Source organism: Micromonospora sp. NPDC047793 (assembly GCF_040642635.1).
In the GTDB taxonomy this organism is placed as follows: domain Bacteria; phylum Actinomycetota; class Actinomycetes; order Mycobacteriales; family Micromonosporaceae; genus Micromonospora.
In genome coordinates this window covers 57,672-170,806 of record NZ_JBEYSG010000008.1, presented here as the reverse complement: position 1 = coordinate 170,806, position 113,135 = coordinate 57,672, and the positions used below count along the sequence as shown (strand labels likewise).

At 71.6% G+C, this 113,135-nt stretch carries 102 protein-coding genes, 2 tRNA genes, 1 pseudogene and 1 riboswitch (1 of these 106 only partly in view); of the genes and pseudogenes, 48 read left to right on the top strand and 57 right to left on the bottom strand.

Annotation, left to right across the window (positions count from 1 at the left end; translation table 11 throughout):
• Positions 1-14: 14 nt before the first annotated feature.
• Positions 15-1,916 (bottom strand): molecular chaperone DnaK, encoded by a 1,902-nt coding sequence (gene dnaK / locus ABZ738_RS18170; protein WP_357214524.1) that lies wholly within the window; start codon positions 1,914-1,916, stop codon positions 15-17.
• A 219-nt stretch (positions 1,917-2,135) separates the two neighbouring features.
• Between dnaK and ABZ738_RS18165 the strand changes: the two genes are divergently transcribed.
• The 3 genes from ABZ738_RS18165 to ABZ738_RS18155 all read left to right on the top strand — a co-directional run bounded on the left by ABZ738_RS18165 (position 2,136) and on the right by ABZ738_RS18155 (position 6,935).
• Entirely contained in the window at positions 2,136-3,956 is a 1,821-nt protein-coding gene (locus ABZ738_RS18165; protein ID WP_176092237.1) for a GTPase domain-containing protein, read from the top strand.
• A gap of 5 nt (positions 3,957-3,961) precedes the next feature.
• Positions 3,962-5,641, top strand: a complete 1,680-nt coding sequence (locus tag ABZ738_RS18160) for a GTPase (RefSeq protein WP_176092236.1) — start codon at positions 3,962-3,964, stop codon at positions 5,639-5,641.
• Between the two features lie 73 nt (positions 5,642-5,714).
• Positions 5,715-6,935 carry a hypothetical protein gene (locus ABZ738_RS18155; protein WP_131057778.1) on the top strand — a complete coding sequence of 407 codons (1,221 nt, stop codon included), beginning with the start codon at positions 5,715-5,717 and terminating at the stop codon, positions 6,933-6,935.
• 5 nt (positions 6,936-6,940) lie between these two features.
• Here ABZ738_RS18155 and ABZ738_RS18150 read toward each other — a convergent pair whose 3' ends face one another.
• Both ABZ738_RS18150 and ABZ738_RS18145 read right to left on the bottom strand, forming a co-directional pair.
• Positions 6,941-7,882 carry a hypothetical protein gene (locus tag ABZ738_RS18150; RefSeq protein ID WP_176092235.1) on the bottom strand — a complete coding sequence of 314 codons (942 nt, stop codon included), beginning with the start codon at positions 7,880-7,882 and terminating at the stop codon, positions 6,941-6,943.
• Positions 7,879-8,940 (bottom strand): SPFH domain-containing protein, encoded by a 1,062-nt coding sequence (locus tag ABZ738_RS18145; RefSeq protein ID WP_176092234.1) that lies wholly within the window; start codon positions 8,938-8,940, stop codon positions 7,879-7,881. The genes ABZ738_RS18150 and ABZ738_RS18145 overlap by 4 nt, the downstream gene beginning before the upstream one ends.
• Positions 8,941-9,014: 74 nt before the next feature.
• On the opposite strand from ABZ738_RS18145, the gene ABZ738_RS18140 reads away from it, so the two are divergent.
• The 8 genes from ABZ738_RS18140 (at position 9,015) to ABZ738_RS18105 (ending at position 20,098) form a co-directional block, all read left to right on the top strand.
• The gene (locus ABZ738_RS18140) at positions 9,015-9,719 is read left to right on the top strand and encodes an NUDIX domain-containing protein (protein ID WP_131051343.1); all 705 of its coding nucleotides are present in this window, start codon (positions 9,015-9,017) and stop codon (positions 9,717-9,719) included.
• Between the two features lie 67 nt (positions 9,720-9,786).
• Complete coding sequence (locus tag ABZ738_RS18135; protein WP_357214516.1) at positions 9,787-10,578, top strand: hypothetical protein; 792 nt, start codon at positions 9,787-9,789, stop codon at positions 10,576-10,578.
• Positions 10,579-11,217: 639 nt separating this feature from the next.
• On the top strand, positions 11,218-12,393 hold the full coding sequence (pdhA, locus tag ABZ738_RS18130; protein WP_131054131.1) for a pyruvate dehydrogenase (acetyl-transferring) E1 component subunit alpha: 1,176 nt from the start codon (positions 11,218-11,220) through the stop codon (positions 12,391-12,393).
• Positions 12,393-13,382, top strand: a complete 990-nt coding sequence (locus ABZ738_RS18125) for an alpha-ketoacid dehydrogenase subunit beta (RefSeq protein ID WP_131054130.1) — start codon at positions 12,393-12,395, stop codon at positions 13,380-13,382. The genes pdhA and ABZ738_RS18125 overlap by 1 nt, the downstream gene beginning before the upstream one ends.
• 5 nt (positions 13,383-13,387) lie before the next feature.
• Positions 13,388-14,842, top strand: a complete 1,455-nt coding sequence (locus ABZ738_RS18120; RefSeq protein WP_131054134.1) for a dihydrolipoamide acetyltransferase family protein — start codon at positions 13,388-13,390, stop codon at positions 14,840-14,842.
• Between the two features lie 212 nt (positions 14,843-15,054).
• The gene (locus tag ABZ738_RS18115) at positions 15,055-15,192 is read left to right on the top strand and encodes a hypothetical protein (protein WP_162854370.1); all 138 of its coding nucleotides are present in this window, start codon (positions 15,055-15,057) and stop codon (positions 15,190-15,192) included.
• Positions 15,193-15,533: 341 nt separating this feature from the next.
• The gene (locus ABZ738_RS18110) at positions 15,534-18,161 is read left to right on the top strand and encodes a hypothetical protein (RefSeq protein ID WP_176092231.1); all 2,628 of its coding nucleotides are present in this window, start codon (positions 15,534-15,536) and stop codon (positions 18,159-18,161) included.
• A 101-nt stretch (positions 18,162-18,262) separates the two neighbouring features.
• Positions 18,263-20,098: an NHL domain-containing thioredoxin family protein gene (locus ABZ738_RS18105; RefSeq protein WP_357214511.1), complete on the top strand. Its 1,836-nt coding sequence runs from the start codon at positions 18,263-18,265 to the stop codon at positions 20,096-20,098.
• A 68-nt stretch (positions 20,099-20,166) separates the two neighbouring features.
• On the opposite strand, the gene ABZ738_RS18100 is transcribed toward ABZ738_RS18105, so the two are convergent.
• Genes ABZ738_RS18100 through ABZ738_RS18090 form a run of 3 tightly spaced genes read right to left on the bottom strand, consistent with a single transcriptional unit; the run spans position 20,167 to position 22,569 of the window.
• A complete protein-coding gene (locus ABZ738_RS18100; protein ID WP_357214509.1) occupies positions 20,167-20,916 on the bottom strand; it encodes a 5-oxoprolinase subunit PxpA in 750 nt (249 codons plus the stop codon).
• The gene (locus tag ABZ738_RS18095) at positions 20,900-21,790 is read right to left on the bottom strand and encodes a biotin-dependent carboxyltransferase family protein (RefSeq protein WP_131051724.1); all 891 of its coding nucleotides are present in this window, start codon (positions 21,788-21,790) and stop codon (positions 20,900-20,902) included. Before ABZ738_RS18095 ends, ABZ738_RS18100 begins: the two co-directional genes overlap by 17 nt.
• 38 nt (positions 21,791-21,828) lie before the next feature.
• Complete coding sequence (locus ABZ738_RS18090; protein WP_176095604.1) at positions 21,829-22,569, bottom strand: carboxyltransferase domain-containing protein; 741 nt, start codon at positions 22,567-22,569, stop codon at positions 21,829-21,831.
• A 334-nt stretch (positions 22,570-22,903) separates the two neighbouring features.
• Here ABZ738_RS18090 and ABZ738_RS18085 point away from each other — a divergent pair, with 334 nt between their 5' ends.
• Complete coding sequence (locus ABZ738_RS18085) at positions 22,904-23,581, top strand: hemolysin III family protein (protein ID WP_131051720.1); 678 nt, start codon at positions 22,904-22,906, stop codon at positions 23,579-23,581.
• Between the two features lie 67 nt (positions 23,582-23,648).
• Here the strand turns inward: ABZ738_RS18085 and ABZ738_RS18080 are convergent, their stop codons facing one another.
• Positions 23,649-23,933, bottom strand: a complete 285-nt coding sequence (locus ABZ738_RS18080; protein ID WP_131051719.1) for a DUF6458 family protein — start codon at positions 23,931-23,933, stop codon at positions 23,649-23,651.
• 114 nt (positions 23,934-24,047) lie between these two features.
• Between ABZ738_RS18080 and ABZ738_RS18075 the strand changes: the two genes are divergently transcribed.
• The gene (locus ABZ738_RS18075; RefSeq protein ID WP_131051718.1) at positions 24,048-24,587 is read left to right on the top strand and encodes a histidine phosphatase family protein; all 540 of its coding nucleotides are present in this window, start codon (positions 24,048-24,050) and stop codon (positions 24,585-24,587) included.
• Positions 24,588-24,622: 35 nt separating this feature from the next.
• Here ABZ738_RS18075 and ABZ738_RS18070 read toward each other — a convergent pair whose 3' ends face one another.
• Entirely contained in the window at positions 24,623-24,757 is a 135-nt protein-coding gene (locus ABZ738_RS18070; protein WP_357214504.1) for a hypothetical protein, read from the bottom strand.
• On the opposite strand from ABZ738_RS18070, the gene ABZ738_RS18065 reads away from it, so the two are divergent.
• Positions 24,756-25,025 (top strand): DUF6458 family protein, encoded by a 270-nt coding sequence (locus tag ABZ738_RS18065; protein WP_131051717.1) that lies wholly within the window; start codon positions 24,756-24,758, stop codon positions 25,023-25,025. The genes ABZ738_RS18070 and ABZ738_RS18065 overlap by 2 nt on opposite strands.
• A 214-nt stretch (positions 25,026-25,239) precedes the next feature.
• Here ABZ738_RS18065 and ABZ738_RS18060 read toward each other — a convergent pair whose 3' ends face one another.
• The 3 genes from ABZ738_RS18060 to ABZ738_RS18050 form a co-directional block, all read right to left on the bottom strand.
• Positions 25,240-27,096: an acyl-CoA dehydrogenase gene (locus tag ABZ738_RS18060; RefSeq protein WP_131051716.1), complete on the bottom strand. Its 1,857-nt coding sequence runs from the start codon at positions 27,094-27,096 to the stop codon at positions 25,240-25,242.
• Between the two features lie 194 nt (positions 27,097-27,290).
• Positions 27,291-28,418, bottom strand: coding sequence for a PP2C family protein-serine/threonine phosphatase (locus ABZ738_RS18055; protein WP_131051715.1), 1,128 nt, complete (start codon positions 28,416-28,418; stop codon positions 27,291-27,293).
• Positions 28,419-28,516: 98 nt separating this feature from the next.
• Positions 28,517-29,176, bottom strand: a complete 660-nt coding sequence (locus tag ABZ738_RS18050) for a septal ring lytic transglycosylase RlpA family protein (RefSeq protein WP_357214499.1) — start codon at positions 29,174-29,176, stop codon at positions 28,517-28,519.
• Between the two features lie 272 nt (positions 29,177-29,448).
• On the opposite strand from ABZ738_RS18050, the gene ABZ738_RS18045 reads away from it, so the two are divergent.
• Complete coding sequence (locus ABZ738_RS18045; RefSeq protein ID WP_357214496.1) at positions 29,449-29,994, top strand: phosphoribosyltransferase; 546 nt, start codon at positions 29,449-29,451, stop codon at positions 29,992-29,994.
• A gap of 157 nt (positions 29,995-30,151) precedes the next feature.
• Here the strand turns inward: ABZ738_RS18045 and ABZ738_RS18040 are convergent, their stop codons facing one another.
• Positions 30,152-30,667 carry an alpha/beta hydrolase gene (locus tag ABZ738_RS18040; RefSeq protein WP_117228054.1) on the bottom strand — a complete coding sequence of 172 codons (516 nt, stop codon included), beginning with the start codon at positions 30,665-30,667 and terminating at the stop codon, positions 30,152-30,154.
• A 105-nt stretch (positions 30,668-30,772) separates the two neighbouring features.
• Between ABZ738_RS18040 and ABZ738_RS18035 the strand changes: the two genes are divergently transcribed.
• Entirely contained in the window at positions 30,773-31,192 is a 420-nt protein-coding gene (locus tag ABZ738_RS18035; protein ID WP_176092227.1) for an ASCH domain-containing protein, read from the top strand.
• Positions 31,193-31,198: 6 nt separating this feature from the next.
• Here ABZ738_RS18035 and ABZ738_RS18030 read toward each other — a convergent pair whose 3' ends face one another.
• The 4 genes from ABZ738_RS18030 to ABZ738_RS18015 are packed head-to-tail and all read right to left on the bottom strand — an operon-like array spanning position 31,199 to position 33,338.
• On the bottom strand, positions 31,199-32,077 hold the full coding sequence (locus tag ABZ738_RS18030; RefSeq protein WP_357214492.1) for an LLM class flavin-dependent oxidoreductase: 879 nt from the start codon (positions 32,075-32,077) through the stop codon (positions 31,199-31,201).
• A 59-nt stretch (positions 32,078-32,136) separates the two neighbouring features.
• The gene (locus tag ABZ738_RS18025; RefSeq protein ID WP_357214489.1) at positions 32,137-32,703 is read right to left on the bottom strand and encodes a dienelactone hydrolase family protein; all 567 of its coding nucleotides are present in this window, start codon (positions 32,701-32,703) and stop codon (positions 32,137-32,139) included.
• A gap of 45 nt (positions 32,704-32,748) precedes the next feature.
• Positions 32,749-32,979: a hypothetical protein gene (locus ABZ738_RS18020; protein ID WP_357214486.1), complete on the bottom strand. Its 231-nt coding sequence runs from the start codon at positions 32,977-32,979 to the stop codon at positions 32,749-32,751.
• 41 nt (positions 32,980-33,020) lie between these two features.
• Positions 33,021-33,338: an antibiotic biosynthesis monooxygenase gene (locus ABZ738_RS18015; protein ID WP_350697655.1), complete on the bottom strand. Its 318-nt coding sequence runs from the start codon at positions 33,336-33,338 to the stop codon at positions 33,021-33,023.
• 267 nt (positions 33,339-33,605) lie between these two features.
• On the opposite strand from ABZ738_RS18015, the gene ABZ738_RS18010 reads away from it, so the two are divergent.
• The 4 genes from ABZ738_RS18010 to ABZ738_RS17995 all read left to right on the top strand — a co-directional run bounded on the left by ABZ738_RS18010 (position 33,606) and on the right by ABZ738_RS17995 (position 35,867).
• Positions 33,606-33,803, top strand: a complete 198-nt coding sequence (locus ABZ738_RS18010; RefSeq protein ID WP_117227978.1) for a hypothetical protein — start codon at positions 33,606-33,608, stop codon at positions 33,801-33,803.
• On the top strand, positions 33,800-34,204 hold the full coding sequence (locus ABZ738_RS18005) for a type II toxin-antitoxin system VapC family toxin (RefSeq protein WP_357214483.1): 405 nt from the start codon (positions 33,800-33,802) through the stop codon (positions 34,202-34,204). Before ABZ738_RS18010 ends, ABZ738_RS18005 begins: the two co-directional genes overlap by 4 nt.
• 214 nt (positions 34,205-34,418) lie before the next feature.
• A complete protein-coding gene (locus ABZ738_RS18000) occupies positions 34,419-34,613 on the top strand; it encodes a hypothetical protein (RefSeq protein WP_357214480.1) in 195 nt (64 codons plus the stop codon).
• Between the two features lie 348 nt (positions 34,614-34,961).
• Positions 34,962-35,867 carry an IS5 family transposase gene (locus tag ABZ738_RS17995; RefSeq protein ID WP_176094349.1) on the top strand — a complete coding sequence of 302 codons (906 nt, stop codon included), beginning with the start codon at positions 34,962-34,964 and terminating at the stop codon, positions 35,865-35,867.
• Positions 35,868-35,971: 104 nt separating this feature from the next.
• Here ABZ738_RS17995 and ABZ738_RS17990 read toward each other — a convergent pair.
• Positions 35,972-36,045 (bottom strand) — tRNA-Gly (locus ABZ738_RS17990).
• Between the two features lie 213 nt (positions 36,046-36,258).
• On the opposite strand from ABZ738_RS17990, the gene ABZ738_RS17985 reads away from it, so the two are divergent.
• Positions 36,259-37,260, top strand: coding sequence for a zinc metalloprotease (locus ABZ738_RS17985; RefSeq protein WP_357214476.1), 1,002 nt, complete (start codon positions 36,259-36,261; stop codon positions 37,258-37,260).
• Positions 37,261-37,327: 67 nt separating this feature from the next.
• Here ABZ738_RS17985 and ABZ738_RS17980 read toward each other — a convergent pair whose 3' ends face one another.
• The gene (locus tag ABZ738_RS17980) at positions 37,328-37,861 is read right to left on the bottom strand and encodes a pyridoxamine 5'-phosphate oxidase family protein (RefSeq protein WP_131051699.1); all 534 of its coding nucleotides are present in this window, start codon (positions 37,859-37,861) and stop codon (positions 37,328-37,330) included.
• A gap of 79 nt (positions 37,862-37,940) precedes the next feature.
• Between ABZ738_RS17980 and dcd the strand changes: the two genes are divergently transcribed.
• Positions 37,941-38,519, top strand: a complete 579-nt coding sequence (gene dcd / locus ABZ738_RS17975) for a dCTP deaminase (protein ID WP_131051698.1) — start codon at positions 37,941-37,943, stop codon at positions 38,517-38,519.
• Positions 38,520-38,574: 55 nt separating this feature from the next.
• Here dcd and ABZ738_RS17970 read toward each other — a convergent pair whose 3' ends face one another.
• From ABZ738_RS17970 to ABZ738_RS17955, 4 genes are all read right to left on the bottom strand, one after another.
• Positions 38,575-39,615, bottom strand: coding sequence for an NlpC/P60 family protein (locus tag ABZ738_RS17970; protein WP_131051697.1), 1,041 nt, complete (start codon positions 39,613-39,615; stop codon positions 38,575-38,577).
• A gap of 12 nt (positions 39,616-39,627) precedes the next feature.
• Positions 39,628-39,762: riboswitch (cyclic di-AMP (ydaO/yuaA leader) on the bottom strand.
• Between the two features lie 179 nt (positions 39,763-39,941).
• A complete protein-coding gene (locus ABZ738_RS17965) occupies positions 39,942-40,955 on the bottom strand; it encodes an NlpC/P60 family protein (RefSeq protein WP_236145589.1) in 1,014 nt (337 codons plus the stop codon).
• Between the two features lie 252 nt (positions 40,956-41,207).
• Positions 41,208-43,409, bottom strand: a complete 2,202-nt coding sequence (locus ABZ738_RS17960) for a (Fe-S)-binding protein (protein WP_131051695.1) — start codon at positions 43,407-43,409, stop codon at positions 41,208-41,210.
• A 265-nt stretch (positions 43,410-43,674) separates the two neighbouring features.
• Complete coding sequence (locus ABZ738_RS17955) at positions 43,675-43,938, bottom strand: cell division protein CrgA (protein WP_131051694.1); 264 nt, start codon at positions 43,936-43,938, stop codon at positions 43,675-43,677.
• 221 nt (positions 43,939-44,159) lie between these two features.
• Between ABZ738_RS17955 and ABZ738_RS17950 the strand changes: the two genes are divergently transcribed.
• Positions 44,160-44,960, top strand: coding sequence for a DUF881 domain-containing protein (locus ABZ738_RS17950; protein WP_131051693.1), 801 nt, complete (start codon positions 44,160-44,162; stop codon positions 44,958-44,960).
• A 972-nt stretch (positions 44,961-45,932) separates the two neighbouring features.
• Here the strand turns inward: ABZ738_RS17950 and ABZ738_RS17945 are convergent.
• Positions 45,933-46,346, bottom strand: a complete 414-nt coding sequence (locus ABZ738_RS17945) for a hypothetical protein (RefSeq protein WP_176092224.1) — start codon at positions 46,344-46,346, stop codon at positions 45,933-45,935.
• On the opposite strand from ABZ738_RS17945, the gene ABZ738_RS17940 reads away from it, so the two are divergent.
• The 3 genes from ABZ738_RS17940 to ABZ738_RS17930 are packed head-to-tail and all read left to right on the top strand — an operon-like array spanning position 46,336 to position 48,160.
• Positions 46,336-47,202: a class E sortase gene (locus ABZ738_RS17940; protein WP_131051409.1), complete on the top strand. Its 867-nt coding sequence runs from the start codon at positions 46,336-46,338 to the stop codon at positions 47,200-47,202. The genes ABZ738_RS17945 and ABZ738_RS17940 overlap by 11 nt on opposite strands.
• Positions 47,203-47,204: 2 nt before the next feature.
• The gene (locus tag ABZ738_RS17935) at positions 47,205-47,504 is read left to right on the top strand and encodes a hypothetical protein (protein WP_357214467.1); all 300 of its coding nucleotides are present in this window, start codon (positions 47,205-47,207) and stop codon (positions 47,502-47,504) included.
• 5 nt (positions 47,505-47,509) lie between these two features.
• Positions 47,510-48,160 carry an aminodeoxychorismate/anthranilate synthase component II gene (locus ABZ738_RS17930; protein ID WP_357214464.1) on the top strand — a complete coding sequence of 217 codons (651 nt, stop codon included), beginning with the start codon at positions 47,510-47,512 and terminating at the stop codon, positions 48,158-48,160.
• A 117-nt stretch (positions 48,161-48,277) separates the two neighbouring features.
• Here the strand turns inward: ABZ738_RS17930 and ABZ738_RS17925 are convergent, their stop codons facing one another.
• From ABZ738_RS17925 to ABZ738_RS17890, 8 genes are all read right to left on the bottom strand, one after another.
• Entirely contained in the window at positions 48,278-48,970 is a 693-nt protein-coding gene (locus ABZ738_RS17925) for a YdcF family protein (RefSeq protein WP_176092223.1), read from the bottom strand.
• Positions 48,967-50,826: a Stk1 family PASTA domain-containing Ser/Thr kinase gene (gene pknB / locus ABZ738_RS17920; RefSeq protein WP_357214461.1), complete on the bottom strand. Its 1,860-nt coding sequence runs from the start codon at positions 50,824-50,826 to the stop codon at positions 48,967-48,969. Before pknB ends, ABZ738_RS17925 begins: the two co-directional genes overlap by 4 nt.
• Positions 50,823-52,238, bottom strand: a complete 1,416-nt coding sequence (locus ABZ738_RS17915) for a protein kinase (protein WP_357214458.1) — start codon at positions 52,236-52,238, stop codon at positions 50,823-50,825. Before ABZ738_RS17915 ends, pknB begins: the two co-directional genes overlap by 4 nt.
• Position 52,239: 1 nt before the next feature.
• A complete protein-coding gene (locus ABZ738_RS17910) occupies positions 52,240-53,745 on the bottom strand; it encodes a penicillin-binding transpeptidase domain-containing protein (protein ID WP_131051378.1) in 1,506 nt (501 codons plus the stop codon).
• The gene (locus tag ABZ738_RS17905) at positions 53,742-55,121 is read right to left on the bottom strand and encodes an FtsW/RodA/SpoVE family cell cycle protein (RefSeq protein ID WP_236145568.1); all 1,380 of its coding nucleotides are present in this window, start codon (positions 55,119-55,121) and stop codon (positions 53,742-53,744) included. Before ABZ738_RS17905 ends, ABZ738_RS17910 begins: the two co-directional genes overlap by 4 nt.
• Positions 55,122-55,259: 138 nt before the next feature.
• Entirely contained in the window at positions 55,260-56,726 is a 1,467-nt protein-coding gene (locus ABZ738_RS17900; RefSeq protein ID WP_176092220.1) for a PP2C family serine/threonine-protein phosphatase, read from the bottom strand.
• Entirely contained in the window at positions 56,723-57,211 is a 489-nt protein-coding gene (locus ABZ738_RS17895) for an FHA domain-containing protein (RefSeq protein ID WP_111242783.1), read from the bottom strand. The genes ABZ738_RS17900 and ABZ738_RS17895 overlap by 4 nt, the downstream gene beginning before the upstream one ends.
• Positions 57,212-57,217: 6 nt before the next feature.
• On the bottom strand, positions 57,218-58,012 hold the full coding sequence (locus ABZ738_RS17890; RefSeq protein ID WP_131051381.1) for a DUF3662 and FHA domain-containing protein: 795 nt from the start codon (positions 58,010-58,012) through the stop codon (positions 57,218-57,220).
• Between the two features lie 227 nt (positions 58,013-58,239).
• On the opposite strand from ABZ738_RS17890, the gene ABZ738_RS17885 reads away from it, so the two are divergent.
• From ABZ738_RS17885 to ABZ738_RS17875, 3 genes are all read left to right on the top strand, one after another.
• Positions 58,240-58,325: transfer RNA gene (locus tag ABZ738_RS17885), tRNA-Leu, on the top strand.
• A 65-nt stretch (positions 58,326-58,390) separates the two neighbouring features.
• A complete protein-coding gene (locus ABZ738_RS17880) occupies positions 58,391-59,506 on the top strand; it encodes an NAD-dependent epimerase/dehydratase family protein (protein WP_176092219.1) in 1,116 nt (371 codons plus the stop codon).
• Positions 59,503-60,300 carry a WecB/TagA/CpsF family glycosyltransferase gene (locus tag ABZ738_RS17875; RefSeq protein ID WP_357214451.1) on the top strand — a complete coding sequence of 266 codons (798 nt, stop codon included), beginning with the start codon at positions 59,503-59,505 and terminating at the stop codon, positions 60,298-60,300. Before ABZ738_RS17880 ends, ABZ738_RS17875 begins: the two co-directional genes overlap by 4 nt.
• 64 nt (positions 60,301-60,364) lie before the next feature.
• Here the strand turns inward: ABZ738_RS17875 and ABZ738_RS17870 are convergent, their stop codons facing one another.
• Positions 60,365-62,239, bottom strand: a complete 1,875-nt coding sequence (locus tag ABZ738_RS17870) for a S8 family serine peptidase (RefSeq protein WP_357214448.1) — start codon at positions 62,237-62,239, stop codon at positions 60,365-60,367.
• A gap of 220 nt (positions 62,240-62,459) precedes the next feature.
• Here ABZ738_RS17870 and ABZ738_RS17865 point away from each other — a divergent pair, with 220 nt between their 5' ends.
• Entirely contained in the window at positions 62,460-63,062 is a 603-nt protein-coding gene (locus tag ABZ738_RS17865) for a hypothetical protein (protein ID WP_131051385.1), read from the top strand.
• Here ABZ738_RS17865 and ABZ738_RS17860 read toward each other — a convergent pair.
• The 3 genes from ABZ738_RS17860 to ABZ738_RS17850 all read right to left on the bottom strand — a co-directional run bounded on the left by ABZ738_RS17860 (position 63,030) and on the right by ABZ738_RS17850 (position 64,692).
• Positions 63,030-63,428, bottom strand: a complete 399-nt coding sequence (locus ABZ738_RS17860) for a hypothetical protein (RefSeq protein WP_131051386.1) — start codon at positions 63,426-63,428, stop codon at positions 63,030-63,032. The two genes, ABZ738_RS17865 and ABZ738_RS17860, sit on opposite strands and share 33 nt — an antisense overlap.
• A 191-nt stretch (positions 63,429-63,619) precedes the next feature.
• A complete protein-coding gene (locus tag ABZ738_RS17855; protein ID WP_131051387.1) occupies positions 63,620-63,841 on the bottom strand; it encodes a DUF397 domain-containing protein in 222 nt (73 codons plus the stop codon).
• On the bottom strand, positions 63,811-64,692 hold the full coding sequence (locus ABZ738_RS17850; protein WP_131051388.1) for a helix-turn-helix transcriptional regulator: 882 nt from the start codon (positions 64,690-64,692) through the stop codon (positions 63,811-63,813). Before ABZ738_RS17850 ends, ABZ738_RS17855 begins: the two co-directional genes overlap by 31 nt.
• Before the next feature lie 567 nt (positions 64,693-65,259).
• Here ABZ738_RS17850 and ABZ738_RS17845 point away from each other — a divergent pair.
• On the top strand, positions 65,260-65,550 hold the full coding sequence (locus ABZ738_RS17845; RefSeq protein ID WP_131051389.1) for a hypothetical protein: 291 nt from the start codon (positions 65,260-65,262) through the stop codon (positions 65,548-65,550).
• Between the two features lie 101 nt (positions 65,551-65,651).
• Positions 65,652-66,092 carry a hypothetical protein gene (locus ABZ738_RS17840; RefSeq protein ID WP_131051390.1) on the top strand — a complete coding sequence of 147 codons (441 nt, stop codon included), beginning with the start codon at positions 65,652-65,654 and terminating at the stop codon, positions 66,090-66,092.
• A gap of 7 nt (positions 66,093-66,099) precedes the next feature.
• Here ABZ738_RS17840 and ABZ738_RS17835 read toward each other — a convergent pair whose 3' ends face one another.
• Both ABZ738_RS17835 and ABZ738_RS17830 read right to left on the bottom strand, forming a co-directional pair.
• On the bottom strand, positions 66,100-66,891 hold the full coding sequence (locus ABZ738_RS17835) for a PASTA domain-containing protein (RefSeq protein WP_357214442.1): 792 nt from the start codon (positions 66,889-66,891) through the stop codon (positions 66,100-66,102).
• 105 nt (positions 66,892-66,996) lie between these two features.
• Positions 66,997-67,671: a PASTA domain-containing protein gene (locus tag ABZ738_RS17830; RefSeq protein WP_131051392.1), complete on the bottom strand. Its 675-nt coding sequence runs from the start codon at positions 67,669-67,671 to the stop codon at positions 66,997-66,999.
• 121 nt (positions 67,672-67,792) lie between these two features.
• Here ABZ738_RS17830 and ABZ738_RS17825 point away from each other — a divergent pair, with 121 nt between their 5' ends.
• Positions 67,793-69,253 carry a hypothetical protein gene (locus tag ABZ738_RS17825; RefSeq protein ID WP_357214439.1) on the top strand — a complete coding sequence of 487 codons (1,461 nt, stop codon included), beginning with the start codon at positions 67,793-67,795 and terminating at the stop codon, positions 69,251-69,253.
• A gap of 42 nt (positions 69,254-69,295) precedes the next feature.
• On the opposite strand, the gene ABZ738_RS17820 is transcribed toward ABZ738_RS17825, so the two are convergent.
• The gene (locus ABZ738_RS17820; RefSeq protein WP_131051394.1) at positions 69,296-70,774 is read right to left on the bottom strand and encodes a glutamate--cysteine ligase; all 1,479 of its coding nucleotides are present in this window, start codon (positions 70,772-70,774) and stop codon (positions 69,296-69,298) included.
• A 306-nt stretch (positions 70,775-71,080) separates the two neighbouring features.
• On the bottom strand, positions 71,081-71,662 hold the full coding sequence (locus ABZ738_RS17815; RefSeq protein WP_131051395.1) for a YceI family protein: 582 nt from the start codon (positions 71,660-71,662) through the stop codon (positions 71,081-71,083).
• A gap of 103 nt (positions 71,663-71,765) precedes the next feature.
• Between ABZ738_RS17815 and ABZ738_RS17810 the strand changes: the two genes are divergently transcribed.
• Entirely contained in the window at positions 71,766-72,290 is a 525-nt protein-coding gene (locus ABZ738_RS17810) for a MarR family transcriptional regulator (protein ID WP_176092214.1), read from the top strand.
• Positions 72,291-72,695: 405 nt separating this feature from the next.
• Here ABZ738_RS17810 and ABZ738_RS17805 read toward each other — a convergent pair.
• Positions 72,696-75,086, bottom strand: a pseudogene (locus ABZ738_RS17805) (helix-turn-helix domain-containing protein); the annotation flags it as partial.
• A 153-nt stretch (positions 75,087-75,239) separates the two neighbouring features.
• On the opposite strand from ABZ738_RS17805, the gene ABZ738_RS17800 reads away from it, so the two are divergent.
• Complete coding sequence (locus ABZ738_RS17800; protein WP_131051398.1) at positions 75,240-76,526, top strand: hypothetical protein; 1,287 nt, start codon at positions 75,240-75,242, stop codon at positions 76,524-76,526.
• A gap of 8 nt (positions 76,527-76,534) precedes the next feature.
• On the opposite strand, the gene ABZ738_RS17795 is transcribed toward ABZ738_RS17800, so the two are convergent.
• The 5 genes from ABZ738_RS17795 to ABZ738_RS17775 form a co-directional block, all read right to left on the bottom strand.
• Positions 76,535-77,689 carry an acyl-CoA dehydrogenase family protein gene (locus ABZ738_RS17795; protein WP_131051399.1) on the bottom strand — a complete coding sequence of 385 codons (1,155 nt, stop codon included), beginning with the start codon at positions 77,687-77,689 and terminating at the stop codon, positions 76,535-76,537.
• Positions 77,690-77,772: 83 nt separating this feature from the next.
• On the bottom strand, positions 77,773-79,305 hold the full coding sequence (locus tag ABZ738_RS17790; RefSeq protein ID WP_357214432.1) for an acyl-CoA carboxylase subunit beta: 1,533 nt from the start codon (positions 79,303-79,305) through the stop codon (positions 77,773-77,775).
• Positions 79,306-79,430: 125 nt separating this feature from the next.
• Positions 79,431-80,252 carry an amino acid ABC transporter ATP-binding protein gene (locus ABZ738_RS17785; RefSeq protein WP_131051401.1) on the bottom strand — a complete coding sequence of 274 codons (822 nt, stop codon included), beginning with the start codon at positions 80,250-80,252 and terminating at the stop codon, positions 79,431-79,433.
• A gap of 5 nt (positions 80,253-80,257) precedes the next feature.
• Positions 80,258-81,052 carry an amino acid ABC transporter permease gene (locus ABZ738_RS17780; protein ID WP_131051402.1) on the bottom strand — a complete coding sequence of 265 codons (795 nt, stop codon included), beginning with the start codon at positions 81,050-81,052 and terminating at the stop codon, positions 80,258-80,260.
• Positions 81,049-81,861 carry a basic amino acid ABC transporter substrate-binding protein gene (locus ABZ738_RS17775; RefSeq protein ID WP_176092209.1) on the bottom strand — a complete coding sequence of 271 codons (813 nt, stop codon included), beginning with the start codon at positions 81,859-81,861 and terminating at the stop codon, positions 81,049-81,051. The genes ABZ738_RS17780 and ABZ738_RS17775 overlap by 4 nt, the downstream gene beginning before the upstream one ends.
• A gap of 370 nt (positions 81,862-82,231) precedes the next feature.
• Here ABZ738_RS17775 and ABZ738_RS17770 point away from each other — a divergent pair, with 370 nt between their 5' ends.
• The 8 genes from ABZ738_RS17770 (at position 82,232) to ABZ738_RS17735 (ending at position 95,554) form a co-directional block, all read left to right on the top strand.
• Complete coding sequence (locus tag ABZ738_RS17770; RefSeq protein WP_357214428.1) at positions 82,232-85,273, top strand: amino acid adenylation domain-containing protein; 3,042 nt, start codon at positions 82,232-82,234, stop codon at positions 85,271-85,273.
• 28 nt (positions 85,274-85,301) lie between these two features.
• A complete protein-coding gene (locus ABZ738_RS17765) occupies positions 85,302-86,855 on the top strand; it encodes a cobalamin-dependent protein (protein ID WP_131051405.1) in 1,554 nt (517 codons plus the stop codon).
• A gap of 14 nt (positions 86,856-86,869) precedes the next feature.
• Positions 86,870-88,468, top strand: coding sequence for a cobalamin-dependent protein (locus ABZ738_RS17760; protein WP_131051406.1), 1,599 nt, complete (start codon positions 86,870-86,872; stop codon positions 88,466-88,468).
• Complete coding sequence (locus ABZ738_RS17755; RefSeq protein ID WP_131051407.1) at positions 88,455-89,708, top strand: MFS transporter; 1,254 nt, start codon at positions 88,455-88,457, stop codon at positions 89,706-89,708. The genes ABZ738_RS17760 and ABZ738_RS17755 overlap by 14 nt, the downstream gene beginning before the upstream one ends.
• A gap of 66 nt (positions 89,709-89,774) precedes the next feature.
• Positions 89,775-92,003: a GNAT family N-acetyltransferase gene (locus ABZ738_RS17750; protein ID WP_357214423.1), complete on the top strand. Its 2,229-nt coding sequence runs from the start codon at positions 89,775-89,777 to the stop codon at positions 92,001-92,003.
• 60 nt (positions 92,004-92,063) lie between these two features.
• Entirely contained in the window at positions 92,064-93,380 is a 1,317-nt protein-coding gene (gene lysA / locus ABZ738_RS17745; protein ID WP_131053731.1) for a diaminopimelate decarboxylase, read from the top strand.
• Positions 93,380-94,567 (top strand): GNAT family N-acetyltransferase, encoded by a 1,188-nt coding sequence (locus ABZ738_RS17740; protein WP_357214420.1) that lies wholly within the window; start codon positions 93,380-93,382, stop codon positions 94,565-94,567. Before lysA ends, ABZ738_RS17740 begins: the two co-directional genes overlap by 1 nt.
• Before the next feature lie 3 nt (positions 94,568-94,570).
• On the top strand, positions 94,571-95,554 hold the full coding sequence (locus ABZ738_RS17735; protein ID WP_131053729.1) for an aldo/keto reductase: 984 nt from the start codon (positions 94,571-94,573) through the stop codon (positions 95,552-95,554).
• Between the two features lie 85 nt (positions 95,555-95,639).
• On the opposite strand, the gene ABZ738_RS17730 is transcribed toward ABZ738_RS17735, so the two are convergent.
• From ABZ738_RS17730 to ABZ738_RS17705, 6 genes are all read right to left on the bottom strand, one after another.
• Positions 95,640-96,560, bottom strand: coding sequence for a hydroxymethylglutaryl-CoA lyase (locus ABZ738_RS17730; protein WP_357214753.1), 921 nt, complete (start codon positions 96,558-96,560; stop codon positions 95,640-95,642).
• Positions 96,561-96,687: 127 nt separating this feature from the next.
• On the bottom strand, positions 96,688-98,055 hold the full coding sequence (locus ABZ738_RS17725; protein WP_357214417.1) for a biotin carboxylase N-terminal domain-containing protein: 1,368 nt from the start codon (positions 98,053-98,055) through the stop codon (positions 96,688-96,690).
• Positions 98,056-98,209: 154 nt separating this feature from the next.
• The gene (locus tag ABZ738_RS17720; RefSeq protein ID WP_131053726.1) at positions 98,210-98,836 is read right to left on the bottom strand and encodes a TetR/AcrR family transcriptional regulator; all 627 of its coding nucleotides are present in this window, start codon (positions 98,834-98,836) and stop codon (positions 98,210-98,212) included.
• Between the two features lie 91 nt (positions 98,837-98,927).
• Positions 98,928-101,816: a hypothetical protein gene (locus ABZ738_RS17715; protein WP_357214414.1), complete on the bottom strand. Its 2,889-nt coding sequence runs from the start codon at positions 101,814-101,816 to the stop codon at positions 98,928-98,930.
• 6 nt (positions 101,817-101,822) lie between these two features.
• Entirely contained in the window at positions 101,823-103,610 is a 1,788-nt protein-coding gene (locus ABZ738_RS17710) for an HSP90 family protein (protein ID WP_131053724.1), read from the bottom strand.
• Positions 103,611-103,685: 75 nt separating this feature from the next.
• Complete coding sequence (locus tag ABZ738_RS17705; protein WP_357214411.1) at positions 103,686-104,867, bottom strand: FAD-dependent oxidoreductase; 1,182 nt, start codon at positions 104,865-104,867, stop codon at positions 103,686-103,688.
• A 108-nt stretch (positions 104,868-104,975) separates the two neighbouring features.
• Here ABZ738_RS17705 and ABZ738_RS17700 point away from each other — a divergent pair, with 108 nt between their 5' ends.
• Complete coding sequence (locus tag ABZ738_RS17700) at positions 104,976-105,584, top strand: TetR family transcriptional regulator (protein WP_131052548.1); 609 nt, start codon at positions 104,976-104,978, stop codon at positions 105,582-105,584.
• 128 nt (positions 105,585-105,712) lie between these two features.
• Here the strand turns inward: ABZ738_RS17700 and ABZ738_RS17695 are convergent, their stop codons facing one another.
• From ABZ738_RS17695 to ABZ738_RS17685, 3 genes are all read right to left on the bottom strand, one after another.
• Entirely contained in the window at positions 105,713-106,603 is an 891-nt protein-coding gene (locus tag ABZ738_RS17695; protein ID WP_357214408.1) for a sulfurtransferase, read from the bottom strand.
• Positions 106,604-106,813: 210 nt separating this feature from the next.
• Positions 106,814-107,581: an SGNH/GDSL hydrolase family protein gene (locus ABZ738_RS17690; RefSeq protein WP_357214405.1), complete on the bottom strand. Its 768-nt coding sequence runs from the start codon at positions 107,579-107,581 to the stop codon at positions 106,814-106,816.
• A gap of 195 nt (positions 107,582-107,776) precedes the next feature.
• The gene (locus tag ABZ738_RS17685) at positions 107,777-108,163 is read right to left on the bottom strand and encodes a hypothetical protein (RefSeq protein WP_357214402.1); all 387 of its coding nucleotides are present in this window, start codon (positions 108,161-108,163) and stop codon (positions 107,777-107,779) included.
• Between the two features lie 217 nt (positions 108,164-108,380).
• On the opposite strand from ABZ738_RS17685, the gene ABZ738_RS17680 reads away from it, so the two are divergent.
• The gene (locus ABZ738_RS17680; protein WP_131052544.1) at positions 108,381-109,190 is read left to right on the top strand and encodes a helix-turn-helix transcriptional regulator; all 810 of its coding nucleotides are present in this window, start codon (positions 108,381-108,383) and stop codon (positions 109,188-109,190) included.
• On the top strand, positions 109,175-109,363 hold the full coding sequence (locus ABZ738_RS17675; RefSeq protein WP_357214399.1) for a DUF397 domain-containing protein: 189 nt from the start codon (positions 109,175-109,177) through the stop codon (positions 109,361-109,363). Before ABZ738_RS17680 ends, ABZ738_RS17675 begins: the two co-directional genes overlap by 16 nt.
• 18 nt (positions 109,364-109,381) lie before the next feature.
• Here ABZ738_RS17675 and ABZ738_RS17670 read toward each other — a convergent pair whose 3' ends face one another.
• The 3 genes from ABZ738_RS17670 to ABZ738_RS17660 all read right to left on the bottom strand — a co-directional run bounded on the left by ABZ738_RS17670 (position 109,382) and on the right by ABZ738_RS17660 (position 111,663).
• On the bottom strand, positions 109,382-110,281 hold the full coding sequence (locus ABZ738_RS17670) for an alpha/beta hydrolase (protein WP_357214397.1): 900 nt from the start codon (positions 110,279-110,281) through the stop codon (positions 109,382-109,384).
• A gap of 109 nt (positions 110,282-110,390) precedes the next feature.
• Positions 110,391-111,152, bottom strand: a complete 762-nt coding sequence (locus ABZ738_RS17665) for an HAD family hydrolase (RefSeq protein ID WP_357214394.1) — start codon at positions 111,150-111,152, stop codon at positions 110,391-110,393.
• A 67-nt stretch (positions 111,153-111,219) separates the two neighbouring features.
• Positions 111,220-111,663 carry a hypothetical protein gene (locus tag ABZ738_RS17660; protein ID WP_357214391.1) on the bottom strand — a complete coding sequence of 148 codons (444 nt, stop codon included), beginning with the start codon at positions 111,661-111,663 and terminating at the stop codon, positions 111,220-111,222.
• Between the two features lie 132 nt (positions 111,664-111,795).
• On the opposite strand from ABZ738_RS17660, the gene ABZ738_RS17655 reads away from it, so the two are divergent.
• Both ABZ738_RS17655 and ABZ738_RS17650 read left to right on the top strand, forming a co-directional pair.
• Positions 111,796-112,965 (top strand): histidine kinase, encoded by a 1,170-nt coding sequence (locus ABZ738_RS17655; protein ID WP_131052539.1) that lies wholly within the window; start codon positions 111,796-111,798, stop codon positions 112,963-112,965.
• Positions 112,962-113,135, top strand: the beginning of a protein-coding gene (locus tag ABZ738_RS17650) for a response regulator transcription factor (RefSeq protein WP_131052538.1). 489 nt of this gene lie beyond the right edge of the window; only the first 174 of its 663 coding nucleotides appear in the window; it begins with the start codon at positions 112,962-112,964; its stop codon lies beyond the right edge, outside the window. The genes ABZ738_RS17655 and ABZ738_RS17650 overlap by 4 nt, the downstream gene beginning before the upstream one ends.

Below are 113,135 nucleotides of genomic sequence, written 5' to 3'. Positions count from 1 at the left end.
CTCGGCCAGGACCGTCACTTCTTGTCCTCGTCCACGATCTCCGCGTCGACCACGTCGTCCGCGCCGGGCCGCGCGCCGCCGGCCGGACCGCCGGTGGCGCCGGCACCAGCCGCGCCGGCACCGGCCGCACCCGCGCCCGCACCGGCCGCGCCGCCCGCCTCGCCGCCCTGGGGCTGCTCGGCCTGCTGCGCGTAGAGCAGCGAGCCCGCCTCCTGCGAGACCTGCGCCAGCCGCTCGTGTGCCGACTTGATCTTATCGATGTCGCTGCCACCGAGCGCGCCGCGCAGCTCACCGAGCGCCTCGTTCAGCTTGTCGCGGTTCTCGGCGGGCAGCTTGTCGCCGTTCTCGGCGAGGAACTTCTCGGTCTGCCACTGGAGGGCCTCGGCGACGTTGCGGCTCTCGGCCTCGTCGCGACGGCGCTTGTCCTCCTCGGCGTGCTCCTCGGCGTCCCGGCGCATCCGCTCGATGTCATCCTTCGGCAGCGAGGAGCCGCCGGTGATGGTCATCTTCTGCTCCTTGCCGGTGCCCAGGTCCTTCGCGTGCACGTTGACGATGCCGTTGGCGTCGATGTCGAACGTGACCTCGATCTGCGGCACGCCACGCGGGGCCGGCGGGAGACCGGTCAGCTCGAAGGTGCCGAGCTTCTTGTTGTACGCGGCGATCTCGCGCTCACCCTGGAAGACCTGGATCAGCACCGACGGCTGGTTGTCGTCGGCGGTGGTGAACACCTCGGACCGCTTGGTCGGGATGGTGGTGTTGCGCTCGATCAGCTTGGTGAAGATGCCGCCCTTGGTCTCGATGCCCAGGCTCAGCGGGGTCACGTCGAGCAGCAGGACGTCCTTGACCTCGCCCTTGAGCACACCGGCCTGGAGGGCGGCGCCGACGGCGACGACCTCGTCCGGGTTGACGCCCTTGTTGGGCTCGCGGCCGGTGAGCTGCTTGACCAGGTCGGTCACGGCCGGCATCCGGGTCGAGCCGCCGACCAGGATCACGTGCTCGACGTCCGAGACCTTGATCCCGGCGTCCTTGACGGCCTGCTCGAACGGGCCCTTGCAGCGGTCCAGCAGGTCCTGCGTCATGCGCTGGAACTCGGCCCGGCTGAGCGTGACGTCCAGGTGCAGCGGGCCGGCGGAACCGGCGGTGATGTACGGCAGGTTGATGTTGCTGGTGGTGGCGGCGGACAGCTCGATCTTGGCCTTCTCGGCGGCCTCCTTGAGTCGCTGCAACGCCATCTTGTCCTGCGACAGGTCGATGCCGTGCTCGCCCCGGAAGGTCTTCACCAGGTGGTCGATGATCCGCTGGTCCCAGTCGTCGCCGCCGAGCAGGTTGTCACCGCTGGTCGACTTGACCTCGATGACGCCCTCGGCCAACTCCAGCAGCGACACGTCGAAGGTGCCGCCACCGAGGTCGAAGACCAGGACGGTCTGCTCCTTGGAACCCTTGTCCAGGCCGTACGCCAGGGCGGCCGCGGTCGGCTCGTTCACGATCCGCAGCACGTTGAAGCCGGCGATCTCGCCGGCCTCCTTGGTGGCCTGACGCTGGCCGTCGTTGAAGTACGCCGGGACGGTGATCACCGCGTCGGTGATCTGCTCGCCCAGGTACGCCTCGGCGTCCCGCTTGAGCTTCATCAGCGTCCGGGCCGAGATCTCCTGCGGGGTGTACTTCTTGCCGTCGATGTCGACGGACCAGTTGGTGCCGATCTCCCGCTTGACCGAGCGGATCGTCCGGTCCGGGTTCGTCACCGCCTGGCGCTTGGCCACCTCGCCGACGAGCACCTCGCCGTTGCGGGCGAACGCGACGATCGACGGGGTCGTCCGCGAGCCCTCGGCATTGGCGATGACGGTGGGCTCACCGCCCTCCAGGACGCTGACGCAGGAGTTCGTCGTGCCGAGGTCGATACCGACCGCACGTGCCATCTTCGCTTCCTCGCTTCGTAACGTTGTGCAGGTGACGGGCCCCCCGTCGCCCTGACCGGCGGTGTCGCCCACAGCGACCCCACCTCAAGTTGAGTGAACGTGACTCAATAGTGCCACGCCCCCCGGAATCGTCAAGTCGAGGTTGAGTCGGGTTGGCGCAAGTCACCGTTCGATACCGACTGGTTGTCTTACCTTGTGTCGGTCGGGCACGCTTTAGCGGTGACGACGAACGGCGATTCCGCCTCACCTTTCGGCACGCCCGCCGTCGCAGCCCGCACCGGCTCCACCGGCGGGGAGGACCGGCCCGCGGCAATCGGGGACGACGCCCTGCCCGCCGTGCTGGCCAGCCTGCGGGCCGCGATCGGAACGGCGCGATTCCCGCTGGTCCTGCCCTCGGCGGAGCCCGCCGGACGGACGGCCGCCGCTCTCGCCGACCAGCTCGACGACTACCTGCTGCCGCGGCTCTCCCGCCTCGACGCGCCGCTGCTCGTGGTGGTCGGCGGTTCCACCGGCGCCGGCAAGTCGACCCTGGTCAACAGCCTGGTCCAGGCGCGGGTCAGTGCCGCCGGGGTGCTGCGCCCGACCACCCGCTCGCCGGTCCTGGTCTGCAATCCGGCCGACTCGCCCTGGTTCCGTCGCGGCGAACTGCTGCCCGGGCTGACCCGCACCAACCAGCCCAGCGACGACCCGCGTTCGCTGCACCTGGTCACCGCCCCGGCCCTGGCCCCCGGGCTGGCGTTCCTGGACGCTCCCGACATCGACTCGGTGGTCGACGCCAACCGCGCGCTGGCCAACCAACTGCTCGCCGCCGCCGACCTCTGGCTCTTCGTCACCACCGCCGCCCGGTACGCCGACGCCGTGCCCTGGGAACTGCTGCACGGTGCGCGGGCCCGGGGCGCGGTCATCGCGCTGGTCCTCGACCGGGTGCCCGCCGAGGCCACCGACGAGGTCGCCGCCCACCTCGCCGAGATGCTGGCCGAGCAGGATCTCGGCGCGGCGCCGCTGTTCGTCCTGCCGGAGACCTGGGTCGACGGCCAGGGGCTGCTGCCGGACCGGGTCACCGCGCCGTTGGCGGACTGGTTCGCCCGGCTGGCCGCCGACGCGGACGCCCGCGCGGCGGTGGTCCGGCAGACCCTCGGCGGCGCGCTGGCCGCGCTGGCGCCGTCGGTCGAGAGTCTGGCCGTCGCCGCCGACGAGCAGGTCACCGCCGCCGACGCTCTGGACGAACGGGTGCTGGCCGCCTACCGGGCGGCGAACCGGATGGTCGAGCAGGGTCTGCGCGACGGACGGCTGCTCCGGGGCGAGGTGTTGGCCCGGTGGCAGGAGTTCATCGGCACCAGTGACCTCTTCCGCAGCCTGGAGGCGCGGATCGGACGGCTGCGTGACCGCCTCACGGCGGCGTTCAGCCGACGCCCGGCCCCGGCCGTGGAGTTGCGCGACGCCATCGAGTCCCAGTTGACGACGTTGCTGCGGGGCGTGGCCGCCGAGGCGGCCGAGCACGCGTACACCGGGTGGAAGGCGCATCCGGCGGGTGCCGCACTACTCACACCGGATCTGGCACACCACGCGGCCGACCTGCCCGAACGGGCCGAGCGGCTGGTCCGGGACTGGCAACGCGGGGTGCTGGAACTGGTCCGGGCCGAGGGCGGTGACCGGCGTTTCGTGGCCCGTACGGCGGCGTACGCGGTCAACGCCACCGGGTTGGCCGTCATGATCGCGGTGTTCGCCTCGACGGCGTTCATCCCGACCGGCCTGGAGGTCGCCACCGGGGCCGGGACCACCGTCGCCGGGCAGGCCGTACTCCAGGCGATCTTCGGCGACCAGGCGGTGCGGACGCTGGCCGCGAAGGCTCGGGAGGACCTGCTGGACCGGGTACACGCGCTGCTCGACGAGGAGGCCGCCCGATACCTGGACCGGACCGACCAGGCCCGGCCGGCGGCCCGGCACGCGACGGCGCTGCGCGAGGCGGCCGCTCAGGTGGAGGCGGCCCGGACGCGCAGCGGCTTCGCCACGGACGATCGCAGTGGGGCGGCGGCGTGATGGGCATGGGGGGACGCCTCCGCGAGGCGTTGCGGATCAGCGACGGACGGGTGGACGCGGACCAGTTGGTCGCCCGCCTGGAGGCGGTGCACCGCTTCCTCGGCCTGGTCGACGGATACCTGCCGGACACCCCGTTGAGCCCGGCACGCACCCTGGTGGAGCGGGCCGGCACCCGGTTGTCGCTCTCCCGCGACCACACCGTCGTCGCGCTGGCCGGGGCGACCGGCAGCGGCAAGTCGAGCCTGTTCAACGCGATGGCCCGGATGGACCTGTCGCCGGTCGGGGTACGCCGTCCCACCACCGGCGTGACCCACGCCTGCGTGTGGGGTCCGCTCGACGGCGGCACCCGGCTGCTCGACTGGCTCGGTGTGCTGCCCAAGCACCGCTTCGTGCGGGAGAGCCTGCTCGACGGCGACGACGAGTCCACCCTGCACGGGCTGATCCTGCTCGACCTGCCGGACTTCGACTCGGTGCAGCACTCGCACCGCCTGGAGGTGGACCGGCTGCTCGGCCTGGTCGACCTGGTGGTCTGGGTGGTCGACCCGGAGAAGTACGCCGACCGGGTGGTGCACGCCGCCTACCTGCGCGAGTTCCAGCGGCACCGGGACGTCACGCTGGTCGTGCTCAACCAGGCCGACCGGCTGCCCCCGGCCGAGGTCCCCCGGGTGCTGGCCGACCTGCGCCGGCTGCTCGACGCGGACGGGCTGGACGGGGTGCCGTTGCTGGCCACCACGATCGTCGACCCGAGCGGCCCCGAGGTGCTGCGGGCGGAACTGGAACGCACGGTCGTCGAGCGGCAGGCGGCACTGCGTCGACTCACCGGCGACCTGGACGCGGTCGTCGACGCGTTGGACGGGATGGTCGGGGCACCCCGGTCGGCCCTCCCGGCCGACGATCCGGCGGTGGCCAAGCTGGACCGGGCGTTGAGCGCGGTGGCCGGGGTGCCGACCGTGCTCAGTGCGGTCGAGCAGGCATACCGGCACCGGGCCGCGTCGCGCACCGGCTGGCCGCTGGTGCGGTTCTGGCGGCGGCTGCGACCCGATCCGCTGCGTCGGCTGCACCTGCCCGGTCCGCAGCCCGTCGCGGACGATCCCGAGCGGGCTCTGGCCGCCGCGACGTCCGTGCCCGAGCCCGGTGCGGCCGACAAGTCGGCGCTGGCCCTGGCACTGCGTACGGTGGCCGAGCGGGCCGGGGAGGGGTTGCCGAGCGCCTGGCCGGCGGCGGTGAGCGCGGCGGCCCGCTCGCGCCTCGCCGACCTGCCGGACGCGCTGGACCACGCGCTGGCCGGCACCGACCTGGGGGTGAGCCGTCCCCGCACGTGGTGGCGTCTGGTCGGCGGGTTGCAGTGGGTGGTGACCGTCGCGGCCGTGGCCGGGTTGGGCTGGCTGCTCCTCGGCTACGCGCTGCGGATCCTGGGGCTGCCCGAGCTGGAGCATCCGATGGTCGGCGAGGTGCCGGTGCCGACGCTGCTGCTGCTCGGCGGGTTGCTGGCCGGGCTGTTGCTGGCCGCCCTGACCCGACCGATCAGCCGGTGGGCCGCCGGCCGGGCGCGCCGCCGGGCCGAGGCCCGGCTGACCAGGGCGATGAGCCAGGTCGGCGAGGAGTACGTGCTGTCGCCGGTGCGTGCCGTCATCGCCGCGCACGCCGACGCCCGCACCGTGCTGGAGGTCGCCCGGCACCGCTGAGCGCCGGCGCCCCGGCCACGCCGGTCGGTTGGCTCGGCACCTGCCCGCGCGAGCGGCGGCGTAGTGTCGGGTCATGGCCACGCCACAGACCCCCTACGACGCGGTGCTGCACGCCGCTCGCGACGTGACCAAGCTCGATACGGCGCTGGACGCGGAGATGCTCGGCGCGGCGCTGCTGGGCAGCGTCTACGAGGTGGCCGAGACCGACCGAGAGACGGCGATACGCGAGTTCGTGGGCGGGTTCCTCGCCGCCACCTCGCGACGACGGACCGCCGCGGCGACCACCGTCCGCGCGGTCTTCGCCGCCCTGGTCCCGGACGCCACCGGCGCCGACCGGGTACGCCCGGGCGCCACCGCACCGGCCTGGTCCGGCCAGCTCGGCAAGGTGCACCTCACCGGCACCTGGGCGTACGGCGACGTGTACGGCGACCAGACCTCCTACCTGGCCACCTTCGCCTACGACGACGCCACCGGCGGCCCGGAGCACGCGCTGGTGGCCCTGGTCGACCACAACATCGGCATCACCAAGGACGTCTTCGTCGGCGGGCCGGCCGCGCGGATCCTCGACCAGGTCCGGCAGCTCTGCGCCGACGACGAGCTGACCTGGTTCCGGGAGGAGGACCCGACCCGGATGCGTGCCGAGGTGGGCCGGCACCTGGCGGTGACCGACGGTCTGGGGCAGTTGCCCGGCGCGGGCTCGCTGGCCACCGACCGTGCCCTGGTCGGTGCCCGACTGGCGGTGCTACCGGCCACCCCGTCGGCACCGGATCGGGGCGACGGCGAGCCGCTGTCGGAGGCCGAGCGGTCCGACCTGATCCGGCGTTTCCTGGCCTCGCCGGAGGCGGCGCAGGCCGGGTTGGACACCATCGACGGCGGGGATCTCGCCTCCCTGCACTTCTGCCTGGGCCTGCTGCTCGACCACGCGGCCACCTTCCCGGACGCCGACCCGCTGCGGTGGAGCCCCACCGTGGCCGGGCTGTTCCTGCTCGACTGGGTGCACCGGCGGGCCGTGTTGGACATGGACGACGCGGCGATGCTGCCCCGGGTGTTGCGCGCCTTCACCGCGTACGCGGCCCGCAAGCGGGGACTGCCGCAGTCGGGGGCGAGCGCGACGGACACCGCGATCGAGGAGATGGTGCCGGAGTTCGTCCGGCTCTATGCCACCGGTGAGCGGCGCAGCCCGGCGACCGCCGCCGTCGCCCAGTTGATGGCCGACGGCGTCGACCCGGACGACCCGGCCGCCCTGGACGCCTGGATCGAGGCGAACCGGCACCGTCTCGCCGACGACGGCTGACCGCCTCACGGCTCGACCAGGGTGAGTCGGCGGGGTGCGACGTCGACGGTGAGGCGCTGCCCCCAGTCGAGCGTGAGCCGGTCGGCCTCCAGCCCGTCGGCGAAGACCACCAGACCGTCGGACTCGGCGGTCAACTCCAGCCGGTCGCCGTCGTCGAGGCGGCCGGCGGTGAGACTCACCCCGGTCACCGGGGACGGCCACGCCTCCCGGACGAACCAGCACAGGGCCGCCTCCTCCGGCGCGGGTGGGCGCGGCGCCCCCGGACGGTCCCGCGCGATGGACGCGCACCAGCCGGTCGCGCCCGTACCGCTGCCCACCACCACGCCGGAGGAGGAGTGCCGTTCCCGGCGCTCCCGCCCCTCCACGGGCACCGAGAGCAGGTAGCGGGCGGACTGGTGGGAGGCGTGGCCGACGTACACCTCGTTGAGGCCGAGAAGCTCCTGGCCGTCGTCGAGCGCGGCGCGGACCATCGCCCGGGAACGGGTCGCCGCGCGCTGCGCCGCCACCGCCGGCAGCAGCGCGGCCAGCCCGTCCGCCCGGTGCCGGACCAGCACCCCGGCGTTGCGGCCCGGCTCCGGGTCGACGCCGATGACCGGCTGCCCGGTCAGGTACTTCGCCACGTTCGCGACCAGGCCGTCCGGCCCGACGGCGACGACGACGTCCTCCGGCGCGAAGAGGAAGCGCGGCAGGTCGTCGCGGTCCACCGCGCCGCGTCGCCAGTCGGCCGGCACGGCGGCACCGACCGTGGTCAGCGCCGCCGCCAGTGCCTCGTGCCGGTCGATCACCTCGGTGAGCGACCGTCCCCGGGCGGCCAGGTACCACTCGGCGGCGGCCCGGGTGCCGTGCCGGGCCAGCAACTCGTCCAGCTCACTGCGCCGGCTGACCACCACCACCCGGGGGGCCAGCCCCGGCCCGGCCCACCCGTCGGGCCCCCGACCCGCGCTCATCGGCCCGGTGCCAGCCGGCCGAGCAGGTCGGTCAGCATGTCCGGAGTGACGGTGAGCTGACCGATCTGCGGCAACTGACCAGCGAGTTCCCGGACGGTCAGGGCCCGCAGCACGTCCGGCGGCAGCTCCGCGTACGCGGCCAGCCGGGCCGCCTCCGCCTCGGCCTCGGCGTGCCCGACGACGCGTACGCCCTCGGCCTTGGCGGCGGCCAGCAGCCGGTCCTTCTCGGCCTCGGCGGCGGCGAGCACCCGGGCCCGGTCGGCGGCAGCGGCGTCGGCCACCTTGTCCCGGTCGGCCCGGCCCTGGGCGGCGGCCAGCTCGGCGGCGGCCTCCAGCTCGGCCCGGCGGTGGGTGTTCGCGCCGTGCTGCTCGACGAGCTGCTGCTCGCGCCGGGCCAGCTCGATCTTGTTCTGGAGTTCGTTCTCGGCGATCGCGCGTTCCTGCTCGACGGCCTGTGCCCGGCGGGCGTACGTGGCCCGGTCGGCCTGGACCTGCACCGCCTCCCGGGTGGGGGTCTGTAGGGCGCGTTCCAGCTCCGGCTCGGGCCGGATCGCCACCACCCGGGCACTGACCACGGCCACCCCGATGTCGGCCAGCCGTGCCTCGGTGGCCAGCGCGTCGGAGACCGCCTCGCGGACCGGTGCGACGGTGGTCAGCGCCTCGGCCAGCGGCACCCGGGCGAGCAGGTCGAGGGCGGGTTGCTGGGCCAGCTCGGCGAGCAGGGTGGCCACCTGGTCCAGCGGGCGGGCCCGCGCCCTGCCGGTGCGCGGGTCGACCGAGAAGTCGAGCCGACCGGCGGCCAGCGCCGGGTCGGCGACCCGGTAGGTGACGGTGGCCTGCACGGTGATGTCGGCGAAGTCGCCGGTGCGGGCGTGGAAGAGCAGCGGCAGCTCGCGGTCGTCCACCGGCACCTCGCTGAGCACGGCGCGCAGCGGGCGGTACCAGAAGGACTGGCCCACTCCCTCCCGGCGGACCCGACCGCCCACGTGCAGACGCACCCAGCTGGTCGGGGTGCCGCGCAGGTGGCGCAGGAACAGTCGCCTCGTCACGTCGGCCATGACTCTCGCCTCCCTTTGTCGTCTACACGACGATAAAGGGTCTGCTACTTTGTCGTCAAGGTGGTGATAAAGAGATGGCCGAGTACCCGCCCTTCGCGGTGACCGCAGACCTGGTCGTGCTGACCGTGCGCGCGGAGCAGCTCTGCGTCCTGCTGGTCCGACGCGGCATCGAGCCGTACCTGCACAGGTGGGCGCTGCCCGGCGGGTTCGTCGGGATCGACGAGGACCTGGCCGCCGCCGCCACCCGGGAACTGGCCGAGGAGACCGGCCTGGCCGAGCCGGCCGGACACCTGGAGCAGCTCGGCACGTACGGCCGTCCCGGCCGGGACCCGCGCGGCCGGGTCGTCACCGTGGCCTGGCTGGCGCTCCTGCCCGACCAGGCCACCCCGGTGGCCGGCACGGACGCCGCCTCGGCCGACTGGTTGCCGCTGGCGCGCCTCTCCCCCGGTCAGCTCGCCTTCGACCACGAGCGGATCCTGGCCGACGGGCTGGAACGGGCTCGGGCCAAGCTGGAGTACACCCCGCTGGCCGCCGCGTTCTGCCCACCCGAGTTCACGGTGGCGCAGCTCCGGGCGGTCTACGAGACGGTCTGGGGGACATCCCTCGACCCGCGCAACTTCCACCGCAAGGTGACCAGCACACCGGGCTTCCTGGTCCCGGTCGGCCGCTCCACCGAGGGCGAACGCGGCCGACCGGCCCAACTGTTCCGGCGCGGCCCGGCCGCGATGCTGTACCCGCCGATGCTGCGACCCGACCCACCCCGCACCAGCAGGGGCTGACGCCTCCGGTCCTCAGCGCCCGGACCCGGGCCCGGCGGTCTCCGGCGTACACCCGTGCGCCTCAGACGTGCGACGCCCCCGCAGCCGGATCCGGGCACGCGACCGGGCACTGTCGTTGCCGCCGGAGGGCGGCAGCACCGGTCCGGGCAGCAGGCGGGACGGCGGGGCCGTCGGATCGGCCGGGTCCTCCGAGGTGGGACCGGCCGACGGCGGGTCACCCGAGGTGGTCGGGCCGCCCGAGGGCGGGTCACCCGACTCCGTCGGGCCGCCCGAGGCGGTCGGATCGGTCGAGGCGGTCGGGTCGGTGGACTCCGACGGGTCCGGCGTGGTGCCCGGGTCGGTGGAGATGCTCGGATCGGCCGAGGTCGTCGGGGAGGACGGCGCGTCGGTCGGCGACGGCGAGGGCGACGGCGAGGGCGAGGGCGAGGGCGAGGCGGTCGGCGGCGACGGGCTCGGCGAGGGGGTGGGCCTCGGCGTACGGCTCGGTGCCGGGATGGGTGCGGGCACCGGGGCCGGCGTGGTGGCGGGCGGTCGGGGCGCCGGGATCGGAGCCGGCGGCGCGGGACGGTGGCCCGGTGGTGGCGCGAACGGCAGGGCGGCCGGCATCGGGAGCCGATCCGGCCCGGGGTCGCCCGGCGGGGTGGTCGGGCCGACCGACGGCAGCGCGGGTACCCCGGTCGTCGGGGTGCCGGCGGGCGGCGGCGGGATCACCACCGGGCCGACCGAGGGCGTCGGGATGAACGGCGGCGTGCTGCTGCCCGGCAGTGCGGTGCTGCCGACCGTCGCCGAGCCGGTGCTGATCGCGGCCAGCACCGGCATCGAGGCCGTCCCGGCGAGCAGCGCCACGGTCAGTAGGTAACCCCGCGTCGGCGTTGCGGCTCGCGCGGCACGGTGGGCGCCCACCACCCGGCGGTAGCCGCCGGGTGCCCGGTGCCGGCCGAGGATCGGCCCCCCGGGCCCCTCACCTGGTTCGGACACCACGCACTCCTCGTCGTCGACCCCTGGCCGGGGCCGTCGACGCGGCCCCGGCGGACCGCCTGAGCTGCTTCGGAGGCCCGCGCGACCAGCGTGGTTCAGTGACTCTGCGTCAGCCAACCCCACACCGCGTGTCGACACGCTTATCTGCCCGAATGGTGGCAAACCATCACCGGATCGGTCGCGCGTCGTTCGACCCGGCACTCCGGTATTTCAGGTAACGAAGCGGACCCGTCCTGAGACGCGGGGCAGGTGGAGTGTGGGACGACTCACCTCTGATGCGAATATGGAGCCACGACGGCAGCGCAGCCGGGACCTCCGCGCACCCACGCGGTAGGCGCGACTGGGCGTCGGCGCTCCCGAACCGGGTTCGGTCAAGAATCCGGCTCACGCCGCGCGGCAACCCCCACCGGGGCTGAGCGTGGCCGCCAGGAACCGATCCCGGCACCAGCCGGGGCCGGCGCACGAGTCGCGCGGCCGGGTGACCCCCCGGTGCCGACGCAGACACGACAGGGAGAGACGGATGGCAAAGGGCGACCCCGGGGCCGGCCCCCGCGGCCGGCGAGCCGCACCCCGATCCAGGAAAGCCGCGACCGGCGACCCGGAACTCGTACAACTGCTCACCCCCGAGGGTGCGCGCGTCGACAGTGTGACCGGCCCGGACGGCGTCGAGTACCGCGTCGACTTCACCGACGAGGAGTACCGCGGCCTCTATCGCGACCTCGTGCTGGTGCGGAAGCTGGACGCCGAGGCGACGGCCCTGCAACGTCAGGGCGAGTTGGGCATCTGGGCGAGCCTGCTCGGCCAGGAGGCGGCCCAGGTCGGCTCCGGTCGGGCGCTGCGCACCCAGGACATGGCGTTCCCGACCTACCGCGAGCACGGCGTGCTCTATTGCCGGGGCATCGACCCGATCATGCCGCTGAGCCTGTTCCGGGGAGTCGACCAGGGCGGCTGGGACCCGAACGAGTTCAAGTTCAACATGTACACGATCGTCATCGGGGCGCAGACCCTGCACGCGACCGGGTACGCCATGGGCGTCGCGATGGACGGCAAGACCGGCACCGACGACGGCGAGGCGGTCATCGCGTACTTCGGTGACGGCGCCACCAGCCAGGGCGACGTCAACGAGTCGTTCGTCTGGGCCGGCGTGTTCAACGCCCCGCTGGTGTTCTTCTGCCAGAACAACCAGTACGCCATCTCCGAGCCGCTGGAACGGCAGACCCGCATCCCCCTGTACCGGCGCGCCGCCGGCTTCGGCTTCCCCGGCATCCGGGTGGACGGCAACGACGTGCTGGCCACGTACGCGGTGACCCGGCACGCGCTGGACAACGCCCGGCACGGGCAGGGCCCGAGCCTGATCGAGGCGTACACCTACCGGATGGGGGCGCACACCACCTCCGACGACCCGACCCGCTACCGGATCGCCAGCGAGGTCGAGGCCTGGCAGGCCAAGGACCCGATCGCCCGGGTGAAGGCGTTCCTGGAGCGCGAGCAGATCGCCGACGCCGGCTTCTTCACCGAGGTCGACGAGCAGGCCCGTCGCGAGGCCGTGGATCTGCGGGAGCGAGTGCTGGCCATGCCGGACCCGGAGCCCACCACGCTCTTCGAGCACGTCTACCCCAACGGTTCGCCGCTGCTGGACGAGCAGCGTGCGGAGTTCAGCCGGTACCTGGAGTCGTTCGAGGGGAGCGCGCACTGATGGCCACGGAGACGCTCACCCTCGGCAAGGCCCTCAACACCGGTCTGCGCCGCGCCCTGGAGAACGACCCGAAGGTCGTCATCATGGGCGAGGACGTCGGCAAGCTCGGCGGCGTCTTCCGGATCACCGACGGATTGCAGAAGGACTTCGGCGACCAGCGGGTCATCGACACCCCGCTGGCCGAGTCGGGCATCATCGGCACCGCGGTCGGTCTGGCCATCCGCGGCTACCGCCCGGTCTGCGAGATCCAGTTCGACGGCTTCGTCTACCCGGCGTACGACCAGATCGTGTCGCAGGTGGCGAAGATGCACTACCGCTCGCGCGGCAAGCTGAACATCCCGATGGTGATCCGGATCCCGTTCGGCGGCGGCATCGGCGCGGTGGAGCACCACTCGGAGTCGCCCGAGGCGTACTTCGCGCACACCGCCGGGCTGAAGGTCGTCTCCTGCGCCAACCCGCAGGACGCGTACGTGATGATCCAGCAGGCCGTCGCCTCGGACGACCCGATCGTGTTCCTGGAGCCGAAGCGGCGCTACTGGGAGAAGGGGCAGGTCGACCTGGACGCCCCGCTGTCCGAGGCGTACCCGCTGCACTCGGCGCGGGTGGTCCGGTCCGGCAGCCACGTCACCCTGCTCGCGTACGGCCCGATGGTGCGGACCTGCCTGGACGCGGCGACCGCCGCCGCCGAGGACGGCCGCGAGCTGGAGGTCATCGACCTGCGCACGCTCTCCCCGCTGGACCTCGGCGTGGTGTACGAGTCGGTGCGGCGCACCGGCCGCGCGGTGGTGGTGCACGAGGCACCGTCCAACGTGGGCCTCGGCGCGGAGATCGCGGCTCGGATCACGGAGGAGTGCTTCTACTCACTGGAGTCCCCGGTGCTGCGGGTTGCCGGCTTCGACACCCCCTACCCGGCGGCCCGGGTGGAGGAGGACTACCTTCCCGACCTCGACCGGGTGCTCGACGCCGTCGACCGCTCCTTCGGCTGGTGAGCGACATGTCCCGGATCAAGGAGTTCAACCTGCCCGACCTGGGCGAGGGCCTGACCGAGGGCGAGATCCTCGGCTGGCTGGTCAAGGTGGGCGACACCATCGAGCTGAACCAGCCGATCGTCGAGGTGGAGACCGCCAAGGCGGCGGTGGAGATCCCGGCGAAGTGGGCCGGTCAGGTGCACGCGATCTTCCACCCGGAGGGCACCACGGTCGAGGTCGGTGCGCCGATCATCGCGATCGACACCGACCCGGGCGCCGGGCCGATCGCGTCCTCGACGACCGGCGCGCCCGCCGACGACCTGCCCACCCCCTCGGCGGCCTCGCTGGCCGCCGTCGAGGTGGCACCCGCCGAGGGCGCGGTGGAACCGGGCCTGATCGGCGGCCCGGCACCGGGCGGCCGGACCGCCGTCCTGGTCGGATACGGCCCACGGACCACCACGGCCAAACGCCGTCCCCGCAAGGGCGTCGTCCCGGCGCAGGCCACCGCCGCCCCGGTCGCACCGGCACCGGTCACGCCCGTGGCGGCTCCGGTGGCGCCGGCCCCGACGGTGAACGGCAACGGTCGGCTCGCGGGTGCGGTGCTGGCCAAGCCGCCGGTGCGCAAACTCGCCAAGGACCTCGGCGTGGACCTCGCCACCCTGACCGGGTCCGGGCCGTCGGGTTCGATCACCCGCGAGGACGTGCAGCGGGCGGCGGCACCGGCCGCGGCGGAGCCGCTCACGGTCAGCGCCCCGGGCACGGCGGCGGCGAGCTTCGGCGCCGACCGCGAGCAGCGCATCCCGGTCAAGGGGGTACGCAAGCTCACCGCCGAGAACATGTCCCGGTCCGCGTTCACCGCACCGCACGTCACGGAGTTCCTGACCGTGGACGTGACCCGGGCGATGAAGGCGCTGGACCGGCTGCGCGGGCGGCGGGAGTGGCGGGACGTACGCGTCTCGCCGTTGCTGCTGGTCGCCAAGGCGGTGCTGCTGGCGGTCAAGCGGCACCCGATGGTCAACTCGACGTGGGCCGGTGACGAGATCGTCGTCAAGGAGTACGTCAACCTCGGTATCGCGGCGGCCACCGAGCGGGGCCTGATCGTCCCGAACGTCAAGGACGCCGGTCGACTCACGCTGCGCGAGCTGGCCGACGCGTTGACCGGCCTGGTGCAGACCGCCAAGGCCGGGAAGACCTCGCCGGCCGACATGTCCGGCGGCACCCTGACCATCACCAACGTCGGCGTGTTCGGGGTGGACACCGGTACGCCGATCCTGCCGCCGGGTGAGTCGGCGATCCTGGCCTTCGGTGCGGTCCGGGAGATGCCCTGGGTGCACAAGGGCAAGGTCAAGCCGCGTCTGGTCACCACGCTCGGCCTCTCCTTCGACCACCGCATCATCGACGGTGAGCTGGGTTCGAAGTTCCTGCGCGACATCGGCGACTTCCTCGCCGACCCGGAGGCGGCGCTGCTCGCCTGGACCTGATCGGCGCCACGACGGCCGGTGTGCCACGGGTGAACGCCCGGCACACCGGCCGTTGCCGTTGGTTGACGAAACCCTCTTCACAGAAGGCAGTCGACCTATGATTCGTAGGCTGGTGGCTCAGCTCACCTTCTAATCGCTGGAATTTGCGCCCTGCGTGCGGTTGAATAGAGGCATCGAGGGGCCGACAACCGAATAGCAGGAGGAGAACCCCCATGAGCATGATCGAGCGAATCCGTAGCCGCCGCGACGCCAGCCGCCGCGCCCGTGCCATCGAGCGGGCCCTGCGTTCGGCCAACTCGCCCGCGGTCCGTGACGAGATCCTCGTCATCGCCCAGCGTCACATGCACTGACGCCACACGACGTTAACCACCTCCTCCAGATCGACGACCCGCCCGGGTGACCCGGGCGGGTCGTCGGCGTTCGACCGGCCATTGACACCGGGATACCGCCCCGCCGCAGCGCCCGGTACGGTGGGGCACGGTCGTCGTCCACGGCCGAGAGAGGTCGAGGCGATAGAAGCACCTCGACACCGATCGACAACGGACGGTGACGACGAACGCTCCCCGGGAGCCCATCGGCGGCCACCGGGATACGGTGCGGGGAGCCGGCACGGCCGGCACGCCGGCACCGCCGGCTGCCCTGCCGAGACCATCGGCGACGGCGGCCGACATGTGATGGAGGAGGGGCACACATGACGTCCGAGGGCCCGCACCGCCCCGGCCAGGAGCCGGACGAGGCGCCGCCGGGCGGCGGACCGGCGCCATACGGCGACCGATCGGCTCAGCCGGACGGCGGGTACGGCGCAACCGCCCCCGACCTCGGCTGGGCACCCCCACCGCCCGCGCGACCCGACGCACCCGCGCCTTCCTGGGCGAACCAGCAGGGCACCCAGTGGGGCAGCGCGCAGGCGACCCGACAGGCGGACTCCCCGCCCCCCGGCAACTGGGACCAGGCTCAGCAGCAGTGGCCGGGCCAGGCCGAGCAGGCCCCACCGGCCTGGGCGACGCCCGCCGCGCAGTCCACTCCGGACCAGCCCGCCTGGGCCACCGGCGGACAGCCGAACCCGGCCTGGGGCGCCCCCGCCACATCGGACGCCCCCCAACAGCCGGAGTGGACGCCCCAGCAGCCCGCGCCCCACCAGCCCACGTCCGGGCAGCCCGACTGGGCCACCGCCCAACCGACCTCCGGCCAGCCGACCTCCGGCCCGGCCAACGGCTGGGGTGCCGGTCAGCAGCCGGAGTGGGCCACCACGCCACGAGGCGACGACCACACTCCGGGCTGGGCCGCCACGGCGACCCCGCCCGAGCCGGCCCAGCCCGACTGGGCGCCGGCCGACCCGCCGGCACCGGTCCGCGCCGAGCCGCCGGCCCGGGCCACCGCGCAGGTGCCGACGCCCAACCTGGCACCGCACCAGCCCGGCGTCGACGAGCCGGGCCGACCCGGCGCGTGGCAGCCCGAGCAGCAGGAGCAACCCGCCTGGGCCACCGGCCAGCAGCGCGAACCCGCCGCCGGCTGGCCCGGCGACCAGCAGGCCGAGAGCTGGCACCCGGGCGGTGACCGGCCGGCGCAGCCCGACTGGGCCACCCCGCACCCGGAGGCACCAGCCGACTGGGCGGGCACCCGGGCGGCAGCCGAGGAGCGGCCGCAGTGGTCGACGCCGCCTCAGGAGCAGTCCGCCCCGGCGTGGGCCCCGTCCGAGCCCGCCACCGGATCGGCCCGCCCCACCGACGCCGGTCCGCCCCCGACCTGGGCACCCGGTGGAGAACCGCTGCCCTCGCGTACCGCCGCCGACCGACCCGGGCTGACCGACGTGCAGCCGTGGGCGCCCGGCGAGGCGTGGGGCAACAGCGGCGCGGCGGAGGCCGGCTCCGACCGGGCCGACGTCGAGCCCGCGACGGGTCGGGCCGGAGACGCTCCGATCTACCAGCCCGCGCCGGCCCCGGGCATCTCCCCGAACAACATGCTGCCGTTGCCGCCGCAGGAGCAGCGCGTGCCCGGTGCCAGCCTGGCCGCCGGGCCGCCCGCCGACTACGGCCAGCCGGCGGCGTACGGCGTCGACCAGTCCGGACCCACCAGCCACCCCGGGGACCAGCAGGGCGGCGGCGTGGCCTGGGGTCAGCCCGAGCCGCGGTACGACGACCCGCAGGCCTCGGCCGCGCCGGTCATACCCGCGCCCCGCACCTCCCCCGAGGCCGACTGGTCCGCCCCGCCGACGGCCGCCGCCGGTGGGGTCTCCGCGAGCGCGTCGGTGCCGCTGGCCAGCCGGGTGACGCCGCCCGCCGACCACCCGCCGCACCCCGCCGGGCCGCCCGCCCCGCAGTCGCGGGTGTACGGCCGCCCCGCCCGCTCCGAGTCCGGCGAGTCGACCCCGGAACGGGACGAGCCGCCGGCACCCCGGTTCGACCAGAACCCGGAGCCGCACTTCGCCGACCACGAGCCGCCGGCCGGCGGGCCGGGCTCCTACTCCGGATCGGCTGCTCCCGGCTCCCCGGCGGCTCCGCCGGCCTTCCCGGCGGGGATGCCCTCCTTCGCCGACTCTCCGCCGACCAACCGTCCGGTCAACGGCACCAAGCCGCACCCGGAGCCGGAGCGTCCCGCCGACCCGTTCGGCGGCCCGCCCGGTGGCGACCGCTTCGGCGGCCACCCCGGTGGCGACCCGTTCGGTGGACCGGGTGCCGCTCCGTCCTTCGGTGGCGCACCCGGTGACCGCTTCGGCGGTCAGGGCAACGACCCCTTCGGCGGTCCGCCCGGCGGCGACCGTTTCGGGGCTCCGGGCGGCGAGCCCTTCGGCGGCCCGTCCGAGCGTTCGGGCGGCACCTACGGTGCCAAGCGCCCCGAGCCGGGCGCCGACCACACCGCGGCGTTCCCGCCGCCGGGACAGTCGCCGCCGCCGTGGGGCGCGAACGCCGGCACCGGTTCCGGTCCGTCCGACCCGGACCAGAGCCGCTTCGACTCCTTCAAACCGGTGGCCGAACCGGCTCCGGAGACTCCGGTGCCGAAGGTCCGCAACGGTCGGGTCCTCGCCGCAGTACTGGTCGCCGCCGTGCTCATCCTGGCCATCCCGCTCGGTCTGCTGCTGCTCCTCGGCAAGATCGGCGGATCGAACGAGGCAGGGGCCTTCGACCCGGCGGTCGGCACCTGCGTCAAGCGGTCCGGCAACAGCGCCGTCGAGGCACAGTGCGGCGACAACGAGGCGTTCACGGTGGTGTCCAAGGTCGAGACGAAGGACAGCTGCCCCGACCCGACCATGCCGCTGGTGGAGCTTCGCGGCGTCTCCTCGAACCCGTTCCTCTGCCTGAAACCGGCGACCGGGAGCTGACCACGTCACACCGAGGGCGGGGCACGATCACCGTGTCCCGCCCTCGGTGTTCGTGTGCGCGGACGACACCGAGGTCCAGCCGGTAGGGCACGATGGGGTGCATGAGTGCACGCGTACGGGCACCCGAGCTGCGGGGCCGGGCCTGGCTGAACACCGGCGGCAAGGACCTGGGTCTGGCGGATCTGCGGGGTCGCATCGCCGTCCTGGACTTCTGGACCTTCTGCTGCATCAACTGCCTGCACGTGCTGGACGAGCTGCGTCCACTCGAGGAGAAGTACGCCGACGTCCTCGTCGTGATCGGCGTGCACTCGCCCAAGTTCGAGCACGAGAAGGACCCCGACGCCCTCGCCGCCGCCGTCGAGCGGTACGGCGTGCACCACCCGGTGCTCGACGACCCCGAGCTGGACATGTGGCAGCAGTACGCGGCCCGCGCCTGGCCGACCCTCGCCGTGGTCGACCCGGAGGGGTACGTGGTGGCCACCATGGCCGGCGAGGGTCACGCCGAGGGGCTGGCCCGGCTGATCGACGACCTGATCGCCACCCACGAGGCCAAGGGCACCCTGCGCCGGGGCGACGGCCCGTACGTGCCACCGGCCGAGCCGCGGACGACGCTGCGCTTCCCCGGCAAGGCGGTGGCCCTGCCCGGCGGTGGCCTGCTCGTGTCGGACTCGGCCCGGCACCGGGTGGTCGAGCTGGCCGACGACGGCGAGACCGTGACCCGCACCATCGGCACCGGGAGCCGGGGTCGGGGCGACGGACCGGCCGAGGCCGCCACCTTCTCCGAGCCGCAGGGCCTGAGCCTGCTGCCCGAGCACGTCGCCGAGGTCGCCGGTTACGACCTGGTGGTCGCCGACACCGTCAACCACCTGCTGCGCGGCGTACGGCTCGCCACCGGCGAGGTGGTCACCGTGGCCGGCACGGGTCGGCAGTGGCGTTCCACGGTCGACGACCACGCGCACGACGCGCTCTCCATCGACCTCTCCTCCCCCTGGGACCTCGCCTGGTACGACGACCGGATCGTCATCGCCATGGCCGGCATCCACCAGCTCTGGTGGTTCGACCCGATCAAGCGCACCGTCGGCATGTACGCCGGCACCACCGTGGAGGCACTGCGGGACGGCCCGTTGGCCGAGGCGTGGCTGGCGCAGCCGTCCGGGCTCTCGGTCTCCGCCGACGGCACCCGCCTCTGGGTGGCCGACAGCGAGACCAGTGCCGTCCGGTACGTCGAGAACGGCATCCTGGGTACCGCCGTGGGTCAGGGGTTGTTCGACTTCGGTCACGTGGACGGCCCGGCGGCGCAGGCGCTGCTCCAGCACCCGCTCGGCGTCTGCGCGCTGCCCGACGGGTCGGTGCTGATCGCGGACACCTACAACGGTGCGGTACGCCGCTACGACCCCGCGACCGACCAGGTCTCCACGGTGGCCACCGAACTCGGCGAGCCGAGCGACCTGGTGCTCACGCCCGACGGGGCGGTGCTGGTGGTGGAGTCGTCCGCGCACCGGATCACCCGGTTGGCCCCGGGTGCGCTCTCGGCGGCCGGGGCGGACACCGTCGACGGCCCCCGGCACCGCACCGAACGCAAGCCGACCGACCTGGCCGCCGGGGAGGTCGTGCTGGACGTCGTCTTCACTCCGGCGCCGGGGCAGAAGCTGGACGAGACGTACGGTCCGTCGACCCGGCTGGTGGTCTCCGCGTCACCGCCGGAGCTGCTGGTCGAGGGGGCGGGCACCGGCAGCGAGCTGTCCCGCCGGCTGGTGATCGACGGCGCGGTGACCGACGGCGTGCTCCAGGTGACCGCCCAGGCGGCGACCTGCGACGCGGACGTGGAGCACGCGGCCTGCCACCTGACCAGGCAGGACTGGGGAGTTCCGGTGCGGGTGGTCGCCGACGGCCCCACCCGCCTGCCGCTGGTGCTGCGCGGCATGGACGCCGGCTGACTGCGGTGAAAGGAAGGGCCCCTTGTTAACGCCTGCGGTATAGCAGGGGACCCCTGCTAACAAACCTCTCAGCCGAACGCGGTCGGCGTCACTCCGGCATCGATGAGTGCGGCGCGGACGAGTTCCGCGGCGGCCACCGCGCCGGGACTGTCGCCGTGCAGGCAGATCGACTCGACGACACACGGGATCGCGCTCCCGTCCACGGCCGTCACCGCCCGCTCGGTGGCCATCCGCACCGCCCGGTTCGCCACCTCCTGCGGGTCGGTGACCAGGGCGTCGGGCGAGGTACGCGGCACCAGTCGACCGTTGGGCAGATAGTTGCGGTCCGCGAACCCCTCGGCCACCACGCGCATCCCGGCGCCCTGGGCGAGTTGGGCCAGCACCGAGCCGGGCGGGCAGAGCAGCGGCAGGTCCCGATCGAAGTCGTCGACCGCCGCGACGATCGCTGCCGCCGGCATCTCCTCGCACGCCGCCGCGTGATAGAGCGCCCCGTGCGGCTTCAGGTAGCGGACCCGGGTGCGGTACGCCCGGCAGAACGCCTGGAGCGCGCCGAGCTGGTAGAGCACCTCGTCGCGCAACTCGGCGAACTCGTACGCGATCGCCCGCCGGCCGAAACCGGCGAGGTCCCGGTAGCCGACCTGCGCACCGATCGCCACGCCACGCTGCGCCGCCGTGGCGCAGACCCGGCGCATCGTGGGCGCGTCCCCGGCGTGGAAGCCGCAGGCGACGTTGGCGGAGGTGATCAGATTGAGCAGAGCCTCGTCGTCGCCGAGGGGCCAGATACCGAATCCCTCACCGAGGTCAGCGTTCAGGTCCATGAAACCTGACCGTAGTGCCTGGACGGGCCTGCGCGAGTGGGGTCACGTCGTCCACCACCGCGATGACCGGATAGCCACCGGTGGTGGGATGGTCGGCGAGGAAGACCAACGGTTGGCCGTCCGCCGGCACCTGCACCGCGCCGAGGACGATGCCCTCGCTCGGCAGTTCCCCGGCCGCCGCGCGGGGCAGCGGCGCACCGGACAGCCGCGCACCGACCCGGTTGCTCAACGGACTCACCTGGTACGCCGTGCCGAGCAGCCGGTCCAGCGCGACCGGGGTGAACCAGTCATGCCGTGGGCCGAGTCGCACCGTCAGGTGCAGTTCCGCCGGGAACGGCGGTGGCACCGTGAAGTCGACCGGCGCGGGTGGATCCGGCACGACACCGAGCGGCAGCAGATCGCCGTCGCGCAGTGGTGCCGGTCCGAGCCCGGCGAGCGTGTCCGTGGCGCGACTGCCCAGCACCGGGTCGACCGCGATGCCCCCGGCCACCGCCAGCCAGCACCGCAGACCCCGTCGGGCGGGACCTGTCCGGAGCACCGTTCCGCCCGGTACGGCCAGCGGGCGTCCGGTGTCGCCGGGCCGCGTACCGATCCAGATGTCCGCCTCGGCACCCACCACCGCGACCGTGGTGGCCCGGTCCACCCGCAGGTCGCAGCCGGTCAGCGTGATCTCCAGTCCGGCCGCCGACTCCGGATTGCCGACCAGCCGGTTGGCCAGCCGCAACGCCGCCGGGTCGAGCGCACCGGAACGCGGCACCCCGAGATGGGCCCATCCGACGCGCCCCTGGTCCTGCACCGTGGTCAACGCCCCGGCCCGCAGCACCTCGATCTCCCCTCGCAGTGACACCGCCGGTACACCGCCTGCGAGCGGCATCCCACCGGTCACGGCCGGCGTAAGCGGCGGTCCGCCGGTCATGCCTGCACCAGCCGGACGCGGGTACCGGGCGTCAACAGAGCGGGCGGATCGGCCGTCACGTCGAAGAGGGTCAGCCCGGTCCGTCCGACCAGCAGCCAACCGCCGGGCGAGGCGGTCGGATAGATTCCGGCGTACGGCCCGGCCAGCCCGACCGCACCAGCCGGAACGCGGGCACGGGGTGTGGCCAGCCGGGGCACCGCCAGTCCGGCGGGTAACCCGGTCAGATACCCGAATCCGGGCGCGAAGCCGCAGAACGCCACCCGGAACTCGGTCTCCCGCAGCCGACGTACCACCGCCGGCACGTCCACCCGCCAGAGTTCGGCGACCCGAGGCAGATCCTCCCCGTCGAAGCTGACCGGTACCTCGACCACCCCACCACCCCCGCCCCACCCCGCCGCATCCGCCATCGCGGCCTCACGCTCCATCGCGGCCTCACCGCGTCGATCATGGAGTGGTGGTCGATAGCCTGTCCTGTTATGTGACTCTTTGTCCCCACCACAACTCCATGATCGACGCGGTGCAGTGGGGGTGTCCGCGCCGGGCGCGGGCGCGAGGCCGGGCGCGGGCGCGGGCGCGGGTCGGAGGGTGGGGGTCCAGTCGGCTATGCGGATGGCGGTTGCCTCAAGGTCCGGCACGCCGTCGAGCAGAACGGTCGTGGCCGCCGGGACGATCTCCTCGGCGACCAGGTCACCTCTATCGCGGCGACGCCACAGCTCGGCTCGCCACGCCTCCACCAGGTCGACGACCGTCCCGCCGCCAGTCGGGAATTCGCCCGCCGCGGATCCCTCCGCCGGGGAGCCACCGGTCGGGGAGCCACCGGTCGGGGAGCCACCGGAAGGAAGGCCGTCCGTCGGGGAGCCGTTGCCGACATCGCCGCTCGGGTCTGCGGCGCCGCCGGGTTCGGGGGGCGGTGGTGGGGTGAGGTCGAGCAAAAGGGCGTGCGCGCCGACCGGTCTGATCCGCATCCCGCCATCCTGACCGACGGTCGCCCACCGGCGCGTCGACTGCTGGTCGGACGGCGTGACGCGTTGCACTACCCGAAGGTAACCTACGCTGTCGTAACCTGATTCCGTGACCACCTCAGCACGTCCCCGGCTCAAGCCGGTCGACATCGGGAAACCCCGGATGCGCGGCTGGCTGCACACGTACGCGTTCTTCGTCGCACTGATCTGCGGCATCGTGCTCTGCTCGATCGCCGCCGCCCGCCCCGGCTGGACACCCCTGGTCAGTACCGGCGTCTACAGCCTCACCGTCTGCGGCCTCTTCGGCACCAGCGCGCTCTATCACCGTCGAGTGTGGTCGACACGCGGGTACCAGGTGATGCGCCGGATGGACCACTCGATGATCTTCTTGTTCATCGCCGGTACGTACACACCGTTCTGTGTTCTGCTGCTGGAGACCCGCGCCGCCGTGATCATGCTCTCGGTGGTCTGGGGCGGCGCCCTGGGCGGCGTGGCACTGAAGTTGATCTGGCCGCACGCGTCACGGTGGCTCTCCGCTCCGCTCTATCTGGCGCTCGGCTGGGTGTCCGTGGGAATGCTGCCGGACATCCTGCACCACGGCGGGGTCACCGCCCTGGTGCTGCTGGCCGTGGGCGGCGGCATCTACACCGTCGGCGCGGTCTTCTACGCGCTGCGTCGGCCGAACCCGTGGCCCACCGTTTTCGGCCATCACGAGTTCTTCCACGCCTGCACGCTGGTCGCGGCGATCTGCCATCACATCGCGATCTATTTCGCGCTGTTCGCCTGAGCCGAGGCGGACGGCACGACAACGGGGTGGCGGATCGTTCCCGCCACCCCGTTGTGTCTCGTACGGGTCAGACCATCGGGTCGGGTCGGCGCACCTCGCGGTACTCCTGCACCACCCGGTTGTCCTGCACCGGAACGGCGCGCTCGGCGACCACGCGCTCCTCACGGACCGGAGCGACGACCGGACGACGCCGGGAGTTCCAGAAGTAGAGGGTGACGAGCAGGCCAGCGACACCGGCGAGCATCAGCACCCAGCCGACGACGCTCAGGTTGAGCCAGCCCAGATCCGCCTCCACGGCGAACGCGAAGATCGCGCCCAGCGCGATCAGGAAGATACTGCCACCGATGCCCATGTCGTCGTCTCCTCGGCTCGAAGCTGCATTCCACTTCGCCGCGGCCATGGATGAGGTTGCGGCATCGAGGGACTTACCCCGGCACGGAGATCGCCAATCGGGCAAGCTGGTGGCATGACGGACGCCTCGGGACAGCAACGCACGCTCGTGCTGCTACGGCACGCCAAGGCCGAACAGCCCACGGCGGACGGACCGGACATCGAGCGACCGTTGAGCGCACGGGGCCGTGCCGACGCGGCGGCTGCCGGGGCGTGGCTCGCCCGGCACGGGTTGCTGCCGGAGTTGGTGATCTGCTCCGCCGCACTGCGTACGCGGCAGACCTGGCACCACGTCGAGATGGGCATGACCGGCTCGCCGCCGGAGGGTGGACCCACCGGGCCGTTTCCGGTCGTCCGCTACGAGACGGACGCGTACGAGGCGCATCCGGAGGACCTGCTGACCCTGCTGCGCCGGGTCGAACCGTCCATCGGCACCGTCCTGCTGATCGCCCACAATCCCGGCATCTCGCTTTTGTCCGAGTCGCTCGATCCGCAGGGCGCCGCCCCGGACGGGCTGCGCACCAGCGACATGGTCCGGCACCGACCCACGGTGTCCTGGGCGGAACTGGGACGGGGTACGGCCCCGATCGACGTCCGGCACACCGCACGCGGCTGACCAGCCGGGGCGACACCGCACTAGTGAAGGCCGGATCACCCGACCACCGCGCCGCGTGCCGGGTCGTGTTCGCCGGTCGACAGCGCGGGTAACCCCGCGCCGGACGGGTAACCGTCGCTGACCAGTCCGAGTACGCCCAGAGCAACCGCACGGGGGAGTGCCGCGCACATGGGCATTGGTAGTGGAATCTTCCTGATCGCCATCGGCGCGATCCTGACGTTCGCCATCAGGGCCAACGTCTGGTGGATCGACCTGCGGGCGGTCGGCTGGGTCTTCATCCTGGCCGGGCTGACCGTCCTGCTCACCACGCTCTGGTTCTGGCAGGACCGCCGCAAGCGGGCCCGGACACTGATCGTGGAGGAGAACCGGCTCTCGCATCCGACCGCGATGATGCCGCCGCCTCCCGACCCGCCACCGCCGACCGCGCCGCCGAGCTGACCGGTGGGTGTGGGCGTGGGTGGTGCCCCTGCGCGGCTTCGGGCCGGGGGTGTTGCCGCCGCGCTGATCGGTTTCGGGACTCCCGAGGCGTTCGTCGTGGAGGTGGGTGGAGTTGTTGTCGCTTCCGCGAACGGGTGCAGCCGGTGGGGCATGTGCCCCACCGGCTGCACCGGACAGCGCGGACTACGTCACCGCGCGGTGTCGACCGGGCCGATCAGAACGCCTCCTCCGGGATGTCCATGATGTCCAGGTCGGTGCCTTCGAGGATGCGCCGGTCGGCGCCGACGCGGGGCAGTACCTCGCGGGCGAAGAACCGGGCGGCGGCCACCTTGCCGGTGTAGAACGCCTTGTCGGTCGCGGAGACCTCGCCGGCCAACGCCTTCAGCGCCACGTCCGCCTGCTTCTGCAGCAGCCAGCCGACCACCACGTCGCCGAGCGCCAGCAGGAACCGGCGGCTGCTCAGCCCCACCTTGTAGAGGGACCGGGCGTCGCCGCCCTGCACCTCGCCCAGCCAGCCGGTCATCACACCGATCATGTTCTGGATCTCGGCGAGGGCCTTGCCGAGCGCCTGCCGCTCCTCCTTGAGCTGACCGTTGCCGACCTCGGTGGTGATGAACTCCTGGATCTCTCCGGCGACCGCCATCAGCGCCTTGCCGTTGTCCCGGACGATCTTCCGGAAGATCAGGTCGAGGCTCTGGATGGCGGTGGTGCCCTCGTACAGGGTGTCGATCTTGGCGTCCCGGACGTACTGCTCCAGCGGGTAGTCCTGGAGGAAGCCGGAACCACCGAAGGTCTGCAACGACTCGTGCCCGAGCATCTCGTACGCCCGCTCCGAGCCGACGCCCTTGACCAGGGGCAGCAGCAGGTCGTTGACCCGCTTCGCCAGCTTGGTGGCCTTCTCGTCACCGGCCGCCTCGGCGAGGGCGATCTTGTCCTGCCAGGACGCGGTGTAGAGCACCAGGGCACGCAGGCCCTCGGCGTACGACTTCTGCAGCAGCAGCGACCGGCGGACGTCCGGGTGATGGGTGATGGTGACGCGGGGAGCGCTCTTGTCGGACTGCTGGACCAGGTCGGCGCCCTGCACCCGGTTCTTGGCGTACTCCAGGGCGTTGAGGTAGCCGGTGGAGAGGGTGGCGATCGCCTTGGTGCCGACCAGCATCCGGGCGTACTCGATGATCATGAACATCTGCCGGATGCCGTCGTGCTTCTCGCCCAGCAGCCAGCCCTTGGCCGGTACGCCGTGCTCGCCGAAGGTCAGCTCGCAGGTGTTGGAGACCTTGAGGCCCATCTTGTGCTCGACGTTGGTGGCGAAGACGCCGTTGCGCTCGCCCAGCTCGCCGCTGTCCTCGTCGAAGAAGTAGTTCGGTACGACGAACAACGACAGGCCCTTGGTGCCGGGGCCGCCCACACCCTCCACGCCGACCGGACGGGCCAGGACGTAGTGGACGATGTTGTCGCTCAGGTCGTGCTCGCCGGAGGTGATGAAGCGCTTCACGCCCTCGATGTGCCACGAGCCGTCCGGCTGGGGGATCGCCCGCGCGCGGCCGGCGCCCACGTCCGAGCCGGCGTCCGGCTCGGTGAGCACCATCGTGGAGCCCCACTGCTGGTCGATGAAGAGCTTGGCCCACTTCTTCTGCTGCTCGGTGCCCTCGACGTGCAGCACGTGCGCGAAGGACGGGCCGGAGGCGTACATCCAGACCGGGGCGTTCGAGCCGAGCACCAGCTCGGCGAGCGCCCACCACAGCGCCCGGGGGGCGTTGGTGCCGCCCAGCTCCGGGGGCAGGTCGAGCCGCCAGAACTCGGAGTCCATGAACGCCTGGTACGACTTCTTGAACGACTCCGGCAGTGGCGCGGTGTGGGTGGCCGGGTCGAAGACCGGCGGGTTACGGTCACCGTCGGTGTAGCTGGCGGAGAGGTCTTCGCGGGCCAGGCGGTCCATCTCGGCGAGGAAGCTCCGCGCCGTGTCGACGTCGAGCTCGGAGTACGGCTCCTGGCCGAACGACCGGTCCGCCCCGAACACCTCGAACAGGTTGAACTCGAGGTCCCGAAGGTTGCTCTTGTAGTGGGTCATGTCGCTGGCCCCGCTTCCGGACAGGTGTTACCGATCAGTAACCCCAGACTCTATTACTGACGGGTAGGCAGCGACAACCCGCACACCGGAGTGACAGGGATTACACACTTGCGGTTCAGGTTCCGGCGGCACGCCGTCGCCCGGCCCCGAAGGTCGACCCGGCCCGGCCGGACACCGCCCGACGGCCCCGGGGGTCAGCTCTCGGCCGCCCCGACCTCCCAGCTCGGCACCGCCGCCGTCGCGCCACCGCGCGAACCCGTGTACTCCATCAGGACCAGCGCGATGTCGTCGTCCAACCGACCGTGCACCCACTCCACCAGAGCGGTCTCCAGCGAGGCCAGACCGTCGCCCACCGTGCCGTGCCCGAGCAGCCGCCACGCCCGGTCGGCGGTGGGGAAGAACTCGCCGTCCCGGCGGGCCTCGCCGAGCCCGTCGGTGAACAGCAGCAGGCGATCGCCGGGTTCCAGCCGCTCGACCCGGGGCCGCACCACCGGCATGAAGCCCAGCGGGGGTGCCGGGGCGGGCGGTTCGAGCGGGATCACCGCGCCCCGGCGCAGCAGCAGCGGCGCCGGATGTCCACAGTTGACGATGGTGAGCGTGCCGCCCCGCTCCTCCACCAGCGCGGCGGTGACGAAATCCTCGTCACCCACGCTGCGGGCCACCGCCCGGTCCAGGTCCGCGACCACCCCGCGCAGGTCCGAGCGCTCGTACGCCACGTGCCGGTAGGAGCCCAGCACGATGCTGGCCAGCCGGACCGCCTCCAGGCCCTTGCCGCGTACGTCACCGATGATCATGCGTACGCCGTACGGGGTGTCGATGGCCTCGTAGAGGTCGCCGCCGATCTCCGCCTTCGCGGTGGACGAGATGTAACGTCCGGCCACCGCCAGCGTGCCGACCCGGGGACCGAGCGGACGCAGCACCGCCTGCTGGGCCACCGCGGCGAGCTTGGACAACTCGGCGATCTGCTCGGCCTGCCGCTGACGTACCGCCGCCACCGCCGCCGCGATCCCGGTGCCCAACGCGATGCCCGCCACCGCGACCGCCGTGGAGAGCGAGACGTTCTCCTCGGCCAATGCGAACGAGGCGCCGAGCACGGACGCGGCGGCACCGACGCCGAGCACGATGCGCCAGGACGCCAACGCGGCGGCCAGGAACGGAGCGGCCACCATCAGCGCGATGTAGTTCGCCGCCCTCCCGTCTGCCAACTCGACGGCGGAGACGAGCGCGAGCAGGGCAAGGGCCGCGCCGAGGCCGGCGCGGGATCCGGGACTCAGCCGGTTACGGCCCGGCTGGAGGAGTTGCGTACGTACATCCGACAGCATGCCCGATGGACGTGAACGAAAAAATGAACCTGACCCGTCGGACGAGAGGGATCTGGCCGCGAGGATCATCCCGCGCGCCGATCGCCGCCCGGTCGGGCTCAGCCCAACACCTCGTAACGCACCTGGATGTGGCCGAGGTCGAGCGAGGCGATCTCGGCGAACGAGCCACGGGACAGGTCCAGGCAGCGGCCCTCGATGAACGGTCCCCGGTCGTTGATGCGTACGGTGATCGACTTTCCGTTGGCGGGGTTCGTCACGCGTACCCGGGTGTCGAACGGCAGGGTCTTGTGCGCGGCGGTCATCCCCTCCGGGTTGAACGCCTCGCCGTTGGCGGTCACCTGGCCCTGCCAGTAGAAGGAGGCGCCACACGAGCCGCTGTCCACCACCGGACGGGCCGTCGTCTTCGTGGCCGTCGGCTTCGGTGTCGGACTGGCCGTACGCGTCTTGCTCCGCGACGGTGCCTGCGTGGTCCGGACCGGCGTCGGGCTCGCCGAGGCGCTCGGCGAGGCGCTGGCGCTCGGGCTGGCAGTCGGGCTCGGGCTGGCACTCGGTGACGCGCTCGGCGAGCCGGTCGACGGCTCGGTGACGTCCGGGGTGACCGGCAGGTCGATCGCGGTCGGACCGACCGGCTCCGAGTCGCCCGCCAGACGCACCGCACCGACGGTCCCGCCGACGGCGAGCGCGACGGCGAGCACGGCCGTGGCGGTCAGCCCGGACGGCGAGGTGATCCTGCGGGTACGGGTGTGCCTACCAGTCACCGGCCCGGTCCTTTCCTCAGCAGATCAAATCGGGTCGGACCATAACGAGAGAACCACTTCCGACGTCAACGTGATCATGATGGTATGACCATAATTGCGGCGATACGTGAAGCCGATCATCCGATCCGAGGTGGGCCAGCCGGCCCCCCGCAGCCGTGGGCTGTCGCTGCCCCGCAGCGGGGGGCCGTTGGCTGCCACAGCCACCGGTGGTTGCCGCGCAGCGGTGGGCCGTGGCTGCCTCGCGGACCCCGGGTGTGCCGCAGGATGAGGGGATGTCCACCGAGCTGAGAGCCCGCCTGGTCGAGCTGTTCCGTTGGATCGACCCCGGTCCCGGGGCGAGCCACCTGGTCAGCGACGTCTCCGGCTGGTGGCGCGACCCCGACGTACTCGCCGCTCTCGGTCCCGCGCTCGTCGCGCCGTTCCGGGCCGCCCGACCCACCGTGGTCGTCTCCCCGGCCGTCACCGGTTTCCTGCTCGGCCCGCTGGCCGCCACCGCGCTCGGCGTCGGGTTCGTGCCGGCACACAAGCCCGGCGACGGCCGGCTGCCTGCCGGTCCGCTGACCTGGGCGCAGAGCCCGCCCGACTTCCGTGGCCGGCAGGTCGACCTGGCCGTACGGGACCGGCACCTCGGCCCCGGCGACCGGGTGCTGGTCGTGGACGACTGGGTGGCCACCGCCGCCCAGGTCCGGGCGCTCTATGACATCTGCGCCGCCCGAGGTGCCGAACCGCTGGGCACTTCGGCGGTGGTGGTCGACTGTGCACCGGAGCTGAGCGCCGAACTCCGCATAAGCGGCCTGCTCACTAGCGCCGCCTTGTGAAAGGAAGGGCACCTTATTAACGCCTCGTGCATAGCAGGGGTCCCCTGCTAACACCGAACCCCGCCGCGCCGCCGCCGAACACCAGCCGCCGAACACCAGCCATCGCCAAGCACCAGCCGCCGCCGGAGGCCGGCACCCGAAGCCGACCCGGGCGGGGTCAGCGGACGAAGTCCTCGACCACCGTGCAGACCTTGCCGAGCACCTCGGCGGACCGGGCCAACGGCCCCGGCACCATCAGCGCGTGGTCGGCGGCCGTGATCTCCAGCACGTGCGGGGTCAACCGGCGGGCGATCCCGCCATCCCAGGACGAGTCGGCCGTACCGCCGACCAGCAGGAACGGGGCGGTGGACCGGCGCAGCGCGTCGACCACCTCACCCCGGTGCAGCAGCGGCGTCAACCAGACGGCGGGCAGCCGCCGCTCGACCGCGAGTGGCGCGGCCAGCGAGCCGAGCGACTTGCCGACCAGCAGGTCGGTGCGCTCGGTCAGGGTCGGGGCGACCTCGTCGCAGACCCACCGGCCGATGGTGTTGGGGTCGAAGTCCTCCGGCACCTGCCAGGCGATGCCGTGCAGCCCGAAACCAAGCCGACGCAGCGCCTCACCCAGATAGAGGAAGAGCGGATACCGGGTGTCGTAGCCGCGTCCGGGAATGAGCACCGCGCGTCGGTCCGCCATCGACATCTCCTCGTTCGTCGGGCATCGACCGTACCGCTCCCATGCGGACTCTCCACCCGTCGAGAACCGACCGGAATCCGTCGGTCCCACCGGTAATCTCGCGTCATGTGGCCACGCGTCGGCGAACTACGCACCCTCGCCCTCGGCACACCCGGCGAGCTTCGTGCGAGGCTCAACACCCTGGTCCTGGGCGAGGTGAAGACCGCCACCGCCGGCTTGCTCACCGAGTACGCCGAGGAGCGCGAGGACCTGGAACACGTCGGTGAACGGCTGGTTGTCGTCGACGACCAGGACTCCCTGGTGGCCGTGGTCGAGGTGACAGGTGTGGAGGTGACCCGCTTCGCCGAGGTGAGCTGGGACTTCGCCCGCTCCGAGGGGGAGGGCGACCGCTCGATCGAGGAGTGGCGGGCCGGGCACGCCGCCTACTGGGCCCGGCTCGGCACGCCGGTCACCGACGACACCGAGATCGTCTGCGTACGCTTCCGGCTGGTCAGCCGAGGCGACGAGGGCGCGTACGGGACGTAGGACGCCTCAACCGCGCAGCTCGGGCAGCAGTCGGGTGGCCACGTCGACGAGGACCGCTTCGTCGCCCGCGTACCAACTGCTCTCCCGGGGCCAGTGCGTGATCACGTCGGTGAAGCCCAGCTCCGCCGCGCGGCCCACCTGGTCGGCGAAGAACTGCGCGCTGCCCAGCGAGAAGGCCGGTGCCGAGTCCAGCGAGAGGTAACGGTCCAGGCTGGCCGGGTCACGCCCGTCGGCGGCGAGCCGGGCGTCCATCCGGGCCACCAGCTCGGCCACCCCGTCCCACCACTCGCCCAGGTCGTCGACGTCCGGTCCGGTGGTCACCCAGCCCTGCCCGAACCGGCTGACCAGCCGCATCGACCGGGGACCGTTGGCCGCCATCACGAACGGCACCCGAGGCGTCTGTACGCAGCCCGGGTTGTTCCGCGCGTCCACCGCCGCGAACCACTCGCCCCGCCAGGTCGTACCGTCGGTGAGCAGGATCGCGTCGAGCAGCTCGGTGAACTCGGCGAACCGGTCCACCCGCTGTCGCGGCGGCAGCGTCTCGCCACCGAGCACCGCCGAGTCGAAGCCGATGCCGCCCGCGCCGAGCCCGAGCAGTACCCGCCCGTCGGACACGTCGTCGAGCGAGGTCACCTGCCGGGCGAAGGCCGCCGGATGCCGGAAGTTCGGGGACGCCACGAGCGTGCCGAGCCGGATCCGCGAGGTCACCGTCGCGGCGGCGGTCAGCGTACCCATCGAGTCGAACCACGGACCGCCCACCAGATCCCGCCAGCCCAGGTGGTCGTACGTCCAGGCGTGGTCGAAGCCCCACTCCTCCGCCTGCTGCCACCGGTGGCGCGCCACCGACCACCGCTGGTCGGGCAGGATCACGATGCCGAATCTCATGATCGCCAGGGTACGGCGACCGACCTCCGACCTCAGCCCAGCCGGTCGAGCGTGTGGGCTCAGCCCAGCCGGTCGAGGAAGTCCAGCGTGCGCCCGATCAGCAGCTCGGCGGCCGGCTCGTCGTAGTCGACGCCACCCGCATCGGCGAAAAGGTGCCCGGCACCGGGGTAGAGATACAGCTCCGCGCCGTCGATATCCGCCGCCATCGCCCGCATCGCCGGCACCTCGGCCCACTCGTCGTCGGCCATCGCGTGCATCTGCACCGGCGTTCCGGCCGGCCACGGGCTGTCGAACTCCTCCGGAGGCACCGCACCGTAGAGCAGCAACGCGCCCAGGGCACCCGGACGGGTCTGGGTGAGCGACTGCGCCGGCAGGTTCCCGAGCGAACAGCCCGCGTAGACGAGCCGCTCGGGCAGCGCCTCGGCCGCCGCCGTCCCACGTCGGATGATCTCCCCGAACCCGATCGATTCGGCGTGCGCGACCCCCTCGTCGACCGTGCCGAAGGTGGCACCGTCGTACAGGTCAGGGGTGTGCACGGTGTGCCCGGCGGCCCGCCACCGGTCGGCCAGCGCCAGGAACCCCGGCGTCTGCCCCTGAGCATGGTGAAACAGCAGAATCTCGACCATGCGCCCACCGTAAGACCGCCGTCCGACAAGAACCGGGAGGTACGCCTACTCGTCCGTGACAGGCTCGTCCAGCCAGCGGAACCCGGCCTCGTCGCCTTCGACGCTCAACAGGAACTCGGCGACCCGGCTGCCGTCCGGGCGGGTCAGGGTCAGGGCAGCCCCGATCTCGTCGTCGATCCGCATCATGGCCTCGTCGTCGTCCGCGTCGAGAGCGGCGTTCCGCGCCACGAAGAGCGGACGGAACGGCTCATGGACGGCAGCGTAGAAGTCCGCCACATCCCATGATCGTCACTGCTCTCCCGGCCCGGCGTCGCGCATCAGGCCTCGGTCTCCACATAGTTCGCCAGGTCCGCCTCGATGCCGGCCGCCGTGAAGAAGGCAGCCGGCTCGAACCCCTCCGCGCGATGCACCGCCTGCACGGCAGCACGGGCCGAGGGCAGATCGTCCGCAGACGACCACCGCACGATGGTGACGGCGTTGAAGCGCCCCGGGCCGGAGTGCTGTTCCAGTAGGGCATCGTCGAGGAATCCCGGCTGATCCCGCAGGATCGCGTGAGTTCGCCGTACGTGTCGCCAGAACTCCGCACGCGCGGGTTCCGGGACGTCGAACTTGTCCACTCGGTAGACGACGGTCATGCCGCCCTCCTTCGTGCCGGGAATCGGTCAGACCGAGGCTAGAACCTCAACCCGACTTCAGATCAACAGCTCGGAGCGACAACCTTCACCACGATGAAATGCTCACGCTGGTTCTGTCTCCCAGTTCTTACACCCGGACATGCCGGACGGCCCGGCCCGCTTGCGGGCCGCCTTGCCGTGTCGCTGGCCCTCCGCGTGAGTGAGGGTGGTGTCGGCGCTGACCGTGCGACAATGAGTGGCGGTGTGTGGCGGAGGAGGTGAGTCGTGATGTCGAGCAATGCGGAGCGGATGCCCGAGTGGCCGACCGCTGAGCATGTGCCGGTGGAGGAGTTGGCCCGTCGGCAGGGTGTGCGACCGGTCGCCTCCGTCGATGACCTGGCTCGGCCGGACCTGTTCGAGTCCGACGACGAGTTGGACGAGTTCCTGGCCGACCTGTATGCCTCTCGGCGGGCCAGCGCGGCGTGAGCCCGGTCGTCCTGGACACCGACGTGGCGTCGGCGATCCTGAGAGGTCGGCTGCATGACCGGCTTCGTGCCCGCTTAGCGGGTAAGACCCTGTGCGTCACGTTCGTCACGCTCGGGGAGTTGACCAAGTGGACCGCGCTGCGGAGCTGGGGGCCGCGCAAGCTGGCCGACCTCGCACAGTGGCGATCCGGCGTGGTGGTGCTGCCCTTCGACGAGTCGGTGGCGACGACCTGGGGGCATCTCCAGGCGCGCGCGCAGCATCGGGGGCGTCCCCGCCCGACGAATGACTCCTGGATCGCGGCCTGCTGCCTGGTTGACCGGCTGCCACTGGCGACCTTCAACAGCAAGGACTACGCCGACTTCGCCGAGTACGACGGCCTACGCCTGTTCGACGTCTCGTAGCTCCACCGAACCCGGCCGACGTGGCCGAACTGCGCTGGCTGGTCCTGGCCGTCCGCGACTGGCCGGACCGCTAACCCGGTGGGAAGCCGCAAAGCGGCGCAGTAGTCGATCGACCCGACCTCGGCGGCGGCCGGCCACCCCGCGATCGTGCCTCCGCCTCGTGGAGTACAAATCAGGACAGCGCTGCGGGTGAGCCTCCGGTACGGTCCGCCGGATGAACCCTGCCGGGAGACGCGCCTCCACTCTCCGCGTCATTGGCAACGTCGCTCTGGTCGCCGGACTGCTGGTTTCGGTCATCACGCTGTCGAGCGACGCCGGGTCGGCTGAGCCACACGTCCTGGCGGGTTTCCTCGTTGCCACAGGGATCGGGCTGCGCATCGAAGCCGCGATCAGGGACTTCCGTGCATGACCGCCTCAACCGAAGTGCCCGCAGCGGGGACAGCCAGTCCGAAAAGCGGTCGGCATGAATGAAGCCCAGGTCGGGAGCGCATCCTGACCTGGGCTTCACGTTGGAGCGAGTGACGGGAATCGAACCCGCACTGTCAGCTTGGGAACCGTACAAGATCCGCCGACAACCGGCGTTGCTGCCAGCTCGGCAACACTTCGAGTGGCCTGGAATGACCTAGGCCGTGTTTCATAGCTGCGGTTGGCCAGTCAGCCCCGGCCAGGGAGATCTCGGCGTGTCGGTGATCGATACGTAGTGAGGTCTCCGGTAGATGGTTCATCGACCAAGACAGACCATCAGCACGGAGACCTCGTGGCCACCATACCGGTGACGAGGCGGTTCGACCTGACTGACGTGCAGTGGGCGGCGTTGGAACCGCTGCTGCCGAGGGGTAAGAAGCCAGGGCGACCGCTGAAGTGGAGTAAACGGCAGCTCATCGATGGGATCCGGTGGAGGGTCCGGGTGGGCTCGCCCTGGCGGGATGTTCCGGAGTGTTACGGGCCCTGGCAGACGGTCTACGGGCTGTTCCGCCGTTGGCAGCGTGCCGGGGTGTGGCAGCGGTTCGTCACCGGGTTGCAGACCCGCGCCGACGCCGCCGGTCTGATCACCTGGGACGTCAGCGTTGACTCGACGATCGCTCGGGCGCATCAGCACGCCGCCGGCGCCCGCACCCGACCCGAGCTGCAGAAGGAACCACCCGGCGGGGTCGAGGACGAGCCGGCTGATCACGCTCTGGGTCGGTCACGAGGTGGCTGGACCACCAAACTGCACCTGGCCTGCGAGCAGGGCCGCAAGCCGCTGTCGATGTTGCTGACCGGCGGGCAGCGCGGTGACAGTCCGCAGTTCACCCGGGTCCTGGCCCGCATCCGGGTCCCCCGGCCCGACGGCGGCCGACCCCGCACTCGACCCGACCGGGTCCTCGCGGACAAGGCATACAGCTCCCGCGCCAACCGGGAGCACCTACGCCGACGTGGCATCCCGGCCACGATCCCGATCAAGATCGATCAGGCCGCAAGCCGGCGCAGAAAGGGGTCCAAGGGCGGCCGACCGCCGACCTTCGACGCCCACATCTACCAGCAACGTCACGCCGTGGAGTGCGGCATCAACCAGCTCAAACGCCATCGAGCCATGGCCACCAGGTTCGACAAGCTCGCCGTGCGCTACCAGGCCACGGTCCACGTCGCCGCGATCAACGAGTGGCTCCGACCCGAGCTATGAAACACGGCCTAATGGCCCGTTAATGGCCCACGGCCGGTTTCGGCTCTCCTGGCAACGCGAAAGCCCTGGTTGGGACTCACGTCCTGGCCAGGGCTTTCAAGCGTTGGAGCGGGTGACGGGAATCGAACCCGCACTGTCAGCTTGGGAAGCTGATGTTCTGCCATTGAACTACACCCGCAAGCGGCACCACTGTACCTGAGCCGTCGCCCCGGTGCACCCAGCCACCCCCGCCGACCACCCTGCCCGGCCCGCCTCCGCACGCTCCGCAAGAAGTTGCATGCCGGCAACACATAGCCATTCTCAAATCTGTCTATGCGTTGTAACGTCTGGCCCACGTTTCCCGCACGACGCGACACAACCCCCGGTCGCGTCGCCAGAAAGAGGTGGGCTTATGGGACTCCGTCCCGTCCTGCTGAACCGGCGGATCGCCGGCATCGCATCGACGTCGCTGGCGGTGGCGCTCGGTGTGGCCACGGTCGGTCTGCTGCCGGCGGCCACCACGGCCGCCACTCCGACGGCTGCCGCCGTCTCCGCCGACGAGGTGTGTGAGGACCCGACGGGCACTGCGGCCCGGGTCCGGGGCGACGCGGTCGTCAAGCACGACCCGAACGAGTTGACCATGGCGCAACTGCACCAGCGGGAGTCGGAGTTCGCCGACCTGTTGCAGGAGCGGGCCAAGCGGGTCGGCCAGCGGACGCTCAGCGCCCAGGCCGCCGCGGCCTCGGTCACCATCCCGGTCGTGGTGCACGTGATCCGCAAGGACACCACCCGGGCCGGCGGGAACATCCCCGACTCGATGATCCAATCGCAGATCAACGTGCTGAACCAGTCGTTCGCGGGTGCGACGGGCGGTGCCGCCACCGCCTTCGCGTTCCAGTTGCAGAGCATCAACCGGGTCACCAACACGTCGTGGTACCCGATCCGGCAGGGCTCCACGGCCGAGCGGCAGATGAAGACCCAGCTCCGCCAGGGCACCAAGGGCACGCTCAACATCTATCTCGGCGAGCTGAGTGGGGGCCTGCTCGGCTGGGCGACCTTCCCGCAGAGCACGCTGAACGTGATGGACGGCGTGGTCGTGCTCAGCGAGTCGCTGCCGGGTGGCACCGCCACCAACTACAACCAGGGTGACACCGGCACCCACGAGGTCGGTCACTGGCTGAACCTGTACCACACGTTCCAGGGCGGCTGCTCGGGCAGCGGCGACCAGGTTTCCGACACTCCGGCGGAGGCGTCGCCGGCCTACCAGTGCCCGACCGGTCGGGACACCTGCTCCACCGCGGGGCTGGACCCGATCACCAACTTCATGGACTACACGTACGACACCTGCATGTACCAGTTCACCCCGGGCCAGGCGACCCGGATGATCAACGCGTGGAACACGTACCGCGCGTAGCGCGGCAGTCGTCGGCGCGTACCTCCGGTGCCGGTCCCGTCGTCAGGCGGGACCGGCACCGGTCGGTTCAGGCGGCGCGGACATGTCGGGCCGCACGGGTCCGGTGGGGCGTGGGCCGGGCGGCCTGCGGGGTGGCGCCGGCCGGGTCGAGCCAGACCTGCACGGCCGGCTCACCGACCAGCCCGCCGGTGGCGGCGCGCTCGTGCCGGGCGAGCATCGCCACGTCGACGGTGAACTCGAACAGACGCCAGTCGGCGTGCGGGGCCGCGCGGGCCGCGAGCGCCAACCGGGCCACCGTGGCGTCGTCGGTGACGGGTCGGGCCCGGCCGGCGACGTACGCCTCGTCGTCGCTCTCCTCCGCCGGGAACGAGTGGAGCGCGTAACGCCCGTCGCGTTCCAGGTCGCGCCGCTTCGGCGAGTCGATCACGAAGCAGAACAGACCGTCGTCGGTGATCACCGGTGAGACCGGGTGCACCCGGGGCCCGCCGTCGGCGCGGACCGTGGCCAGGTAGCCGAAGCCCGGGCCGTACTGCTGCATGAGAAGGCGGATCCCGTCGGCGAGTCGGGGCTCGTCGACGGCGAAATCGGACCAGGAAGCCATGCCGACATCCTATCGAACATACGTTCTAAGCAGGTAGTCCGACACGCAGGTCACGACTACCGGCCGCTATGGTGTGGCGATGCTGCTCTCCGACCGTGACCTGGTCTCCGAGATCAAGGCCGGCACTCTGGCGCTGGAGCCCTTCGAGCCCACCCTGGTGCAGCCGTCCAGCATCGACGTACGCCTGGACAAGCTCTTCCGGGTGTTCAACAACCACCTCTACACACACATCGACCCGGCCACCCAGCAGGACGATCTCACCTCGCCGGTGGAGGTGCCCGACGGCGAGCCGTTCGTGCTGCACCCGGGCGAGTTCGTGCTCGCCTCCACGCTTGAGGTGATCTCGCTCGGCGACCAGCTCGCCGGCCGGCTCGAAGGCAAGTCCAGCCTCGGTCGCCTCGGCCTGCTGACGCACTCCACCGCCGGCTTCATCGACCCCGGCTTCTCCGGCCACGTCACGTTGGAACTGTCCAACGTGGCCAACCTGCCGATCATGCTCTGGCCCGGCATGAAGATCGGTCAGCTCTGCATCTTCCGGCTCGCCTCGCCCGCCGAGCACCCGTACGGCTCGCTCGTCTACGGCTCGCGCTACCAGGGGCAGCGCGGCCCGACGCCGAGCCGTGCCTGGCAGAACTGGCGTACCTGGCCGACCCGCTGACCACCGGCGGGCCCGCGCCGCGCGGACGCGGGCCCGTGGTCGTCCGCCCGGGGACTCAGCCGGGCCGACCGAAACTGTGGATCGGACTGGTGTCCATCCGCTTCATCGCGATCGGCTTGCCGGCACGGGAGGCGTGCACCACCCAGCCGCCGCCGACGTACATCCCCACGTGGTGCAGGTCGCGGAAGTAGAAGACCAGGTCACCCGGGCGCAGGTCGCCGCGACTGACCGAGGCGGTGACCTGCCGCTGCCGCGCCGCGTTGTGCGGCAGCGACACCCCGGCCCGCGCCCACGCGGCCAACATCAACCCCGAGCAGTCGTACGCGTGCGGCCCCTCGGCACCCCACGAGTACGGCTTGCCGATCTGGGCGCACGCGAAGGTGACCGCCTCGCCGGCCGGGCCACCCGGGTAGGTGGCCGGACAGGGCGCCGGCCGCAGCGGACCACCACCCCCGTCGTCGTACGCCCGCAGCCGCAACCGCTGCAACCGGTCGATCTCGGTGTCGATCTGCCGCCGCTTCGCGGCCAGGTCGGCTTCGGTACGGGTCAGCTCGACGATGGTGCGGTCCAGTCCGGCTCGGGCGGCGGCGAGTTCGTCCCGCAGTTCACTCGCCTGGCGTACGTCCTCCTGCTGGAATCGGGCGTACCGGTCGAGCAGGCCGAGCTGGGCGACGACCTCGCTCGGGGACCGGCTGCCCAGCAACGTGTTCACGGCGCGGACCGGCTCGCCCCGGTACGCCCGCGCGGCCAGCGCGCCGACCCGCTTCATCGCCTCGTCCACCTGCAGTTGCAGCGGGGCGATACGGGCGGTCAGGGCGTCCGCCTCCCGGCGGGTGCCGGCCAGGTCCTGTCGGGTCGCGTTGTGTCGTTCGATGACGGCTTCGAGCCGGTTCCAGTCCTCGTCGATCTGGCGCTCGATGTCGTCGACCGTCGGGTCGGCGTGGGCCGCCGTCGCGCCACCGGTCAGCAGGACGGCGGTCGCGGCGAGTGCGGCGAGTGCGGTGGTGCAGCGGTACCAGCGGAATCGCGGCGCAGCCGTCGTCGGGCCGGATGTCCCCGGCCGGTACGACGGTGGCCGCGGGGCATGGTGTGCCACCGGGCTGCGTACTCCTTCTTCCCAGACCGCCTACCGGGTTAGCTGACGGGTTCGGGCGCCCGGGACGCCCTACCGCGACCATCGCGGACTCACCCCGGATACCTGGGTCCCCGGCTCGCTCGGACAGCGACTCGGCGGTGTCGGACCGTCACCGCCCCGGATGGGCGGTTGTGCCAGCGGGCCGACGATTGCCCAGCGTAGGGACGACCGGCGTCAATACGCAACACACCCACACCGTCACTCTCGGTGCATTAATCCGACAACGAAGAAGGCCCCCGGTCGCTTGACCGAGGGCCTTCCGTGGTTCCTGCGTACGCGCTCAGGCGTCAGCCTGGTCGACGGAAGCCGGCGACCGGCATCGTCGTGATCGGCGAGACGTTGACCGGAACACCGGCACGCGCCGCGTGCACCATCGTGTTGTTGCCCAGATAGATCCCGACGTGACTCACGTCGCTGCGGAAGAACACGAGGTCACCGGGGCGGGCGTCGGCCCGCGAGATCGCCTTGCCCTCGCGCCACTGGGCGCCGGTGAAGTGGGTCAGGGAGATACCCGCCGCCCGGTACGCGTACTGGGTGAGACCGGAGCAGTCGAACGAGTTCGGCCCGGTGGCGCCCCAGACGTACGGCTTGCCGACCTGGGCGCAGGCGGTCCGGATGGCCGTCCGGGCCGCGTCGCTGACCACGCCGTTGATGGTCGGGCAGTTGGTGGTCTTGACCGTGGTGACCGGCAGGGACCGCTCCAGCCGCTTGATCTCGGCGTCGATCTGCTTCTTCTTCGCCGCCAGCTGCTTCTGCTTGGCCTCCTGGTCGACGATCAGCGCGTCGAGGGTGGCCTTCTGGTCGTCGTACTTCTTGCGGATCTTCATGACGCCCTCAAGCTGGCGGCGCTCCTCCCAGGCGAGCCGGTCGAGGAGGGCCATCTGCTCACCGAGCTGGTCCGGCTTCGCGTTGAGCAGCACCGCGCCGAGTTCCTGCGAGGGGCCGGTGATGTAGTACCGGGAGGCGAGACCGGCGACGCGGTTCATCGCCAACTCGGTCTCCAGGGCCAACGGCTGGATCTTCTTCTCCAGCTTGTCGACCTTCTCGCGGTTGACCCTCAGCTCCGAGCGCACCTTGTTGAACTGCTCGATGGTGGGTTCGAGCTGCTGCCACTGCTTGTCGATCTGGCGCTCGATCTCGTCCACCGACGGCGCGGCGTACGCGGGCGCGGCGACCAGACCGGCACCGACCGCAGCAGCGGCGACCAGGACGACCAGGCGGCGAGCGGCCTTGCGCAGCCCGCGCACGGGGGTGGAACGTCCCGGCGCATGACGATGGAGGGGCATGGTTGCCACCGGCACCGACTCCTTTGCGACCGACCACCGGGCGTCCCGCTAGCGGTAAGGGGCGAGACAGACGACCACGGCGGTCGGTGCCCCACATTAGGGAAGGCGCGCAGCGGAATCAAGGCGACCAACGGCTCATTCACCTTTGTGCGACCGACCGCACACAAAGGGTGTCGACCAATTCGTTACAGTTATCTACGCCAATATAAAAATCGGGACGTGTCGGCATCCGTACAGATGCCCGACACGTCCCGACGTTCGCGCTGGTCAACCGGCGACCGGCTCGCCCTCCTCGGCGCCCCGGGCCTGTTCCGGCTTGATCGAACGCAGCAGCACGCTGGCCACGTCGACCACCTCGACCTGGTCGCCGGCGCCCTTGCCGTTCACTCCGTCACTCAGCATCGTGGAGCAGAACGGACAGCCGACCGCGACGGTCTTCGCACCGGTGGACATGGCCTCCTCGACCCGATCCACATTGATCCGCTTGCCGATCCGCTCCTCCATCCACATGCGCGCGCCACCGGCGCCGCAGCAGAAGGAACGCTCGCTGTTGCGCGGCATCTCGACGAGGTCGTTGTCGGCGCCGACGGCGCTGCCCAGCACCTCGCGTGGCGGGGTGAAGACCCGGTTGTGTCGGCCCAGGTAGCACGGGTCGTGATAGGTGACGCCGCCGTCGACCGGCTGCACCGGGGTCAGCTTGCCGGTGGCGACCAGGTGCGCCAGCAACTGGGTGTGGTGCACCACCTCGAACTCGCCGCCGAGCTGGCCGTACTCGTTGCCCAGGGTGTTGAAGCAGTGCGGACAGGTCGCGACGATCTTGCGCTTGGCCTTCTCGCGACCCTCGAACGCCTCGTTGAGCGTCTCCACGTTCTGCTGGGCGAGCATCTGGAAGACGAACTCGTTGCCGATCCGGCGGGCCGGATCGCCCGAGCAGGTCTCGCCCTCACCGAGGATGGCGAACGAGACACCCGCCTCGTTCAGCAGCGTGGCGACCGCCCGGGTGGTCTTCTTGGCGCGGTCCTCGAAGGCACCGGCACAGCCCACCCAGAACAGGTATTCGAAGTCCTCGACCTCGCCGACCCGGGGCACCTCGAAGTCGAGGCCCTTGGTCCAGTCCTCCCGGGTGTTCTGCGGCGCGCCCCAGGGGTTGCCCTTGTTCTCCAGGTTGCGCAGCATCACGCCGGCCTCGGAGGGGAAGTTCGACTCGATCAGCACCTGGTAGCGGCGCATGTCGACGATGTGGTCGACGTGCTCGATGTCCACCGGGCACTGCTCGACGCAGGCGCCGCAGGTGGTGCACGACCAGAGCACGTCCGGGTCGATCACGCCGCCCGCCTCGGCGTCGCCGATCAGCGGCTTCTCCGCCTCGGCGAGGGCCAGCACGTCGAGGTGGGCGAGCTGCGCGGCGGTGGCCTTCTCCTCGCCGGTGAGGTCCTTACCGCCGCCGGCCAGCAGATAGGGCGCCTTAGCGTACGCGTGGTCGCGCAGGCTGAGCACCAGCAGCTTCGGCGACAACGGCTTGCCGGTGTTCCAGGCCGGGCACTGCGACTGGCAGCGGCCGCACTCCGTGCAGGTGCTGAAGTCCAGCAGGCCCTTCCAGGTGAACTGCTCGACGTGCGCGACGCCGAACTGGTCCTTCTCCGGATCGGCCTCCTCGAAGTCCAGCGGCTTGCCCTCGCTCGTCATCGGCCGCAGCGGCCCGAGTCCGGAGCCGGAGGCACCGGGCTTCCGCTTGAAGTAGATGTTCGGGAAGGCGAGGAAGCGGTGCCAGGCGACGCCCATGGTCACGTTCAGCGAGATCACGATGAGCCAGGTCATCGAAATCGCGATCTTGATGAGGGCGGCGACACTGACCCCGGACTCCCAGTCCGGCAGCACCGAGCCGACCGCGTGACTCAGCGGGGTGGCCCAGGTCGGGTACTCGAAGTGGTCGGTGGCGACCTTGAAGCCACGGATCAGGAAGCCCATGACCAGGACGGCGAGGACGACGGCCTCGACGAAGTAGCCCTGCCACATGGTGGAGCCGGTGAACCGCGACCGGCGTCCGGCCTGGCTCGGACGGTTGGCCACCCGGATCGCGATCAGCACCACGATGCCGACGACACCGAGGATGCCGATCCACTCGGTGACCAGTCCGTAGAGCGCCCAGCCACCGACCAGCGGCAGCCCGGCGGTCGGCGACACCACCTCGAAGTACGCCTCGAGCACCAGCAGCGACAGCACGAGGAAGCCGACCATCACGAACCAGTGCGCGGCGCCGACCACGCTCCAGCGCAGCATCCGGGTGTGCCCGGCCGTCTCCGCGAGCATGGTCTTCGTCCGCGCGACGTGGTCGCCCGAGCGGGCGGGGTCGGGCTGACCCAGCCGGATCACGGCGAACATCTTCGAGACCGCACGCACCGCAAGCCACACCGCCACGGCGGTGATGGCGGCCGCGAGGATCGTGGTGACGATCTGGACGCTGCCCATCGAGTTGGCCTCCCGGTCTGCTGCCTGTCGAGCGGCTCGGCGACCGGGGTCGGGGTGCGGTTGGTCACCCCAGGGTGCCGCACCTCGACCCGGATCGGTCGATGACCTCGGTCCACTCGGTCATGCGATGCAGCTTACGCGCAAGGTTACTCAGCAGTAACGTGAGACTTCTCGCACCTGGGCCACGCCGCCCTGCGCACACCTTAGGAGGCCGCCGCCGAGTCCGCTCGGTCGGGGCCTGCGCAGGTGGCCGTTGAGCAGGGAATCAGCGCCAGCGGGAGAGCAGGATCAGCGAGGCGACCATCGCGCCGAAGCCGATCGCGAGGTTCCAGTACCCGAGCTCCATGACCGGGTACTCCTGCTCGGACAGGTAGTAGACCACCAGCCACGCGATGCCGAAGGCGATCAGCGACACGGCCGTGGCGGGCAGCCAGACCGGGCTCGGCTTGCGGGACGCCGATGTCGTCGTCGGGCGCACGTCCGTGGGCGGGGTGTACACCTTCTTCTTGCGGACCTGAGACTTGGGCACGACGCTCTCCAGAGGGGTTACGACCTCGTCCGGCCTGACAACCGGGCGCGAGGGCGACGGTCCATGGCCAATAATGTTCGACAGCTAGCGTAGTCCGGAAGGCCCGTCCAATCCACGAATGAGGCCAGACCGATGCCCGGCATCCCGGAATCGGACGGGCGGGCGACTGTCGCTCCGCCGCACCCTCGGGTGCCGGAGCCGGAGGACAAGGGGGAACGGCCGTGGAGTACACGTCCGGCGCAGCGTCGTGGCAGAAGGCGCTGCGACGACTCGTCGCCGGGTTGCTGCCCCGCCGGCCCCGCCAGCGCCGTCCGGGCTGGTCGATCGGCGTACCGCTGATCGCCGCCGCGGCCGGCCTGCTCTTCACCACCACCGCCACCACGGCGGGCGGCACGAACCTGCGTGAGGACCGACGCCCGCAGCTCACCGAGCTGATCGAGGACCGCCGCACCCAGGTGGCGGCGAACGAGGAGCGCGCCGCGACGCTGCGCAAGGAGGTCGAGAGCCGTACGGCCGACCTCGCCGACTCGGACGGGCCGATCAAGGAGCAGCAGGAACGCGGCACCGCCAGCCTCGGCACCGCCGGTTTCACGGAGTTGACCGGCTCGGGAATGACCGTCGTGCTCGACGACGCGCCCCGGCTCAACAACCTGCCCGAAGGGGCCACCAACGACGATCTTGTCGTGCACCAGGGTGACGTCCAGGCCGTGGTGAACGCGTTGTGGGCCGGTGGCGCCGAGGCCATGTCAATCATGAACGTCCGCGTCCTGGCGACCAGCGCGGTACGCTGCGTGGGTAACACCCTGCTGTTGCACGGCCGGGTGTACTCCCCTCCGTTCAAGATCGTAGCGATTGGCGACCCCGCCGCACTGCGGCAGGCCCTCGCCGCTTCCGAGGGAGTCCGGTGGTTCAGGGACGCGGTCGACAACTACCAGCTCGGCTACCAGGAGCTTCCCGGCCCCGTCACCGTGCCCGCGTTCGAGGACTCGACCACCCTGCGATCGGCGACGGTGCCGAGGTGAGCACGCAGTGAGCACGCACCCCGACGGCCGGCACCGCGACCAGGCCGACGAATCCACCGCCTTCCTGCCGAAGGTCGAGCGGCCCGACCCGGCCACGCCCGACAGCCGCCCCCGGGCCACGCCCGACAGCCGTCGCGCCGCCACGCCAGACACCCGATCGTCGGTCGGGCCCGAGCGCCGTCCGCCGGTCCCACCCGGCACCCGGCCGTCCGAGACGGGCGACACCCGCTCCGCGGAGAACACCGGCCCGGCCGGTCGGTGGAACAGCACGCCCGGCCGCTGGGACACCTCCGCCCCGCCGGAGAGTGGACCGGGTCCTCGCTTCGGCACACCAACCGGCCAGGGTGGCTCCGGAGCACCCGGCCGCTGGGATGCCGCACCGGGGCAGGACCGGACGCCGGGGCAGGACCGGACGCCGGGGCAGGACCGGACGCCGAGCCAGGAGCGGACGCCGGGGCAGTGGGGCCCGTCGCCGAACGTGCCGCCGGTCGGCGGAACCGCTCGACGGCAGAGCCCGACCGGCGCCGGTCAGTGGAACGGCGTGCCCCTGCCCTCCGGCGAACCGGACATCCCCGTCGGTCCGACCCCGTGGCGCGGGGCCTTCGAGGCTCGGCGTCCCGCCGCCCCGACCCCGCCCGATGCCGGGTCACCGCCACAAGGCCCCAGATCCACGCACCCGGACGTACCCAGCCTGGCCCCTTCGGGAAGCGGTTCCGTCCCGCCAGGGGCCGGCCCACCCCGGTCGGATGCCGGCCCGGTGCGACCGGCCACACCCCAGCCCGGTCACCCACCGACCCAGACCCCACCTGTCGGACCGGGACAGTCGCCGTACGCCCGGCACGGTCTCGACCCGGCGCAGGCGCGGCACGGTACGCAGCCCGGGCAGCTTCCGCCGTCGGAGCCCACCCGCCCGCAGCACCAAGCTCCGCAGCACCCGGCGGGGCAGCACCCGGCGGGGCAGCACCCGACGTCTCAGCCCGCCGGCCCGCCGCCGCCCGCAGCATGGCGGGCGGGAAACCGGGACGGCCGCGACGCCTCAGCCTCGGGGCAGCCCACCGAGCATGGCTGGGCGGGTGAGGGGCCGACGGCGCTGATGCCGGCGATCGGCGGCCCGGCCCGCTCCGCCACCTCCCCGACCAGCGGTCCGCCCACGTCGTCGCCGACCGGGGGAGCTTCCACGCCACCACCGACGGGAGGCACCCCCTCCTCGCCGACGCGCGGCGGCCCGACGTCGCCGACCGGCACCACCCCGGCGTTGTCGCCGCCCGGCGGGGCGTCCGGCGGTTCCCGCCCGGACGGCGGGCGACCGGCCGACCCGGGCGCCACCGCCCTCATCCCGGCGATCACCGGCACCCGGCCGAGCACCCCGCCCGCGATGGACTCCACCGCCCTGATGGGAGCCGTACCCCGGCCGCCGAAGACCGACGACCCGGCTGACGGTGCCGACAAGGGGGCCGAGGCACCCAAGCCGCGACGCGGCGACCGGGTGGTGCAGCTCCGGCCGCACCAGACCGACGAGGGCTACAAGAGCGTCTACTCCGAGCTGACCCGGCCGTCCGCGTGGTCCCGGGTCCGCACCAGTCTGCGCTTCAGCGGCGAACTGCTGATCACGTTCGGCCTGGTGGTGCTCCTCTTCGCCGGATACGAGATCTGGGGCAAGTCGGCGATCGTCGACGCGCACCAGGGCGAGCTGAGCCAGCAGCTCGCGCAGGCGTGGGGGCCCGAGGGCGACCCGACGGTGGCTCCCTCGGCCAGCGCCTCGGCGTCCGCGTCCCCGAAACCGCCGGTCAACGGCAAGCCGATCGCCGGGCTCTACATTCCGAAGTTCGAGAAGGAGTGGATCGTCGTCGAGGGTGTCCGCCAGGAGGACATCCGGTACGCGCCGGGCCACTACCCGGACAGCGCCCTGCCCGGTCAGGTCGGCAACTTCTCCGTGGCCGGGCACCGCAACCGGGCCACCTTCTGGCGACTGGACGAGCTGCGCGACGGTGACGCCATCGTGGTCGAGGGCCGCGACGACTGGTACGTCTACCAGGTCACCGAGAACCACATCGTGAAGCCGTCCCAGGTGGAGGTGGTCGCGCCCGTGCCGGGGCGGCCGGGGGTCCGGCCGTCCAAACGGATGCTGACGCTGACCACCTGCAACCCCAAGTTCGACAACTACGAGCGGTTGATCGTCCACGCCGAGTTGACCCGTACGCAGCCGAAGGCCGAGGGGCGCCCGGCGGAGCTGGGAGCCTGACGATGTACGCCTGGATCTGGCGCAAGCTGCCCTTCGGGGTGCCCGGCAAACTCGTCGGCAGTCTGCTGCTCGCCACCACCGCGGTGGCGCTGCTCTGGTACGTGGTGTTCCCCTGGGCCGGGCCGCACCTCCCGTTCACCGGAGAGGACGTCCAGGTGACCCAGCAGGACGACGGTCCCGGGGTACCCGGCGGTGACGTGGTGCCCGGTGAGGACCCCTCCGACGCCCCGCCGGGCGACGAGCACGACCTGCCGTACGACACCGACCGGAACAACACCCCGCCGCCGGACGAAGACGAGTGAGGCCGATGCGCGTCCTGGTGATCGACAACTACGACTCGTTCGTCTTCAACCTGGTGCAGTATCTCGGCCAGCTCGGCGTCGAGTGCGAGGTACGGCGCAACGACGAGATGGACGTGGCGGAGGTGGGACGGGCCGGTGCCGACGGCATCCTGCTCTCACCGGGACCGGGCAGCCCCGACCGGGCCGGCATCTGCCTCGACGTGATCCGCCGGTACGCGGGCGAGATCCCGATCTTCGGCGTCTGCCTCGGTCACCAGGCGATCGGCGAGGCGTACGGCGCCACCGTCGCCCGCGCACCCGAACTGCTGCACGGCAAGACCTCGGAGGTACGCCACGACTCGGTCGGCGTACTCGCCGGTCTGCCCGACCCGTTCACGGCGACCCGCTACCACTCGCTCGCCGTCCTGCCCGAGACGCTGCCGGAGGAGCTGGAGGTCACCGGCCGGACGGAGTCCGGCGTGGTGATGGCGATGCGGCACCGGACGCTGCCCGTCGAGGGTGTGCAGTTCCACCCGGAGTCGGTGCTCACCGAGGGCGGCCACCTGATGCTGGCGAACTGGCTGGCCGGCTGCGGCTACCGGGAGGCGCTGGACCGTGCCCCCGCGCTGGCCGCCGAGGTCGACACCCGCCGCCGCGCCGCCTTCGCCACCACCTGACGCCGGTCCGTCACCGGTACAGCGAAGCGGTCACCGACCGGCGGCCTCCGCCGTGCCGGGTGGCCCAGCGCCCGGATCGGCCGAAGCGGCCACCCGCCCGTCGGATCACCGGAGCGGTCATCGACGCAGCGCGTCCGTGACGCTCGGGTCGGCGGGCGAGCTGACCGCAGGCGGTCGGTGGCGAACCGCGTCCAGGACCGCCTTGCCGCTGGCCAGGTAGTCACGGGCCGCCTTCTGCGCCAGCAGGCTCGATCCGCAGCCGGTGCAGCGGGCGGTGACCCCGTCGGTGTCGATGCCGAGATGTCGGCAGAGCGTCACGGCCCGGTCCAGGTGGTAGGACTGCGTGACGATCAGGGCCCGCTCGATTCCGTAGACGTCCCGTGCCCGCAGGCAGGTGTCGTACGTGTCCAGGCCGTGCGGATCCGTGACGACGCGCTGCGGGTCGACACCGAGCGGCCCGGTCAGGTGCGCGGCCATCGCCGCCGGCTCGTCCCCGGACGTCCCGCCACCGTCACCCGACACCAGCACCACCCGGGCCCGCCCGCTGTGTACCAGCTCAGCGGCGGTCTCCAGGCGTCCGGCGAGCCGGATGCCGGGTCGCTGCCCGTTCTCGGTCACCGCCGTGCCCAGGACGATCACCACGTCGACGCTCGGCGCGTCGGCCTCGGTGTGGACGTGTCCGCGCGCGGACACCGTCGTCCAGAACCACGGCACGCTCACCAGCAGCAGCGCGACCGCGAGGAGCACGGCGACCCGGATCAGGCGGCGTCGCCACCGCACCGGGACACCGGCCGGGGCCGGTTCGGTCACTCGCCGGGGAACCGGAACGGCGGGAAGCCCGGACTCGGCATGACCTGACCGCCGCCACCACCGCTGCCGCCACCGTTACCGCTGCCGCCACCACCGTCGTCCTCGTCGGGGGGCGGGGTGCTCGGAGACCCGGTCGGCGGCGTCGGCGTCGGCGGGTCCGGGTCCTCCACCTCCTCCTCGACGGAGATCGTGATCGTCACCCTGCTGCCCTTGGTGCGCTGGGTGTTGGCGTTCGGGTTCTGGTCGAGCACCCGTCCGGCCTGGTCCGCAGGCACCTCACGACCGAGCTCGACCCGGACCTCGAAGCCCGCGTCCCGCAGCCTCTTGCGCGCCTCGTCCTCGGTGAGGTTCGCGACGTCCGGCACCCGGACCACGTTGCCCTTGGAGACGGTGAGAGTGACCTTGCTCCCCTCCTCCACCCGCTCGCCCACGCCCGGATCGATCGCCAACACCTGGCCCTCGGGCGCGGCGTTGTTGTCCTCCTTGACGTCCACGTCGAGCTTCAGTTCCTTGAGCTGCTGCTCGGCGAACTCCTGGGTGCCACCGACCACGGCCGGGATGGTCACCACGGGCTTCCCGTCGCAGATCTGCACGGTCACCGTGCTGTTCGGCTGCACTCGCTCGCCGGCGGCCGGGGTCTGGCTGACCACGGCGCCCTTCTTGCAGTCGGAGGAGAGAACGGGGTCGCCGAGCGCCGCGGTGAGGCCGTTCTGCTCGATCTGGGCGAATGCGTCCTGCTGCGTGAGCCCGGTGAGGGTGGGCACCGGAGTGTCCTCGTCATCGCGCTGGTTCAACAGCAGCGCGGCGACCAGCGCGATCACCGCGAGCACGCCGAGCGCGGCGAACATGGCGATCAGCCAGGACGAGGCGCGCCGCTGGCGCGGATCGCCGACCCGGGCGGGGATCTGCCGCGTCTGGGTGGCACCACCTGCCCCACCCGACGAGTAGCCCGAGGACGGGGCCATGGCGACGGTCTCGTCCTCGCGCATCACCGGCGTCGCCATCACCGGACGACCGGCCGCCGCCCGAAGCATGTCGGCACGCATCTCGCCGGCGCTCTGGTAACGGTTGAGCGGGTTCTTGGAGAGCGCCTTGAGCACGATCGCGTCGACCGCCGGGTTGACGTCCGGGTTCAGGTCGCTCGGCGTCGGCGGGGTCTCCCGGACGTGTTGGTACGCGACGCTGACCGGACTGTCGCCGACGAACGGCGGGTGGCCGCAGACCAACTCGAAGAGGACGCAGCCGGCCGCGTACACGTCGGAGCGGGCGTCCACGGCCTCGCCGCGCGCCTGCTCCGGGGAGAGGTACTGCGCGGTGCCGATGACCGCGCTGGTCTGCGTCATCGTGGTGGCACCGCTGGCCAGAGCCCGGGCGATGCCGAAGTCCATCACCTTGACCTGGCCGGTCTGGGTGAGCATCACGTTGCCGGGCTTGATGTCGCGGTGGATGATGCCGTGCCGGTGGCTGAAGTCCAGCGCCGCACAGATGTCGGCGGAGATCTCCAGCGCCCGCCGGGGCTGTAGCCGGCCCTCGGCGCCGAGCACCTCCTTGAGGGTGCGCCCGTTGACGAACTCCATCACGATGAACGGAAGGGTCTCGCCGGTCGGCGCCTGTTCCTCACCCGTGTCGTAGACCGCGACGATGGCCGGGTGGTTGAGCGAGGCGGCGTTCTGCGCCTCCCGACGGAACCGCATCTGGAAGGTGGCGTCCCGGGCCAGGTCGGTCCGGAGCATCTTGATCGCCACGTCCCGACCGAGCCTCAGGTCGCGACCACGATGCACCTCGGCCATGCCGCCATAACCGAGCAGCTCGCCGACCTGGTACCTGCCACCGAGCAGGCGGGCCTGCGCTGTCATCGCGTCCGTCGTCCTTCGCTCGTCGTCGTCTCGTGGCTGCCTCCACGGGGCTGATCCAGTCGACGGTACGCCGTACCGGCCGGATCGTCTCGCCCGTCGAACCCACGCACGACGGACGACACCGTTTGCACAGAGACCCCGACCGGCAGGTCGGCGCTGTTCTTCAGTCGCACGTTGTAGGAAATCACGCCGGAACAGAGCAGGACCAGCACGCCCAGCATCACCGCCAGGAACAGCACTCCGGAACGCGACCGTCCGGGCGCCTGCTGTGGTGGAGCGGGTCGGAGCTGGTAGCCGGGCGGCGGGGTGGCGGCGGCACGCTGATAGTTGTTGGGTGGTGGCATCGGTCGGCCAGCCGGCATCGCCGGGACGGCCGGAGCGACGGTCGTGGGACGGAGCGGTTGCGCCGCCGGGTGACGGGCCGCCATCGGCGGCCGGTGGTTCACAGCCGGTGGGCGGCCGGGAGGTGTCGAGTGCGGTGCCGCCGGAGGACGCGGCGGCTGCGGCGTCGGCACCTGGGCGCGCCCCGGAGCCGGTGAGGCGGGAGCGGCCGAGATCGGGTTGGCCTTCTGCCCACCCGCCCGCGCCTGCTGGGACAGTGCCGTCTTGAGCTGCCGGGCCACCCCGGCCAGCGCGGCGGCGCTCTGCCAGCGGTCCTTCGGGTCCTTCGCCATGGCCCGCTCCACCAGGGCGCAGACCTGCGGCGGGATGTCGGACGGCAACTGTCGCGGGGTCTCCCGCACGTGTCGCATGGCGATGTCGAGCGGGTTGTCGCCCTCGAAGGGACGGCGTCCGGCGAGACACTGGTACGCGACGACGCCGAGGGCGTACACGTCCGAGGCGGGGGTGGCGACCTGACCGGTGGCCTGCTCGGGCGAGATGTACGAGGCGGTGCCGAGCACCGAACCGGCGGCGGTGAGCTGGCCGACGAGTTCCGAGCGGGCGATGCCGAAGTCGGTCAGCACCAGCGTGCCGTTCGGCCGGACCAGCAGGTTGCCGGGCTTCACGTCCCGGTGCACGATCCCCTTGAGGTGGGCCGCGTGCAGCGCGTCGGCGGCCTGCGCCACCAACGCCATCGTCCGGGCCGGGGTGAGTCGACCGACCCGGCTCAGCGTGGCGGAGAGCGGGTCGCCCTCCACGTACTCCATCACCAGGAAGGCGATCTGCTGGTCGTTGCCGAAGTCGTAGACGTCGACCACACCCGGATGGTTGATCGTCGCCATGGTGCGAGCCTCGCCACGGAACCGCTCGGCGAAACCGGGCTCGTCCATCAACGCCGGGAGCAGGCTCTTCACCGCGACCGTACGGCCGAGCACCTGGTCCAGGCCGCGCCAGACGTCGCCCATGCCGCCGCTGGCGATGCGTTCGTCGAGACGGTAGCGGTTACCGAGCTGAACTCCCGGACTGAGCATGTCAACGCCCCCCACGGTCGGCGATGACGGCGCGCATGATCTGCCCGGAGATCCGGGCCGCCTCTGCGCTGCCGCCGCTGCCGGCCTCTTCGAGCAGCACGCAGACCGCCGAGACCGGTTCCCCGTTGGAGTCGATGGCGAAACCGATGAACCAGCCGTGGTCGGGCCGGTCCGGCGCCGACTGGGCGGTGCCCGTCTTGCCGCCCACGGTGTAGCCGTTGATCTGTGCCGAGCGGGCGGTGCCGTTCTCGACCACGCTGACCATCATGTCCCGCAGGTCGGCGGCGACCTCACGGCTGACCGGCCGGCGCAGTTCACGCGGCTGGGCGGGGTCGTAGACGGTGGTGCGGTCCGGCCCGAGGAGCTGGCGTACCAGGTAGGGCCGCATCTGGCTGCCCTGGTTGGCGACCGCCGCGGCGATCAACGCCCCCTCCAGAGGGCTCATCCGCACGTCGCGCTGCCCGATGGAGGACTGGGCCAGCGCCGCCGGGTCGGCCCCGCCGTCGGGGTTCAGCATGTCGCCGGTACGGCTGGCCGCCACCGACTGGCCGCCCTCGCCGAGCCGGCCGACGGTCAGGTCCTCCTGCTCGAAGCCGAACTGCCGGGCCTTCTCCTTGATCACGTCCGGGCCGAGCTGCACACCGAGCTTGGCGAAGCCGGTGTTGCAGGAGTCGGTGACCGCCTTCATCAGCGTGACCTGCGACTGCGGGCAGATCGACGGCACCGCGTTGGTGATCGCCTCGCCGGAGGTGGGCGGGGTGTAGCTGGGGCCGGCCGGGATGTTCGTGTCCTTGCCGATCCCGTTCTCCAGCGCGGCGGCGGCCACCACCATCTTGAACGTGGAGCCCGGCGGCAGCACCTCGGCCAGCGCGCGGTTGCGCAGCGGACGCTGCGGGTCCTGCTCCAGCTCGTTGTACGCCTTGGTCGCCTCGCTGGTGTTGTGGCTGGCCAGCGGGTTCGGGTCGAAGCTGGGCATGGAGACCAGTGCCTGCACCGCCCCGGTCTTCGGGTCGATGGCGATCGCCGCGCCCTTCTTCACCCCCCGGTTGTTGTTGCGCAACTGGTCGTACGCGACGTCCTGGGCCCCCTTGGAGAGGGTGAGCAGCACGTTTCCGCCGGCGGTGCGGTCGCCGGTGAACATGTCCTTGATCCGGTTGGCGATGAGCTGGTCGCTGGTGCCGGCGAGGAAGTCGTTCTCGGAGCGCTCGATCCCGGTGTCGCCGAGGTTGACCGGCTTGTAGCCGAGCACGTGGGCGTACTTCGCCCCGCCCGGATAGGTCCGCAGGAACCTCAGCTCGCCCTCGGTCTCCTTGCTGACCGCCAGTGCGGTGCCGCCCGCCTCGATGTTGCCGCGACGGCGCTCGTACTCGGCGACCTGGACCCGGCCGTTGTAGTCGCTGGTGCGGTACTCGTCGGCCTTGTACGCCTGGATCCAGTTCAGGTTCGCGAAGAGCAGGGCGAACAGGACGATGACGACGACGCCGACCCGGCGCAGGGGTGCGTTCACGGCTTGATCACCTCCGTGGGGGCACCGTGCAGTTGCTCGGGCGGCCCGCCGGACGGACGGTTCACCTTGCCACCGACCCCGGTCACCGGGCGCCGCCCGGCGTCGGAGACCCGCAGCAGCACCGCGACGAGCAGCCAGTTCGCCATCAGCGAGGAGCCACCGGCGGAGAGGAAGGGAGTGGTCTGACCGGTGAGCGGGATCAGCCCGCTGATGCCGCCGACGATCACGAAGACCTGGAGCGCGAGGGTGAAGGCCAAGCCACCGGCGAGCAGCTTGCCGAAGGAGTCACGGACCGCGATGGCGGCCCGCAGGCCGCGCTCCACGATCAGCAGATAGATCACCAGCAGCGCGGAGAGACCGAACAGGCCGATCTCCTCGCCGAGGCCGGCGAAGATGAAGTCGTTCTGCACCTCCGGCAGCAGCAGCGGCTGGCCGCCGCCCGGTCCGGCGCCGAACATCCCGCCGGTGCCGAGCGCGAGCAGCCCCTGCACCAACTGGTAGCCGGAGTCGTACGGCTCGGCGAACGGGTCGAGCCAGATCTCGGCCCGGACGTAGAAGTTCGCGAACGGTCCACCGACCAGTTCCCCGAGCACGTACGCGAGGTAGGCGCCGCCGAAGAAGAGGACCAGACCGATGAGCAGCCAACTGACCCGTTCGGTGGCGATGTACACCGTCGCCACGAACATGCCGAAGTAGAGCAGCGAGGTGCCCAGGTCCTTCTCGAAGATCAGGACGAGCAGGCTGATCACCCAGACCACGAGCACCGGGCCGAGGTCACGGCCGCGCGGGAAGTCGATGCCGAGGAACCGGTGGCTGGCCAGCGAGAGCACCTCGCGCTTGCGGACCAGGTAGTAGGCGAAGAAGACCAGCAGGGCGAGCTTCGCGAACTCGCCGGGCTGGATGGAGAAGCTGCCGACGCGTACCCAGAGCTTGGCACCGTTGATCTCGGAGATGCTGGCCGGCAGCACGGCCGGCAGCATGACCAGCACGATGCCGGCCAGGCCCAGCGTGTACGCGTACCGGGAGATCGAACGGTGGTCGCGCATCAGGGCCAGCAGCCCGGCGGCGAGGATCACCGAGACCAGCGTCCAGGCCAACTGCCGCCCGCCGGTGCCGGCGAAGGTGGCCATGTCGACCCGGTCCTCGGGAGCCGACCGGGCCAGGTCCAGCCGGTGCAGGAAGCCGACCCCGAGCCCGTTGAGCAGGGCCACCGCCGGCAGCAGGGCCGGGTCGGCGAAGGGCGCCAGGAACCGGATCACCAGGTGCAGGCCGAGGAACACCGCCGTGAGCGCGGCGGCCGGCACCCAGAAGGTCGGGGTGACCGTGTCGAGCACGTTCGCCTCGACCATCGCCCCGTACGCCGCGACCAGGGCCATCGCCAGCAACAGCAGCGACAGCTCGGCGTTGCGTCGGGACCGGGCCTGGCGTACGCCGGAACGCTCGCCCGCGTTGGCGGGCGAGGTTGCCGGAGTGGCCGCTGCGGTCACGATCGTCCTCGGTTCGGGTGCCGGTGCCTACTCGGGCGACCGGCAGGCCGCCGGGTCGACGGTGGGCGAGAAGGTGTCGGGCGTGGCGTCGGGCGTACCGGTGGGCAGGGCCGCCGCCCCGTTGTCGGACGGCCGCACCGGTGGGGTCGCGGAGCCGCCCGTGGCGGAGACCGACGCGCTGCGGACCGGGCTCGGTGAGCCGCTCGGCGCATCCGGTGCCGGCGAGGGTTCGCCCGCGTCGGGGGTCGGGGGCGGGGGCGTCGCGGGCGGGCAGATCGGCTTGAGGTTGACGTTGGTGGGGCTGTCCACCGTCAACTCGGCCAGTCGGCGTTCCGCGTCCGGCTCGCTCTTGGCCGGGATGCCCTGCTTGACCTGCTCCTGTGCCGCGAGGGTGAGATCGTCGAGCTGGGCGCTGCTCTCGGAGTGGACCGTGGAGAGGTCCATCCCGGCGATCTGGCCCTGGATGCCGCGGAACACGGCCACCTGACCGTCCTGCGTGGCGCCGACGTAGTACTGCCGCTGGGTGTAGGTGTACCCGCCGTAGAGGCTGCCGGCGAGGATCACCGCCAGGGCGGTCGTCATCGCCAGCGCCCGCAGCGGTCGCCGACGGGGCTCCGGCTCGTCGTCGCCGTTGCCGGCGGGCTCCTCCGGCACGGGCGGGCGGGGGGCGGAGAGCGCCGAGGCCCGGGCGGCCGGGGTGGAGACGTCGGCCGAGGTAGCCATGCCACGGTCGCGGGCGGCAGCGCCGCCGACGATCGGTGCCGCCTCGACGATGTCCCGGTCGGTGGCGTCCGCGATGATCACGGTGATGTTGTCCGGACCGCCGCCGCGCAGGGCGAGCTGCACGAGTCGCTCGACACACTGCTGCGGGTCGGTGTACTCGCGCATGGTCTCGCCGATGGTCTCCGCACTGACCACGCCGGAGAGTCCGTCGGAGCAGATCAGGTAGCGGTCACCGGTGAGCACCTGGCGCACGGAGTACTCGGGGTCGATGTCCCGGCCGTCCAGGGCCCGGGTGAGCAGCGAGCGCTGGGGGTGGCTGCTCGCCTCCTCCGGGCTGATCCGGCCTTCGTCGACGAGCATCTGGACGTAGGTGTCGTCCTTGGTGATCTGCGCGAACTCGCCGTCACGAAGGAGATAGGCCCGCGAGTCACCGATGTGGACCATGCCCAGCTTGCTGCCGGAGAAGAGGGTCGCGGTGAGCGTGGTGCCCATCCCCTCCAGCTGTGGGTTGGCTTCCACGGTGTCGCGGAGCTGCTGGTTGGCGGTGCCCACGGCGGAACGCAACGCGTCGACCAGGGCGTCACCGGGGACGTCCTCGTCGAGCGGCGCCATGGCACCGATGACGATGTTGCTGGCGACGTCACCGGCGGCCATGCCGCCCATGCCGTCGGCGACGGCGAGTAGCCGCGGTCCGGCGTAGACGGAATCCTGGTTACCGTCACGGATCAGACCGCGGTCGCTGTGGGCCGCATAGCGCAGGGTCAGAGTCATGGCCGTAATTCGAGAGAGGTGCGGCCGATCCGGATCGGCACGCCGAGGGGGACGGGGGTCGGTCCGGTGACCTTAGCGCGATCGAGGTACGTCCCGTTAGTCGAGCCGAGATCCTCGACGAACCACTGCCCGTCACGCGGTACGAGCCGGGCGTGTCGCGCGGAGGCGTAGTCGTCGGTGATGACGAGGGTGGAGTCCTCGGCCCGACCGATGGTTATCTGTGCCTCGCCCAACGTGATCCGGGTGCCGGCCAGTTGCCCCGCGGTCACCACCAGTTGGTGTGCCGCCCGTCCCCGCTTGACCTTCGCCGGCTTCGCCGTCGCTTGACCGGTCGACGCGCCGACCGCTCGGGGTGCGGCCACGAGCCGACCTGAGCGGGCCCCCGCGAACAGGTCCCGACGGATGACGCCGACCACCGTGAACACGAAGATCCACAGCAGGACGAGGAATCCGAACCGGGCGACGGTGATGACGAGTTCCGGCAAGGCGGGTCAGCCGTCCACGCGGAAGGTCAGGGTGGTCGTACCGAGCTGGATCATGTCGCCGGGGTTCAGCGCCACGGCGGAGACCCGCTGGCCGTTGACCATCGTGCCGTTGGTCGAGCCGAGATCGGTCAGCACGACCTGGCCGCCGTCGAAGTCCAGCCGGGCGTGTCGCCGGGAGATGCCCACGTCGGGCAGACGCAGGTTGGCCTGGTCGCCCCGACCGATCACGGTCGAGCCCATCTGGAGCGGGTAGGTGCGGCCGTCACCGGAGACCAGCCGGACGTTGCGGCCACCACCGTGCCCCTGCGGGGGTCCGTAGCCGCCACCCTGGTCGTACGAGGGGTAGCCGGGCGGACCGGCGTCGTACCCGCCGCCGGGCGCCGAGACCGGGGCGACCTCGCCACCGGTGTAGACCTCGGCGGTGACCCGGAACATGCCGGTGTCCAGCCCTTCACCGCGCTCGATCTCGACGATCACGTCGCCGTAGACCGTCCAGGCCTGCTCGCCGATGAACTCCGCCTGCGACTGGGCCAACTCCTGGGCCAGCGCGGCGGCGTACGGCGCCAGCCGACTGTGGTCGTACGGCGAGAGATCGATCACGTAGCGGTTCGGCACCAAGGTGCGCCCACCGGCCAGGATGGCCTTGTGCGCCTCGGCCTCCCGCTGCATGGCGTTGAGGATCTCCACGGGGTGCACGACCCCCTTGAAGACCTTGGCGAAGGCCCCCTCTACCAGGCCTTCCAGACGCTTCTCGAAGCGTTGCAGCACGCTCACCGGCTCCTCCTCGGGTCCCGAGGACATGATGGTATCCGTCCAGAGCGCACGCAGCTCACACGCCGCTCGGCGAGCAGGCCACGGCCCGTTCGGACGGCCTCGAATCGTCGTGCTACTCTTTCGTCCGCCACGAACGGTAACCGCTGGAAGCAGCGAATGCCATTCGCGGTCACGACCGAGGGTCACGTAGCATTGCCGAGGTCCGCCGGAGACGGTGGAGCTGGCACGGGCTACGCTGCCCGAGGTCATGCCACGGGGAAGTGGCGGAATGGCAGACGCGCACGGTTCAGGTCCGTGTGCCCGAAAGGGCGTGGGGGTTCAACTCCCCCCTTCCCCACCACAGACGAGGGCTCCGCGGCGACGCGGGGCCCTCGCTCCGTATCGAGGCGTACGAAACGTCACGCTATGCTCCGATGGTTTCTGCCTCCGACGCACCAGGAGTGGCATGTGAGTGTCGCATTCGTGACCGGTTCGGGCGGGCTGATCGGCTCCGAGGCGGTCCGGCACTTCGCCGGCCTCGGTCTCGACGTCGTCGGCATCGACAACGACATGCGGCAGGAGTTCTTCGGCGAGGAGGCGTCCACCGCCTGGAACGTCCGCCGGCTGACCGACGAGCTGGGTGAGCGGTATTCGCACCACAGCATCGACATCCGCGACCGCAGCGCGCTCGGCGCGCTGTTCAAGCGGTACGGCCGGGACGTCGCCGTGGTGATCCACACGGCCGCGCAGCCCTCGCACGACTGGGCCGTGCGCGACCCGTTCACCGACTTCGACGTGAACGCCGCCGGCACCCTGAACGTCCTGCAGAGCGTCCGCGAGCACTGCGTGGAGGCACCGGTCATCCACTGCTCCACGAACAAGGTCTACGGCGACCGGCCGAACAGCCTGCCGCTGGTCGAGCAGGAGACCCGCTGGGAGATCGAGCCGGGCCACCCGTACGAGCAGGGCATCCGCGAGGACATGTCGATCGACGCCTGCCTGCACTCCATCTTCGGCGCCTCCAAGGTCGCCGCGGACGTGATGGTGCAGGAGTACGGCCGCTACTTCGACATGCGGACCGCCTGCTTCCGGGGCGGGACGCTAACCGGCCCGGCCCACTCGGCGACCGAGCTGCACGGCTTCCTGGCGTACGTGATGCGCTGCAACCTGGAGCGCCGGACGTACAAGATCTACGGCTACCAGGGCAAGCAGGTGCGGGACGCGATCCACAGCTCGGACGTGGTCTCCGCGTTCGAGGCGTTCTTCCGCGACCCGCGCTCGGCGGCGGTGTACAACCTCGGCGGCGGCCGGCACTCGAACACCTCCATGCGGGAGGCGTTCACCGAGGCCGAGCGGATCACCGGGCAAGAGATGATCTCGGAGTACGTCGAGGCCAACCGGGTCGGCGACCACAAGTGGTGGATCGGCTCCAACGAGGCGTTCCAGGCCGACTACCCGGACTGGAAGCAGGTCTACGACGTACCCATGATCATGCGTGAGATCTACGAGGCCAACGTGGACAAGTGGGTGCCCGGAGCATGACCAAGAAGAACGTCCTCGGCGTCCTCGTCGACGCCACGACCTACGCCGAGGCGACCGAGCGGGTGGTGGCCGCCGCGCAGGAACGCCGCCCGATGGCGTTGACCGCGCTGGCCGTGCACGGCGTGATGACCGGCGTACTGGACCCACCGCACAACGCGCGACTCAACTCGTTCGACGTGGTGACCCCGGACGGCCAGCCGGTGCGCTGGGCGCTCAACCTGCTGCACGGCGCCGGCCTCACCGACCGGGTGTACGGGCCGCTGCTGACCCTGCACGTGCTCTCCCGCTTCGCCGACGAGGGCCTGCCGGTCTACCTGTACGGCTCGACCGACGAGACGCTGGCCCGGCTGATCCCGGAGCTGGAGCGGATGTTCCCGGCGTTGAAGATCGCCGGGGTGGAGGCGTCGAAGTTCCGCCCCGTGCAGCCGGGCGAGGACGTCGAGATCGCCGACCGGATCCGGGCCAGCGGCGCCCGGCTCGTCCTGGTCGGCCTCGGCTGCCCCCGCCAGGAGGTCTTCACGTACGCGATGCGTCCGCTGCTGGACATGCCGATGATGGCGGTCGGCGCGGCCTTCGACTATCACGCCGGACTGCTGCGTCAGCCGCCGCCGTGGATGCAGCGGGCCGGGCTGGAGTGGTTCTGGCGGCTCGGGCTGGAGCCGAAGCGGCTCTGGCGTCGCTACGTGATCCTCAACCCGGCCTACCTCGGCCGGCTGTTCGCGCAGAAGACCGGGCTGTGGAAGGCCCGGCCGCCGGCTCCGGCCACCGAGCGTCCACGCACGTTCGCGGTCTGACCACGGCGTCGAACGACCACCGGGCCCCTGGCGTGATGCCGGGGGCCCGATGCCGTTGCGGACGTCAGAGGGTCAGCGTCCAGGTGTTCACGTAGCCGGTGTCTCCGCTGTAGACGTCCCGCACCTGGAGTCGCCAGGTGCCGTTCGCCGCCTCGCTGGAGAGGTTCACCGTGTAGGTGGCGTTCACGTTGGCCGTGCCGTCGAAGATGCTGCTGTTCTTCAGGCGGTACGAGGAGCCGTCCGGCGCGAGCAGGTCGACGACCAGGTCACCCCGGTAGGTGTGCACGATGTTCACCGCGACGGTCGAGGTCGACGCGGCGTTCCGGTTGCAGCCGGCGATGGTGATCGAGCTGGTCACCGCCGCGCCCGCGTCCGGGATCGCCACGTCGGTGCCGTTGCTGCCCGTGCAGCCGCCGCTGCCGCTGCCGGTCACCGTCAGCGAGAACGTCGCGGTCCTGCTGCCGGAGGCGGCGCTGCCGGTCACCGTCACCGGGTACGTGCCGGCGGGAGTACCTGCCGAGGTGGTGACGGTCAGCGTCGACGACCCGCCGGAGGTGACGGTGGCCGGGCTGAACGAGGCGGTCGCCCCGGACGGCAGACCGCTCGCCGAGAGGCTGACCGACTGCGCGGACCCGTTGGTGGTGGCGGTGGACACACTCGTGGTCACCGAGCCACCGGGCGCGGTGGAGCCGGCGGTCGGCGACACCGAGACCGAGAAGTCGTTGGTCGGCGGCGGGGTGTCGCCGTTGACCACGTAGAGCAGCTGGTTCGGGGTGCCGGTGCCCACGTTCGTGATCACGTTCGGGGTGGAGTTGGCCACCAGGTAGTCCCGGACCTGTTGCGGGGTCCACGACGGGTTGGCCGACAGCACGAGCGCGGCGACGCCGGCCACGTGCGGGGACGCCATCGACGTACCGCTGATCGAGTTGGTCGCGGTGTCGCCGGTGTGCCAGGCCGACGTGATGCTCACGCCCGGCGCGAGGATGTCCACGCAGGTGCCGAAGTTGGAGAAGCTCGCGGCGGCGTCGTTGTTCTGGGTGGCGCCGACGGTGATCGCCGGAGCGGCCCGGGCCGGCGAGTAGTTGCAGGCGTTCTGCCGCTGGCCGAGCGCGTTGCCGTTACCGGCGGCCACCGCGTAGGTGATGCCGGCGTTGATCGAGTTGATCACCGCGTTGTCGACCGAGGTGTTCGCCCCGCCGCCCAGGCTCATGTTGGCGACGGCCGGCTTGACCGCGTTCGCGGTGACCCAGTCGATGCCGGCGATGACTCCGGCGTTGGTGCCGCTGCCCTGGCAGTTCAGCACCTTGACGGCCACCAGTCGGGTGGCCTTGGCGACGCCGTACGCGGTGCCGCCGACCGTACCGGCGACGTGGGTGCCGTGGCCGTTGCAGTCGGTGTTGTTGGTGTCGACGGTGTTCGTGCCCCAGGTCGCCCGGCCGCCGAAGTCGGAGTGGGTCGTCCGGATGCCGGTGTCGATGACGTACGAGGTGACGTTCGAGGCGGTGTTCGGGTAGGTGTAGGAGCTGTTCAGCGGCAGGTTCCGCTGGTCGATCCGGTCCAGGCCCCAGGACGGGGGGTTCGTCTGGGTGCCGCTGATCGTGACGGTGTGGTTCTGCTCGACGTACGCCACCGCCGGGTCGGCGGCGATCCGCGCCGCAGCCTTGGCGCTGACCCGGAGTTCCGCGCCGCGTACCGCTGCGGTCCAGGTGCGGGCCGTGCTGCCGCCGTGGCGGCGCACCAGCCGGTCCACCGACGAACCGACGGCGTTGCGGCCCACCTCGGCGTCCTTGAACACGACGATGTAGCTGCCCTCGACGGCGGTGGCACCGCCGGCACTCCTGATCGTGCCGACCGGCTCGGCCGCCATGGCCGGCGTGGCAGTGGCGACCATGGCCAGCGCGGCCAGGCCGACGAGTACGGACCTGTGTGGAAGAGCCATCTTCCTACCTCCCTCCGACCGGCCCTGATCGTCTACCCGCTCGTGGCAGGTTGATCGATGAATGCCGATCGAGGTGAGAGTAGTGGTGTGCCCGGAGGCAGATAAACATGCCGGATCTCCCATCACGTCGGTGCGATGGCCCCCTACGGGGACCAGGTACGGGACGAACGGGGGGCGGGCCCGGATTCGCGAGAGCGGAAATCGGGCAAGTCTGATGGGCATGCAGAGCCATCTCGCCCTCCTGCTCCCGGTCGCCACCGTCTGGTGGGTCGCCGGATACCTCGCGGACGGGCTGCCCCGGATGACCCACGCCCGCGGCCTGCGCCGACACACCGGCTGGCTGCTCGGCCTGACCGGGGTCGGACTCGCCCTGACGGTGGCGCTGCCGATCGCCGGGCTGAGCACTCCCGGGGCCACCCTGGCCGATCGGGCCGCGAGCGGACTCACGCTGGCCGCCGTACCCGCCGCCGTGGTGGCGATCTGCACGGTCCGCCGGGTCCGCCGCCTGTTGGCCGGAGCCAGCACGCTCGCCACCGCCCCCCGGACCCCGGCCCCGCACGGGTTGCGGGCCGCCGCCGCCCATCCGCTGATCGGCCTGCCGTTGCAGGTGACCGGGCTGGCTCTGCTGCCGGCTCTGATCGCGGCCAGCGGCGCCGGTCAGCTCTTCGGGCCCGGTGCGGCCGGACCGGCGGTCACCGTGGGCGCGCTGGGCGTGGCGGCCATCGGCGTACGCCATGCGCTGCGGCACAACCGGCTCGCCGAGTTGGCCATGCCGGAGCGGGCGGCGACCTCAGCGCAGCCGGCCCGAGCCCTGCACGTATAGCAGTTCCAGGATCGCCCGGGTCGCCTCGAACCAGCGGTCCAGCCAGCCGGGCGGCGGGACGCTGCCGCGCGGCGGCAGCTCCATCATCAGCCCGTGCATCAGTGGGTGGTCCACCAGGGAGGGATTCTCCGCCATCGGCCATCCCGGCGGCGGGAACGATGCCTCGGTGAGCGGGTTCGGATCCAGTGACGGCGCGTGCTGCGACTGTACCGACTCGGCCACGCCTCTGACGTCCCGCCCGCCGCGATCACCGTCGGGCGGCACCTCGGTCAGCATGCTGTCCCTGCGGGCGCCGCGGTACTGCCCGCCGAAGCGCTCCGCCTTGGCCGGGCCGTTGCTGATGTTCTCTGATCCGATGTTCGTCATTCCGTCTCGCCTGCCTCGCTCGGTTACCCGCCCTGCCGGGGGGATGTCGACCAGCGCGTACCGAGTAGTACAACGAGACACGGTCGATGTGGCGACGGCAGCCGTCCCGGCCGACCGGCGGGCCCGTGCCGCAACGCACGGTCCCCGTCCGGCCAGGCCGGACGGGGACCGTCTACACCGCTTACCGCCAGTCAGCTACGGCCGAACGCGCCGTCCCTGGTGCCAGCGACGAAGGCGTGCCAGTGTCCCGGTGCGAAGACGAGGGCCGGACCGGCCTTGTCCTTCGAATCCCGGACGCCGACCGCCCCGGTCACGTACGCCACCTCCACGCAGTTGTCACAGTTCGGGCCGCTCTTCGAGCTCTTGAACCATGTCGCCTGCGTCAGGTCCACGGAGAATCCTTGCGTCGCCACTTCCACAACGGCTCCTCTGCCAGTCTCGCGATGTACTCGACGGACTCCTCCGGACGTCGGGCCGCTGCTCGAATGTGATCGAAGATGAAGCTGTACTTCTGTAGCTCGTCGCTCTTCTCCAGGAAAAGCCCACCCGTGGCGTTCTCCGCGTACACGACATCCGGATCACCGGGTTCGGGGAAGCTGAGGATCGTGAAGGTGCCGTCCATGCCGGCGTGCGCCCCTACCTCGAACGGCAGGACCTGGAGCGTCACGTTCGGCAGTTGGGCCACCTCCGCCAATCGTTTGAGCTGGCCACGCATGACCGTGTCCCCGCCAACCGGACGGCTCAGCACCGCCTCATCGAGCACCACCCACAGATCGACCGGATCATCCTGGGTCAACAACGACTGACGGCCGAGTCGGACACGCACTCTTTGTTGCACCTGTTCGGGGGTGAAGTCCGGACGGGCGGCCTTGATCATCGCGCTGGCGTACTCCTCGGTCTCCAACAGTCCGGGAATCACCTGCTGCTCGTACGCACGGATCGAGCTGGCCGCCGCCTCCAGGCCGACGAACGCACCGACCAACACCGTGCTGTACGGGTGCCACCAGCCCTTCTGTCGCGCCTCGCGGGCGATCTGGACCAGCTCGTCACTCTCGGCGCCGACCACACCGTAGATCCGGAGCATGTCCCGCACGTCGCGGGGCGTGGCGGAGGTGTGGCCGGTCTCGATGCGGGAGATCTTCGACGCCGAGCACTCCAACTGCTCGGCGACGGCTTCTATGGTGATGCCGGCGGCCTCGCGTTGGCGGCGCAACTCCGCGCCGAGCCGGCGCCGCCGGATGGTCGGACTGCGGCGCTCGCTCACCCGTTGTCACCTCTCGCCTCGACGCGCCGCTGGTTCGACACCCGCCTCGGGCGCGACCGTCGGGGCTGGCGAGCGTACGCGGCATTGGGGTGGTGCCGGTCGTCGGCCGGCCGCGGCGGCGAAACCGTTCCTCAGTGTGCCGCTCGGGTGGTGGCGCGTTCAAGCGCCGTTTCGTGCGAGCCGCTCACTTATCGGCAAAAGTCTACGTGCAACTTGCATGCAGCACGCCTCTGATGCACTCTGTCCGTATGACCTGGGTTACGCACCGTCTCCGCGCCGTCTCCCCCCGTGATCTCCACGGCGGAGCCGCGGACGGGGCGTACACCCGACCGTCGGTCACGGGCCCGGATCTCCCGCAGGGGAACCCGCCGCCCACCCCCGACGGCGGCTCCGGCGACACCACCTGAGCCCGCACCGGTCGAGCGGCGCGCCACCAGCGTTCCCGGCACCGACCAACGCCCGCGCCACGAACCGGCGCACGAGACACGACCTCGTCGCCGGAGCCGCATCTCCCCCCGATCGCCCCCGCCGGCCTTCCCCGCCGGCCAACCCTTCTCAGGAGCCCATGTGCATCCCCGCTCCGGTGACGTACTGCACGTGACTCGCGCGGCGAGTGTCCAGTTCCGCAGCAAGCCCATCCAGTTCCGGGTGATCCGGGTACTCGACCGACCCACCTACGACGGTTGGCTCTGGCTCGAAGGCTACGAGTTGAACGCGGCGGGGGACGCGGTCAACCGGCGTTCGATCTTCGTCCAGCGAGCGGGTCTGGAGCAGATCCAGGCCGCTCCGCAGCCTCGTCCGCACACCGTCCGCTCGGCCCGTCGGCCGGTCACCCGAACACCGGTCCGGGTGGGCTGAGCATCACGAACAGCCGCCGTGGGGGCATGCCGACGCCATAGAATCGGTATGCCCACCCCGGCAAAGTCTCCATCCCGCGCGTCCCGGGCCCTGAACCTGGGATGGCCATGGTCAATCTGCCCACGCGACAGCCCCGACGATCCCGCATCACCTACGCCTTCGGAGTCCTGGCGCTGCTCGGCGCCGCCACCACCATGCTGGTGCTGGTCCGGGACCCCGCCCTCTCGTCCACCCGGCTGGCCGAGCCGGTGCCGGCACCAGAGATCACCGTGGTGCAGACCGAACCGACCGGCCCGTACGGCGTGACCGGCGGCTGGGACCGGTTCGGCACGAGCGACCAGCCGGGCGTCGACCCGGCCACCGCGTACGGCGGTGCCGTGTCGGTGGACGACCAGGACCGGGAGACGGCCCCGACGGCCCATGCCACCCGTGCGGATCCTCGCCAGGATCTCAGCCGCTCGCTCTTCTGGTCCGGCGTGTTCGGGTTGGCCATCTCACTGGCCGGGTTGGGCCTGGTCGGCACCAGACGCCGGATGTGGTGACCGGCCCTCAGGCGGTCGGGGTCGCCGTGCCGGTCGGCTCGGCTGTCGGCGCACCGGTCGTCGGCGACGGGCTCGGGCTCGCGGCAGCCACCACCAGTCTGATCTCGTCACCCGCCTCGACCAATACACCCGCACCCGGCTCGGTGGCGATCACCGTGCCCGAGGGCTGGTCCGACGGCCGGTACTCCACCTCGTAGCCGAGATCGAGCTGGTCCAGCAGCGCCCGTGCCGCCGCCTCGGAGAGCCCGGTCAACGGCGGCACCGGAAGCTGGGCCGGGGCGGCGCTGGTGGTCGGCGGTGAAGACGGTGACGGGGTGGTCGGCGACGGTGCGGCGGTGGTCGGCGGTGCCTGTGTCGTCGGCTGTGGCGACGGTGGCGTCGATCCGTCCTCGTCCAGCGCCTGCCGGACCAACCACAGGCCCAGACCGAGCAGGCCGAGCAGGAGCAGCAGGACGACACCCCAGAGAATCGGCAGCCACCAGCGCCGGCTCGCCTGGTCGTCGGGGTACCAGTCACCACCGGCCGGCTCGCCGTCGAAACCCGGCCGCACCGACGGCACCTCCGCGCGGCCCGACCACGCCGCCGACCCGGACCGCTGCGTCGGGGGCAACGGCGCGGTGGCGTCCGCCGGTGCGGGCTCTCCGGGCGTACGGTCCATCGGCGCGGTCGCGTCGGGTGCGGTGTCACCGGGCGTACGGTCCAGCGGAGCGGTCTCGTCGGGGCGTCCGGTGACCGGCGGGATCCGGCGGGTCCGGTCGTCCGACGCGTCCTCGGGCGGCTCCTGGCGGTCGTCGCTCATCGCACGTCCTTTCCGCCGGTCCGGCGGGCGGCATGGCCCTCGACGGTCAACCTAACGGTTCGTCGGGCCATCGGCCGGCATCAGCGTGTCGGAAGCGCGTCACTGCTACTGGTCGCTGGCCTCCGGGCTCGGGGTCGTGCCGCACCAGATCTGGACCGCGTCGTTCCACTTCCCGACGGCGCCGCCGGTCGGGTCCTGGGCGGTGACCGTGCCGGACCTCCCGGTGGGGTAACGCGGTGAGAAGCCGTCGTCGACGAGTTCGTCCTGTGCCTCGCCGCACGAGTCGCCGACCACGTCCGGGACCGAAGTCTCCGGTGCCGCACCCGCCACGATGATCTTGACGGTGACGCCGCGCTTCACCGGTGCACCGGCGGCCGGCTCGGTGCTGCGCACGCTGGAACTGTCGCCGCTGCTGCCGAACACGAAATGCCAGCCCAGCCCACGGTCCCGCAGTTCCTCCCGGGCCTCCTCGAAGTCCATCCCGACGAGTTCCGGCACGGTCAGGCCGGAACGGCTCGGCGCGGGCCGGGCAGGCTGGCTGGTCGCCGTCGTCGGCTTCTCGCGCGGCGTCGGCGAGCCCTCGGACGTCGGAGCCCGACTGCCGCTCGCGTCGAGGGTCGTGTCGCGTGGCGACTCCTGATCGCCGGCCAGCATCCATCCGCCGGCCGCCCCGATGACGGCGAGGAGCACCGCCGCGAGCCCGCCGCCGATCACCACCCTCGTGCGGTCCGGGCCGGCACCGGAGCGCACCTCACCCCGATCCGTGGATTCGTCCGTCATCTCCGCCACCGCCCTATCACCGGCGACCGTAGTCGCCGACGCCAAGCACTGTCCGTCACTGTTGCCGCCTGGTACTGCGCACGACTCGCCGCACCGACCACAGGACGTTACGCTGCCCGGCATGGCCAGACAGGGCTGGGGAGGATCGATCGCCACCGCGGCCGGCGTGGCAGCCGGTGCCGGGGCCGCCCAACTGGGCTTCGGATACGGCCTGGGCATTCTCAACTGGGCACCGACCGAGGCGACCGCCGGCACCGCGGCCTGGGTGGCGAGCCTGATCTGGGCCACCTGGATCGCCGCCACCTCGACGATCTTCGGCGCGGTCTGTGCGCAACGACTACGCGACCGCCGCAACGGCCCGCACCCGGTTTCCGGTCCGGCCGTCGCACCCCCCGACGCCGACCCGCCGTCGGTCGACACCGCCCCGCAGAGCGACACCGCCGGGGCCGACACCGTCCGGTCCGACAACGACGTTCGGTCGCCCGCCGCCGGGTCGACCGACGCACGTCGGGAGGTCGGTGACGGCGGTGGCCTCTGGTGGATCGCGCTGGCCGGTGCCGCCGGCCTGGGCGCACTGATCACCGTGCTGCTGGTCGCCGTACCGGCGCGGGTGGCGGAGGTGCCGGACACCCCGTCGCCACGGAACATGGCCGCCGGCTACGCCGCGATCGGCGTACTGGTCGGAGTGCTGGTGGCGGTCTGGGCACTGCGCTGCCGGGCGGCCGCCACCAACGTCATCGCCACCGCCGGTTGGCTCTGGCTGCTCGCCGTGGTGGCCGTGGTCGACTCGGTGCTCGCCGGTCGTGGACTCACCACGGCCCAGCTCGGCATCTGGCAACTCAGCTCGGACAACCCCCAGTTCTGGATCCGCGACTATTTCTACTGGCCCGGCGCCGTCCTCTCGCTCACCTCGGCGCTGCTGATCGGCGCGCTGGCCGCCCGTCACGGCGTCCGCCCGGCGGATCGACGGGTCGGCGCCACCGCCTCCGGTGCCGCCGGACCGCTGTTGGTGGCCGTCGCCTACTTCCTGGCCGTGCCGAGGCTGACCGCGATCAGCCCGGAGCAGGTGTCGGCCCACCTGATCGCCCCGTACGCGGTGATCGTCGGTATCGGCGGGTCGGTCCTGGTCGCGGCACTCGCGCAGCGGGCCGCCCGGCGCAGGCAGGACCTGCCGCCCACCGGCGAGGTACCCCGGGTACCCCGGCAACGCGTGGCGGCCGACGACGCCCACACCGCACCAGCAGCCGACGAGGGCGCTGCGCGCACACGGACGGCGTCCGACTCGACCACCGCCGACCCGACCACGCCCGACCCGGCCGGGTCCGGATCGACGCTCGACGGACCGGCGGCGGACAGTGCGAAGGAGTCCGTGCGCGCCACGCCCCGGAGCACCAGCACGGCCCGACGGCGACTCGGCGGCAGGAGCGGGGCGGTCGGCGACGACGCACCCGTCACCCCGGGCGGCTCGCCGACCTCCGACGGGCCGTCGACGCCATCCACCCCGGACACCACGCCGTCGGACGGCGACACGTCCGACAGCGCCCCCGAGGGCACCGGCCGACGGAACCGCCGCAGCCGCTGACCCGGCGGTGCGCGCCGAGGCGCTCGACGTCGGCGCGGCGGGTCAGTCGACGGGCCAGGTGTGCACCGGCTCATTGGTGCGCTGCAACTCGGCGTAGCGCTGGAGCATGTGGTGCAGGGCGGCGGTCCGGTCCAGGCCGTGCTGCCGCTCGGCGGTCCACACCGCCGCGGTCTGCCAGGCCGCTCCGTTGCGTCCGGTACGGCAGCGTTGCTCGATGATGCCGAGTAGGCGGTCCCGTTCCGCCGGGGACACCCCGAACCCGTCGAGCCCGGCGGCGGCGATCGGCAGCAGCACGTCCAGCACCAGCGTGGTGACCGGCACCTCACCCAGGCGCGGCCAGTGCAGCACGGCGTCCATGCCCCGTCGGGCGGCGGCGTGGAAGTTCTCCTCGGCGGAGCTGAAGGTGAGCTGGCTCCAGATCGGCCGGTCGGCCTCGGCCAGGCCACGGGCCATCCCGAAGTAGAAGGCCGCGTTGGCCAGCATGTCGACCACGGTCGGCCCGGCGGGCAGCACCCGGTTCTCCACCCGCAGGTGCGGTCGGCCGTCCATGATGTCGTACACCGGCCGGTTCCAGCGGTAGACGGTGCCGTTGTGCAGCCGCAACTCGGCAAGCTCCGGTACGCCGCCCGCGTGCAGCACCTCCACCGGATCCTCCGTCTCGCAGATCGGCAGCAGCGGCGGGAAGTAGCGGACGTTCTCCTCGAAAAGGTCGAAGATGGACGTGATCCAGCGTTCCCCGAACCAGACCCGGGGGCGTACGCCCTGTGCCTTCAGCTCATCCGGCCGAGTGTCGGTGGCCTGCTCGAACAGGGCGATCCGGGTCTCCGACCAGAGTTGGCGGCCGTACAGGAAGGGCGAGTTCGCGCCCACCGCCACCTGCACCCCGGCGATGGCCTGGGAGGCGTTCCAGTAGTCGGCGAAGCTGTCCGGCGCGACCTGGAGGTGGAACTGGAGGCTGGTGCAGGCGGCCTCCGGCGCGATCGAGTCGGTGTGCGTACGCAGGCGCTCGACGCCCCGGATGTCGAGTTCGATGTCCTCGCCCCGGGCTCCGACGATCTGGTCGTTGAGCACCCGGTACCGCTCGTTGGTGGAGAGGTTGTCCGCGACCAGGTGGCGCTCGGTCAGCGTGGGCAGGATGCCGACCAGGACTATCCGGGTGTCCGAGCGGGCCGCCCGCTCGTTCGCCCGGTCCAGACTGCCGCGCAGGTCACGCTCGTAGTCGGCGAACCCGCCGTTGGAGATCAATCGCGGGTTGGCGTTCAGCTCCAGGTTGAACTGGCCCAGCTCGGTCTGGAACAACGGATCGGCGATGGCGGCGAGGATCTCCTCGTTGCGCATCGCCGGCTCGGCGAGCGGGTCCACCAGGTTGAGCTCGATCTCCAGCCCGGTCATCGGCCGGTCGGCGTCGAACCCGAAGTCGTCCAGCATCAACGCGAAGACGTCCAGGCAACGGCGTACCTTCTGGCGGTACCGGATTCGATCCTCACGGGAGAAGGCGGCTCGGTCGACGTCCCTGCCCATGTTTCCTCCCGGCGCGCGACGCGACGGAACGGTGCCGTTCCGCAGCGCAGTGTGAACCATACTCGGTGAAAGCGCCGAACCGGATGGCCCGAAGATCGGTCCATTGCCGCAGTCCACCCGCCTTGCGGGTGGGTCGGACCCATCGACGGGGCGGGTGAGCCGCTCCCGCCGGGATTCCTACCCGGGCGGGTCCGTCGCGCCACCCGCGACCCTGCTAACAACCTGTGACAAACCGCACCGCGATCGTGACCGGACCGGACAGCGAAGGGGCCCGCGCGGTCGGCGCGGGCCCTTTCGCGTGCGGGATCAGGACTGGCGGATGCCCTCGCCCTCGATCTCGATCTTGACCTTCTTGCCGACCAGCACGCCGCCGGACTCCAGGGCCACGTTCCAGGTCAGACCGAAGTCCTCCCGGTCGATCTCGGTGCTCGCCGAGAAGCCGAAGATGTCCTGGCCGAACGGGCTGCGGCCGACGCCCTCGAACTCGACCTTCAGCTCCACCGGACGCGTCACGCCCTTGATGGTCAGCTCACCGTCGAGCACGAACTCGCTGCCCTCGTGCGACTTCACGCCGGTGCTGCGGTACTCCAGGGTGGGGAACTGCTCGGCGTCGAGGAACTCCGGGCTGCGCAGGTGCGCGTCCCGGTCGGCCTGCGCGGTGTTGATGCTGGCGGCCTGGATGGTGGCGCTGACCGTGGACCCCAGGGGCTCCTCGGCGATGGTGATGGTGGCGGAGGCGTCGGCGAACTCACCGCGCACCTTGCTTACCATCATGTGCCGGGCGACGAAGCCCACGCGCTTGTGCGCCGCGTCCAGCAGGTAGGTGCCGGCCGCCGGGATGGTGAGGCCGTTCCACTCGCGGGTAACCGACTCGGTGCTGCTGGTCATGAGAGACTGCCCTCCGGAAGAGATTGTTTAGTAGCCCAACGACTGCGTTAGCAACTATAGTCGTAGCAATATTCCGTGTGTCAAGTACTGATAGGATGGGCCGGTGAACCCGAACGTGTTCGACGACCCTCGGATCACCGCTGTCGGCCTCCTCTTCGAGGTGCACGCGGGCCTCTCCGCCCGCTTCGCCACGCAACTCGACGAGCACGGCCTGTCAGCAGTCGAGTTCGAGGTGCTGACCCGGCTCACCCGCTCACCCGGCAACCAACTACGGATGACCGACCTCGCCGCGCAGACGTCGCTCTCCACCAGCGGCGTCACCCGGGTGGTGGACCGGATGGAACGCGACGGCCTGATCACCCGGCGCGCCTGCCCCTCCGACCGACGCAGCTCGTACGCGGTGGTGACCCCCTCCGGCCTGCGGCGGCTCGACGAGAGCCTGCCCGGCCACCTCCAACTCATCGAGGACTGGTTCACCGGTCAACTCGACCCGGCGGCGCTGCACGCACTGCTGGACGGTCTGCGGCAGATTCGCGACGCCGTCCATCCCTGCGCGACCGCCGGCAGCAGCGACACGGCCCCGGAGGGGGAAACGGTTCTGAAAACGCCCGACTCGTCCCCCTGCTGAGCGGCTCCGCGCCTCCACCGCGCACACCCGTCCGACCTTCGGTGCCGGTCTGCACACCCGAGCGTGACCGCACCGGCAGAAGGACCGGCAGAACCAGGCGAGCAACCGGCGATAACTCCTAAACCGGACAGACGTCGCAGTGGTCGCTCGCTAATCTCGCTGCAGCGGGGGCGCATTGGGGGGAATCGGCGCGGGCGATGAGCGAGGGGTGGTATCAGGGGGCTTCCTCGCCCGCGCCACCCCAGTTTCCGCCGCCGGTCGGCCGGGCCAGGAGCCCGGCCCGCCGTGCTTCCGGGCACCGTCCGCCCCGGTCACCGCCGACATCCGACGGCCGACCGACAACGCGTACAGCAGCTCCTGCTCCTGCGCCAGCAGCCGGACACCGCCCGCACGGCAGGCGAGATCCAGTCGATCGAGTACCTCCGGGTCCGCCGTGCTCGCGGCGAGGCCGACCAGCGCCTCCACCACCCGACGCCGGTCCCGGTCCTCCCCGTTCATCTCGGCCGCGGCGGTGAACCACTCGACCGCGACCTCCCGATCCCCCCGATGCCGGGCCAGGTGTCCCTCGATCAGCGCGCCGGTCCCGTCCAACGGCCGCAGTTCGGCGAGCACCTCGGCGGCCTCGGCCGAACGACCGTCCTGGGCGAGCGCCAGACCCAGCGTGCCCAGCACCCGCCGACGGTGCCGGGGCACCCCCAGGTCGGCCAGGGCCACGAGGACCCGCCGCGCCTCGTCGACCGCGTCGACGTACCGGCCCTCCAGGCGGAGCACCTCCGCGACCGTGCCCCGCACCAGCACCCGCAACCGCTGCTCACCGCACTGCCCACCGAGACGGTCCACGGTGGCCAGACGACGTCGGGCGGCAGCGAGGTCGGCCACCCGCATCTCGTGCCAGGCCAGGTGGTGCTGCGCGATCGCCATCTGCCGGAGCAGACCGGCCTCGGTCGCCACCGCCAGCACCGCTTCCGCCTGCTCCCGGGCCTGTCCCGGCCGGCCCGTCGCGGACAGCAGCGCACCCAGCACGTTCCGCGCCTCCAACTCACCCGGCACGTCACCGAGACGCCGGAAGGCCGCCAGCGCGGCCCGCGCCGTCGGCAACTCCTCGCCCGCCGCGCCGTGCTCACCGGCGAGCATCGCGACGCCGAGCGACGCCCACGCCCGCAACGCCGGATCGGCATCGGCGGTACGCGGATCGGCGAGCAACCGCAGCAACCACTGCCGCCCCAGGACGTCCCGTCCCCGCAGCCGCCACCAGCGGGACAGCGCCGCCGCCAGGCGCAGTGCAGTCAGCGGGTCGTCCACCGCCGCGTACGCCAGTGCCGAGCTGACGTCGCCCGTCACCTCGTCCAACCGGTGTGCCGCGACGGTCGCACCGGCACCACTCAGCGCCGGGACGGTGCGCTCCACCAACCGGGTCACCACCCGGGCGTGCCGGCGTCGGATCGTGGTCGACTCACCGGCACCGGACGCCTGCTCCACCGCATAGTCCCGCACCGCGTCGACCAGTCGGAACCGGAACGGCCCGGTGCCGCGTACGCTCAGCAGCCCCAGGTCGAGGAAGCGGTTCAGCATCGGCACCGGATCGGCGGTGGTGCCCGTACCGGCGAGCATCTCCTCGGCCATCTCGACCGACCAGCGGTTGCCGAACGCGGCCAGCCGGCGCAACGCGGCCCGCTCCTCGTCGGCGAGCAACCGGTAGCTGGTGGCCACCGCGTCGCGGAGCGTCTCCGCCACGGCCGTCCGCGCGTCGTCACCCCGGCTCGGCCCCGCCTCCCACCCACCGCGTGCCGCGCCCGAGGTGTCCAGGTCCAGCACCCGGTCGCCGTACCGGTCGAGCAGTTCGGTGAGATCGAGCAGTCGCCCGCGCGCGGCCATCAGCTCGATGGCCAGCGGCAGGCCGCCCAACCGCCGGACCAGCGACGCCAGCGCCGGCAGCTCGGCGTCGGACGGTGGCTCCGGGCGCACCTGGGCCAGCCGCGCGGTGAACAACACGACCGCCGGAGAGGTGGCCAGCGTCGCGGGGTCGGTGCCGCCCGGCGGCGGTACGTCCAGCGGCGACACGGGACGGACCCGCTCCCCCGGCAGCCCGACCGGATGCCGGCCGGTGACGAGTACCCGCAGCGACGGCACTCCGCCGACGAGCCGGTGCAGGGTGGCCGCCACCGGGCCCGGCGCGCGTTCCGCCGCGTCCACCAGCAGTACGGCCCGCCGGTCACCGAGCCGGGCGGCCAGTTCGGTGATCCGGGCGGCGCCGAACACCGTCACCGAGGCGGCCAGCACGTCGGTGACGTCCGACCCGGCGCCGATCAGCACCCCGGCGACACCACCCGGATGGGCCGGTGCGACGGCGTGCACCACCGCCAACGCCAGCGCCGTCTTGCCGACCCCGGCCAGCCCGACCAGGCTCACCACCCGGGGGCCACGCGGATCGGTCAACATCGCGGTCAACTCGGCCACGTCCTGTTCCCGGCCGATCAGGTCCGGCGCGGGCGGCAGGCCCAGCGCCGGACCCGGATGGGGTGACGCGCCCGCGGCGCCCGTCCCCCGGGCCGCGGTCAGGAACGCGGCGCGGGCGTCACCGGTGAGGTCGAGGGCTCCGGCGAGCAGTTCGACGGTGGTGCGTTGCGGGCGTACGGACCGTCCCCGTTCCAGGTCCCGCACCGTCCGGATACCGACGCCCGCGCGCACCGCCAGCTCGGCCTGGGTGAGGCCGGCGGTCAGGCGGTGTGACCGCAACAGTTCCGGGAGACCGGCGTGCGTGACCGGCCCGACCCGACGATCATGACCCGGAGGCATGGCCACGGACACTACGGGCCACACCCGACACGGGACACGGGATCGTCGGCCACCCGACCCCACCGCGAAGAAACCCGACAGCGGCCGACCGGACGACAGCACTGGACGATCAGCCATTGATCGAGTTCACCGGCAGCGGTCACAATGCGGCCCATGTCCAGCAATCGGTTGCCGGGCGACCTCGACATCCGGCAGGCCCGCTGGATGCTGACCCGGCACGCCGGCCTACTCGGTCGTCAGCCTCACCCGGGCCATCTCAGTGGCGTACCGGTGACCCGGCGAACCCGACCGGAACTCTTCGACACGGTGGCGGAGACCGCCGGTCGGCTGGGTACCGCCATGCCCGACCGGGTGCTGCTCACCGGCACGCCGACAGTGGACCTGGCCGTCGCACACCGGCGTCGACACCTGCTGATCGGTCTGCCGTTACTGGACTGCCTCAGCGCGACCGAACTGCGGGCGCTCGTCGGCCACCGGCTCGCCCTGCTCCGCCACCGCCACTGCGCTCTGGTCGTCGGCCTGCTCCACCTCTGGACCGAGGCGGTGCGCGCCGAGACGTACGAGCAGGGCCGGGACCTGCGTCGGGTCACCGAGTTCCGACGTACGCTGGCCGGCTTCGCCGCCGAGGTGCAGCACGACGCCGACGAGGCGGCGGTGCTCGCGGCCGGCGCCGATGCGGCGGCACGGGCGTTCGCGCTGGCGGACGCCGTCGCGGAGGGGTACGCCGACTTCCTCGACGGCACGGCGCTGCCCGAACACCGGTGGTGGCGGCCGGTCGAGGTGGGGATCAGCGACGTGTCCGACGGGTGGCGGCACCTGCTGCGACACGGGACGCTCGACGTCGAGTGGGGCGAGGACGAGGCGCAGGTGCTCGCCACCCTGCATCCCCGGCTCGCCGACGCGCTACGGGCCCTCGGCAGGACACCACCGCCGGTGGTGCCGACCGCCCGCCCCGTGCCGGTCGCCCCGCTGTCCGGGCGGGAACGCCGCCGGTTGGTCCGACGGCTGTTGAACATCCCCTACCCGCGCTACATCCGGTGGTACACGTTCGCCGACTCCCCGCCGCGCTGGTGGCTGCGGCGGGCCGCCCAGGAAGCCGGCTCGGTCCGGGCCGACGTGGCCGCGGTGCTGGGCCGACCGCCCGTCGACGACGTCGAGGCCATCGAGGTGATCCGGACCCGCCCCCGGGAGGTGCTGGCCGCCGCCATGCATGTGCCGGTGAGCGAACTGTCGGACGATCCGGGCGACTGCGAGTGGGACGAACCGCCCGCCGCGACGGTCTGGCTGGTCGAGGAGAACCTGCTGCGCCGTGGCTGGCGGTTGGCGCATCCGGCGGTCCGAGGCGTCCTGATCGGGCCGGCGGGCGAGCGGGTCGACGCCCGTGCCGTGATCGCCGGCGCCGACCAGGCGCACCTGCGACGTCTCCTGACGTCAGGCTGACCGGGCGCTCACATGCCCAGGTCGCGAGCGATGATCATGCGTTGCACCTCGGAGGTGCCCTCGCCGATCTCCAGGATCTTGGAGTCCCGCCAGAAGCGGGCCACCGGGTACTCGTTCATGAAGCCGTAGCCGCCGTGGATCTGGGTCGCCTCCCGGGCGTTGTCCACCGCGACGGTGCTGGCGTGCAGCTTGGCGATCGCGGCCTGCCGCTTGAACGGCTCACCCGCCAGCATCCGGGCCGCCGCGTCGTAGTACGCCAGACGGGCGGTGTACGCCCGCAGTTCCATGTCGGCGATCTTGAACTGGATCGCCTGGTAGTTGCCGATCGGCTGACCGAAGGCGTGCCGCTCGGCGGCGTACTTCACCGACTCGTCGACGCAGCCCTGCGCGAGCCCGACGGCCAGCGCCGCGATCGCGATCCGGCCCTCGTCCAGGATCCGCAGGAACTGGGCGAAGCCCCGGCCGCGCTCACCGAGCAGGTTCTCCGCCGGCACCCGGCAGTCGTCGAAGGTCAGCTCGTGGGTGTCCGAGGCGTTCCACCCCACCTTCGAGTAGCCCGGCGCGACGGTGAAGCCCGGCGTCCCGCTCGGGACGATGATGGTGGAGAGCTCCTTCGCGCCGTCCGGTCGGGTGCCGGTGACGGCGGTGACGGTGACCAGCGCGGTGATGTCGGTGCCGGAGTTCGTGATGAACGCCTTCGAGCCGTTGATCACCCACTCGCCGGTCGCCTCGTCCCGCACCGCCCGGGTCTCGGTGCCACCGGCGTCCGAGCCGAAGCCCGGCTCGGTGAGCCCGAAGCCGGCCAGCGCCTCACCGCTGAGCAGCTTCGGCAGCCACCGCGCCTTCTGCTCGGCGGTGCCGAACCGGTAGATCGGCATCGCGCCCAGGGAGACCGCCGCCTCCAGGGTGATCGCCACACTGGAGTCGACCCGGGCGAGTTCCTCCAGGGCCAGACAGAGCGCGAAGTAGTCGCCGCCCATGCCGCCGTACTCCTCGGAGAAGGGCAGGCCGAACAGGCCCATCTTGCCCATCTGCCGGACCACCTCGTACGGGAAGGTGTGCTGCTCGTAGTGCTCGGCGATGACCGGCGCGACCACCTCCCGGGCGAATTCCCGCACGCTCTCGCGCAGCGCCTCGTGTTCCTCGGTGAGCCGGAAGTCCATCGGGTTCCTCCTATGTGGACGTGCCCGTCGGGCGCTCGTGACGCCGGGGCGGTGCCGGTGCTGGCTGGTGCCGGTGCGACGGTTCAGACGGGGGTGACGCCGTGCCGTCGGCGGGAGAAGTGCCGGTCCTTGGACCGGGCGGCGGTGAACCGGCGGACCAGTTCGGCGCGGAGATGGTGCGGCTCCACGATGGCGTCGACCACCAGTTCGCTGGCGAGTCGCACGACGTCGATGTCCCGCTCGTACTCCTCGCGCTTCGCGGCGACGAAGGCGGCCCGCTCGGCCTCGTCCTCGATCGCGGCGATCTTGTTGGCGTAGACGGCGTTCACCGCGGCCTCGGCCCCCATCACCGCGATCTTCGCGGTGGGCAGGGCGATGGTGGCGTCCGGCTCGAAACCCGGCCCGGCCATGGCGTAGAGCCCGGCACCGTACGCCTTGCGGACCACCACACAGATCTTGGGTACGGTCGCCTCGGAGATCGCGGTGATCATCTTTGCGCCGTGCCGGATGATGCCCTGCTTCTCCACCGCGCTGCCGACCATGAAGCCGGGTACGTCGCTCAGGAACAGCAGCGGCACGTTGAACGCGTCGCAGAGCTGCACGAAGCGGGTCGCCTTGTCGGCCGAGTCGACGAAGAGCACGCCGCCCTTGAACATCGAGTTGTTGCCGACCACGCCGACGACCTCGCCGTTCAGCCGGCCGAAGCCGATGGTCAGCTCCCTGGCCCAGAGCGCCTGGATCTCGAAGAAGGAGCCGTCGTCGAGCAGGCCCTTGACGTACCGCCGCATGTCGAACGCCTGGCGTTCGCTCGCCGGCACCAGCGCGGCCAGGTCCGCCTTCGCGGGCGCCTCGGCGGCCTCGGCGGCCGGCGGACGCTGCGTCCAGTTCGCCGGCAGGTAGGACAGGTAGCGCTTGACCACGTCGAGCGCCTCGGCCTCGGACTTGCAGAGGAAGTGCCCCACGCCGGACTCGGCACAGTGCACCTTGGCCCCGCCCATCGCCTCCAGCGTGGTCTTCTCGCCGGTGACCATCTCGACCATCCGGTCGGAGCCGAGATACATGCTGGCGTTGCCGTCCACCATCGCCACCACGTCACAGAACGCCGGGATGTAGGCACCGCCCGCCGCACTCGGCCCGAACAGCGCGCAGACCTGCGGGATCGAGCCGGAGGCGCGTACCTGGTTCCAGAAGATCTTGCCCGCGCCACGCCGGCCCGGGAAGAGGTCGACCTGGTCGGTGATCCGGGCGCCGGCCGAGTCGACCAGGTAGACCATCGGCACGCCGGTGTCGTACGCCCGCTCGATGGTCCGGATGATCTTCTCGACGGTCCGCGCGCCCCAACTGCCGGCCTTGACCGTCGAGTCGTTGGCCATCAGGCAGACCTGGCGGCCGTCGATGGTGGCGGTGCCGGTGACCACCCCGTCGGCCGGCAGGCCATCGGCGAGCGCGTTCGCGTAGAGCCCGTCCTCGACGAACGACCCCTCGTCCACCAGCAGTGCGACCCGTTCCCGGGCGAACATCTTGCCCTTGGCCGCGTTCGCCGCGTGGTACTTCTCCGCGCCACCGGCGCGTACCCGCTTGCGTAGCTGTTCCAGAGCCTCACCGTCGAGCGTCACGCCGCCCCCTCGCCGCCATCCCGACACCGGCACCCCGGCACGGGTCAACCAGCCTGAACGATCGTTAGGCTAACGCATCGGGGGCGGCACCGGCGACCCGCCGGCCGCCGGCACGCGGTGAAGCGTCACCGACCGTCGTCACCAGCCGAAGGCGGCTCCGGCGCCCGGTCGGGCCGGTCCAGTTCCGCCACGTGGGTCGGGTCCAGCACCCGGGCGAGGAAGGCCCGGGTCCGTTCGTGCCGGGGAGCACCGAGCACCGCCTGCGGCGGCCCCTGCTCGACGACCACCCCGCCGTCCATGAACACCACCCGGTCGGCGACCTCCCGGGCGAACGCCATCTCGTGGGTCACCACCATCATCGTCATACCGTCCTCGGCCAGCTTCCGCATCACGGTGAGCACGTCACCGACCAGCTCCGGGTCGAGGGCCGAGGTCGGCTCGTCGAAGAGCATCAGCTCCGGATCCATGGACAACGACCGGGCGATCGCCGCCCGCTGCTGCTGTCCACCGGAGAGCTGCGCCGGAAACGCGTCGGCCTTGTCGGTCAGACCGACCCGCGCGAGGTTGCCCCGCGCGATCCGCTCGGCCTCCGCGCGACCGCGCCGCAGCACCCGACGCTGGGCGATGGTGAGGTTGTCCAGCACGGTCAGGTGCGGGAAGAGGTTGAACGACTGGAACACCATGCCGATGCCCCGACGGACCCTGTCGATCTCGACGTCCGGGTCGGTCATCTCGACGTCGCCGACCCAGATCCGGCCCGAGGTCGGTTCCTCCAGCAGATTCACGCAGCGGAGCAACGTGGACTTCCCGGAACCGGACGGCCCGATGACACAGACGACCTCACCGTGACCGACCTCGACGTCGATGCCCCGAAGCACCTCCAGCGACCCGAACGACTTGTGCAGATCACTGATTCGTACGGCGGGGCGGACCCGATCATTCGACATCCGGATCACCGGGCTTTCGCGTAACGGAGTTCGAGACGCCGTACGAGCTGGGACAACGGCAACGTGATGATCAGATAGGTGAAGCCGGCAACCAGCAACGGTGTGGCGTTCACCCGATCGTTGAGCGCATCCCGGCCGAATTTCGTGATCTCGATGGTCTGCGCGGTCACGCCGAGCACGTAGGCGAGCGACGAATCCTTGGTGAGCAGGATGAGTTCGTTCGTCAACGGTGGGATGACGATACGGAACGCCTGCGGGATGACGATGGCGCGCATCGCGGTGAAGTGCGACATGCCGAGCGTACGGGCCGCCTCCATCTGCCCCTTCGGAACCGCCTGGATACCGGCGCGAATGGTCTCGGCCATGTACGCCGCCGCCGTCAGTCCGAGACCGATGGCGATCGAGCCGAAGACCCCGCCCGGGATCTCCCGCTCGGGGAAGGCGATAGGGATGCCGTACCCGACCAGAAAGAGCACCAGCAGTGCGGGAAGCCCCCGGAACAACTCGATGTAGGCCGTCGCGACCCACCGGTACGGCGCCACCCGGGACAACCGCATCAACGCCAGCAGCGTGCCGAACACGAGACCGAAGGCGAAAGCGCCCAGGGTGTAGAGAATCGTGTTGCGCAACGCGACCGTGATGATCGTCGGGAACATCGACCTGATGATGTCGACCCGGAAGAAGGCGTCGGCGAGCCTGCTCCAGTCCGCGCTGCCGATCACCAGCGCGGCGACCGCCACGAAGGCCAGGTATTGAAGCCAGAGGGACAGTCGCTCGCGCTGACGACGACGCAGTTTCACGGTCGTGGGCCGATCCACTTCTCGTAGACCCGCTCGTAGGTGCCGTCCTGCTTGGCCCGGTCGAGCACCTCGTTGATGGTCTTGAGCAGCTCAGGGTTGTCGTCCTTGCGGACCGAGAAGCCGTACTGCTCACCGGTGTCGAACTCGGCCGCCACCTCGAACCCGCCGGGGTTCTCCTTGATGTACTCGGTCCAGACCGGCAGGTCGTTGATGGCCGCCTCCACCTGCCCGTTGGCGAGGGCCTGCTGCTCGGCGGCCAGGTCCTCGAACTCGACGAGTTCGAGACCCTTCTCCGTCGCGAGGCCCCGCGCGTAGTCGCGACCGGTGGTGGCGGCCTGGACGGCGACCTTCTTGCCCCGCAGGTCGTCCAGTGACTTGTACGGCTTACCGGTCTTGACCAGCATCGCCTGGGTCGCGTCGAAATAGGGCGCGGAGAAGTCCATCACCTTCTGCCGTTCCTCGGTGATCGTCATTCCGGCGGCGGCGACGTCGCACTTTCCGGTGTTCAGGTCCTGGCCGGACTTGATCCCCTCGAAGGGCGTGTCGACGATCCGTTGTTCGACGCCGAGTTCCTGGGCGACCAGGTCGATCATGTCGACGTCGAAGCCGATCACCTCACCGGCGGCGTCCTTCGACTGGAACGGCGGATAGGGCAGGTGCGTGCACACGGTCAGCTTGCCCTTTTCGATGAGCTTGACGCCGCTGGCCTGGACCTCGCTCTTGTCCTCCTTGGCGCATCCCGCTGTCACGACGAGAGCGGCCACCGCCACTACCAGGCAAACCTTCCGGACCGGGCTCTGCACAGTCACGCGGTGTCCCTTCGCTTCGTCCCCGTTGGCCGGAAGCCACGGCCGATGAGAGCGCACGGTACCTGATCCAGATGTCCGCTGACAGACGTCCGGCGATCGGTTTTCCGTCCCCCGGGACGCACCGGACGGAAGGCACATGTCATCGCCATCGGACAATTTCCCCGAAGCCGCTCACCTGCCCTTCCGGCACCTGCCAAGACGCACACCCGTCAATGCGTTGACAGGCGCGCGAGACCGCCGTTAGGGTCCGACCCGGGTCAATGTAGACCTACCACTCGCGCCGTCGGCCGGCACCGCCGGTCGCGCGGAAGCACACCTCGGGGGAGGTGCCCTCGATGGCATCCTCAGCTGCGCATTGACGATTCTCGGAATGGAGCGCGTCCACCGCGATCCCGCTGAGGTCGGCGCTCTCCTCACAGGACCCACCCGGCCACGTCCGCTCCACCGGACCGTGGTCGACCTCGTCGACGACGCCGTACGGCGTCACCCGGACGCCGTCGCGGTCGTCCATCCCACCGGCGCGCTGACCTACCGGGACGTCGACCGGCTGGCCGACGTGGTCGCCGCCGACCTGCTCGCGCACGGCGCACGGCGGGGAGACTTCGTCGCCCTGCTGCTCGACGATCGCGTCGAGCAACTCGTCGCGATGCTCGGCACCATGCGGTCGGGTGCCGCCTTCGTGCCGTTCGACCGGGCCTGGCCGGCCCAGCGGCAGCAGCGGATGCTGCACGACCTCGCCCCCCGGGCGGTCGTCGGCACGCCACCGCCCGCCACCGATCGGCCGGTGATCGGCGTCCGGGCCGGCCCGGACGCGGTCGCCGCACCCGTCGTCGCGGCCCGGCCCCGACCCGACGACCCGATCTACGCGTTCTTCACCAGCGGCTCCACCGGACTGCCCAAGTGCGCGGTCAACCTGCACCGGGGCCTGGTGAACCGCTTCCTGTCGATGACCGAGCGGTTCGCCGCCGACGGCGCGGTGGTGCTCCAGAACTCCGCGCACACCTTCGACTCGTCGATCTGGCAACTGCTGTGGCCGCTGACCCGTGGCGCCACCGTCGTCATCCCGGACCGCACCGGCATCCTCGATTTCGACGCCACCTTGACGCAGATCCACCGGCACCGGGTCACCATGACCGACTTCGTGCCGAGCATCTTCGACCTGCTCGTCGAGCGCCTGCGGAGCCGGCCGCAGGACCGGCACCTGCTGGCGTCGATGCGGCAGGTCTTCATCGGTGGCGAGGCCGCCAAACCACCGGCCGTGCAGGCGTTCCGGCGGATGTTCCCGGACGTGCGGGTGACCAACACCTACGGGCCCACCGAAGCCTCGATCGGCTCGGTCTTCCACGCCGTCGGCGACGACGACCGCCAGGTCATCCCGCTCGGCCTGCCGCTGCCCAACACGTCCGTGCTGCTCCTGGACGAACACGGCGCGCCCACACCGCGCGGCGAGGTCGGCCAGATCCACCTCGCAGGCGTGTGTCTCGGCGCGGGCTACCACGGCGACACCGACCGCACCCGCCAGGTCTTCGTGCCGAACCGGTACGCCGGCGTTCCCGGTGACCTGCTCTACCGCACCGGCGACTTCGGCTGGGTGCGCGACGACGGCCTGCTGATGTTCACCGGCCGACGCGACGCCCAGGTCCAGATCGCCGGGGTACGCGTCGACCTCGGCGAGATCGAGTGCACCCTCGTCACGGCACCCGGCCTGCGTCAGGTGACGGTGCTCGTGGACGAGACCGGTGCCACCCCGGCGCTGGTCTGCTTCTACTCGGCCGACGGCGAGGTGGGCGAGGAGACGCTGCGCGAGTACGCCCGCGCCGGTCTCCCCGGTGAGCTGGTGCCGGGCCGCTTCGTCCGCCTCGACAGCCTGCCGCTGCTCGCCAACGGCAAGGTGGACCAGCAGCGTCTGCGGGGGCACCTCACCGACGTTCAGCCGGGCACCGACGGGCCCGGTCCGGCGTACCCGCCGGGGAGCGTGGAGGCGCGGATCGCCCAGATCTGGTCGCGGGTGCTCGGCTTCGGCGCGTACGACGAGGACTTCTACTGCCTCGGCGGGACCTCGCTCGGCGCCGCCCGACTCGCGGTCGACCTGGAACGGACGTTCGGGGTGTGGCTCGCCGCCCGCGACCTGGTCCGGGCCTCCACCATCCCGGCCCAGGCGGACCTGGTCCGCGGCGGCCGGTCCCTGCCGACGTCCACCACCGTGGCACCCGAGTTGGCCCGGGACGCGAGGCTCGGTGACCTGGGCACCGCACCGCCACGACCGGCCGAGGACCCTGGCACGGTCCTCCTGCTCGGGGCGACCGGTTTCGTCGGCGCACAGGTGCTCGCGGCGCTGCTGGCCCATGGCGACCGGCCGGTGGTCTGCCTGGTGAGGGCCGCCGACGACGGGTCCGCCTCGCGTCGGGTGGCCGACGTGCTGGCCGCGACCGGTGGCGGGTCGGCAGCGGCGCACCGGTGGACGGCGCTCGCCGGTGACCTGGCCCGACCGCAGCTCGGTCTCTCCGGTGACGACTGGCGGCGGCTGAGCCGGGAGGTCGGCACGATCGTGGACGCGGCGGGCCGGGTGGACACCCTCCGCGACTACCTCGACCTGCGCGACACCAACGTGCACGGGCTGCGGACGCTCGTCGACCTCGCCGGCACGCAGGTCCGCAAACGCCTGGTCACGCTCTCCACCACCACGGTCCGGAGCACACCCGGAACGCCGTTGGCCGAGGCGTTCCTCGCGCTCACGTCGGCACCGCCGGTCGACGGCTACAGCCAGTCCAAGTGGGTCGCCGAGCAACTCGTCCGGGGTGCCGCCGCGCAGGGCGTACCCGCCGCCGTCGTCCGGCTCGGCGAGGTGGCGGCACACTCCCGTACCGGCCACGCCAACCCGCGCTCGACGGTGACCATGATCCTGCGGCTCTGCCTGCGGCTCGGCGTACGCCCGTCGACCCGGCTGCGGGTGGACTGGACGCCGGTCGACGTGGTCGCCCGGATGGTGGCCGCGCTCGCCGACCCGCACCGCCGCACGCCCGCCGAGGGTGTGCTGAACGTGGTGGCACCCGCCTCCGTGGCCGTGGCCGACCTGTTGGCCCGGCTACGCGTCGAGGACCGACCACTGCCGGAGATCAGCTACGACGAGTTCCTCGACCGGGCTGCCGACGCGGTCGGCGACGACGAGGTGGCGCGCTGCCTCGCCGTGCTGCGTCCCCGCACCGCCGCGGAGGCCGAGCCACTGGCCGAGGTGGTCCACGACGCTCTGGTCGGCACCGAGACTCCCCGAGCCACCCGGCTGGCCCGGGGACTCGGCCTCGACTGGGGCACCAGCCGGGACAGGGAGATCGACGTGATGATCGACCGTCTCAACCGGACGTACCACGCAGCGGTGGGCCGTCCTCATCTGTCCAGCGGGACAGCTCAGTGAACCGCGACCAACGGGTCCAGGAGACGCCATGAAGGTCAATCTCTACTACGCTCCCTACCCCTCGCAGATCTTCCAGGGCGAGAGCGAGCCGATCAACACCGAGCGACCGTACAACCCGAAGAGCGCACTGACCACGATCGCCGCCGGGCTGCGGGCGTACGCACCGCACTTCGGCTACTCCTGCGACATCGAGATCATCGATCTCCAGCTCGGCGGGCAGCGGGTGAAGTACAAGTCGCTGCCGTACGGCCCCCGGGTCATGGACTGCTACCGGTACGGCACCCCGTTCGAGGAGGCCGACGAGAAGATCCGCGCGGCGGACGTGCACGGCATCACCTGCAACTTCACCAACAGCGCGCAGATCGTGGCCGACCTGGCGTTGCACATCAAGCGGATCAACCCCACGGCGATCGTGGTGGTGGGCGGGGTCGACTGCACCGCCCGTCCGCAGTACTACCTGGCCCGGGGCGCCGACGCGGTGGTGCGCGGGGAGGGCGAGCTGACCTTCGCGCGGCTGGTGGACGCCGTCTACCGCAAGCAGGACCTGAACACGGTGCCGAACATCTCGCTGCCGGGCCGGCTGATCCCCCACAAGGTCGACACCTCCGAGACCGTGCCGATGGACTCGATCGAGCCGATGGCGCTGGACCTCATCCCCGACCTGTCCGTCTACGACGACACCGCCGAGGGTCCGCCGCCTGCCGGTGTGCAGGGCAACTTCATCTGTTGGGAGACCTCCCGGGGATGCGCGTGGCGGTGCTCGTTCTGCACCGCACCGTCGCGGGGCGGCTACCGCTACATGAGCCTGCCGATGATGGAGAAGCACCTCCGGGTCTTCCAGGAGTACGGCATCAAGACGATCGTCTGGCAGGAGGACAATCCGCTCTCCCGGATCCAGCAGAACGGCGCCGGCCGCTACCTGTACGACTCCGGGCGCGAGGACGTCCTCGCCATGTTCCGGATGTTCCGCGAGTACGGCTTCGCCTGGGAGTTCGCCAACGGCATCGAGTTCGGCAAGTTCATGCAGAACGGCAGCTTCGACCACGAACTCGCCGACGCGCTGCTGGGCAGCGAGACCGTCGACGGCCGGTGGGTGGGCTGCTACCGGGTGCAGATCCCGCTGGACAACATGAACGTCAAGAAGCGCCGGTTCCCCAAGCTGCTCGGCTTCGACGAGCAGGTGAACGTCCTGGCCACCATGCTCACCGACCACGGGGTCGGCCACCAGACGTACGACCTGTTCATCGGCTACCCGGAGCACGACCGCGAGGGCATCGACATCTTCACCGACTACTGCATGCGGCTGAAGGAGGAGCTGACCTCGGTCGGCAAGGGCAAGTACAAGCCCTACTTCAACGTGTTCAACCTTTCGCTGCTGCCGGGCGCCCGCGACTGGGTGACGCTGCGCTCGCTGCTCCAGTTCGACATCGACGAGAACCCCGAGGTGATCGGGATCTTCCTGTCGGCCATCAACACCGACCACTTCACCTACTGGGACATCTATCAGAAGCGTCTCGAAATGACGAACATGCTCAACGACCGCGAGATGCACCGTCTCTACGACGGCATCTACGCGGGTTGACGGGAGGTCCGACCATGCGCGTCACCCTCTTCTACGCCCCGTACCCGGGGCAGTCGTTCCGGGACGAGGGCACCACGATCAGCCCGGTGCGGGTACGCAACCCCAAGAGCGCTCTCGTCACGTTGGCCGCCGGAGCGAGGGCGTACCTGCGGGAGTGGGGTGTCGACGCGGAGTTCCGGATCGTCGACACCCAGGTCGACGCCGGTGAGCCCGAGCACTACGCCTCGTTCGCGTACGGGCCCCGCACCGTCGACTGCATCCGCTACGGCGGCGCCTTCGAGAACTACGCGGACGAGGCGCGGGCCGCCGACGTCATCGGCATCTCGAACAACTTCACCAACTCGGCCCGGGTGGTGACCGACTTCGCCAAGTTCCTCAAGAAGGCCAACCCGGACGCGCTGATCGTGGGCGGCGGGATGGACGTCACCGCCCGGCCCGAGTGGTACCTCGCCAACGGCTTCGACGTGGTGATCCAGCTCGAAGGCGAGCAGACCTTCGCCCGGGTGGTCCAGGCCCGGGCCACCGGCAGACCGATCGAGGAGTCGGTGCTCAGTCGCCGGATCGGCGACGGCATCGTCATCATGGGCGGTCCCCAGCTCAACCTGGCCGAGTTGCCGCCGATGGCACTCGACCTGATCGACGACCTGTCCATCTATGACGACACCGGCGAGGGTCAGCCGCCGAAGACCGTACGGGCACCGTTCACCTGCTTCGAGACCTCGCGCGGTTGTTACCGGACCTGCTCGTTCTGCGCTACCCCGATGCGGGGGCACTACCGCTACATGAAGCCGGACGTGGTGCGCCGGCACTTCGACTACTTCCGGTCGGTCGGCATCTCGAACATCCTCTTCCAGGAGGACAACACGCTCTCCCGGATCCAGCGGTCCGGCCGGGGCACGCTGCTGCACGACTCCGGTCGCGAGGACACCCTGGAGATCTTCCGGATCGCCCGGGAGTACGAGTTCTCCTGGGAGTTCGCCAACGGGCTCGAATTCGGCAAGTTCCTGGACCTCGGTGAGGTGGACCGGGAACTGATGGAGACGTTGTTCTGGAACGACACCAGCGGTGACCGGTGGGTCGGTTGCTATCGGGTCCAGATCCCGTTGGAATACCTCGGGGACGAGCCCACCCAGAAGTTCCGTAAGCTGCGTCCGTTCCAGGAGCAGATGCGGATCATCACGTCCATGCTGGACCTGGGCGTCCGATATCTGACGTTCAACATGCTGATCGGGCACGACGACGATGACCAATCGATGATCGACATGTACCTGGACCGGTGCCTCGAACTCAAGGATCGGCTGGTCGAGGCCAGTCCCGAGGCGACCAACTACTTCAACGTGTTCAACCGGACACTGCTGCCCGGCACTGCGGACTTCCGCAAGAAGGCGGACCGGCTCGCCTTCGACATCGAGCAGACTCCGGAGGTGATCAGCGTCTACCTCTCGCCGATGCCGTCCAAGCACCTGTCGTACTACGAGTTGTTCGAGCAGCGTCTCCGGCTCACCGAGGCGCTGAACGGGTCACTGATCGACCAGTACGACGGGATCTACCGGCCGGGGTCCGGTGCCGACGAGGCCCCGGTGGCCAGGTTGGACGCCCGTGTCGCTGGTTGACGCCGTCGGGCGGTACGTCGAACTCTGGCGTACCCCCGGCGTACCCCGGGTGATGCTGCCCGCGATGCTCGCCCGACTGCCGGTGGCGATCGAGCCACTCGCGATCTTCCTGCACGTCAGTGAGAAGACCGGGTCCTACTCGGCCGGTGCGACCGCGCTCGCCCTCTTCAGCGGCGGCCTGGCGGTCGCCTGGCCGGTGCACGGTCGACTGATCGACCGCCACGGGTTGCGCCGGGTGCTACCGGTGCTGGCGCTGCTGCACGCGGTGGCGCTGGTCGGGTTCGTCGCCGCGAACCAGGGGCCCGGTTGGCTGTTGATCTCGTCCGTGGTGCCGGTGGCGCTCAGCATGGCGCCGGTCGGTTCGACCGTCCGGGCGGCTTGGGCGCTGATCCTGCCGCCCGGACCGAAGCTGAACACCGCCAACGCCCTGGAAGCGGTGCTGATCGAGGTGTTCTTCGTGATCGGGCCGGCGGCGACCGGCCTGTTCACGGGCGTCTTCAGCGCGCTGGCCACCACCCTGCTGGCCGGCGGCATGCTGGTGGTCGGCTCGCTGCTCTACGGCAGCGCCCCGGCCGTCGCCACCATGCGCAAGCCGGACGGGTCGGCGGAGGCCGACGCGACCGGTGACGGTCCGGCGCGTACCCGTCGCCCCTGGCGAGTTCCCGGCGTGGTGGCGATCCTGGTCGCCGCCGGTGCCGCCGCCGCCGCCTTCGCCGTCCTGGAGGTCGCGGTGCCGGCCACCGTCTCGGCACATGGCAGCACGGCCGCGACCGGGGTGGCGCTGCTGTCCCTGCCCCCGGCCGCGAGCGTCCTCGGCGGGCTGGTCTGGGGCGCGCGACAGCACACCCGCCGGGCGGTACACCGCTACCTGGTGCTGCTGGCGGTGGCGCTGGCCTGCATGATCCCGCTGGTCTTCGCCACCTCGATCCCGGTGCTCGCGGTCTGCCTGTTCCTCGCCGGCCTCCCGTTGGCGGCGCTCAGCGCCGAGGAGTTCGGGCTGCTCGGCCGGATGGTGCCCAAGACGGTGATCAACGAGTCGTTCGCTCTGGCCGCGACGATGATGGCGGTCGGCAGTGCGGCGGGCACCCTTCTGGCCGGCGCGGTCCTGGGGTGGTTCGGCCCCGCCGAGGCACGTCTGCTGTCCCCGGCGGCCGCGCTCGTCGCGCTCGCGGCCGTCTTGTGGGTGCGGGATACGCTGAGTCGCGTCGATGCCCCGGCCAGCGTCGGCAGCGCATCGTGACCGGCTGAGCCACCGTTCGCCGGGCACCACCGGGCCGGGATCCGCAGCAGCAGCGAGGGGGGACGCGTGTCCGGTTTCGGGGGGAGCGACTACTACGGCGTCCGCAGGTGGGAGATGTCCACCGAGGACGCGCTCGACCGGGCCTGGGTCGGATTCGACGACGTCGACCTGGTGGTCGTCACCGATCCGGCCCGGGACCGGTGGGCGGATCTGACGGCGTCCGGTTTCCGACTCAAGCCACGCTGGGTGACCTGGGGACGGCGTACGCCGGAGCGGACGGCGGACTTCCTGGCCGCCCTGCCGAAGGCGGAACGGCAGAACGTCCGCCACGCGCTGCGGTACGTCGAGTCGGCGGGGCTCGACGTCGAGGTGCACGACCGGATCGGCCCGGACCTGTTCGGCGAGTTCCTCGCCGTCTACGACGCGCAGATCGCCACCATGCCGTACGGCCTGCCGGCGGCGCACGCGGTCACCGCGACCGAGGCCGGACTCGCCGACTTCGTGCTGGTCACCGCCAGATCCGCCGGTGAGCTGGTCGGCGCGGTGATGTGCCGGGTCACGCCCGAGGCCCTGCGGGTGGCCTTCTCGGCCGCCCGGCCACAGGCGCGACGCGGGATGATCAGCCGCGCGCTCTACGTGGCCGCGTTCGAGGAGAGCGCCCGGCGTGGCCTCCCCTGGATCTCGCTCGGCACCGACCCGACCCTGTACGGCCACATCGCCCAGGCGGGGCTCCTCAGCTTCAAGAGCCGCCTCGGCTTCGTCCCGGTCCCGCTGCACCACCTCGACCCGGACGACGACGGGTGCGACGAGGCCGAGCTGGTGCTGCGTACCGACCGGTTCGCCGACCCGGTGCTGAGCCTCTGCTACGCCCGACCGCCCGAGCGGGCCGCCACCTGGGCGGACCCGCTGCCGATGCGGCTGGACGTGCTGAGCCCCGCCGTCGGGCTGGACCTGCGGCCCTACCGGGCGTCGTTCGTGACCGAGGTGGTCGCGGCGTCACCGCAGAGCCGCCCCGGCCGTCGCCTCGACCCGGTCGCCGCCGACACCGACGAGACCATCGTGATCGTCGACCCGTTCTCCACCGGTGCGCTCCTGGCACCCGCGTTCGCCCGGCACGGTCGGCGCTGCGTCGCCGTCCTCACCGGCACCATCAACGAGCGGTACGCCGCCGGGCTGCGCCGGGAGGAGTTCGTCGACGTGCTGACCGCCGCCGGCGACGGTACGGCGGCGGTCCGACAGCTCGCCGACCAGCTCGCACCGCTGCGCCCGGCTCACGTGATCCCCGGTTGCGAGTGGGGCGTCGACCTGGCCGACGACCTCGCCGCCGAGCTGGGGTTGCCGGGCAACTCCCGCGCCGACGACCGGCCCCGGCGGCAGAAGCCGGCGATGATGGCCGCCGCCGCCCGCGCCGGTCTGCGGGTGCCGCTCGGCACGCAGATCCGCAGCATCGAGGAACTCGACGACTGGCTGGCCGCGACGCGGGTGCTCCCGGTCGTGGTGAAGCCCGCCGCCAGCGCCGGTTCCGAGGGGGTGCACTTCTGCGCGGACGGCACCGAGGCCCGGTCGGCGGCGGGCAAGCTGCTCGGATCGGCCAACGCGATGGCCCAGGTCAACGACGCGCTACTGGTGCAGGAGCAGTTGGTCGGTCAGCAGTACTTCGTCAACAGCGTGAGTCTCGACGGCCGGCACCACGTCCACGAGATCTGGCGCGACGACCGGATCTTCGTCGACGGACGGCCGGTGTACGACCGGCAGGTCCTGTTGAACGGCACCGGCGATCTCCAGGACCAGGTGCGGATCTTCGTCGAACGGGTGCTGGACGCGCTCGGCGTGCACGACGGCCCGGCGCATACCGAACTCTTCGTCGACGACCGTGGACCGGTGCTGATCGAGTCCGGCGCCCGCCTCGAAGGAGGCGTCACGCCGGACGGGCCGACGCAGGCGACCGGGGAGAGTCAGCTCTCGCTGACCGTCGAGCGGTACGCCGTACCGGAGCGCTTCCGCCGCCGTCTCGGCAGCGGGTACCACCGCCACCGCGCCCTGATGGTGGTCTGCCTGGTGGCCCCCTACGACGGTCTGATCGCCGACGGTGCCGCCAACCGCCTGGCCGAGATCCCCTCGGTGCTCTGCGGGTCGGCGTTGAATCTGCTTCCGGACACTCCGGTGCACCGGACCGTCGACCTGTTCACCTCACCCGGACATCTCTATCTGATCGCCGAGGATCCGAGTCGTCTGGAGGAGGATTACCAGCGTATTCGTGCTCTCGAACAGGATGCTCTCTACCGGCACAGGTAGGGGCCGATCTTCGTTGAGTGGACGGATATCCTGTGCGCTGATCTCCTGAATGAGGAACAGATGGACGAGTTCACCTATCGCGACGGCACGCTGCACTGTGAAGGGGTCCCGCTGACCTCGGTGGCCGAGCGTTTCGGCACACCCACCTACGTCTATTCGGCGAGCACCCTGATCGATCACTACCGTCGCTTCGCGAAGGCGTTCGACGCGGTCAACCCGCTGGTCTGTTTCTCGGCGAAGGCGCTGAGCAACGTGCACCTGCTCCGGCTGCTCGGTCGGGAGGGCGCCGGGGTCGACGCGGTCAGCGGCGGCGAACTGCACCGGGCGATGCTGGCGGGCGTCGACCCGGAGCGCACGGTGCTCGCCGGGGTCGGCAAGTCGGAGGCCGAGCTGCGCGAGGCGGTCGTCCGCAACATCCGCTGCATCAACGTCGAGTCCGAGGCCGAGGTGGAGCTGCTGTCCCGCATCGCCCGGCAGGAGGGCCGGCGTCCCCGGCTGGCGATCCGGGTCAACCCGGACGTGGCACCGGACGAGCGGACCCCGGCGCGGACGACCACCGGCACCCGGGGCGGCAAGTTCGGCGTGGACATCGACCGCGCCGCCGCGCTGTTCGCGCAGGCCGCCGCCGACGAGGCGCTGCGCATCGAGGGCTTCCACGTCCACCTGGGCAGCCCGATCTTCGACCCGCAGGTGTACGCCACCGCGCTCGACCGGCTGATGGCCCTGGTGGCCCAGCTCGAACAGGCCGGGCACCGCATCACCACGCTCAACCTGGGTGGTGGTTTCCCCGCCGAGTACGTGGACCGCACCGCACCGAGCTGGGACGACTTCGCCGAGGCGATCATTCCCCGGCTGACCGGGTTCGCCCGCCTCGGCGGTCAGGTGATCTTCGAGCCGGGTCGGACCATCGCCGCCAACGCCGGTGTCCTGGTCAGCACCGTCCGCTACCTGAAGCAGGCCGGTGAGCGGCAGCTCGTGGTGCTCGACGCGGGCATGACGCACCTGGCCCGAGCGGCGATGTACGACAGCTACCACTTCATGTGGCCGGTCCAGCCCCCCGCCGACGCCACGCCGGTCTCCCGGGACGTGTCCGGCCTGGCCGGGCTGACCTCGTACGACGTGGTGGGGCCGATCTGCGAGTCCAGCGACTACCTGGCGCGGGGTCGCTCGCTGCCCGAGCTGGAGCCCGGCGCACACTTCGCCATCTTCACCGCCGGGGCGTACGGCATGACGATGACCAGCAACTACAACAGCCAGCAGCGGCCCGCCGAAGTGCTGGTGCACGGCGACCAGGTGACGTTGATCCGCCGTCGGGAGACCTACGACGACCTGGTGGCCCTCGAACTGTTCGACGACGGCGACCACCAGGGGAGTTGATGGACGACCTGTCGGTCATCACCCGACGTTCGGTCACCGAGATCGGCGAGGACGTGTGGAACGGCCTCGCCGCCGGTGACGGCTTCTACCTCGGCTACCCGTGGGTCGCCTGGTCGGAGACCGACAGGTCGTTCGACACCACCTACCTGGTCGTGCAGGACGCGGCGGGCATCCCGCTGGCGGCGGTGGCCACCTATCTGTGGCACGGCGCGAGCGTGCCGTCGATGAACCTGGCCTACAGCCCGAGCCACATGGCCGAGGAGAACCTCGGGCGGTCGCTGTCGCCCGAGGAGCACGCGGCCTTCCTGCCGGTGCTGCTGGTGGGCTCGCGGGCCGGCTACCACGGCGCGGTGGCGATCACCGACGACCTCACCGACGACCGGCGCGACGCGGTGCTGACCGCCCTCTTCACCGAGGTGGAGGCGCTGGCCGCACGGCTCGGCGCGGCCAGCGTCGCGCTGCTCTACACACCGGTGGCGAACGTCGCGGCGTACCGGGCCGCGTGGACGCGGGCGGTAGGCCCGGACGGTCCGCCGCCGGTGGCCGCGCCGCTGTCGGCCGAGGCGGTGCTGCCGGTGCACGTCGGCGAGGACTCCGCCGCGACGGCCGGACGCCGCGAGTGGCGACGGGAACGCCGCCGGTACGAGGCCGCCGTCGACCGGGTGGCGACGGTGCCGCTCTCCGCCTGCGTGGACGTGATCGCCCCGCTGCTCGGCGCGACGCAGCGCAAGTACGGCGGGCCGGACACGGACGCCGACATGCACGCCTACTTCGCCTCGCAGGTGCCGGCGCTCGACGCGTACAGCCACGTGCTCCTGGAGTACGCGGGCGACACGGTGGTCGGGTTCAGCCTCAACTACCTGTGGACCGACGGGGTGTACGTCCGCGCCGCCGGGTTCGCCGAGGGGGCGGCGCCCTACTCGTACTTCAACCTCAGCATGTACCGGCCCCGGGAGTTGGCGGCGGAACGCGGCCTGGGTCAGGTCCACCTCGGCGCCGGCACGTACGGCGCTAAACGCGCCCGGGGCGCCAAACCGCGCTGGACGGCCGGTCTGGTCCGGCCACCGGCCGACCTCTCCGCCGAACTCGTGCGTTCCTTCGCGTCGCCCGGCTCGGACCATCAGCAGGCGGTACGCGTGTGGGGCGACGGCACACCCCCTCAACCCCCTCGGGCACCGGAGAGGTGACACATGCGCTACCGCAGGTTCGGTCGACTGGACTGGCAGGTCAGCGAGGTCTCGTACGGCATGTGGGGCGTCGGCGGCGGTCTGCACGGCTGGACCGGCGTCGAGGACGACGAGAAGATCGCCGCTCTCCAGCGGGCCGTGGACCTGGGCTGCAACTTCTTCGACACCGCCTGGGTGTACGGGCGCGGGCACAGCGAGCGGGTGCTGGGTGAACTGGTCCGCGCCAACCCGGGCACCCGGCTGTACGTCGCCACGAAGGTGCCGCCGAAGGACATGAACTGGCCGTCGACGCGTGAGTCCACCCTGGACGACGTCTTCCCGCCGGACCACATCGAGGAGTACGTCCACACGAGTCTCGGCAACCTCGGCCTGGACACCATCGACCTGTTGCAGTTGCACGTCTGGGAGGACTCCTGGGCGGACGACCCACGCTGGCAGCGCACCCTCACCGGGCTGCGCGAGCAGGGCCTGATCGGCGGCATCGGCATCTCGGTCAACCGGTGGGAGTCCTGGAACGGCGTACGCGCGCTGGCCACCGGGCTGGTCGACGCCGTCCAGGTGATCTACAACGTCTTCGACCAGGCTCCCGAGGACGACCTGTTCCCGGCGGCGGCGGAACACGACGTGGCGGTCATCGCCCGGGTGCCGTTCGACGAGGGCACCTTGACCGGCACGCTGACGACGGAGACGACCTGGCCGGAGGGGGACTGGCGCAACTCGTACTTCGTGCCGGAGAACCTCGCCGCCAGCGTCGCCCGGGCCGAGGAGCTGCGCAAGGACCTGCCGACCGGGATGCCGATGCCGGAGGCCGCGCTGCGGTTCATCCTCGCCGAACCCCGGGTCGCCACCGTCATTCCCGGGATGCGCCGGGTCAGCCACGTCGAACGCAACCTCGCGGTCAGCGACGGGCAGCAGCTCGACCCGGCGCTGCGGGAGACCCTGCGCGGCCACCGCTGGTCACGCCAACCCACCTGGTGGTCCCAGTAGCCGAGCCCGCCGACGTCGCCCCGGCCGGGCACCGCGTCGGTGTCGGCCGGGCCGCTCGACCCGGATGGTGCGGGCGGCGGCCGGGTCAGGTCGGGGAGGGGGTCAGCCGGGTACGCGGACCGGCGCGCAGCACCCCGGAGGGCAGGCGTCGACCGGTCAGCTCCTCGGCCAGTTCGGCGACCTCGATCAGGGCGTCCAGGTCGATGCCGGTGTCGACGCCCATGTCGTGCAGCATGTGCACCGCCTCCTCGGTCGCCAGGTTGCCGCTGGCACCGGGCGCGTAGGGGCAGCCGCCGAGGCCACCCACACTGGCGTCGAACTCCGTGACACCCAGTTCCAGGGCGGTCAGCAGGTTGGCCAACGCGGTGCCCCGGGTGTTGTGGAAGTGCAGCAGCACCGGCACGTCCGCGTCGCGGTCGCGTACGGCGGTGACCAGGTCACGGACGCGTCGGGGCGTACCCATGCCGGTGGTGTCGCCGAACGCGACGCGGTCGGCGCCGTCGCGGACCACGCGGTCGACGATGGCGGCGACACGGGCCGGGTCGACGTCCCCCTCGTAGGGGCAGCCGAAACTGGTCGCGATGATCACCTCGGCGGTGGCGTCGGCCCCGTGCAGCAGGTCGATCAGCTCGGCGATGTCGTCCAACGACTCGTCGGTGCCCCGGTTGACGTTGCGGCGGTTGTGCGTGTCGCTGGCCGAGACGACCACCTCGATCTCGGTGAAGCCGGCGGCCAGGGCCCGCTGCGCGCCCTTCGAGTTGGGCACCAGCGCCGAGTAGCGGACCCCGTCCACCTTCGCCGCCCGCTGCCACACCTCGTCGGCGTCGGCCATCTGCGGGATCGCCCGGGGGTGCACGAACGACACCGCTTCGATCCGCCGTACGCCGGTGCGGGAGAGCGCGTCGAGCAGGCGCACCTTGGCCCCGGTCTGGATCGGGTCCTCGTTCTGCAGCCCGTCGCGCGGCCCGACCTCGCGGATGGACACGGACGTCGGCAGCTCCGCCATCACGACATCACCTCACTGTGACACTTATCTGTCGCTGACCACCCAAGCATGTCACGTCGGGCGGTGACCGCCAGGGTCACGAGGTGCCCGTCCAGACGTCCCGGCGGCACCTCGTGACCCGGCGGGGTCAGCGCATCCGGGAGACGATGCCGGTGTCGTAGTCACCGGAGACGAACTCCGGGTTCTCCAGCAACTCGGCGAAGAACGGCAGGTTGTTCTTGGGGCCGGCCAGCTCGAATCCGGCCACCGCCGCGCGGGCCCGGTCGATCGCCTCAGCCCGGGTGGGCGCGTCGACCACGAGCTTGGCCATCAGGCTGTCGTAGAACGGGGTCACGGTGTTGCCGGCGACGTAGCCGGAGTCGACGCGTACCCCGGCGCCGGTCGGCTCCACCCAGGTCCTGACCACGCCCGGTCCGGGCAGGAAACGCTTCGGGTCCTCGGCGTTGATCCGCAGTTCGATGGCGTGCCCGCGCGGCGTCAACGCGTCCGGGTCGAAGGTCGGCGCCAACCCGGCCGCCACCCGGAGTTGCTCCTCGACCAGGTCGAGGCCGTAGACCAACTCGGTGACCGGGTGCTCCACCTGGAGCCGGGTGTTCATCTCCAGGAAGAAGAATTCTTCGGAGGTAGGGCCATCCCCGCTGAGATCCCGCTGACGCGGGACCAACAGGCACTCCACCGTGCCCGCGTTGCGGTACTTCACCGCCTCACCGGCCCGGACCGCCGCCGCCAGCAGGCGGGTACGCAACTCCGGCGAGACCGCCGGTGACGGCGACTCCTCGACCAGCTTCTGGTTGCGGCGCTGCACCGAACACTCGCGCTCGCCCAGCGCCACCACCCGACCGTCGGCCAGTCCGAGGATCTGCACCTCGACGTGACGTACCCGGGGGAAGTAGCGCTCGATCAGCACCGAACCGTCGCCGAACATCCGCTCGGCGAACGCGCGCACCTTGTCGTACTCGGTGTCCAGCGCGGCCTCGTCGACGGCCACACCCATGCCCATGCCGCCACCGCCCGCAGCGGCCTTCACCATCACCGGGTAGCCGATCTCGGCCGCCGCGGCGCGCGCCGCCGACAGGTCCCCCGCCGGTTCGGTGGTGCCCGGTGCCACCGGCACACCGGCTGCGGCCATCAGGTTCCGCGCATTGATCTTGTCGCCCATCGCGCTGATCGCGTCCGCGTCCGGTCCGACCCAGATCAGACCGGCCGCCTCCACCGCGCGGGCGAAGTCGGCGTTCTCCGACAGGAAGCCGTAGCCGGGGTGGATCGCCTGCGCCCCGGTCGACTCGGCGGCGGCGAGGATGGCCTCGGCGTTGCGGTAACTCTGCGCCGGGTTGGCCGGTCCGACACAGATCGCCTGGTCGGCTTCGGTGACGAACGGCAGGTCGGTGTCGGCCTCCGAGTGCACCGCGATCGCGCGCACCCCGAGCCGCTTGGCGGTACGGATGATCCGGCGGGCTATCTCACCTCGGTTGGCGACCAGCAACGACTCGATCATGCTTCCTCCGCGTTCCATTTTGTGGGACGCGGGCAAGCCAACCACGCCGCCCTGCATGTAAGGAAGGGTCCCCTGCTAACGCCTGCGGTATAGCAGGGGACCCCTCCTAACATCCAGGCCGAAAAGGATGCGAGCTGATGCGCGAGGGTACGGGTCAGGCCGGGTCGGTCGGGGCGAGCAGAGCGGCCAGGGTGGCGGCGCGCAGCAACTCGGCCCGGCGTCGACGGTCGACCTCACCGCCGAGGAACGGGGTCGAGTTCATCAGGCCGAAGGCGGCGTGCGCCAACACCCGCGCCTCACCGGCCGGCAGGCCGGGGTGCAGCGCGGTCAGCACGGTGACCCACTCCTCGACATAGAGGCGCTGGAGTCGACGGATACGCCGTCGAGGCTCCTCGGGCAGCCGGTCCAGCTCGTGCAGGTGCAACGCGATGACGGCCGGGTTGGCCAACGCGAAGTCGACGTGGAAGTCGATCAGCGACTCCAGGACCGCCCGTGGGTCGCCGGGATGCGCGGCGGACCGCTGTCGACCACCCTCCAGCAAGCCCTCACTCACCGGCACCAGCGCGGCGACCAGCATCGCCTCCTTGCCGGCGAAGTGGTGGTAAAGCGCCGGGCCGGTCACCCCGGCGGCCGCGCCGATGTCGTCCATCGACACGCCGTGGTAGCCACGGGAGGCGAACAGCCCCACCGCGATCTCCAGAATCTCGTCCTTGCGGGACCGGCGCCGTCCCGATCCCGTGGCCCCGCTGCTCCCGCTCCGGGCCTGCTGCTCCACCGTCACCGGGCCAGCGTAGACCCACCGGGGAAGAGACGTGGGCCCTTGGTTACCCGCCAGTCCGACTGCCGGGAAAGGCCCACGAATCCCCAGGTCGTCAGTGGTCGTGGTCCAGGTCGTGCTGCTTGCGCAGGTCGGTCGCCTCCGTCGAGCGACCCAACTCGTCCAACGCGCGGGCGAGCAGCCAGGCGGCCTGGGCCGTCGGCCTCGATCCGGTCGGCAGACCGCCGAGCACCTCGCGCAGCACCGGCTCCGCCTCGGCCGGTCGGCCCTGCCGCAGCAGCAGCTCGCCGCTGAGGATCTCGACCTGCGCCGCCTCGCCGAACGCCTCCACGGACCGCAGCCGGTGCGCGACCCCCGCCAGTCGGTCCAGCGCCTCGCCCTCCCGGTCGTCCCCGGCCAGCACCCGCGCCGCCGTCTCGGCCGCCAACGACACCTCGTAGATCACCGGAGGCTCCTCGGCGGCACCGGCCGTCAACTCGGCGGCGAGCCGGTCGGTCGCCTCGACCGCCCGCAGCGCACTGGCCGTCTCACCGGCCCAGAGGTACGCCGACGCCTCCCGACGACGGGCCCGCAGCTCGTCCAGGTGTTGGCCGGCCAGTTGGTAGGCCGAGGCGGCAGCCGCGAACTTCTGCCCCGCCGCCGCATCCCGGTCGGCCTGATAGAGGATGTCCCCGGCGTCTTCGAGCACCTGCGCCCGGTGCGGGAGATTGTCCGGCCCGTCGAGGTTCTCGGCGAGCCGGTCCAGCAGAGCCAGCGCCGGGTCGATCTCGCCCAGCCCCTGGTAGATACCGGCCAGCATGTGTCGGGCCGCATCGGCGTCCGCCTGGTGCCCGAGGCGATCCAGACCGGTCACCGCCTCCTCGGCCACCTCGGCCGCATCGCCGAGCCGCCCGGCTACCCGGTACGCCGTGGCCAACTCCCAGCGCAGGTAGGCGTCACCGGCCTCGCCCCGCTCGACGCAGAGCGCCACCGCCTCGGCGAAGTCCTCCACCGCCTCGTCGGCGCGCTGCGCCGCGATCAGCGCCCGGGCACGGGTCACCCGCGCCGGCAGGAGCAGCGCGTCCCCGGCGTGGGCCAGTGCCTCGTCGCACGCGGCGACCGCCTCAGCCGGATCCTGCGCGACGCGGGCGTGCGCCAGGGCGGCGGTGGCGATCAGCTCCGGGACCCCGGCCTCCTGGGCGAGCCGATGGGCCTGCTCCGCGCCGGCCCGGAAGGCGTCCTCGTCGTCGAGCTGTTCGAGGATGTGTGCCCGGTGCAGCGCGATCCGGGCCGCCAGGAACGGGTCTCCCGCGCCGTCGGCCGCCTGCTCCGAGGCGGCCAGCGCCTCCGGCCAGCGGGCCTGCTGTGCCAGCACCACCGCCAGCCGATCGTGCGCGGCGGCTCGCTGCCGGGCGTCACCGTGCTCGTCGAGGAAACCGGCGGCGGTGTGCGCCAGCGCGTACGCCTCCTCGTCCGGCTCGTCTCCCTGCGCCAGCAGCGCGCCGAGACGGCTGGCGACGACCTGGGCGCGCGCCGGGTCGGCCAACTCCTCGTACGCCGCCATGGTCGTCCGGTTGACCGTCACCGCACCGGTCAGGTCCCCGGCGTCGACCAGCTCGGCGGCACGCAGTTCGCCCCGGAGGGCACGCTCGCGCGGCGACAGCTCCGCCTCGCCGAAGCGTTCCTCGAAGGCGGCCAGGACGGCACGCATACCGGGGCGGTCGTGCGACGACCAGCGCTGCTCGGCCAGCGTCAGCAACTCGCCCGCGTCCGCCTCGGCGGGTACGACGAACTCCACCGACCGGCGTGGTTCGGGCACCGTGACCTCGCGCGGCGGGACGGCCTCGGACGCCGACCCGACGGCGGGAGCCGGGCGGGTGGTGGGCACCGGTCGACGCCGCAGGCTCGCGGAGAGGGGCAGGTGGTCACCGACCGGCGTGACGGCCAGTCGCCGGGCGATGCCCTCGGACTGGTTGCTGTTGCCGTTGCGGGTGTCGAACCGGGCGGCGATCCCGGTCGCCGTCTCGGTCAGCTCGGCGGCGAGCGCACTCACCGTCACCTCGTCGGCCGGCCGCTCACCGAAGGCGCGGCGGTGCACCGTCAGCGTCTGGTCGTCCACCTGCCGCAGCGCGGCGGCGGCGGATGCGGCGAAGTGCATCGCGGCACCCGGCGAGGGGGCCCGGTCCAGCCAGTCCAGGTGCCGCTCGACGATCTCCAGCGCCCGCGCCTCGTTGCCGGTCAGCGTGCAGAACTCGATGTGCTCGCTGACGTCCCACAGGTCGGCGATGCTGCCCCGGTGCCGGCGGTACGCCTCCCGGTGCGCATTGCGCGCCTCGTCGTGCCGACCACTGTGCAGGTATGCCGGCAGTAGCGCGGTGAGGATCCCCTGCGGCTGCTCGGTGCAGCTCAGCCGCCCACTGAGCACCGGCTCGGCCAGCGCCACGGCCTCGTCGTGACGGCCGGTGCGGCTCAGGTGGTTGACCTGCGTGGTCGGGTCGCAGCCCGCGCAGTCGGAGAGCTGGTCACGAGGCGTGGTCAGCCACTTGCGGTACCACTCCTCGGCCTGCTCACGGTCACCCAGGTGGTCGGCCACCCGGTAGCGGTACTTGTACACGGCCTGGAGGCTGTGCCCACCCTCGCGGTAGCGCCGCTCCATGTCGTCGAGCACCGCGTGGGTGCGGTCCAACGGCACCTCGGGGAAGTTCAGCATCCCGTTGACCATGTGCTTGAAGTGCCAGAGCAGGTGTTGGGCGTACCGCTCGTGGTAGGGCTGCGGGTCCCTGTCGAACTCCGCCAGACACCAGGCGAAGACGACGAACGACTTGGCCGGCTCGCCACCGTAGATGTACGTGGTGATGCCCTGGATGCGGACCGCGAAGGCGAGGTGCCGGTCGTCGGTGGCGTCCGCCCGACGCAGCAGCTGCTCCAGCGCGGCGATCTGCCCGATGCCGTACGGCATCTCGCCGGTCTGGCGCAGCATCCGCCACAGGTCCTCGTCAGCCACGACGTCTCACTCCTGTCCAGGGACGGCCCGACCCAGCAGGCCGAGGAAAGAACTGTTGAGCAGGGCGGCGTCCGCCGCGCGGATGGGGTGGTGCCCGAGCAGCAACGCCTGCCCGTAGAGCGCCTCGACGGCGAGCCCGACCAGCTCCGGGTCACCCAGCGCGGTGATCCGACGCACCAACGGGTTGCGGTGGTTGAGCACGAGCTGCGGGCGGTCCGCCGGGGCGGAGGCGGCCAACGCGTCGAGTACGCCGCCCCACAGCTCGTCGGCCTTGTCGCGGCTTGCGGCGAGCTGGTCGGTGAACGCGGCCGAGCGGCTGAGCAGGTAGAGCGCCGGGAGCGAGGCCGGATCGTAGGCCCGGATCAGCACCTCGCAGCCGAGCCGTTCCAGGGCCCGGCCGGCGGCGGTGAGGAAGGGCCGCAGCGCCAACTCGACGTGCGGTTCGAGGGCGTCGAACCGGGTGGTCAGGTCACTCGGTTCGAGCCGTTCGATGAGGACCGTACGGTCCACCGTGGGCAGTCGCTCGATCAGCTCGCTGTCGTACGTGTAGCCGCCGTTCACCACGGCCAGGTCCTGTGCGGCGGCGACGGCCGCGAGCTGGCGGAACTCGTCCAGGCTTGCGGCGTACCGGACCAGGCCGTAGCGCTGCCGGAACTCGGCCAGGGTGAGCGTGCCGACGTTGGTGTCCATCGGCCACCACTGGTCGACCAGGTTGAGCATCTCGTCGTCGTGCAGGGCGAGCGCCTTCACCCCGAGGTGGTGCACCTGAAGGAACTCGGCCAGCCGGTGCGGCTGGTGCTTGGCGAGCCGGACCAGCCAGCCACGGATCTGCGCGCCGAGCGACTCGCGCGTGCTGGTGAGCAGGGAGTCCTCGTAGAGCGCCTCGCGGCTGGCGGTGGGCCGCAGCTCGCTGGTGTCGATCACGCAGTGCGCGAAGAAGGCCCAGTCCGGCAGCAGGCCGTCGGCGTGCTCGGTCAGCAGCATCCGCTTGAGGTAGACCCGGTGACCGGCCCGGGCGGCCGGATTCACGGCCGTGGGCAGGATGAACGCCACTCCGGTCAGCCCGGCCTCCGGCGCCCGCAGCGGCACCACGTCGAACGGGTCGACGCCGAGCGTCTCGCGGGCGTACGCGATCAGGGCGGCGCGGTCCACGGTCGCACCCGGGCTGGTCGGCCAGGGCGGTTCCCCGGTGGTGGTGACCACGCTGCCGACCCGGACGGTCACCGGCAGCAGGCTGCCGTAGAGGCGGGCCAGCTCGGTGACGGTGGAGGTGGCGTACCACTGGTCGGCGTCGTGGCGCGGCACCAGGGTGACCGTGGTGCCGACCTCGGCACGTGCCTCCTGCGGCGGCGCCAGGCGCACCGCGTAGCGGCCGTCGGCGTAGCCGGTCCAGAGCACGGTGGGGTGGTCGCCGTTGCGGGTGACCACCCGGATCTCGTCGGCGACGAGGAAGCAGGAGAGCAGCCCGATGCCGAACTGGCCGAGGAACTCGTGGCGGGAGAAACCCAGCTCGTCCCGCTTCGAGCTGCGGCCGATGGTGGCCAGCAGCTCGTGCACCTGCTCCTCGGTCAGCCCGATGCCGGTGTCGTGCACCCGCAGGGTGCCGTCGCCGGTCAGCTCGGGCGGCTCGATCCGGACCAGGGCCGGTGCGTCCGGCTCGGCGGCCCGACGTGCGGTGATCGCGTCCACCGCGTTCTGCATCAGCTCGCGGACGTAGACCCGTGGGCTGCCGTAGAGGTGATGACTGAGCAGGTCGACCACGCCACGCAGGTCCACCTGGAAGGTACGGTCCACGCCTTGTCCGCTCCCCGCTCCCGGATGTCGGCGCTCACCGTACCGGTGCGGGCCGACATCCGCGTGCCCGGTTCCTCAGCGAGACCTCGCCGGGTGGGCCACCTTATCGGACGCGCGTTGGTGGAGCCCGGAGAGCCGCAGGGCGACCCGTCGGCGCACCGGCGGCAGCGCCGCGAGCAGGCGCAGCAGCGCGTCCCGGGCCGGACGCCCGGCGGGCGGCACGGTGGCGAGCCGGGTCAGCCGGTCGGCGAAGCCGGCCACCTCGTGGGCGAGCGGGCGACGCCGGGCCGCGTACTCGTCCAGGAGGGTGTCGGGGCCCCCGGCCAGCACCGCCGACAGGGTCTCGCCGAGGTCGACGGCGTCGCAGATGCCGAGGTTCATGCCCTGCCCACCGGCCGGGCTGTGCACGTGCCCGGCGTCCCCGGCGAGCAGTGTCCGCCCTGCGCGGAAGGTCTCCGCGACGCGTCGGTGCAGCCGGAACCGCGAGGACCAGAGCACCTCCCGGACCTGGTCCGGCTGCCGTCGCGGGCCCCGCTCGTCGAGCAGTCGTTGCAGGTAGGGCAGGTCCGGCTCGGCGGGTGGGTCGGTCACGGTGGCGACCAGCCGCACCCGGTCGTCGGGCAGTGGAGCCCAGACCAACGGACCGCCCCGGGCGAGGAAGACCGACGCGCCGTCGCGGGGCAGCGCGCTGTCCAGGTGTACGTCGGCCAGGACGAACGACTCCGCCGACCCGTCCGGCCCGGTGAAGGGGATACCGGCCAGGTCACGGACCGTGCTGTGGATGCCGTCGGCACCGACGACCCAGCGTGCCCGGACGGTCGCGTCGCCGAACTGCGCCACCACGCCGTCGGCGTCCTGCCGCAGCCCGGTCAGCCGGTACGGCCGCAGCACCCGGCCGCCCGCCTCGGCCAGCCGCTCGGTGAGCACCTCCTCGGTGACGGACTGGGAGACCATCAGCGCGTACCGGTGACGGCTGGGCAGCCGGTCGAACGGCACGGTGACCAGCATCCGGTCCCGGTCGCGGACACTGAACCGGGCCGACCGCAGCCCGCGCGCGACCAGCGGCGCGCCGGCGCCGACCCGGTCCAGCATCTCCAGGGTGTACGCGTGCACGACCGCCGCACGCGAGGTCACCGCCGGTGTCTCCCGCTGGTCGACCAGGGTGACCTCGACCCCCCGCCGGGCCATCGTGAGCGCGGCGGTCAGGCCGGTCGGTCCGGCTCCGACGATCAGGACGTCCGTGGTGGCGGGCAGCATGACGACCTCCCCCGATCCGATTGCCAACAAGCGTTGGCAAACAATTGTTGGCAACGCTAGGCGCCCCCGACGGAAGAAGTCAACACGTGTTGGCATACCGTCGTGCACATGACGGAAGGCGTACCGCAGAACGAGCCGGCACCCGGCGGTGGCCGCCCCCGCAATGCGGACGCGACCCGCGCGGCCATCCTGCGGGCCGCCCGCGAGCGCTTCGCGGCCGACGGCTACGACCGGGCGACGATCCGGGCCATCGCCGCCGACGCGCGCATCGACCCGTCCATGGTGATGCGCTACTACGGCAGCAAGGAGGGCCTGTTCGCGGCGGCGGCCGAGTTCGACCTGCGGCTACCGGACCTGAGCGGCACACCGGCCGACCGCCTCGGCGAGACGCTGGTCGGCTACTTCTTCACCCGCTGGGAGGGGGACACCACGCTGCCGGCGCTGCTGCGCACGGCCAGCACCAACCCGAGCGGTGCCGAGCGGGTACGCGACATCTTCGCCACCCAGCTCGGCACGGCCGTGGCCCGGGTGGTCGTCGACCCGACGGAAGCCCCACACCGCGCCGGCCTGGTCGCCAGCCAACTACTCGGCGTGGCCCTGACGCGGTACGTCCTGCACCTGCCCCCCATGGTCGACCTCTCCCCACCCGACCTGGTCGCCTGGCTGGCCCCCACCATCCAGCGCTACCTCCGCGACCCGACGCCGAGCCGGTCATGAATGGGCCCGCTCAGGGCGTCCGGCATTGCCGGACGCCCTGAGTCGATCAAGAAGTTCTGGTCACAATCGGGCGGTGGGAGCCCCAAAACCTCTTGATCATCGCCGTGGAAGGGGCTTGGCGGGACGGCTCACCTCGGGTCGGGGCCCTTGACGACAGGAGCCCGGACCAGGTTGCCCCACTCGGTCCACGAGCCGTCGTAGTTGCGTACGCGCGGGTACCCCAGCAGGTGCCGCAGCACGAACCAGGTGTGGCTGGACCGCTCGCCGATCCGGCAGTACGCGATCACGTCGTCGTCCGGGCTCAACCCGAGCTGGTCGGCGTAGATCGTCCGCAGCTCGTCGGCGGACTTGAAGGTGCCGTCGTCGTTGGCGGCGGACTTCCACGGCTTGCTCACCGCGCCCGGGATGTGCCCGCCGCGCAGCGCGCCCTCCTGCGGGTAGTCCGGCATGTGCAGCATCTCGCCGGTGTACTCACCCGGCGACCGCACGTCCACCAGCGGACGATCAGCGTCGACGTGCGCCGACACGTCCTCCCGGAACGCGCGCACCGGCGCGTCGTCGCGCTGCGGCACCGGGTACTCCGCCCTCGGCCGGACCGGCTTGTCGCGGGTCAGCTCCCGCCCCTCGGCAATCCACTTCTGCCGACCGCCGTCGAGCAACCGCACGTCCCGGTGGCCGAAGAGGGTGAAGGCCCAGAGGGCGTACGCGGCCCACCAGTTGAAGTTGTCGCCGTAGAAGACGACCGTGTCGTCACGGCCGATGCCCTTGGCCGCACACAACTCGGCGAACCGCTCGGCGTCCAGGTAGTCGCGGGTCACCTGGTCGTTCAGCTCCAGGTGCCAGTCGACCTTCACGGCACCGGGAATGTGGCCGGTGTCGTAGAGCAGCACGTCCTCGTCGGACTCGACCACGACGAGACCCTCGTCGCCGAGGTGCTCCGCCAGCCATTCGGTGGTCACCAGCCGTTGCGGGTCCGCGTACGACTGGAGTCGGGGATCGGGATCACTGGGCACAGACATGAGCCCCAAGGTACGCCGAGCACCCGCGTCCGCGCGGGGTTGTATGTAAGGAGGGGTCCCCTGCTAACGCCTCCGGTATAGCAGGGGACCCCTCCTAACAACGTGCACCGAGCGGCAGCACCGCCCGGAGCACCCGCCCGGGGCTGACGCGCGGGACGAGTGAGGCGCAGACAGCGGCGAGGCGGGGGTTCGGGGGCGGAGGGGTGCAGGTCAGTCGGGGAGGGGGCTGAGGGTGGGGCGTTTGGCGGTGCGGGTGTCGCCGGAGGAACGGCCGGTGAGGCGACGCTTAAGCCAGGGCGCCAGGTGTTGACCGGCCCAGCGCACGTCAGCGGTACGGGCCGCCAACCACGGGCTCGGCGCCGGCCTCGGGGGTACGAGCAACCACTCCTCGTCGCAGCCGACGCCCAGCGCGTCGAGCACCTGGGCGGCCACCCGGCGGTGACCGACCGGCGACAGGTGCAGCCGGTCGGTGCTCCAGAGCAGCGGATTGAGGTACGTGTTGTCGGCGTACAGGTCGACCAGGATCGCGCCGTGCCGCTCGGCGGTCTCCCCGACGGCGCGGTTGAGCAGCTCGATGCGGGGTGCGATCAGCCGCTGCCCCGGCAGTCGGGCCATCACGTCGGCGAAGCGGAACAGCACCACGTCGGAGCCGCCCGAACGCAGATCGCGGACGACCTCCTCGAAGCGGCCGACCAGCGCGGCCGGGTCGAAGTTGCGGCGCAGCACGTCGTTGCCACCGGCGGCGAAGCTGATCAGGTCGGGCCTCATCGCCAACGCCGACGGCACCTGCTCGGCCACCACGTGTGGGAAGAGTCGACCGCGGATGGCCAGGTTGGCGTACCGGAACTCGGGCCCGGCCTCGGCGGCCAGCCGGGTGGCCACCAGGTCGGCCCAGCCCCGGAACGTGCCGTCCGGGTACGAGTCGTCCAGGCCCTCGGTAAAGCTGTCCCCGACCGCGACGTAACTGCGCCAGCGCACTGCTCACTCCTCGAAGCTGCGGGTAAAGCTGCTGTGTGTGTAAGGAAGGGCACCTTATTAACGCCTGCGGTATAGCAGGGGTCCCCTCCTAACACCTGGGAGTCTGGCACCGGCCGCATTCACCGGTCTGCCCCGCGCTCGCCGAACGTGGCAGACGTCATCCACCCGGCGACGCGGCGACGCGGCGGGCAGACGTCATCCCTCCACCGAGGCGGCGGGCAGCCGACAACGGCCGGTGCAGGCGCGCGGCGGGTCGACCGCCGAGCGACGGTACGGCCCCCAGGCCACGAACCGGGCGAACAGCTCAGGCGGTGTCGGGCCGCCGTCCGGGTCGAGCCGGAACAGATCGTGTGTCGCCTCGAAGTACAGCCCGGACAGGTAGACGGCCAGGTCGAGCCAGCGGTCGTCGTACTCGACCCGGAGCAGCAGCCGCGCCTCGGCGCAGGGCCACGGGTGCCCGCAGGCCCGGCACAACCAGAGCGGACGCAGCGGCAGATGCTGCGGGCCGGACATCGGATGCTGCCGGGGCCGCTCGGCCGCCGGGCCACGACGCGGCACCGGGTACGACTTCGGGTGGGACATCTCGACCTCCGCCTCCGGGTGGGGCCGCCCCGGCACGGGGGAGGTGCCGGGACGGCCCCGGTGCAGTCCCACCCCGGCCCCGGTGGATGGGAGCAGGACCGCCGGGTCACATTCTGCTGACCGGACGACTACTGTCGGAAGGCATCGACACCGGCCGTGGCGATGGTGGGGCCGGGCCGGGCATCCATCCGAACGGCCGAGAATTCGTGGAGGCAGCGTGGAATCCGAGCCGACCGCCGAACTGATCCGGGCACAGTTGCGCAGGCTGCGACTCTCGGCCGACCTGACCCAGGAGGATTTCGGCAAGTTGGTGCACTTCTCCGGCTCGCAGGTCTCCGCGATCGAGCTGGGGCAACGCCCGTTCGACCGGCTCTTCCTCAAGCGGGCCGACGAGGTGCTGAAGAGCGACGGCCTGCTGTCGGGGCTGCTGCGCATCGCCGAGCTGCACGGCCAGCCGAACTGGCTACGCCCCTGGCTGGACGCCGAGCGCAACGCGCGGCAGTTGCGCTGCTACCACCCGACGCTGATCCCCGGCCTGCTCCAGACCGAGCACTACGCCCGCGCGGTGATCCAGTCCGACGACATGCTCAACGATGAAGAGATCGAACGGCGGTTGGCGGTACGGATGGATCGTCAGGCGATCCTCGCCCAGCCGAACCCACCGGCCCTCATTGCGGTGATCGAGGAGACCACCCTGCGCCGAGCTGACGAGAGCTTCCGAAGCATCATGACTCAGCAGATCAGCCACCTGCTCGAATGCGTCAAGCGCGGGGGCGTGCTGGTGCACCTCATTCCTGCCGAGGCAACCGTCCATGTTGGACACGCTGGACCGATCACCTTGGCCCGAGGGGTCGAGGGTGAGTGGCTGGGGCATCTGGAGAACCATGTCGGCGGCGCGACCATCGACCGTGACGAGCAGATCGATACCCTGCTGGTGAGGTGGGAGGGTGTCCGCAGCGTCGCTCTCTCCAAAGGACAGTCCGAAGCCCTGATGAAGGAAGTGATGGAGTCATGGTCCACGATCTGACCGGCGCAGCCTGGCGCAAGTCCACCCGCAGCGCGAGCGGCGAATGCGTCGAGGTGGCCGACAACCTTCCCGGCATCGTCGGCGTCCGCGACAGCAAGGACGCCACCGGCCCGGCGCTCGTCTTCACCCCGACCGCCTGGCACGCCTTCATCGCCAAGACCAAGCGCCCCTGAACCCGAACAGCAGAGAGGTCAGGTCAGCGACGTCACCTGCATGATCGCGTCGGCGAAGGCCCTCGGCGCTTCCTGCGGCAGGTTGTGCCCGATGCCGCCGCTGATCGTGCGGTGCTCGTACGGGCCGGTGAACTGCTTGGCGTACACCTGAGGTTCCAGGTGGGGTGCGCCGTTGGCGTCGCCTTCGAGGCTGATGGTGGGCACCGTGACGGCGGGCTTGTCGGCCAGCCGGTCCTCCAGGTCGGCGTACTGCGGCTCGCCGTCGGCCAGGCCCATCCGCCAGCGATAGTTGTGGATCACGATGTCGACGTGGTCGGGGTTGTCGAGGGAGGCCATGCTCCGGTCGAACGTGGCGTCGTCGAAGGTCCACTGCGGGGACGCCGTCCGCCAGATCAGTTTGGCGAAGTCCCGCAGGTTGCGGGCGTACCCCTGACGGCCCCGGTCGGTGGCGAAGTAGAACTGGTACCACCAGGCGTGCTCGGCCACAGGGGGCAAGGGTGCCTTGCCCGACTCCTGGCCGTCGATCAGGTAGCCACTCACCGCGACCAGGCCGGCGCAGCGGTCCGGCCAGAGGGCGGCCAGGATGTCGGCGGTGCGGGCACCCCAGTCGAACCCGGCCACCGTCGCCTGCGGCACGTCGAGGGCGTCCAGGAACGCGACGGCGTCGCAGGCCATGGCCGCCGGTTCGCCGTTGCGGACGGCGTCGGGCGAGCGGAAACTCGTCGTGCCGTAGCCGCGTAGGTGCGGCACGAGCACCCGGTGGCCGGCGTCGGTGAGCAGCGGTACCACCTCGGCGAAGCTGTGGATGTCGTACGGCCAGCCGTGCAGCAGCAGGACGACCGGTCCGTCCGGCGGTCCGGCGTCGACGTACCCGACGTTCAGGACACCCGCGTCGATCTGCCGCACGTCATCGAACAAGGTCCCGCTCCTCGCCCTCGATCACCGACCGCTCCCTCCGGACGGTAGGGCGCGAGGGAAGGCGACGACGACGGTTCCGGCAAGGAGGCGGGAGTCGCTGCGGCGCTGACTACAATCCCGCGTCGTCGCTGCCGCGCAGCAGGGCGAGCAGCCCGTGACCGTCCTCGATCCAGACATCCGGCGCCAGCTCCGGCGCGTCGGGTTCGCGGTCGGTGCGCGGCGAGCGCATCAGGACCGCCGCCCCGACACCGGCCCGCCGCGCGCAGGCGATGTCCCGGTGCAGGCTGTCACCGACGAACCAACACCGATCCACCGGTACGCCGATGGCGTCGGCGGCCAACGCGGCGAAGCGCGGGTTCGGCTTCCGCAGCCCCGTCTCGTCGCTGTAGAACTCGGCGGCGAAGCGGCCGGAGAGTCCGGCGGCGGCCAGGAAGTCGCGGTGGGCGGCACCGCAGAGCGCGTTGCTGACCACGGCCATCGGCACTCCCGCCTCGGCGGCGGCGGCCAACGCCTCGGGGATGCCGGGCCGCACCTGCCACTCCGTGCGCCACGTCGACGCGTACGCCAGCGGGGTGGCCTGCCGTGCGACGGCGGCCCGGGCCGGTTCGGGCCAGCCGTGGGTGACGAAGTCCGCCCACACCCGGTCGTGCGTCAGCTCCATCGGCTCGGCCGAGACGCCGGTCTCGTCCCGCCACCGCCCGTACGCCCGCGCACCCGAGGTCAGGTCGGCCGCGATCCGCTCGTCCGGCAGGACACCGTCGATCACCTCGGACATCCGCCGGACGACCTCCGGCGACGCCCACCCGTTCCCCGGCGCGTCCGCCAGCACGCCCCCGAAATCCAGCAACAGTCCGCCCGGCGCCCGCATCATGCCCCCATCCTCGCCCAGACCGTCACCGGCGACGGGCCCGGTGTGGAGATCCGCCGATCCGCACCGCTCAGGGACGTACCCGGCTCAGCGCCCAGGCGACGAGACCGGTCACCACGCCCACGATGACCCCGGTGAAGACGCTGCTGATGGTGGCGAAGAACCGGACGACGACCGTCTGTACGCCCGGTGCCAGGTCGGTGAGGTTGCCGCCGAGCGTCGGCGGTTCGTCGAAGGCGACGTCCCAGAGGAGCTGGTGGGTGACCGCCAGCAGGACGCCGTAGCAGAGACCGACCGCGAGCAGGGTCAGGAACGGGTTGGGTACCCGCCGGACCAGCGCCACCGCGATCCAGACGACCGGCGGTACGACCACCAGCAGCAGGTTGACGAAGGTGCGCTCGTGCACCAGGCCGAGGTCGTGCAACACCACCCTGGGCAGGCCGAGCAGGGCCAACCCGAACAGGGCGAGCAGCGGCAGACCGAGCAGGGAGCGGTGCGACGAGGTAGCGGTCATGCCGGCAACGCTAGGGACGGCCGGGTCGCCTGCCATCCGCACGCGGACCCGATCGCGGTACGTCGGGAGGCGACCCCGGACGTCGCCCCGCGACGACTCCGGAGCACCCCGTCCGCGCCGTACGCTGGGCCGGTGAGCGGTCAGCCGAGCCAGTCTGCGGTACGCCGGGTCCGGCCCTGGCTCACCGACGTCCTGCTCGGCGTGGGCGTCACCGCCGTCGTCTCGGTGGTCATCACCGCCAACGAGGGTGGGCGGCAGGAGCCGGACCGGATCGCCTACCTGTGGGCGGTGGGTCTCGGCGCGCTGATGCTGGCCCGCCGCCGCTACCCGGTGGTGGTGCTCGCCGTCACGGTGCTCGGCCTGTTCGCCTACTACGCCGCCGGCTACCCGGCGGTCGGTCTGGCCGTGCCGGTCGCCGCCGCCCTCTTCTCCGCCGCCGAGCAGGGCCGCCTCGCCGCCTCGATCACCGGTGCCGTGGTGGTGGTCGTCGTGTCCGTGGTCGTCCGTCTCGCCGAGGGGCAGAACTTCTCCTTCGTCGTCGGCTACGAGCTGGCCGGTCACGTACTGCTGATGGGTGCGGCGATCGCGCTCGGCGACAGCCTCCGGTCCCGGCGGGCCGCGCAGGCCGACGCGCGACGGATCGCCGAGCTGACCGGGGAGCGCTACCGGCAGGAGGCGGACGCCCGGGTGCAGGGTGAGCGGCTCGCGATCGCCCGGGACCTGCACGACTCGCTCGGCCACACCACCTCGGTGATCGCGCTGCACGCCGACGTCGCCCGGGAGGCGCTGGGCCGCGACGAGGAGGCCACCAGGTCGGCCCTGGAGCTGATCCGCGCCACCGCCCGCCGGAGCATGGACGACCTGCGGCGGACCGTGGCCCTTCTCCGTCGGGACGACGACCCGGCCCGCACGGTCGTGTCGCTGGCGCACCTCGACGCGGTGGCCGGGGCGGCCGGTGCCGCCGGGTTCGACGTCGACGTGCGGGTCGACCTGCACTCCGCGCTGCCGGCGCCGGTGGAGGCCGCCGCATACCGGATCGTCCAGGAGGCGGTCACCAACGTGGTCCGGCACTCGGCGGGCAGCCGGGTGGAGATCCACGTCGCGCAGGACGACCGGCAGGTGACGGTGTCGGTCACCGACTCCGGCGCGGACCGGCGGAGCACCGACCGCGCGGCGGACAGCGGGCACGGCATCGCCGGGATGCGGGAGCGGGCCCAGAGCCTCGGCGGCTCACTCACCGCCGAGCACCAGCCCACCGGTTTCGCCGTACGGGCCGAACTGCCGTGGGCGGGTACGACGTGACGACCGTGCTCGTGGTCGACGACCAGGACCTGGTCCGGGCCGGGATCCGCACGCTGCTGGAGTCCGACGCGCGGATCAGCGTCGTCGGGGAGGCCGCCGACGGCCGCACCGGCCTGCACCTGGCCCGCCGGCTACGGCCGGACGTGGTGCTGATGGACATCCGGATGCCG

Excerpts from the sequence above, each read along its gene's own strand:
- dnaK (WP_357214524.1), bottom strand. The coding sequence starts at position 1,916 with ATGGCACGTGCGGTCGGTATCGACCTCGGCACGACGAACTCCTGCGTC.
- ABZ738_RS18160 (WP_176092236.1), top strand. The coding sequence starts at position 3,962 with ATGGGGGGACGCCTCCGCGAGGCGTTGCGGATCAGCGACGGACGGGTG.
- ABZ738_RS18155 (WP_131057778.1), top strand. The coding sequence starts at position 5,715 with ATGGCCACGCCACAGACCCCCTACGACGCGGTGCTGCACGCCGCTCGC.
- ABZ738_RS18150 (WP_176092235.1), bottom strand. The coding sequence starts at position 7,882 with ATGAGCGCGGGTCGGGGGCCCGACGGGTGGGCCGGGCCGGGGCTGGCC.
- ABZ738_RS18145 (WP_176092234.1), bottom strand. The coding sequence starts at position 8,940 with ATGGCCGACGTGACGAGGCGACTGTTCCTGCGCCACCTGCGCGGCACC.
- ABZ738_RS18140 (WP_131051343.1), top strand. The coding sequence starts at position 9,015 with ATGGCCGAGTACCCGCCCTTCGCGGTGACCGCAGACCTGGTCGTGCTG.
- pdhA (WP_131054131.1), top strand. The coding sequence starts at position 11,218 with ATGGCAAAGGGCGACCCCGGGGCCGGCCCCCGCGGCCGGCGAGCCGCA.
- ABZ738_RS18125 (WP_131054130.1), top strand. The coding sequence starts at position 12,393 with ATGGCCACGGAGACGCTCACCCTCGGCAAGGCCCTCAACACCGGTCTG.
- ABZ738_RS18120 (WP_131054134.1), top strand. The coding sequence starts at position 13,388 with ATGTCCCGGATCAAGGAGTTCAACCTGCCCGACCTGGGCGAGGGCCTG.
- ABZ738_RS18115 (WP_162854370.1), top strand. The coding sequence starts at position 15,055 with ATGAGCATGATCGAGCGAATCCGTAGCCGCCGCGACGCCAGCCGCCGC.
- ABZ738_RS18110 (WP_176092231.1), top strand. The coding sequence starts at position 15,534 with ATGACGTCCGAGGGCCCGCACCGCCCCGGCCAGGAGCCGGACGAGGCG.
- ABZ738_RS18105 (WP_357214511.1), top strand. The coding sequence starts at position 18,263 with ATGAGTGCACGCGTACGGGCACCCGAGCTGCGGGGCCGGGCCTGGCTG.
- ABZ738_RS18100 (WP_357214509.1), bottom strand. The coding sequence starts at position 20,916 with ATGGACCTGAACGCTGACCTCGGTGAGGGATTCGGTATCTGGCCCCTC.
- ABZ738_RS18095 (WP_131051724.1), bottom strand. The coding sequence starts at position 21,790 with ATGCCGCTCGCAGGCGGTGTACCGGCGGTGTCACTGCGAGGGGAGATC.
- ABZ738_RS18080 (WP_131051719.1), bottom strand. The coding sequence starts at position 23,933 with ATGGGCATCGGTGGCAGTATCTTCCTGATCGCGCTGGGCGCGATCTTC.
- ABZ738_RS18075 (WP_131051718.1), top strand. The coding sequence starts at position 24,048 with ATGACGGACGCCTCGGGACAGCAACGCACGCTCGTGCTGCTACGGCAC.
- ABZ738_RS18065 (WP_131051717.1), top strand. The coding sequence starts at position 24,756 with ATGGGCATTGGTAGTGGAATCTTCCTGATCGCCATCGGCGCGATCCTG.
- ABZ738_RS18070 (WP_357214504.1), bottom strand. The coding sequence starts at position 24,757 with ATGTGCGCGGCACTCCCCCGTGCGGTTGCTCTGGGCGTACTCGGACTG.
- ABZ738_RS18060 (WP_131051716.1), bottom strand. The coding sequence starts at position 27,096 with ATGACCCACTACAAGAGCAACCTTCGGGACCTCGAGTTCAACCTGTTC.
- ABZ738_RS18055 (WP_131051715.1), bottom strand. The coding sequence starts at position 28,418 with ATGCTGTCGGATGTACGTACGCAACTCCTCCAGCCGGGCCGTAACCGG.
- ABZ738_RS18045 (WP_357214496.1), top strand. The coding sequence starts at position 29,449 with ATGTCCACCGAGCTGAGAGCCCGCCTGGTCGAGCTGTTCCGTTGGATC.
- ABZ738_RS18040 (WP_117228054.1), bottom strand. The coding sequence starts at position 30,667 with ATGGCGGACCGACGCGCGGTGCTCATTCCCGGACGCGGCTACGACACC.
- ABZ738_RS18035 (WP_176092227.1), top strand. The coding sequence starts at position 30,773 with ATGTGGCCACGCGTCGGCGAACTACGCACCCTCGCCCTCGGCACACCC.
- ABZ738_RS18030 (WP_357214492.1), bottom strand. The coding sequence starts at position 32,077 with ATGAGATTCGGCATCGTGATCCTGCCCGACCAGCGGTGGTCGGTGGCG.
- ABZ738_RS18025 (WP_357214489.1), bottom strand. The coding sequence starts at position 32,703 with ATGGTCGAGATTCTGCTGTTTCACCATGCTCAGGGGCAGACGCCGGGG.
- ABZ738_RS18015 (WP_350697655.1), bottom strand. The coding sequence starts at position 33,338 with ATGACCGTCGTCTACCGAGTGGACAAGTTCGACGTCCCGGAACCCGCG.
- ABZ738_RS18010 (WP_117227978.1), top strand. The coding sequence starts at position 33,606 with ATGTCGAGCAATGCGGAGCGGATGCCCGAGTGGCCGACCGCTGAGCAT.
- ABZ738_RS18000 (WP_357214480.1), top strand. The coding sequence starts at position 34,419 with ATGAACCCTGCCGGGAGACGCGCCTCCACTCTCCGCGTCATTGGCAAC.
- ABZ738_RS17985 (WP_357214476.1), top strand. The coding sequence starts at position 36,259 with ATGGGACTCCGTCCCGTCCTGCTGAACCGGCGGATCGCCGGCATCGCA.
- ABZ738_RS17980 (WP_131051699.1), bottom strand. The coding sequence starts at position 37,861 with ATGGCTTCCTGGTCCGATTTCGCCGTCGACGAGCCCCGACTCGCCGAC.
- dcd (WP_131051698.1), top strand. The coding sequence starts at position 37,941 with ATGCTGCTCTCCGACCGTGACCTGGTCTCCGAGATCAAGGCCGGCACT.
- ABZ738_RS17960 (WP_131051695.1), bottom strand. The coding sequence starts at position 43,409 with ATGGGCAGCGTCCAGATCGTCACCACGATCCTCGCGGCCGCCATCACC.
- ABZ738_RS17940 (WP_131051409.1), top strand. The coding sequence starts at position 46,336 with ATGGACTCCACCGCCCTGATGGGAGCCGTACCCCGGCCGCCGAAGACC.
- ABZ738_RS17935 (WP_357214467.1), top strand. The coding sequence starts at position 47,205 with ATGTACGCCTGGATCTGGCGCAAGCTGCCCTTCGGGGTGCCCGGCAAA.
- ABZ738_RS17930 (WP_357214464.1), top strand. The coding sequence starts at position 47,510 with ATGCGCGTCCTGGTGATCGACAACTACGACTCGTTCGTCTTCAACCTG.
- pknB (WP_357214461.1), bottom strand. The coding sequence starts at position 50,826 with ATGACAGCGCAGGCCCGCCTGCTCGGTGGCAGGTACCAGGTCGGCGAG.
- ABZ738_RS17915 (WP_357214458.1), bottom strand. The coding sequence starts at position 52,238 with ATGCTCAGTCCGGGAGTTCAGCTCGGTAACCGCTACCGTCTCGACGAA.
- ABZ738_RS17905 (WP_236145568.1), bottom strand. The coding sequence starts at position 55,121 with ATGGCCCTGGTCGCGGCGTACGGGGCGATGGTCGAGGCGAACGTGCTC.
- ABZ738_RS17900 (WP_176092220.1), bottom strand. The coding sequence starts at position 56,726 with ATGACTCTGACCCTGCGCTATGCGGCCCACAGCGACCGCGGTCTGATC.
- ABZ738_RS17890 (WP_131051381.1), bottom strand. The coding sequence starts at position 58,012 with ATGTCCTCGGGACCCGAGGAGGAGCCGGTGAGCGTGCTGCAACGCTTC.
- ABZ738_RS17880 (WP_176092219.1), top strand. The coding sequence starts at position 58,391 with ATGCTCCGATGGTTTCTGCCTCCGACGCACCAGGAGTGGCATGTGAGT.
- ABZ738_RS17875 (WP_357214451.1), top strand. The coding sequence starts at position 59,503 with ATGACCAAGAAGAACGTCCTCGGCGTCCTCGTCGACGCCACGACCTAC.
- ABZ738_RS17870 (WP_357214448.1), bottom strand. The coding sequence starts at position 62,239 with ATGGCTCTTCCACACAGGTCCGTACTCGTCGGCCTGGCCGCGCTGGCC.
- ABZ738_RS17865 (WP_131051385.1), top strand. The coding sequence starts at position 62,460 with ATGCAGAGCCATCTCGCCCTCCTGCTCCCGGTCGCCACCGTCTGGTGG.
- ABZ738_RS17860 (WP_131051386.1), bottom strand. The coding sequence starts at position 63,428 with ATGACGAACATCGGATCAGAGAACATCAGCAACGGCCCGGCCAAGGCG.
- ABZ738_RS17840 (WP_131051390.1), top strand. The coding sequence starts at position 65,652 with ATGGCCATGGTCAATCTGCCCACGCGACAGCCCCGACGATCCCGCATC.
- ABZ738_RS17835 (WP_357214442.1), bottom strand. The coding sequence starts at position 66,891 with ATGAGCGACGACCGCCAGGAGCCGCCCGAGGACGCGTCGGACGACCGG.
- ABZ738_RS17830 (WP_131051392.1), bottom strand. The coding sequence starts at position 67,671 with ATGACGGACGAATCCACGGATCGGGGTGAGGTGCGCTCCGGTGCCGGC.
- ABZ738_RS17825 (WP_357214439.1), top strand. The coding sequence starts at position 67,793 with ATGGCCAGACAGGGCTGGGGAGGATCGATCGCCACCGCGGCCGGCGTG.
- ABZ738_RS17820 (WP_131051394.1), bottom strand. The coding sequence starts at position 70,774 with ATGGGCAGGGACGTCGACCGAGCCGCCTTCTCCCGTGAGGATCGAATC.
- ABZ738_RS17815 (WP_131051395.1), bottom strand. The coding sequence starts at position 71,662 with ATGACCAGCAGCACCGAGTCGGTTACCCGCGAGTGGAACGGCCTCACC.
- ABZ738_RS17800 (WP_131051398.1), top strand. The coding sequence starts at position 75,240 with ATGTCCAGCAATCGGTTGCCGGGCGACCTCGACATCCGGCAGGCCCGC.
- ABZ738_RS17795 (WP_131051399.1), bottom strand. The coding sequence starts at position 77,689 with ATGGACTTCCGGCTCACCGAGGAACACGAGGCGCTGCGCGAGAGCGTG.
- ABZ738_RS17785 (WP_131051401.1), bottom strand. The coding sequence starts at position 80,252 with ATGTCGAATGATCGGGTCCGCCCCGCCGTACGAATCAGTGATCTGCAC.
- ABZ738_RS17770 (WP_357214428.1), top strand. The coding sequence starts at position 82,232 with ATGGAGCGCGTCCACCGCGATCCCGCTGAGGTCGGCGCTCTCCTCACA.
- ABZ738_RS17765 (WP_131051405.1), top strand. The coding sequence starts at position 85,302 with ATGAAGGTCAATCTCTACTACGCTCCCTACCCCTCGCAGATCTTCCAG.
- ABZ738_RS17760 (WP_131051406.1), top strand. The coding sequence starts at position 86,870 with ATGCGCGTCACCCTCTTCTACGCCCCGTACCCGGGGCAGTCGTTCCGG.
- lysA (WP_131053731.1), top strand. The coding sequence starts at position 92,064 with ATGGACGAGTTCACCTATCGCGACGGCACGCTGCACTGTGAAGGGGTC.
- ABZ738_RS17740 (WP_357214420.1), top strand. The coding sequence starts at position 93,380 with ATGGACGACCTGTCGGTCATCACCCGACGTTCGGTCACCGAGATCGGC.
- ABZ738_RS17735 (WP_131053729.1), top strand. The coding sequence starts at position 94,571 with ATGCGCTACCGCAGGTTCGGTCGACTGGACTGGCAGGTCAGCGAGGTC.
- ABZ738_RS17730 (WP_357214753.1), bottom strand. The coding sequence starts at position 96,560 with ATGGCGGAGCTGCCGACGTCCGTGTCCATCCGCGAGGTCGGGCCGCGC.
- ABZ738_RS17725 (WP_357214417.1), bottom strand. The coding sequence starts at position 98,055 with ATGATCGAGTCGTTGCTGGTCGCCAACCGAGGTGAGATAGCCCGCCGG.
- ABZ738_RS17705 (WP_357214411.1), bottom strand. The coding sequence starts at position 104,867 with ATGCTGCCCGCCACCACGGACGTCCTGATCGTCGGAGCCGGACCGACC.
- ABZ738_RS17700 (WP_131052548.1), top strand. The coding sequence starts at position 104,976 with ATGACGGAAGGCGTACCGCAGAACGAGCCGGCACCCGGCGGTGGCCGC.
- ABZ738_RS17695 (WP_357214408.1), bottom strand. The coding sequence starts at position 106,603 with ATGTCTGTGCCCAGTGATCCCGATCCCCGACTCCAGTCGTACGCGGAC.
- ABZ738_RS17685 (WP_357214402.1), bottom strand. The coding sequence starts at position 108,163 with ATGTCCCACCCGAAGTCGTACCCGGTGCCGCGTCGTGGCCCGGCGGCC.
- ABZ738_RS17675 (WP_357214399.1), top strand. The coding sequence starts at position 109,175 with ATGGTCCACGATCTGACCGGCGCAGCCTGGCGCAAGTCCACCCGCAGC.
- ABZ738_RS17665 (WP_357214394.1), bottom strand. The coding sequence starts at position 111,152 with ATGATGCGGGCGCCGGGCGGACTGTTGCTGGATTTCGGGGGCGTGCTG.
- ABZ738_RS17660 (WP_357214391.1), bottom strand. The coding sequence starts at position 111,663 with ATGACCGCTACCTCGTCGCACCGCTCCCTGCTCGGTCTGCCGCTGCTC.